The sequence below is a fragment of the Pseudomonas sp. RC10-4-2 genome (assembly GCF_050433085.1).
Classification (GTDB): Bacteria; Pseudomonadota; Gammaproteobacteria; order Pseudomonadales; family Pseudomonadaceae; genus Pseudomonas; species Pseudomonas aeruginosa.
In genome coordinates this window covers 1,171,298-1,285,014 of sequence record NZ_JBNPXX010000002.1, presented here as the reverse complement: position 1 = coordinate 1,285,014, position 113,717 = coordinate 1,171,298, and the positions used below count along the sequence as shown (strand labels likewise).

The following is a 113,717-nucleotide window of genomic DNA, read 5'->3' as shown; positions in this document are numbered from 1 at the left end:
CCCTGCCCTGGCCGCGGCATCCAGGTCGCGGGTATGCATGCGGATCGCCTCCACCCAGTCGCGGAAACGGTTCTTCACCCGCGTCACCGGCAGATCGTCCTGGTAGCAGCGCACGTCGCTGCAGACCACCGGGAAACCGCAGGCGCCGTATTCCAGCAGGCGCAGATTGCTCTTGCACTCGTTGAACAGGTTCTGCTCCACCGGCGCCAGCGCCAGGTCGAGATCGAGAGCCGCCAATGCCCGCGGATAGCGTTCGATAGGCACCCCCGCATGCACTTCCCTGACGAAGGGACGGATGGACGGCGGGCACATGCCGAAGAACACCCAGTCGACTTCGTCGGCCAGTTCCCGGACCACATCGGCGATCAGTTCCAGATCGCCGGTATGGCTCGAGCCGCCCGCCCAACCGACACGTGGCCGCTCGCCGCGCCGCCGCTGCGCCCGCAGCCCCTGCCACCACCCCACCGGCAGGCGGTTCTCGATCACCCGGATATCCGGGTGGAGACCGGCGAAGGCCTCTGCCAGGGCCGGCGTCGACACCACGAAGCGGTCGACGTAACCCAGCCCGCGACGCAGCGTGCGCAAAATGTCCTTCGGCAGGTGCTGGCGATGGGCGCTCTTGAGGGGCACGTTGGGCAGATAGTCGTCCAGCTCGTAGACCTTGAAGGCCCGCGAGAACGCCTGCATCCGCCGCATGGCCTCGAGACGCTCCTCGCCGACCTGGCGCTGCAGCACCAGTACGTCCGGGTCGTAGCGCTCCAGATCGGCCACGTGCATCAGGCCGATCGACAGCGCGCCATCGATGGATGCCGACTCGCGCAACGCGCTGAACGGCTGGATCACCCGGTAATGGCCGCAGCCGAACAGGTCGGCGGGGTGCGCCAGGACAGTGGGCAAGGGCCGCCACCCCTGCAACGGGCGCCAGGCCAGCTGCGGGTCGGCCAGCTTGAAACCGCCTTCGGCCTGCAACGAAAAGCCCGGGTTATAGGCGGGATCGCGTGCCAACAACGGTAGCCAGCGCGCGTACAGCGCATCTTCTTCCTCGACGCTCGCCGCCGTCGTGGCAGGCGCATCGAGCAACAGCCGCGCACGCGGCGTCCATACGTTCAGGTAGCCCGCCTGGACCGCCCGCAGGCAGATGTCGACATCGTCCCAGCGCGTCAGCGCCTCGTCGAAACCGCCCAATTCGAGAAACAACTCGCGGCGCATCAACAGGCATTCGCCAGCCACCGCCGAGTAGTTCTGGTCCACCTGCAGGCGCTGCAGGTAACCGGCGTCCTCGTGCGAACGCCCTTCGAAGGCCCGCCCGGCCGGTCCGCATAAGCCGAGCAGCCAGCCGGCGTGGCAGACCCGTCCGTCCGCCGCCAGGAGCTTGGCGCCTACCGCGCCGACTTCCGGACGCTGGCCATGGTTGAGCAACTGCTGCAGCCAGTCCTTGTCGAGGATGCCGCTGCCGGCATCGAGCCAGAGCAGGAATTCGCCACGCACCCGGGACGCCGCCAGGTTGCGCAGAGCCCCACGGGATAACTGCCCATCGCCTCGCAGCACCCGCACCTGCTCGACACCCATGCCTTCGACGGCGAGCAGCCATTCGCGAACGTCGGCCGCTTCGCCACCCTGTTCCAGCAGAAGGATCTCGTAGTTGGGATAGGCGGTATTCTCCAGCACGGTTTCTACGCAACGCTGGAGCTGCGCCAGGCGCTCCCCGGCCAGCACCAGGATGCTGACCGGCGGTTGCCCGGCGTGGCCGTAGTCCAGCTCGTAGCGCCCCGGCAGCCGGCTTCCGACTGTCGCCTGCGCGTAGCCACGGGCACGCAGGTGGCCTTCGATCGCCGCACGCTCGGCGGTGCTGTCCTGCAGGCGCAGCGCTGGGCCAGACAGCAGTGGCTCGCTGATGTGTCCGATACAGCCCAGGCCCCGCTGCTCGACGAGACGCAACTGGTAGGCCAGCTCGAAAGCCTCGCCGGCGGTCTCGTCGAATCCGCCCGTGGCAAGCAGCGGCTCGCGGCGGAACAACCAGTGCCGGGACAGGCCGGCGGGGAAACTGAGCAGAAGGTCGAGATTCAGGTCCGGGCGCAACGCCGCGCCCAGCTCGCCGTCATCCAGGCGCATGAGTTCGTCGGCGTACACCGCCTGGCAGCTCTCCGGTGCCGCCAGCAGGTCCAGCGCCGCCACCAGCAGGCCGCTGACAGTGAATTCGACGCCCGCTTCGACCAGGAGCAACCAGTCGGTATCAAGCCGGGCAAGCGCCTGGTTGATCGTCGGTATCGGCCCCGCGGCAGGATCGAAGAGCATCGCTCCGTTCCGCGGACTCGCGCCCAGCGGCGCGAACAGGTGGCTCTCGACATGTGGATACGAATTGACGTGCTCCAGGCTCTGCAGGGTGCGCTCCACGGCCTCGGTATCGCCGTGGGTGTCGAGCACCAGCACCGCGAAGCGCGGCCCACCGCCCTGCTCCTGCAGGAATCGATCGATCAGCGCCTTCTGCACCGCATCCGGCCGCCGCGCCTCCAGCCAGGTCGACAGCGTGACGCTACCGAAGCCCGCCGCCCGCCTCAGCGCGGCGAGCAGGTTGACCGGCTTGAAGACACGGGCGTCCAGGCGGGTGATCGGTGCCACCCGGACGAAACGGTTGTCGCCGGCCTGGCGATACCAACCCAGTTCGCGGATAGCCAGGCGGAAGTCGGCATGGCCCTGCTCGCCGATACCGGGCTGGTCGCGCCCGATCTGGCTGAACTGCTGGCGGGAGACGCGGAAACGGGTCAGCGGCCGCGACAGGAACGCCAGGTCGCCACGCTGTAGCAACTGCGCACACATGGCCAGGTCGCCGATCCAGTCGATGGCCCGGCCGTTGAGCATCATCAGGCGCTCGCAGATCTGCAGCAGCGCATCGCGCCGGGCCATCAGGCAACTGGGTTCGCCGATGAAGTTGATGGTGTGGTCGGCGAGGAACGAGACCAGCTCGCGACCGTCGATCAGGACGTCGCCGGCGAACGGGAAGCAGGTCGCCAGGATGTCCGGCAGCGGCTGCCCTTCCTCGTCGATACGCAACCGCCGCGACGAGGCCAGGACCACGTTCGGCTCGCGCTCCATCGCTCCCACCAACGCCTCGACGCATTCGGGAAGCAACACGTCGTCGTCGTGGAGAAACTTGACGTACTCGCCCTCCGCCAGACGGATGCCTTTCGCCGTGCTGCCCAGCTCGCCGAGGCGCGTCTCGTTACGGAAGTAGCGGATCGGGAACGCCGCGGAGGCGCGCTTCTGCTCGACCAGCGTGGCGACCCGCTCGTCGCTGCTGTCGTCGCAGATGATCAGCTCCAGGGCCGGATAGGTCTGCCCGAGCACGCTGTCGAGGGCGTCCTCGAAGTACTCCAGCTTGTAGGTCGGCATGACGATGCTGACGAGAGCCTGTTCACCCATATTCATTGACCGTTGTCGAAATTGAAGAGCATCGATTCGCCAGGCTAGTCTCTGACGGGCCTTGCCTTTGGGAATCATCCATAGCCGCGGGCTGCTGTCCGGGTGCGTGTGTCGCTACATGCCGTAAATACTCGTGCAAGGAATGTCATAAGCCGTCTCCGTGACGGAAACCATGCCGGGCACGCTTTGCCGCGCACAGAACAGATTGAACAGTTCCTGCATATCCTGGTTGCGCGAGTCTCCCGGCGGATAGCCATCGAAACCGGCCAGGAGAATTCGTCGCGCTCTGCCGCTGGCGGCCACCGCCAAGGCATAACCGATGACCAGTGAGTTCGGAGCGACGCAGCCCTGAGGGAACACTTCGAACCTGCCGGACCTCACTCCCAACCCGAAATCCAGAAGTTGCTTATCGTGCAACGACATCAGTAATTCGGTAGGCAGGCTCGAGACAGGGGTTATGAGAGGCTGCGGCAGGCGCGCATGGGTTTCGCAATCCGCAAGCAGGCGTACTGGATGGCAGGCTACGCGGAGATCAATCAGGCTGGCGTCGAGATCCGACTGGGTATTCAACGCGACTACCACTGGCCGGGTACGCCGGATATAGGACTCGAGGGCCTGGCGGTGCCTGACCACGCCTGTGCCAGCCCCCAGCAGCAATACTTCCCTGCCTTCCAGCCAGTCGCATGGGGACCAAATCCCTTTCGGCGTTTCATCATAGAGATGACGGGCACTGACGAGCATGTCGCGACGGAAGCTCTGTCCACCTTGCCGACGTAGATAGTCGATAGCGGCAAGCACGTCCTCTTCGCCATAGCGCGGGTCGCCCAGCATTTCCTGGACATAGGTCGGGTGGATGGCATGCTTCCCGGAAAGGTAGTAGAACGCGTTGGTCCCCCAGCCATGCCGCACCTTCAAAGGGGCGAAGTATTCTCCGATCAGGGCCAGCAAGGGGACCAGGTTGGCCCGCGGCTCGGCAAGCTCGATCAACAGTTCCTCGATGCGCACATTGCCGGGGCCGCGTCCCATTCCGGTGATGGTGGCATCCAACCATTCGACGCCCTCGGTCCGCGCGGTCAGGGTGTTCTGTAACGCCAGGCCCATGTTGTCGTGCGCATGAAAACCCAGCGCCCCCGACCAGCCTTCCCGCAGCCAGGCCACGGTCTCGCAGACATCCGCGGGCTTCATGCTGCCCGTGCTATCGGCGAAGTACAGCACGTCGACGGGCCAGTCACTGGCCGATGACGCAAGGCGACTCACCTCCTCACGGGTATGGCCGGCCATTTGCATCAGGTTGAAGCCAACGGCATAGCCTCGGCGCTTCAGCCAGTCGCACGCGGGCAATACACGCTCGAACTCGTGGAAGTGGCAGGCGATGCGCACCATCTTCAGCGCGCTGGTTTCCGCGCTCTCTGGAACCAGTTGTTGCAACGCTGCCTCCAGGCCCATCTCGCCCAAAAGGTCGGCGCCGTTGAGCATCACCGCCAGGGCCAACCCTTCGGGAATAGCAAGGCTGCGGATGAAGTGGTCGGTGGTGTAGGCACAGGCTCCCTTGAACCCTTCGTTGCGCAGAAACCGGAAACCCAGCTCCACGACGTCGACCCGCGCCGCACGCATTGCATCGAGATAACGCTCGATGATCGTGGTGGGGAAGTCCCAGGCGGTGTAGTAGCCACCATCACGGAGGGTACAGTCGAGCACCTTGCTGGTGATCGCCGACAATGGCTGGACCATCCATCAGCTCCTGAGCGTGCAACGCATGTGGCTGCTCGCACCTAGCACTTTCAGCCATTGTTGGAATATAGCCAGGTGCTCCCTGGGCAACTGGTGGATGTGTATAAAAGGAGAGTCCATGGCGTCCTTCGGCAACCAGTTGGCAACCATGTCGACATCGAAATTTCCAGGAGTGTCCATCTGAACGATGCTGTAGCCCGAACGCATGGCGAAATGCCCGATATTTTGCGGAGTGAAAGCCTGCAAATGCATCGGCGGAAAAATACCATGGGCCAGCGCACGAAAGCTGTTGTAACCCAGTGCCTGGTTGTCCATACCGAGCGCGTTAGGTGTATGGAAATGATGGAGCCCTCCATCGCTCATGAGCTTCTTCGTGGCGACCATAAAACCGTGAGGATCGAACAGATGCTCGATCAGCTCGAAATGGATGATCAGGTCGAAGACCCCGCCACTACCGGCAGCAAACTCCTCGGCACTGGCAGCATGGAGCGTGAGGTCGCGGTCTTCGTTCCTAGCGATGGCCGAAGCGTCGATATCAATGCCGGTCAATTCGCATCGGTGCAGGAGATCGCTGGCGTGAAGGGCAGCCTTCAACTCGGATAACAAGCCGCCCGAATTGCAGCCGACCTCAAGGATGCGTATCCGCGCCCGGCCCAGCAGATACTCATCGATCAGAGTGAGGAGAAAGCGCACCCGATCGGAAATTATCCGGTCGCCTGAGCGCTGACGCGCCTTCAACAGGTCGCCGAGCATGCCGTTGCAGCGGCACTGGCTGTAATAATGACCAAGTACCGCCGGCGGCGGGCAAGGCGTTACATACGCGGTGGTGCAGCGCATGCATTTGGCGACACGATAGATACCCTGGAAAGGTTCGAGGTCGGCGCGCTCCTGCGCTCCGCAACAAGGACAGCACCTTTCCACGAATGCATGAGAAAACTCCGTGTAAATCGCCAACGCATCGGCGATACGCTGCTCATAGATCGCCAACGCCTGTTCCCGGGTCCGGTTCTGCTGCAGGAAGCTGACATAGGCGGGCACGGAATAGAGCCCCATGCTGCTTTCAACTACCCCCTCTGCAGCCGAGTGGACGTAAGGAGATTCGCTCATGAGTCGCTCCGCCTATAGACCAACTCGTCCCAATCGGTAGGCAGCCTCTTGGGACTTTTCGATAGATTGGCGATATCCCACAACGCGAAGCCGATATCATCCATCTGCTGGAAGGCCTTCGCGGAGATATCACTCCTGCCGCAGAAACCGAAGAGAGACGCTTCGATGGCTATGTAATCGACTTGCCCAGGGGAGACAGCCTCCATCTCCTGGCACTCGTAGCCGTGCATGTCGATGTGGGCGTTACGCAGACACTCGCAATCCTCAACGCTATCGAGACCTGACTCGAGAGAATCCAGTCTGCACCCCAGGTCAACAAGCTTGGAAAACCACAACGACTCGCCAGGCTGTGCGTCGATGCCAAGTATGGTCGGAGCAATCGAGGACGCCAATTGCTCACAGAAGCGCCGAGGCAAATAGGACCGAGCATAGTCGGCATCGCACCACTCGAAAGTACCGCAGCGAGACGAGTAGGCCGCCGAGTCGTCACGGGGCATGCTGGTCACCTCCAACGCTAGCGGTTCGCGGCTTGCGCTGGAGGATTGCGTCCAACACCCGCTCCACATCCTCGAGGTTATCCACTGAGATGGACTGGTCGCTCATTTCGATCATCTTGACTTCCCAACCCAATTCGAGAAAGCGCAGAATCTCGATGTCCTCGACCTCCTCCAGTGAAGTTTTCGTCGGCCTGGCTGCGAACGCTCGCAGCGCCTCACGCGGAAAGGCGTAGGCACACACCTGACGCCAGGCCCGACTAAACTCGCCTTGTTTGGTCGTCGGAATGGCTGCCCGCGACATGTAGAGCAAGCGTCCATCCGGACGAAAGACCACCTTAGGGACCGATGGGTTGCGAAACGTCGTTTCGTCGGCGATGCCACAGTAGCCATTGATAATCGCTTCCGGGCTCGCCTGGGCTGCATCGATCAGCTTGCGCAGATCGTCAGGATTGAACAGCGGCTCATCGCCCTGGACATTGATGAAGATTTCCGCTGAGACCTGTCCGGCCACTTCGGCGACCCGGTCGGTTCCGGTCAGGCAACGGCTCGAGGTCATGAGCGTGCGAATCCCCTCGCCTTCGCAGACTGCGCGGATGCGTTCGTCGTCGGTGGCAACCAGCACATGCTCGGCGTCCACCGCCTGGATGCATTGCCTGTAGGTCCTGACGATCATCGGCACGCCGCATAAGTCGAGCAAGGGCTTGCCTGGCAAGCGTGTCGACGCATGGCGTGCGGGAATGACAACGGCGTACTTCATGGAGTCCCTCATCCGATGGGCGGAAACTGCGTTTTCCGCGACATTTAACCGACCCTACCCCGCCAGAAATCCCGCGAGTTCATGGCAAGTCGGCTGGCGGCCTCCGCCCGCAGCAGAGCTCCATCGCTATCGGAAAACAGGCGGTTCCAGCTTTCAGCGGAAAACGAATAGAACGTGTCACGCTCCAGGTTGAACAGCGCGGTGAACTTCAACGAGTACCAGCTCATATACGGCTCAAGGGCCAGGAGGCGCGCCTGTGCAAAACGGTAAGAGTCGGCCAGGGATTCCACAGGAAAGCCCAGACGCCGGGCATAATCTCGCCAGAGCGCAGATTCGAAGGTGTACTGAGACAGCTCCTGGTAATGCCGCTCCGGCGACAGTTCCAGCCGATCGGACAGCTCGTCGGCGGCCCAGTCTGCCGGACGCGGATCCTCGGGCAGGGACCAGAGCGCCAGCATATCCTCGGTTCTTGCAATCATCGCTTTCTCCGAGAAGTGGAACGGCATGTACTGCCAGGACGCACCCAGCGAAACCGCGATCTTCCCGGCATTGCGGCCATGCGAGAAGAGTCCGTTGAGCGCCTGGTGAAGCGAACCATGAAGAATGTTGTCGCTGCGGCAACGAACAGCGAACTCGATCCCCTTGTCCGCCAGGCGCTGTACACCCAAGCGTGCCGAACGCAGGATCACATTGCGGTTCATCAAGCCGAGATTCTCCGGCTGTGGAACCAATATCAACTCATCCAGCCAGGGGCGACAGTGCTCGAGCAATTCGCTGGACTGATGGTCCCAGGTCACCATGCACTGGTAGGCGGACGGGAAATGCGAGCGGTTCCAGGCCAGCACCAGCGGCGTGAAGTCGAACGCCAGGCCCTGGACGAAAATACCCATCCGACTGGAAGGCAGATCGCGCCTCATCGTCAGACTTGGGAGCAGCTCGGCGACGTCCTGCATTTCATCGAGCAGCGCCACGTTGCCCGGATCGAAATCGATAGCGCGTACCGTGCGGAACCTGCCATGAAACTGACTGATCTGGTTCATCACTTCGGGGAAGTGGTTGGCCATGACCACGATCAAGGTGTGCTCCAGCGATTCCTGTTCGAGTGCAGACGGCGCCCGAACTTCCACGCCGTGGATGCGCTTCCCCTGATTTTCGGGATAGGGACAAATAGTGTATTGCAGGTTCAGGTACTCGCTCACACACGGGTAGAAATCCTGGAAAAACTGCCCCGCCCCCCATCCGACTAGGCGAACCTTGGAGAGGTCCAGGTCAGGGTACTTGAGGCGTGCGCGCAGCAAGGTTCCGGTAACGATAGACATGTTCAAGACTCTTCAGATTACGAGACGAGCATTCGACGTCCACGACGACATTCATCCGCTGGAAGGTCATGTCTTACCCTCCGGGCCATGGAACGGAAGCCATAGGTGTCGATAGGGAGACGGCCTTTCATGCGGAATACTCCGGCCAGTCGACATACAGAATGGTGTCGTAGAAAAACATCGAATAGTGCCGTAGCCGCAACCGAGCCCCCGGGGCGATCTCATCGATCGCAGCGACAATCTCCAGCAGGTCCGCCACGTGGTGATAACAGGTAATGGCCATGCGCGGCCGGCATTCGCCGATCAGGCGCGCTGCGCCGCGGAGGACCCGCGCTTCGTGGCCCTCCACATCCATTTTGAGCAGGCTCATACGGTCCAGGACGTCGTCCAGGCGCACACAACGCACTTGAACCGCACCATCCGCCTGGACCCGACTGCCCATGGTGCCGTGCGCAGCGAACGCAAGATAGCCCTCATCGTCGGACACGGCCAGGTTGTGCAGCTTCAGCCTGGCATGTCCGTTTAGGGCCGCGTGCATGCGCTGGTAGTTCGCTGGGTCGGGCTCGAAGGCGTGGATCGAGGCGTATCGATGACGGGCTGCCAGCATGAATTTCTTCACCGTATCACCGTCGAAGGCGCCGATATCCACGTAGTGCTCGTCGGTTCGCAGGTCGATCGGATGTCCGGCGCCGCGGTATAGGGAAAAGTATTCCTGCTCTCCCGGACACACGACATCCAGCAGAGCGGAACGGTTTCCATCCAGGCGCAAGCGCATGATGGCATCCAGGGTCTTGCGGCTTGGCTCGTCGGCCAGACGCTCGCGCAGCGAGACGAACTCGGCATGATATTTCACGGCCAGTTCGCGAGTCAGCGCACCGGTCTGGTAGACCAGCGGAATATCCAGCAGATAGAGGAGTTCAGGTAAGTCGAGGGTGGCGCATTTCGCGGCGCTTGAGAGACGGTCCAGCGTCAGCCATGCAGACAGCGAATAGGCGCAGTTCACCGCCGGCCTCCCGGCATGACGGGGATCGCTCAGGTGAGCAGTGGGGATCACTTCGTCGAAGCCATCGACAGTAGTGCCTTCCCTGAAGAGCACATCATCGACGGCGACCAGGCGCACATCAGGCAGGCGCCTGGCCAGGCCGGACGCGATATGGGGTCGATAGATACGCCCGAGATAGGAGCTAGGCACCAGCAACATGAGATATCCACTCTGTTCGCAACGCGCTAGAAAATCCGCTTGTGCAATGCTGCCACCATCCACCATCGACCACCCCTCAATTGTTCAGGATGCGCGCCCCATCGGGCATGAGTTCATCGTAAAAGGAGTAATTGGGCAGCTCCCGGGGAATCCTGCCCGGCAACAACCATTCGCAGTGTCGCCCCACCCGGGTGTCGGCGAGCGCGACGCTGCCCGCACCCAGCGTGCTGCCCTGGCCGATCTCCACTCGCCGTCCCAACTGCACGCCAGCGAGCAGCGTGCTACAGGTTCCGACCCGGCAGTCCTCCTCCACCAGGACCTGCAGCTCCAGCCAACTGCCAGTGCCGATGCGGGCACGACCGGCGAGCACGCAACCGGCGCCGACGAACACGTTGCCCAGCAGTCGCACGCCTTCGCCGACGATGGCCTGAGGCGAGACGATATCGAATAGCCGGTAGCCCGCCAGGCGGATGTCCGCGATGAGCTTGTGGCGGGCGTAGTTCACCGCCCGCTCGTCCAGCGCCACGAATACTTCGCTTTCCGCAGCGGGGTAGCGTTCGAGCAGAGGCGCAATATCGAAGTTGTGTCGATCCGCAGCATTCAGCTCCAGGACCCGGTGTTCCAGTCCCCGTTCCCGCGCGGTACTGTCCGCCCGTTCGAGCGCGCGCCCTTCCCCGACGATGATCGTCTGCTTCATGCCCTCTCCCCCAGTACCTGCGCGCGATACCACAGGTGCTGGCGCACCAGCTGCACCTCGTAGTCGCCGTGCATGAACGGCGGCGAATGTGCGCCCAGCCCCTCCTGGAGGCGTTCCAGAACCAGGGTGTCCTCGCCGATCACGTTACGCTCGCCGCGAATCAGGGTGCTCAGCAAAGCGCTGAAATCGGTCTTCGGATCCTTGCGCCGGGCAGTCATCATCCACAGGTGGTAGTCGGTCTCGCCGGGTGCCACCGGATCGTACTGCTGGAGCAGGAAGTGCTCGCCACGGACGCTGCAGAAGTTCACGTTCGGGTAGATGAACCAGTTGTAGTAGGCGTGCTCGTCGCCGTAGCCCTCGCAGAGGTCGGAGAACCAGCTCTTGTAAGGCTGGATCGGCGCCTTGGTGGGGAAGCTCAGCGAACGCAGCTCCGGCGTTTCGCCTTCCTGCAGCAGGCGCAGCACCTCGGACGGCACCGCAGCCTCGCGTGCCAAACCGCGCACCGGAGCGGTCATCACCGGGAGGAAGGTCTTCGGATGGACGAAAGGAACGTGGTTGTAGTCTTTCACGTTCTCCATGTTCAGCTTCCAGTTGTAGCGCACCTTGTGGCAGCTGTAGATCAGCCGCGTATCCAGGTGCGAGGAGACCTCCCGCAAGGTTTCCAGGAATCCATCGTCGAACTGCTCGCGCAGCGGCAACGGGTCGTCCGCCAGGTTGACGAACAGCAGTTGCCCCACCTCTTCCAGGTGCAGCTTGCGCAAGCCGATCCGCGCCCGCTCCTCGGCGCTGAACTGGTACAGGCTGGAGTTCGGAATGCCCTGTAGCTGCCCCTCGGCACCGAACGACCAGGCATGGTACGGGCAGACCAGCGGTCGCTGGCCGGTGCATTCGGTCTGGATCGCCGACAGACGATGCGGACACTGGTTGAGAAAGGCCCGAATGCCGGACTCGGTACGCTGCACCACGACCGGCACGCCGGCGATCTTGCGGGTGAAGAACTGGTTGCGCTCGCGCACCATCGAACTGAAGCCGACGAAGATCCAGAGCCTGCCGAACAGCCTTTCGCGCTCCAGCGCGAGCGTCTGCGGCTCGGTGTAGTGCGCTGCGTCCAGCGCATGGCGAGTCATGTCCACATCCACAACCTTCACTTGCTGAAAATAACCCGGGCCGGATTGCCGACCACGGTCTGTCCGGCCGCCACGTCCTTGAACACCACCGCGCCCATGCCCACCACGGCGTCTTCGCCGATACTGACGTCGCGGGCGATCATCGCCCCGGAGTTGATCACCGCGCGATCGCCCACCTTCACGTAGCCAGCCAGCAGGCAGCGCGGGCCGATGTGTACATAGTCGCCGATGACCACGTCGTGGCCGAGCATGGTTTGCTGGTCGATGAAACCGTAGGCGCCGATACGGCAGTCCACGCCGCTGCTCACGTCGTAGCCGAAGAAGGTCGGGCCGTAGCTGGTCCGCACGCCAAGGGTGCAGCGGGTGCGAATAGCGACGAACTCGGCGCCCTTCGCCAGCAGGCATGCGACCTGCTTCTGGCGACTGAGCGGATCGCCGACCGCGGCGACGAACAGTTGGTCAGGCTCGGCGACGAAGCTCTCCGGATACCCGAGCCACGGATAGTAGAGCGACTCCGCGACCGCTTCGGGGCCGCGTTCGTCGAGAAACCCGCCGATCACCCAGTCGATGCCGTGACTGTAGTCGACCTGCAGCTGGGCCAACACCTGACGCCCCAACCCACCGGCGCCGAGGATGATGATCCTCTTCATTGCATCGTCCTCAACTGATGGTCAGGCCGCCGTCCATCACCAGGGTCGTGCCGGTCACCCAGCGGCTGGCATCGGAAAGCATGAAGATAGCGGCGTTGGCGATATCCTCGGGCTTGCCGAAGCCCAGCGGATAATTGTTGCGCTCGGTGTCCATGGAACCCACGACCTGGGCCGTAGCTTCCAGCAGCGGTGTTTCCACCAGCGCCGGCGACAGGCAATTGACCCGGATCCGCCGTTTCACCACTTCCATGGCCAGGCAGCGGGACATGGCGATCAGAGCGGCCTTGGTTCCCGAGTATGCGCCCACACCGGCAACCCCGATGTGGGCGGCGATGGAAGCGATGAACAGGATCGAGCCGCCGGCCGCGATCAGGTTGCGCTTCAGCAGCGCCTGGGTAAGCAGCATCGGCGAGTCGACATTGATCGACTGAACCTCGTGCAGGTGCGCTTCGCTCATCATACGGACCGGACATAGACGGGAGATCCCCGCGCTATGCACTACCCCATGGATTTCGCCATCGAGCGCCGCGACCAAGGCGGCACGCTGCTCGGCGACCGTGAGATCGACCTGGATCGCCTGGTGCGACAAATCGGAAATCGCCTGCAACGCTTCCAGGCTGGCGCCCAGGCGCTGTGGGTCGCGACCGCTGACGATCAATTCGGCGCCCATCCGCGCGCAGCTCTGCGCGATGGCCAGGCCCAGGCCGGAACTGGCGCCGGTGACCAGGATGCGCCTGCCCGACAGGCTGAAGGGATTGAAGGAAGTCTCGTCGTTCACTTGGCTGATTCCGCGTTCAAGGCACTCAGGATTCGATCAGATCGGGGAACTTCGCCCCTTCGATATCCACCAGGCAGGTACCCCAGGACAGGCCGATACCGAAGCCGCAGAGCAACACGCGATTGCGGCCGGCCTCGAGTTCCCGGTTGATCCGCGCGGTCATGGTCACCGGCAGCGAGGCGCCGCTGGTGTTGCCGAAGTCGCGCAGGGTCGAAGGCACCTTCTCTACCGGCAGGCCGAGCTTCTTGCGGATGGTCTCGTTGATCATCCGGTTGGCCTGGTGGAAAACGAAGTAGTCCACTTCGTCCTTGCTCGCACCGGCATAGTCGAGCAGCTTTTCCACCGCCGGCGGTACGCGCTGGGTGGAGAAGCTGAGTACGGCGGTGCCGTCGAGCTGCAGGTCGATGGCACGGTGCCAATGGTCGTTCTCGTCCTCGCGGAACGGCATCAGGTGCTGCACGCCGACCGGTTCGCGATGGCCGCCCACCGGCAGGATGATGGCCTTGTAGCCGCTGCCGTCGCTGTTCAGGTCGAAGTGCATCGGCGGCGCGCCTTCGCAGAACTCCAGCGCCGTCGCGGTGCCCGCGTCGGAGAAGATCGGATCGTTGACACTGGCGCCGCGGTCGCCGACCAGCACAAGGCCCTTCTTCACCCCGCCGGCGGCGATCAGCGAACCCAGCAGGTTGAGGGCGAACGGATAGGCCGAGCAACCCAGGTTGACGTCGAAGGCCACGGTGGAATGCGGCAGCCCCAGGCGGTCCTGGAGGATGATCGCGGTAGCCGGCGCCAGGTAGTCGGGAGACTGGGTCACGACGATCAGCGCATCGACCTCCTCGCGCTTCCACTCCAGGCTTTCCAGCAGGCGCTCGGCGGCGTCGAAGGCCAGGTCGGAGAAGCACTGCCACTCCTGCGCCATGCGCCGCGTCTCGATGCCGATGTTGCGCACCAGGCGTTCGCGCTCGGCGCGCAACTGCGGCTTGCAGTCGGTCAGGTTGGAGATAACGCGCTTGGGGACGCAGGTCGCCATCCCGGCGAAACGGACGTTCTTCAGCGTGGAGGTGGCCATGGTCAGAGTCCGAGCATCTGGTAGAGGTCGCCCACCGTGCGAGCCTTGATCAGGTCTTCACCGGTGATGGTCTTGCCGTATTCCATGTCGAACATGACGATGACCCCGAGCGCGGCCAGCGAGTCCCATTCCGGCAGGTCTTCGAGCTGGGTGTCCATGCTGACCTCGACGGGATTCTGGAAATCGGTGGCGGAAAGGAAGTCTTCGATGAATTTTGCTTGGCTCATTTCTTGTCTACCTGAGTGAGGCGGTTGTTCATTCTGTTATCGGTCGCGACGGGCTCAACTTGATGCTCGCCGCCGCGGCATGGCGGCGGAAGCGATCAGGCCGGCGACGAACTCGACGTCTGCGGCGGCCAGCCCGGGATAGATCGGCAGGCACAGCACCCGCGAGGAAATCGACCGCGCCACCGGAAGATTGGCGGGCGCCGCCGAGGGCAGCGAATGGTACATGGGGAAGTCGCTGATGAGTGGGTAGAAGTAGCGCCGCACCAGCACATCCCTGTCGCGCAGGCGCTGGTACAGCTCGTCGCGCGAAAGCGGAAAATCGTCTTCCACCAGGATCGGGAAATAGGCGTTGTTGGCGAAGGTCTGGGTACCAGGCCGGAGGCACTGGATGCCAGGGACGCCGGCCAGCAGGCGCCGATAGCGCTCGGCGATCTCCCTGCGCTGCTCCAGGGCCTGGTCGACGTGCTTGAGTTGCAGCAGCCCGAAGGCAGCGCCGACCTCGTTGAGCTTGCCGTTGATGCCGGGCATGACCACCGTGACCTCGTCGACGAAGCCGAAATTCTTAAGGTGGTTGAGGCGTTGCCGGGTGTTTTCGTCCGAGCAGATGATCGCACCGCCCTCGAAGGTGTTGAACACCTTGGTGGCATGGAAGCTGAGGATGCTCAGGTCGCCGTGGCGCAGCACGCTGCCGCCGGCGTCGCGCACGGCGAAGGCATGCGCGGCATCGTAGATGACCTTCAGGTGGTGGATATCGGCGATCCGCTGGATCGCCTCGACATCGCAGGGGTTGCCGTAGCAATGCACCGGCAGGATCGCGGTGGTCTGCGGGGTGATCGCCGCCTCGATCCGCGACGGGTCGAGATTCATGGAGTCCTGATCGATGTCCACGAAGATCGGCTTGAGCCCGTTCCACAGCAGCGCGTGGCTGGTGGCGACGAAGGAGTACGGCGTGGTGATCACCTCGCCGGTCACCCGCAATGCCTGCAGCGCGGTGATGAGCGCCAGGGTGGCGTTGGCGAAGAGCACGATGTGCTTCACCCCCAGGTATTCGCACAGGGCCTCTTCCAACGCATGGTGCATGTCGCCCCCGTTGGTCAGGAAGCGGCTCTCCCAGATCTTTTCCAGGTAGGGGATGAACTCTTCCAGGGGCGGCAGCAGCGGGCTGGTGACCGGGATCGTCTTGTTGTTCATGTAGGGCCCTGATGAATGGATACTCAGGCGAGTAAAGGGCGAAAAACCCGAGCACGCCACTCTATGCAAGGCCCGTACCCAAAGAGCCTGATGCAGGTCAAAGCCCCTGGTCGCGCGACCCCTGGCTGTTCCACAGGCGCTGCGGCGCGAATCGGCAGTCAAACTTCTGACAAATTCTCCCGTGTTTCCGTAGACCTTGCGGAACAGACCCTCCAGCGACACAGGTCCAGTCCCTGCGAACGAAAAGGCCCATGACGGAGTCATGGGCCCTGTTCCACAGAGGGACTGTCACTTCAGGTAGTTGAACAGGCTCAACCCCTGGATCTTCACGTAGCTCTGCTGCGCGGCATCCATGATGGTGGACTGCAACGACAGCCGCGACAACGCCTCGGCGTAGTCCAGGTCCTGGATCTGCGACATCACCGACGCATTCACCAGCTTCACATCGTCGATGAAGGTCTCGGTGCTTTCCACGGTATTCAGGCGCGCGCCGATCTTGCCCTGGCCGCCATCCACGGCGGCAGCCACGGCGGAGAGGTTGGTCAGGGCCACCGCCGTCGCATCGCGGATGGCGTCGTTGCCGGCCTGGTTGTCGGTGGAGCTTTCCAGGGCCTTGCGCAGGTCCGACACCACGTTCAGCAGGCTGCGCTTCTCGCTGCCCGGCTTGTAGTTGACGTTGAACTCGTCGCCCGCCTTCGGCGTGCCGTCGATCGTCACGCTGACGCCGGCGTAGAGCACCTTGTCGATTGTCTTCGGGTCGTCGTCGATGGCGCCCTTGGACAATTGCCAGGCCGGCGGCGAATTCGGATCGTAGGTGGTCCAGTCATAGCCCGGAGGCAGGCTCTTCGGATCGTAGACCACATACTCCTTGTCGCTGACGAAGTGGATGTTGAAGCCGTCGGTTGCCGCAGGCGGATTGCTCGCCGGGAACTGGCTGTCGAAGGCCAGCTCGTCCTCGACCAGACCGACCGAGATGCGACCGTCGCCGGTATTGCCAGCCGCCGCCTTGGTATCGAGACGAGCGGCATTGACGATGTCCTCGAACAGTACCTTGCCGCTGTCGCTGACCGGAATCCGCGTGCTGCTGGCGATCTGCACCTCGCGCTGGCTCTCGTCGCCCATGTAGCTGTAGGTGCCGTCCTCGTTGCGCACGAACGGCTGCACCGAGCCCTGGGACCCGGAAAACAGGTATTTGCCACTCGCGTCGCGGCTGTTGAGCAGGTTCAGCAACTCGTCCTCGCGCTGGCGCAACTCGCTGGCCAGCGACTTCTTGTCGTTGGAGTCCAGTGCGCCGTCGCCGGCCTGGCCGGCGATCTCACGGATGCGCTGGAGGACGTTGCCAACCGAACGGAGGATGGTTTCTTCCTGGCTCAGGCTGTTCTTCGCCTCGGTCATGCCGGTCTTGTACTGCTCGTTCAACCCCTGCTCCTGGTCCAGGCGCAACAGGCGTACCGAACCGACCGGGTCGTCCGCCGGTGTCAGGATGCGCTTGCCGGTGCTGATCTGCTCGAAGGTACGGTTCAGGTCCGCGTAGTTGCGGGAAATCCCGTTGACCGAGTTGTTGAAGGCCTGGATGGTGGAAATGCGCATGGTGGCGGTCTCGCTGGCTTAGGCCCCGTCGAGAGAACTCAACGGAACGCTCCAATCAGGGTATCGAACAGAGTGCGGGCAACTTGAATCACCTGGGCCGAGGCACCGTAGTACTGCTGGAACTGGATCAGGTTGGCCGCCTCTTCGTCGAGGCTCACCCCGGACAACGAATCGCGGCTGTCCTGGGCCTGCTTCAGCACCGTGGCGCTGGCCTCGCTGCTGGCACGCACCTGGGCGGTCAGGGTGCCGACCCGCTCGACCAGGCCACCATAGGCCTCGTTATAGGTGGAACCGGTGTTGTCGGTGCCGCCGACGGTCGGCTTGGTCTGCAGGGCCAGCAGGTTGAGAGCGTTGCGGTTGTCGGAAATACCCTTGTCGTTGAAGCCCAGCTTGAAGCTGTCGGAGTTCTGCGGTACGCCGCTGAGCTCGAATTCGTAGCTGTATTTCTGCCCGCTCGGGTCGGTGAACGCCATGCGCACGGTATTGGTATTGCCGCTGGTCAGCGTCGGGCTGCCGGTCAGGGCGTTACCGTCCTTGTCGACGTAGCTCCAGCCGGCCGGCAACGGCGAGGACAGGGTATAGGTCTTGCCGTCGGCGCTGAGCGTCGCGCCCAGGCTGATCCCGTTGGGCCCGAACGCGCCCTGTAGCACAGTCGGATCCACCGGCGACGGACCGCTGGTGAGGGTCGGCGCGCCGATCTTGCCGGTGCCGCGGTTTTCGGTGGTCGACTCGGTACGCGCGGTACCGGCGAACGCCAGTTGCGAGGCATTCTTCAGCGTCGCCTCGATATCCGCCGCGCCACGCCGGGTCGGCTGCAGGGTGAAGCGGTCGCCGGCAGCCGGGAGCTGGTCGAGGGTCAGGTTGAAGCCCTGGTCGACGCCGTTGGCATCCTTGAACGAGAGGGTGTAGGGACCGGTACCGCTGACCGTGACCTGCATGCTTGCGTCGTCGCCCAGGCGCCGCGCGGTGAAACTGGTGCCGTCGAAGTCCAGGCGGAAATCGCTGGAATTCAGCTTGCTGGTATCGGTGATGTTCAGGTTGGCGTGGACATTACCGGTGTTGCCATTCTTCGCCAGGACCCGCAGCGCGGTGATGTCCGGATCGTTGATGTCGCCGAACAGGTTGGCGCCGGCCTTGCCGGCCAGGTCGAGGCCCTGCCCCAGCTGCTTGTTGATGGTATCGGCGAGGGTGATCGCCAACTGCCCGAGCTTGTTGTAGCTGCTGTCCAGGGCGCTATTGCGGTAGGCCAGCAAGCCACCCATCTCGCCGCCGGACACCAGGCCGGTGACGTTCTGTATGGAGTTGCCGTTGCTCAGTTGCACCTGGTAGCGGGTCGGGTCATCCAGCCCGGGCACCACGCTCAGGGTCGACACGGTATTGCCCACCACCAGCGGCTGGCCGCTACCGATGAACAGGCTGACGCTGTTGTCGTCCTGGGTGACCGCGGTCACCCCGATCATCTCGGACAGCTTGCGCACGGCTTCGTCGCGCGCATCCATCAGGTCGTTGGGCACCGCGCCCGCCGACTTGGCCTTGGCGATGGCATCGTTGTAGCTGGCCACGCTCTGCGACAGATGGTTGACCTGCGAAGCCAGCGCGCCCAGTTGCTGGTTGATCAGGCTGTTCTGCTTGTCCAACTGGTCGTAGAGGGTATTGAAGGTCTTGCCCAGCCCCTCGGCCTGGGCAAGCACTGCCTCGCGCGCTTCGGTCGAGGAGGGATTGTTGGCGGCGGCCTGCAGTGCGGCGAAGAAGCGCTGCATGGCCGGGCTGACGCCGGTGGTGGTGTTGGACAACAGGCCGTCGAGCTGCTCGATCTGGCTACGGAATGCGCTCAACTCGCTGTTCTGGCTGGTGGCGTTGCGCAACTGGCCGGTGAGGAAGTCGCTGGCCAGGCGGCGCACGTCGACGATCTGGCTGCCCGAGCCCATGTAGCCGGCACCGCTGAACTGCGGGACCTGGGTCTGCTGGATGGCATCCTGGCGACTGTAGCCCGGCGTCTTGACGTTGGTGATGTTGTGCCCGGTGATGGTCAGCCAGGTCTGGCTGGTGCCGAGGCCGGACAGGCCTATCGAGAGTAGGTCGGACATGGGTCAGTTCCTCCTTGCTCAACCCAGAGGCGGCGTGCCGGCGGCGGCGACGGCCTGGTAGGTCTGCATCTGTCTGGCGATCTGCGCCACCTTGCGGGCGTACTGCGGATCGGTGGCGTAGCCGGCGCGCTGCAGTTCCTGCATGAAGCGCTCGGGGTTGGCGGCGCTGTCCAGGGCGTTCTGGTAGCGGTCGTTGCCCTGGAGGAAGCTGACGTAGTCGTGGAAGCTCTGCTCGAACGACGAGTAGGAGCGGAACGCCGCGACTTCCTTGACCGCCTTGCCGCCTTCGTATTCGGTGGTGAGAGCGCGCGCCGAGGCACCATCCCAGCGGCTGCCGGTCTTGATGCCGAACAGGTTGTGGCTGCTGCCGCCATCCTGCTGGCGGATGATCGATTTGCCCCAGCCGGTCTCCAGCGCGGCCTGGGCCACCAGGTAGCGGGCATCGACGCCGATCCGCTCGGCGGCCTTCTGGGCCATCGGCAGCATGGTGGCGATGAACTCGTCGGCCGAGGCGAACATCGACTTGCCCCTGGCCAGCGGCGGCTGGGCGATGCGCCGGCTGCCCTGGCTGTCGACGCCATCGGTGGAGAAACCGCGGCGGCTCGCCGCCGGGTAGCTCTGCGCCGGCAGGTAGCTGTCCTGGCCCAGGCTCTGCATCTGGCTGGCGGCCGGCGAGGCGGAGGGAACGATGCCGGCGAGCATGCGCTCGGTCAGCTTGCCCGGCAGCGCCAGGCGCCTCTGGTTGAGCAGCTTCGAGTCGTCGCGGCCGGCTTCCGGCATCGGCAGGGCCTTGCCGGCCTGCGCGCTGGGGTTGCTCGGCCAGCGACCGGCGCCGTTCTCGGCGACCCGGGCGAACGGGTTTTCGCCGTTGCCCCTGGAGCCTTGCTTCATCTTCGACAACTGGCGCACCAGCACGTCGGCCAGGCCGATGCCGCCGGCATTCTTCGACAGGCTCACCGACAGTTGCTGGTCGTACATGTCCTGGTACTGCTTGGTGGTCTGGCTGTTCATGAAATTGCCGTCGCCCAGCGCTTCGTTGGCCGAACGCATGGATTTGAGCATCTCGTTGAGGAACAGCGATTCGAATTCCTGGGCGACCTTGCGGATGTTCGCCTCGCCGTCGCGGTCCTTGCCGACCTTGAGCTGGTTGAGGCGGTTGAGATCGGTATAGGAGCCGCTGTCGGGGCCTGCGCCGATACCGCTGAGCAAACGGGAATCCATGGCGTCGTCCTCAGATCACGATCAAGTCGGCCTGCAACGCGCCGGCCTGCTTCAGGGCTTCGAGGATCGCCATCAGGTCGCTCGGCGCGGCGCCGACCTGGTTCACCGCGCGGACGATGTCGTCCAGGGTGGTGCCGGGACCGAACTTGAACATCGGCTTGGTCTCCTCCTCGGCGTTCACCCGCGAGCGTGGCACCACCGCGGTCTGGCCGTTGGAGAAGGCACCGGGCTGGCTGACGATCGGGTCCTCGGTGATGCTCACGGTCAGGCTGCCGTGGGTGACGGCGGCCGGCGATACCTTGACGTTCTGGCCGATGACGATGGTGCCGGTGCGCGAATTGATGATGACCTTGGCCACCGCCTCGCCCGGCTGCACGTCGAGGTTCTCCAGGATCGACAGGTAGTCGACCCGCTGGTTCGGGTCGAGCGGCGCGCTGACCCGCACCGAGCCGCCGTCCACCGCATGGGCGACGCCCGGACCGAGCAGTTCGTTGATGCGGTCGACGATGCGCTTGGCAGTGGTGAAGTCCGGGCGGTTGAGGTTCAGCGTCAGGCTGTTGCCCTGGTCGAAGCCGCTCGGCACCGCGCGTTCGACGGTGGCGCCGGCCGGGATACGTCCGGCGGACGGTACGTTGACGGTGATCTTCGAGCCGTCGCGGCCTTCGGCGTCGAAGCCGCCGACCACCAGGTTGCCCTGGGCGACCGCGTAGACCTGGCCGTCGATACCTTTCAGCGGAGTCATCAGCAAGCTGCCGCCGCGCAGGCTCTTGGCGTTGCCGATGGACGACACGGTGACGTCGATCGGCTGGCCCGGCTTGGCGAACGGCGGCAGGTCGGCATGCACCGATACCGCGGCGACGTTCTTCAACTGCACGTTGCCGACGTTGGCCGGCACCTTGATGCCGAACTGCGCCAGCATGTTGTTGAAGGTCTGCAGGGTGAACGGCGTCTGCGTGGTCTGGTCGCCGCTGCCGCTCAGGCCGACCACCAGGCCATAGCCGATCAACTGGTTGGTCCGCACGCCCTGGATGCTGGCGATATCCTTCAACCGCTCGGCCTGGGCCGCGCCGGCGGCCAGGAGCAGCGCGGCGAGGGCCAGCAGGTGCTTGAACTTGGTCATCGCGGGCGTCCTCAGAACGGCCACAGCGGGCTGAGGAAGAAGCGGTCCAGCCAGCCCGGCTGACTGGCATCGGCGAAGGCGCCGGTGCCGGAGTAGGTGATCCGGGCGTCGGCCACGCGGGTCGAGGACACGGTGTTGTCGGTGGCGATATCGTCGGCGCGGACCAGGCCGGCGATGCGCACCAGCTCGTTGCCGGTGTTCAGGGTCATCCACTTCTCGCCGCGCACGGAGAGGATGCCGTTGGGCAGCACCTCGGCCACGGTCACGGTGATCGAGCCGGTCAGGCTGTTGCTCTGCCCCGCCTGGCTATCGCCCTTGGCGTCGCGCGAGCCGCCGTATTCGGCGCTGAGGCTGAGGTCGCCGCCGCCGATCGGGTTGTTGGTGGTCATGCCGCTGCCGAACAGCGAGGTCAGCCCCATCTTGGTCTTGCTGTCCTTCTGGATATCGGAGTTGGCTTTCTTGCTCGCCTGGGTCTTCTCGTTGAGGGTGATGGTGATGATGTCGCCCACGCGGAAGGCCTTGCGGTCGTCGTAGAGGTTCTGCTCGAAGCCGGCCTGGTAGATCGCGCCGTTGTTCTGCGCGGCGGGCAGCGGGGTGCGCGGCAGCACCGGCGCGTAGTACGGATCGTTCGGCTTCGGCGGTGGATTGACGCAACCGCCCAGGGCGGTGGCGATGCCAAGCAGGGAGACGATCATCAGCCGGTTCATATCAAGCTACCTCGCGGCGTACAGCCAGGGCCCGGTCAGGGCCCGTCAAAGATTCTGGGTGACGAAGGACAACATCTGGTCGGCGGTGGAGATGACCTTGGAGTTCATCTCGTAGGCGCGCTGGGTGGTGATCATGTTCACCAGTTCCTCGACCACGTTGACGTTGGAGTTTTCCAGGGTGTTCTGGGCAACCGTGCCGAGGCCGTTGAGACCCGGCGTACCGACCTGGGGCGCGCCGCTGGAGCCGGTTTCCAGGAACAGGTTGTTGCCGATGGCCTGCAGGCCGGCCGGGTTGATGAAGTCGGCGGTCTGGATGTTGCCGATCACCTGCGGCTGGGCGTTGCCGGTGGTGGTCACCGAGACGGTGCCGTCCTGGCCGACGGTGAAGGTCTGGGTCTCGTTGGGCACCACGATCGCTGGCTCCAGGGCGAAGCCGTTGGAGGTGACGATCTGCCCGTCGGAGTTCAGGTGGAAGCTGCCGTCGCGGGTGTAGGACACGGTGCCGTCCGGCAGCAGGACCTGGAAGAAGCCGCGCCCGTTGACCGCCATGTCCAGCGGCTGCTCGGTGGTCTGCAGGCTGCCCGGGGTGAAGATCTTCTGGGTGCCGACGACGCGCACACCGGTACCCAGTTGCAGGCCCGAAGGCAGCTCGCTGTCCTGGGTCGACTGGCCGCCCGGCTGGCGCCGGATCTGGTACAGCAGGTCCTGGAACTCCGCGCGGTCGCGCTTGAAGCCGGTGGTGGATACGTTGGCCAGGTTGTTGGAAATGGTGGTCAGGTTCATGTCCTGGGCGGACAGACCGGTCTTGCTGACCCACAGTGCCGATAACATCGTCGTGCTCCTCGGGTGCCGGTTTTATGGCACCACGCTCAAGTGATTAGCTGATTTGCAAAACCCGCGCCATGGCCGCCGAATCGTCCTCGGCGGTGCGCATCATCTTCACGTGCAGCTCGAATTGACGGGACAGCGAGAGGATCGCGGTCATCTCTTCCACCGCGTTCACGTTGCTGCTTTCCAGGAAACCGGAGACCACCTTCACGTTGGCGTCGGCCAGCGGCGCCTGCTCGCCCGGCTGCGGCTTGTAGTGCAGCAGGCCGTCGGTACCCTTCTCCATCTGCTTCAGGTTCGGGTTGACCAGTTTGATCCGGTCCACCACGGCGACCACGTTGGGGTTCTCGCCAAGGGCGCGGATGCTGATGGTGCCGTCCTGGCCGATCTCCACCTTTTCCTCCGGCGGCACGGCGATCGGCCCACCGTTGCCGAGCACCGGCAAGCCGTCGCCGGTGCGCAGCATGCCGAGGGCGTCGATATGCATGCCGGCGGTACGCACGTAGGCCTCGCTGCCATCCGGCGCCTGGACCGCGACGAAGCCGTCGCCGTCGATGGCGATGTCCAGCTCGTTGCCGGTTTCCTGGAGGCTGCCATGGCTGAAATCGGTACCGGGCCGCTCGCTCATGGCGAATACCCGCGCCGGGAAGCTGTCGCCGAACACCTGCATCGAACGCGCCTGCTCGAAGTCGCGACGAAAGCCGCTGGTCGAGATGTTCGCCAGGTTGTTGGCATGAGCACGCATCGCCAGGGTGTTCTGGCTGGCCCCGCTCATGGAGACGTACAGCATCTTGTCCATCGAATCCTCCAGGCACCGGCACAATCCGCCGGGCTTTCTTGCAGGTTATCCAGCAAGCGCCGTGCCAGAATTCGAAAAAACAATTAATACATTGATTTAAAAGGATTTTATAAAACAGAAAGCCTCCTTTCGGAGGCTTCGGGGGCAACCCCTGGCCAGGGGTTGCCGCTGGCGGCAAGGGCCTTGCCGGTGCCCGGACGGCACCGGCACGCCGTCATCAGCGCAGGTTGATGATGGTCTGGGTCACCGCATCCTCGGTCTGGATGGTCTTGGCATTGGCCTGGTAGTTGCGCTGGTGGACGATGAGGTTCACCAGTTCGTTGGAGATGTCCACGTTGGACGCTTCCAGCGCGCCGGATTGCAACGCCCCCAGGGTGCCCGAGCGCGGCGCGCCGACCGCCGGCTCGCCGGACTCCGAGGACTGCACCCAGGAGGTCTTGCCGATCGGCGTCAGGCCCTGGATGTTGGCGAAGTTGGCCAGCACCACCTGGCCCTGCACCTTGGACTGGCCGTTGGTGTAGCGGGCGAAGATCACCCCGGTGTCGTCGATTTCCAGGCCTGCCAGCTGACCGGTGGTGTAGCCGTCCTGGATCGGGTTGCTCTGGGCGAACGCGGTGGAGTACTGGGTGGTCTTGCGCATGTCGAAGGAGATGCCGCTGGCGGCACCGGTCGCGCCGTTCCAGGCGTAGGTCGGCGGGGTCTTGCCGTCCGAGGCCGCCGGAATCCAGCCGGTGCCGGGAGTCGGCGGATTGCCGGTGGCCGGGCTGAACTGGATCACGTTGGTGGTCGCGTCGATGCTGAAGCCCGGCCCGCTGGTGCTGCCGTCCGGAGCCCGTACCGAGGTCATCTGGCCGCTGGCGTCGAAGGTGACGTTGAAGCTCATCGGCGTCTTGTTCGACGGGTCGAGCGGATTGACCCCGTCGATCAGCACTTTCATGGTCCAGCTGTTCTCCGGAATCGGCGGGGTCGCATTCGGATCCGGCTCGTTCTTGATGAAGAACTGGCTCATGGTGTGGGAGTTGCCCTGGCTGTCATAGATGCCCAGCGAAGAGGACGAGTTGTAGGTAGCGGCGTCGGACGGATCGAACGGCGTCACGGTCGGCGGCTTCAGCGTCGAGTTGAGGTTGTACGACTGCTGGATGCTCGAGGTGGCCTGCGGCGCCTGATTGGCGCGCTCGACCTTGAGGTCGGTGACCACGCCGTTCTGCAACTGGCCGTTCGGCCCGACGGCATAGCCCTGCAGGCGGTAGCCGTTGTTGTCGACGATGAAATCCTGCTTGTCGGTATTGAAGTAGCCGGCGCGGGTGTAGCTGATCGCCCCGTTGTTGCTGGTGACGAAGAAGCCGTTGCCGTTGATGGCCAGGTCCAGCACGCTGTTGGTCGAGTCGATGTTGCCCTGCTTGAACATCTGCGAGACGTCCGAGAGCAGCACGCCGCTGCCCTGCGGGTTGCTGCCCGAACCCAGCACCGAGGCGGCGTAGACGTCGGCGAACTCCGCGCGGGATTGCTTGAAGCCTACGGTGCCGGCGTTGGCGATGTTGTTGCCGGTGACGTTCAGGCCGCTGGAGGCCGCCTGGATGCCGCTCAGGCCGATGTTGAAACTCATGGATAGCTCCTTGCCGGAAACGCCGGCTTACTGGCCGATGATCTGTACTTTGGACAGCGCGATGCTGCCCAGGCCTGCGAGGTTGAGCATCAGCTCGCCGCCGTTCTGCCCCAGGGTGACGCTGTCGACGTTGGCCGGCAGGTAGGTCTGGAGCCCGTAGGTCTTGCCGTCGATCGAGGTCTGCGCCTCGAACTTGTAGGTGCCCGGCGGCATGATGTTGCCGCTGCTGTCCTTGCCGTCCCACATGAAGCTGACGCTGCCGGCAGCCTGCTGGCCGAGGTTGATGCGATTGACCACGGTGCCCTTGTCGTCGTAGACGTTGAGCCATACGTTGCTGCTGGAGACCGGCAGGTTGAGGGACGCCTTGAAGGTGTCCTTGGTGTCCACCACCGACTTGTCGGTCGCCACGATGACCTTGCGCCCCACCAGCGACGAGGCTTGCAGGGCCTGCGACGACTGGTAGTTGGAGAGAATGCTCTCCATGCTCTTGTTCAGCGACTGCACGCCTTCCACGGTGCTGAACTGGGCCAGTTGGGCGATGAACTCGCCGTTCTGCTGCGGCGACATCGGGTCCTGGTTCTTCAACTGGGCCACCAGCAGCTTGAGGAATTCGTCCTTGCCAAGGTTGCTGCTGCCCTTGACGCTCTGCCCGGTCTCGGTGGCGCCGCTGCCGGCGGCGCGCTTGCTGCCGTTGACGTTGCCGGTGTTGCTGCTGGTGCCGCTGACGTTATCGATGCTCATGCTCTACTCCGCTCACTGACCCAGGGTCAGGACCTTCTGCATCATCTGTTTGGCGGTATTCATCATTTCCGCGTTGGTCTGGAAGGCACGGCTGGCGGAAATCATGTCGGCCATTTCCTCGACCACGTTCACATTGGGGTAATACACGTAGCCGTTGGCATCCGCGGCCGGATGGTTCGGCTCGTAGCGCGGCATCAGCGAACTCTGGTCCTCGACGATGCCCAGCACCTGCACGCCGGCGCCGGAGCTGTCCTGGTCGGCGAACAGCGAGCCGCTGTCGCCCTGGGCCTGCTGGAACATGGTGGAGAACACCGGATGGCGGGCGCGGTAGGTCTTGTCGACGCTGGAGGAAACCGTCTCGGCGTTGGCGATGTTGCTGGCCACGGTGTTCAGGCGGGTGCTCTGGGCGCTCATGCCGCTACCGGCAATGTTGAAGACACTGGCGAGGGACATGGCGGTTACTCTCCACGCAGGGCGCTGACCAGCCCTTTGAATTTGCTGTTGAGGAAGGTGAAGGACGCCTGGAAGTGCATGGCGTTCTCGGCGTAGTTGGCCTGCTCGATCTGGGCGTCGACAGTGTTCTGGTCGATCGACGGCTGGACCGGGATGCGGTACTGCAGGCTGCCCTCGCCCATGCCGAAACCTTCGGCGGCGATATGCCGCTCGTTGGTGGTGCGGGTGGCGAAGGTACCCTTGGCGGCCTTGTCCTTCTGCTCGGCGAGAACCGCGGCGAAGTCCAGGTCGCGAGCCTTGTAGTTCGGGGTATCGGCGTTGGCCAGGTTGTTGGCCAGCACTTCGGCGCGCTGGGCGCGGAAGCTGAGGGCCTGCTGGTGGATACCGAGTGCTCTGTCGAAACTGATGCTCATGGCTGCGAACCTGTTTGCCGGTGTGGCTTTCGTCGCCAACACTTCAGCAAGGCCCGTGCCAAATTATTAAAAACCTTTATATTCAATAACTTGAGTTTATTTAAGGGTAACCCGGAAGCGGCAAGCGGCAAGCCGCTTCCGCTTGCCGGCAAGGGTGGCAAGCCCCTGGAACGGCTTCTCCGGCAAACGAAAAAAGGCCCGATATCGTCGATATCGGGCCTTTACCATGCTTCCGGCCGCCGGGGACACGGCTCACTCGTGGCGAATGATCCGCTCGAGATCCACCGGTTCGCCGGGATGGGCATGCAGCTTGGCGCGAATGTCCTCGAACATCGCATCGTATTCCTTGTGCACCCGGGTGATCGCGCCGAACTTCGGGTGCAGGCCGTGCTTCTGGGCGACCCGCGTGGCATCGCTGGCGAAGTTGAAGGCGGTATCGCGCGGCAGCTCGAAGGAGTCGCTGAACGGCTTGCCGTCGATCTCGCCGTCCATGTCGAAGTGCACATAGGCGCCGGATTCGGCGTTCTGCCGCACCTCGTAGCGGATATGGATATTGATGTCCTGCTGGTCGAGGCCGGGCAGGCTGACCAGATGGAGGTGGCCTGGTTCGAACATGACGAATCTCCTGGTGGGAATCGGAATCAGTCTAGCCAGGGTCGAGCGAAAGAAAACCGCCCTGGATCAGTGCAACGTCGCTTTTTCCGCGCGTTCCTGAATGACCACCCAGGGCGCCACCACCACCGCCCAGAGGGTCGGGTCGCGTTCGAGGAAGTCCTTGGCCGCATCCTCCCCGACCTTGCTCAGGCCGCCGCCGGAAAGCCAGGCGGCGACCTTCTCGCGGTCGTCCCCGGCCAGGGCCTCGGCGACTTCCACCAGGTCCAGCGCGGCATCGACCTGGAGCAAGGCGCCACGGGCGAAGAACGGTTGCAGCTCGGCCCAGGAAATGACCGCGGTCTCGCCGAGCAGCTTGGCATAGAGGGTGCTAGTTTGTTCTGTCATGGGATCTACCTGGATTGCATGGGCGCCATGATAACGCCCGCCGGTAGCCCACGACAGCCGAAGGGAAACCGGGCCCAGGGAGGTGAGGCAGGTCCGCGCCGTTTTTCTATACGTTTATGTCAACCAGGCGACACGACTCACGGGAGCTCGCCGTGCCGTGCTTTTCAAGCGACGAAGCGCCGCTCTACACTGTACCGGTACAGTTCCCGGGGTCCGTCCATGACGATCACCCGGTCTCCTCCGGCCCCCGCGGCCGCGAGACTACAACAATGACAACACACAAGAAGAGTGGAGCACTATGAAGAAGGGTACTCAGCGTCTATCCCGCCTGTTCGCCGCGATGGCCATTGCCGGGTTCGCCAGCTACTCCATGGCCGCCGACACCATCAAGATCGCCCTGGCTGGCCCGGTCACCGGTCCGGTAGCCCAGTACGGCGACATGCAGCGCGCCGGTGCGCTGATGGCAATCGAACAGATCAACAAGGCAGGCGGCGTGAACGGCGCGCAACTCGAAGGCGTGATCTACGACGACGCCTGCGATCCCAAGCAGGCCGTGGCGGTCGCCAACAAGGTGGTCAACGACGGCGTCAAGTTCGTGGTCGGCCATGTCTGCTCCAGCTCCACCCAACCCGCCACCGACATCTACGAAGACGAAGGCGTGCTGATGATCACCCCGTCGGCCACCGCCCCGGAAATCACCTCGCGCGGCTACAAGCTGATCTTCCGCACGATCGGCCTGGACAACATGCAGGGCCCGGTGGCCGGCAAGTTCATCGCCGAACGCTACAAGGACAAGACCATCGCGGTACTGCACGACAAGCAGCAGTACGGCGAAGGCATCGCCACCGAGGTGAAGAAGACCGTGGAAGACGCCGGCATCAAGGTTGCCGTCTTCGAAGGCCTGAACGCCGGCGACAAGGACTTCAACGCGCTGATCAGCAAGCTGAAGAAAGCCGGCGTGCAGTTCGTCTACTTCGGCGGCTACCACCCAGAAATGGGCCTGCTGCTGCGCCAGGCCAAGCAGGCCGGGCTGGACGCGCGCTTCATGGGCCCGGAAGGGGTCGGCAACAGCGAAATCACCGCGATCGCCGGCGACGCTTCGGAAGGCATGCTGGCGACCCTGCCGCGCGCCTTCGAGCAGGATCCGAAGAACAAGGCCCTGATCGACGCCTTCAAGGCGAAGAACCAGGATCCGAGCGGCATCTTCGTCCTGCCCGCCTACTCCGCGGTCACAGTGATCGCCAAGGGCATCGAGAAAGCCGGCGAGGCCGATCCGGAGAAGGTCGCCGAGGCCCTGCGCGCCAACACCTTCGAGACTCCCACCGGGAACCTCGGGTTCGACGAGAAGGGCGACCTGAAGAACTTCGACTTCACCGTCTACGAGTGGCACAAGGACGCCACCCGGACCGAGGTCAAGTAAGCATCGTTGCAGTACGGAGCCCACGTCACCCACCGTGGGCTTTGTTTTAGTACCCGCATGATTCCGCGAGCGGCGGCCCGGCAAGGGCAGGCGAAGACCGGCAGCGTTCACTCCTGGTGGACGGGAGCGCGGCTTTCCCCTGCCTCCCGCCGGCCCGCCGCGCGCCGGATCGTGACGGGTCTCAGCAGCGTTCCGGCCCCACACCCGCGAGCCGAACGTCTACCTGCCGTACAACGGCGGGCGTTTAGCGAGAGAGTCCCATGCCCGAGATTTATCATTACCTACAACAATTGGTTAACGGCCTGACCGTCGGCAGCACCTATGCGCTGATCGCGATCGGCTACACCATGGTCTACGGCATCATCGGCATGATCAACTTCGCCCACGGCGAGGTGTACATGATCGGCTCGTACATCGCCTTCATCGCCATCACCCTGCTGGCGATGATGGGGCTGGACAGCGTTCCGCTGATGATGCTCGCCGCATTCGCCGCCAGCATCATCGTCACCAGTGCTTTCGGCTACAGCATCGAGCGGGTCGCCTACCGCCCGTTGCGCGGCGGCAACCGCCTGATCCCGCTGATCTCCGCGATCGGCATGTCGATCTTCCTGCAGAACGCCGTGATGCTCTCGCAGGACTCCAAGGAAAAGGCCATCCCGACCCTGCTGCCCGGCAACTTCGTGTTCGGCGAAAGCAGCATGAACGGCGTGGTGATCTCCTATATGCAGATCCTGATCTTCGTCGTCACCTTCCTGGTGATGTTCGGCCTCACCCTGTTCATCTCCCGCTCCCGCCTGGGCCGCGCCTGCCGCGCCTGCGCCGAGGACCTGAAGATGACCAACCTGCTGGGTATCAACAGCAACAACATCATCGCCCTCACCTTCGTCATCGGCGCCGCCCTGGCCGCCGTCGCCGCGGTGCTGCTGGGCATGCAGTACGGCGTGATCAACCCCGGGATCGGCTTCCTCGCCGGGATCAAGGCGTTCACCGCCGCGGTGCTCGGCGGCATCGGCAGCATCCCCGGCGCCATGCTCGGCGGCCTGCTGCTGGGCGTCGCCGAAGCCTTCGGCGCCGACGTGTTCGGCGACCAGTACAAGGACGTGGTGGCCTTCGGCCTGCTGATCCTGGTGCTGCTGTTCCGACCTACCGGCATCCTCGGTCGTCCGGAGGTGGAAAAAGTATGAGCCAGTCCCTCAAGCGCGCGCTGTTCAGCGCCCTCCTCGTGATCCTGGTGTCCTATCCGATCCTAGGCCTGAAGCTGCGCACCGTCGGCATCAAGCTCGAGGTCCTCGGCGCCGATGCGCAGACCCTCTGGACCATCGCCGCGGCCGCCCTGGCCATGTTCGTCTGGCAGCTGTTCCGCGACCGCATCCCGCTCAAGCTGGGTCGCGGCGTCGGCTACAAGGTCAACGGCAGCGGCCTGAAGAACTTCCTCAGCCTGCCATCGACCCAGCGCTGGGCGGTCCTCGCCCTGGTCGTGGTGGCTTTCGTCTGGCCGTTCTTCGCCTCGCGCGGGGCGGTGGACATCGCCACCCTGATCCTGATCTACGTGATGCTCGGCATCGGCCTGAACATCGTGGTCGGCCTGGCCGGCCTGCTCGATCTCGGCTACGTCGGCTTCTACGCGGTAGGTGCCTACACCTACGCGCTGCTCGCCGAGTACGCCGGGTTCGGCTTCTGGACCGCCCTGCCGATCGCCGGGATGATGGCCGCGCTGTTCGGCTTCCTCCTCGGCTTCCCGGTGCTGCGCCTGCGCGGCGACTACCTGGCGATCGTGACCCTCGGCTTCGGCGAGATCATCCGCATCCTGCTGCGCAACATGACCGAGATCACCGGCGGTCCCAACGGCATCGGCTCGATCCCCAAGCCGACCCTGTTCGGCCTGACCTTCGAACGCCGCGCGCCGGAAGGCATGCAGACCTTCCACGAGTTCTTCGGCATCGCCTACAACACCAACTACAAGGTCATCCTGCTCTACGTGGTGGCCCTGCTGCTGGTGCTGCTGGCCCTGTTCGTGATCAACCGGCTGATGCGCATGCCGATCGGTCGCGCCTGGGAAGCGCTGCGCGAGGACGAAGTGGCCTGCCGCGCTCTCGGTCTCAACCCGACCATCGTCAAGCTCTCCGCCTTCACCATCGGCGCCAGCTTCGCCGGTTTCGCCGGCAGCTTCTTCGCCGCCCGCCAGGGCCTGGTGACGCCTGAGTCCTTCACCTTCATCGAGTCGGCGATGATCCTTGCGATCGTCGTGCTCGGCGGCATGGGTTCGCAGCTCGGCGTGATCCTCGCCGCGGTGGTGATGGTGCTGCTCCAGGAAATGCGCGGGTTCAACGAATACCGCATGCTGATCTTCGGCCTGACCATGATCGTGATGATGATCTGGCGTCCCCAGGGACTGCTGCCGATGCAACGCCCGCACCTGGAGCTGAAGCCATGAGCCGACCGATTCTCGAAGTGAGCGGCCTGACCATGCGCTTCGGCGGCCTGCTGGCCGTCAACGGCGTCAACCTGAAGGTCGAGGAAAAGCAGGTGGTCTCGATGATCGGCCCGAACGGCGCCGGCAAGACCACCGTGTTCAACTGCCTGACCGGCTTCTACCAGCCCACCGGCGGCCTGATCCGCCTCGACGGCGAGGAGATCCAGGGCCTGCCCGGCCACAAGATCGCTCGCAAGGGCGTGGTGCGGACCTTCCAGAACGTCCGCCTGTTCAAGGAAATGACCGCGGTGGAGAACCTGCTGGTCGCCCAGCACCGCCACCTCAACACCAACTTCCTCGCCGGCCTGTTCAAGACCCCGGCATTCCGCCGCAGCGAGCGCGAGGCCATGGAGTACGCCGCGCACTGGCTGGAGGAAGTCAACCTTACCGAGTTCGCCAACCGCAGCGCCGGCACCCTCGCCTACGGCCAGCAGCGACGCCTGGAGATCGCCCGCTGCATGATGACCCGCCCGCGGATCCTCATGCTCGACGAGCCGGCCGCCGGCCTCAACCCGAAGGAGACCGACGACCTCAAGGCGCTGATCGCCAAGCTGCGCAGCGAGCACAACGTGACGGTATTGCTGATCGAGCACGACATGAAGCTGGTGATGAGCATTTCCGACCATATCGTGGTGATCAACCAGGGCGCCCCCCTGGCCGACGGGACGCCGGAGCAGATCCGCGACAACCCGGACGTGATCAAGGCTTATCTGGGGGAAGCGTGAGCATGCTGAGTTTCGACAAGGTTTCCACCTACTACGGCAAGATCCAGGCGCTGCACGACGTCAGCGTGGAAGTGAAGAAGGGCGAGATCGTCACCCTGATCGGCGCCAACGGCGCCGGCAAGTCGACCCTGCTGATGACGCTCTGCGGCTCGCCGCAGGCGGCCAGCGGCAGCATCCGCTACGAAGGCGAGGAACTGGTCGGCCTGCCCTCCTCCACCATCATGCGCAAGAGCATCGCGGTGGTCCCGGAAGGCCGCCGGGTCTTCTCCCGCCTGACGGTGGAAGAAAACCTGGCGATGGGCGGCTTCTTCACCGACAAGGACGACTACCAGGTGCAGATGGACAAGGTGCTGGAACTCTTCCCGCGCCTGAAGGAACGCTACGAACAGCGCGCCGGGACCATGTCCGGCGGCGAACAGCAGATGCTCGCCATCGGCCGCGCGCTGATGAGCAAGCCAAAGCTGTTGCTGTTGGACGAACCTTCGCTCGGCCTGGCGCCGATCATCATCCAGCAGATCTTCGAGATCATCGAGCAGCTGCGTCGCGAAGGCGTCACCGTGTTCCTCGTCGAGCAGAACGCCAACCAGGCGTTGAAGCTCGCCGATCGCGCCTACGTGCTGGAGAACGGCCGGATCGTCATGCACGACACCGGCGCCGCCCTGCTGACCAACCCGAAGGTGCGCGACGCCTACCTCGGCGGCTGAGTACCGGCTACAGGCCGTAGCGCTCGATAGCGTCCAGGTGCGGCTGGGTGTCGACCTCCGCCGCTTCCGCCAGGCGCAGCCAGCACATGCGGTGCGGCCATTGCCCGGTGGCCTCCTGCAACGCCTGGTGCAGGTCGCGCGGCGCCTGCTGCGCGGGTGTCGCGACGGTGAAGTAGATCGCCCGCAGTTCCTCGCCGCTGCTGGCATCGGTGACCTGGTAGTCGCGGTTGCTGTGCACCCAGACCTTCCAGCCGCGCGCGTCGAGCGTTTCGCGGAAGGCGTCGAAGGCCTCGTCGCCCGGATAGACGCCGTCCACCAGCCAGCTCGGCGAGTAACCACCGCTCTCGAGGACGTGCACCACCGCATAGGTGGGAACGAAACGCTTGCGCTCCTCCTCGTCTTCCGGAGCCGGATAGATCAGGCCGGCGTCGAACACCACCCAGTCACCGACCCGCTGGCTGCGATTGCCCGGCGCGTTCTCGAGGACCCGCGCGGTCACCGGGCCGGTGCGCCGGGCGTAGTAGTCGAGCGCTTCGCCATCCTCGATGTAGCGGACGATCACCCAGCCCCAGTCTTCCTCGATCGGTCCGTCGCCGGCGGCGAACTCCATGCCCATGCCGGCAGCGACCTCGCGCAGCATCGTCCAGTCGCGCGCGGCGCTGGCGGCGGTCATCTGGTCCCACTGCACCGACTGCGGCTCCTCCAGCTTGCCGGCCAGACGCTGGTAGGCCAGCGCCGCCTCGGCGAAGCGATCCTGCTCCATCAGCGCCTTACCCAGCAGGCTGTGGGCTCCCAGCGAGCCGGGAGAAATTTCCAGCACCGATTGGCAGGCGCGCTCCAGCTCCGGCCAGTCGTTGAGTTTCTCGGCCAGCTTGACTTCGCTCCACAGCGCGATCAGCGGCACGCTGTCGGCGTAGAGCCGGCCGAGGCGCTTGACCTGGTCGTACTCGCCGCGGGCCAGCAAGGCATTGAGCAGGTAGTAGGCCAGTTGCTGCTCCTCGTCGGTGTGGCGCTCGACGTACTCCCAGAGCAGGTCGATGGCCTCGTCGTCGGCGGAGCAGGCCTGTAGCGCCGAGGCGGCCACTTCGCGCAAGGCGGTGTCGTCGGGCCGCTCGGCCAGCGCCTGGAGCAGCCACTGCACTTCTTTCTCCGGGTTGCGCGGCGCGTCTTCGCTGCCCTGAGCAGCCAGCCAGTCGAGCAACTCCGCAGCCGGCACCGGCAGCTCCTGCTGCTGCGGCGCGGCATCGATCTCCTCCCTCAACCCGGCGAGCAACTGGCTGGCGCCCCGATCGCGCTGCAACTGTTGAGCATGCTGTTCGGCCAGCGCCAGGTGGCGCCTGGCGCTCCATACCGAACCGCGTTGCAACGCGAGGCGGATGGCCTGGCTGGCAACATCGATGACCACCCGGTGCGCGCCCTTCTGCGAGTAGTGTTCGAGCATCTGCTGCAGGCGCCCGCCGAAGTCCCAGGTGTTGCGCTCAGGGGTCCGTTGCAGCAGCAGGTAGACGGCGCGCAGCCAGATCGTACGGTAGCGCGGGGCAATCTCGGAGAACGGCAGCAGCGCCTCCAGGGCCTCCTCGTCGCGCCCCAGCAACGCCAGGCCGTGGGCCTTGTACAGACGCCGCGGCTGGCTGATGTTGTTCCACTCCGCGCCCTCGACCTTCTCCTCCATCTCGCCGATCAGGGCCAGCGCCTGTTCCGCGCGCCCCAGGTTCAGCAGGATCGCCACGCGCATCTCCAGGAGGCTGTCGAATACCTCCTCGCCGGCGGCGAGGATCTTCTTCTCCTGTTCGGCCAGGAAGGCCAGGGCATCTTCGCCGCGCCCGTCGTCGAGCAGCGCCTCGGCCTTCTCGTTGCTCAGACAGTGGAAGCAGGCCCAGGTCGGGTCGATCCGCGCCAGGGTCTCGTCGCACACCTCGATGCGTTCCTCCACCCAGCCCGGGCCGTCGACGTTGGCGTAGCACGACGCCAGGTCCTGGGTCACGCAGACCGACTGCGGGCAGGCCTGGGTGTCGTCGCGGTTGGCCAGTTCGAACAGGGAAACGGCGTCGGCCAGGGCGGTCTCACCCTCCAGTTGGTTGCCGACCCGGTTACGCATTTCCCAGTGGCGGACGAAGATTTCCAGCCACGGGTTGTTCAACGTCCGGCTCAGCGCCTTGACCTCCGGCAACAGCGCCTCGGCGCGCTCCACCTCGAGGTCGCAGACGTACGCGGTGAGTTCGTCGATCAGCCGCGCACTCTGCTCCTGGCCGGCCTCACGCAGGTCGGCGCGGAGCTTCTCCACCCAGTTCCAGATATCCATATGCTTCAGTCTCCATCAGGCGTGTTGCGAATTTTCTTATTGCCCCAGCAGGCGCTTCACCGAATCGGCGAGTCCGGCCAGGGCCTGGTTCAGCGAGGTCGCGGGCTGGCCGCGTCCCTGTCCGGCGATGATCACTTTGAACGAGCGCAGCAGCAACGCCGCATGGGCCGCTTCGTCGCGTTCCTCGCCGACGGCCGCGAGCAGCGCCTGCACCGCCGGATTGTCGAGGTTGACGTAGAGCCGGCTCGGCTGGCGATTGTCGAGCTTGCGGGTGAACTGCCGAGCCAGGCGCAACGCCGCGGTGGAAATACGCTTGTCGGCCTCGTCGTCCTCCAGTCGCCGCTTGAGTTCGGCGTCGCGGTCGGGCACCACCACAAGCGGCAATTCCTCGGGGCTGAAGCGGGCGATCACCAGTTGCTCCTCGGCGCCGCCCAGGTGTTCGGCCAGCCAGCCGGTCTCGCGCTCGGGCAGTCGGTCGAGGCGGAACAACTGGCGGTTGCCCTGCTCGGTGCCCAGCTCCACCAGGCGCATCCCCTTGGCCTGCGCCCAGCGACGGAGGAAGGGTACCACCGCATAGCGATTGCCATGGGCCACCGGTACGCCCATGGCACGGAACAGCATTTCCTCGAAGCCGCTGTCGTTGTCCAGCAGCACATGCACCGCTCCGCGCGAAAGGAGTTCGGAAGCCGGGAGGTCGCCCTGGGAGGTGGGTACGCGCAGACTGTCCATCATCAGCGCGAACAGACGCTCGTCGCACAACGCCGCTCCCAGCAGGGCCTCGTTGTGCCGCAGCAGGACCCGCCGCCAGGCCTCCGGCTGCTGCCGCGCCACCTCGCCGAGCCCGGCGATCAGCGCCTCGGCCAGCGCATGCTGGATCGCCGCGTAATGGTCGTCACGCTGCAGGTCCTCGCGGCTGGCGGTGGGCGTCAGGCGGTTCGACTCGATCACCCCGCCGACGAACCCGGCCCAGGACGGCAGCAGGTCGCGGGCGTCATCGTCGAGCAGCATGCCGCGAAGGAATACCGAGAGATTGCGGTTGTCGCTGGTGCCATAGGTGCCGCCGTCCTGGATCCACAGCAGGCCCTGCACGTCGACCCGCTCGTCCGGGCGCACCGGCAGGCAGCAGATCGGTTCGAAGTCATGTTCGAAACGCGCGGCGAACTCCAGGTCGCGGCGCTGCCGTTGCAGCGGGTGCAGCGCGGCGTCGGCGGCCAGCCGCCACGGCGGCGGCTCCGGGTTGATCGACTGGGCGTCGCCGCCGACGTGGATCGGCTCGCGCAGCAGCACGCAGTAGCGTTCGAGGATCTCGCGCAGGCGCGCGGCCTGGGTCAGCGCACTGTATTCGTCCTGCAGTTCGAGGGTGATCTCGGTACCCACCGGGCGCGCCGGCATCGGCGTCACGCTGTATTGCTCGGCGTTGCTGGAGACGTAGCAGAAGCCCAGTTCCGGCTGCTGGTAGGACGTGGTCCGCACGCTGACCCGGCGGGCCAGGACGAAAGCGGAGAGGAAGCCCAGGCCGAACATGCCGATCAGCCCGCTGTCCTCGTGGCCGGACTGGCGCAGTCCACGGGTGTAGCCGACGCCGACGGTGGCCAGGTAGGCGTGGATTTCGTGCTCGGTGAGCCCGGCGCCGGTGTCGACGATGCGCACGGTGTTGCTGGCACTGTCGCCGATCACCTCGATTCGCGACGGCCCTTGCCAGTCGGGCTGCTCCAGGCGGCGACGGAGGATCGAGTCGTGGGCGTTCTGCACCAGCTCGCGCAACGCCACGGTGGGCGTGGAATAGAGGTGCTTGCTGAGCACCGACATCACGCCGTTGAGGTCGACTCCGGCGCGACGGATCTGGGGAGTGTTCGATTGCGGAAAGCTGCTTTGCATGTCCCTATCCAAGCGTTCGATGAATGGCGTCCGCTCGCACGCGAGCGGTCCGGTGCGGGATTCTGCCACGTTCCGTCACGTTCCTTGTGCAACGGCGTGCCCGCGATGAACTTCAGGCCGCATGGAAGCTGCCCGGAGTGCAATAGAGCCGCGTCGCGGCGAAATGTTCAACCCTCCAGGCCGATCAATTGTCGCCGGCTGCGCTCGAACCAGTCGAGCAGGTAATCGGCGAGTACCTGGGTGCGCCGCGGCAGGCCGCCCTGGAACGGATGGACGAGGAACATCGGCGTGCTGCGCGTCTGGTAGTCGCGCAGCAACCAGGCCAGGCGGCCGTCGCCCAGTTCGTCGTGGACCATGTATGACGGCAGCCGGGCGATGCCGGTGCCGGCCAGCGCGGCCTTCTTCAACAGGCTGTAGTGGTTGCTGGCGAGAAAGCCGGCAACCCGTACCCGCTCCAGCCGATGGTGGCGGTGATAGAGCCACTCCTCGTGGCCGCTGTAGTGCGAGTTCAGCAGGCACTCGCGCTCGGCCAGCTCGGCCGGGCGTTGCGGCTCGCCGTGTCGCGCCAGGTAGGCGGGACTGGCGCAGGTGATTTCCTGCAGGACGAACAGCGGCCGCGCCACCAGCCGGGCGTCCTGCTCGACCCCAGAGCGGATCGCCAGGTCGAAGCCCTCGCCAACCAGGTCGCGCAGGCCGTTGTACAGGTCCAGCTCGACACGCAGCAGCGGATGGCGTTCCTGGAAGTCCTCCAGCAGCGCGTCGAACAGGGTCTCGCCCAGCGAGACCGGGAGGGTCACCCGCACCCGTCCTTCCGCTCGCTCCTGCAAGCGCGCCACCGCCTGCCGCGCGCGCTCGGCCTGCACCAGCAAGGCCTGCGCCTCGGGCAGCAGCGCGGCGCCGGCGGCGGTCAGCGAAAGACGGCGGGTGGTGCGGTGCAAGAGGGTCACGCCGAGCTTCTGCTCGAGGACGCCAATGCGCTTCGACAGTTGGCCCTTGCTGCAACCGAGGCGCTCGGCGGCGCGGGTGAAACTGCCCAGGTCGTGGAGTACGGCGAAGGCGGCGAGATCGTCCAGGTCCTTCACGATTGTTTCCCTATGAAAACGGCAGGTTGTCGATTGACAGGATTATCCACAGCAAAGGCGACTCTACACTGGAAACCACTCACCTTCACGCAACGAGAGGCCTGTATGAAAATCATCCTGATCGGCGCCAGCGGCACCCTTGGCAAGGGCATCGACAAAGAACTCGGCGAGCGCCACGAGATCGTCCGGGTAGGCCACAGCAGCGGCGATTTCCAGGTCGACATCAGCGACGCGGACTCCATTCGCGCCCTGTTCGAGAAGACCGGTCGCTTCGACGCGCTGGTCGCCGCGGTCGGCAAGGTGCACTTCGGCGCCCTGGAGGAAATGGGCGAGGCGCAATACCAGCTCGGCCTGCGCGACAAGCTGATGGGCCAGGTCAACCTGGTACTGCTCGGCCGCGAGTACGCCAACGACGGGGGCTCCTTCACCCTCACCAGCGGCGTGCTCGCCGAGCAGCCGATCCGCTTCGGCAGTTCGGCGAGCATGGTCAACTGCGCCGTCGAGGGCTTCGTCCGCGGCGCAGCCCTGGAGTTGCCGCGCGGCCTGCGCATCAACGCCGTCAGCCCGACCGTGGTCAGCGAGGCGCTGCCCGGCTACGCGCCCTACTTCCGTGGCTTCAAGCCGGTTCCGGCGGCGGACGCCGCGCTGGGCTACGCACGCAGCGTGGAAGGCGCGCAGACCGGCCAGGTGTACCGCATCTGGTAAGCGATATTTCTCAGGAGAGGCGGTCGGCGTAGCAGGTCGGCGAACTGCCCGGCTGCTGGCGGTCCAGCTCTTCCTCGAGGAACTCGGCCAGCACCACGGCATTGTTGTGCTGCTGGTCGTGGGCGCCGTAGAGCAGCGTCAGGGTACCCTCGCGAGCGCAGTCGAGCAGGCCCCACCAATGTTCCGGGTGCGCCTGCAACTCGGCGCGGTAGTGTTCGCGGAAGCTGTCGAAGAGTGCCGGATCGTGGCAGAACTGCTTGCGCACCTCGTTGGAGGGCGCCACGTCCTTCAGCCAGTCGTCCATGGCCAGGGCCTCCTTGCGGATGCCGCGCGGCCACAGCCGGTCCACCAGTACGCGCCGGCCATCGGCGGGCGACGCCGGTTCGTATACACGCTTGCATTGGATCATCGATCGACTCCCTGGTTGCGATGAAGTCCGATCCGGACTTGAGCTAGGCCCGGACGCTCGGTAACGTGGGCGCATTTTCGATGGAGTCTTCCCTATGCGCCCTGCCCGTCTGCTGGTCTACAGCCTGCTCCCCTTGTTCGCCGCCTGCCAGGTGTGGAAGCCCGAATCGCCGAGCACCAGTGTAGACACCCGCTTCCAGGGCGAACTGGTGAAGATCAACGGCGCGCTGCAATTCCGCCCCTGTACCGAGAAGCGCCTGTTCAGCATCGAGGACGTGGCCAATACCGGCCTGCGCCGCGAAGCCGACAGCCTGTTCGACGACGGCGCCCAGGGCCTGTTCGTCGACCTGCGCGGCACCATGGGACCGGCCAAGGTCCGCGGTACCGACGGCAAGCTGGAGGTCAGCCGACTGTACCGCGTGCAGAACGAGGGCCCCGGCTGCGACGACCCGAACTTCAAGCTGCTGACCTTCGCCGCCAACGGCAACGAACCCTTCTGGAGCGCCAGGGTGAACAACCAGGGCCTGCGCCTGGACCGCCCGGAACACGAGACCCTGGCCTTGCCTTACGTCGCCGAGGAACTGCCGAACGGCAGCACCAGCTATTCCAGCGAGGCGAACGGCAAGAAGGTCGAATTGTGGATCGCCCCGTCGTCCTGCACCGACAGCATGAGCGGCGCCTTCAGCAGCTACTCCGCCGAACTGCGCATCGATGGCGAGACGCTGCGCGGCTGCGCCTATCCGGGCGCACTGGGCAAGTGAAGCGAGGGGCCGCGCAGCGGCGGCCCTTCCCTACAAGAGCAGTCCGGCCTGCTCCAGGCGCCGCCGCAGCGCCGTCAGGCCGCCCTCGTACTCCCAGTAGGCGACGCGCCCGTGGGAGGCGCTGACCAGCAGGTATTTCTCGCTGATCGACTGGATCCGTTCGATGCGCAGCAGTTTCTCGACGAAGCGTTCCTCGCCGATCTGCTCGACGATTTCCCGGTTGTCCGCGTCGTAGCCGTGGACCATGAAGGCGGCGCGCACCTTGAGGCGGATGAAACTCATCGCACGGCTCTGCGCTGGAGGGAAAGATTGCGATGGCACACTGTCGAGCGCCCCGAGCCGTTCGGTCGCCGCGCCGGATCGGCGTAGGTTTCCAGCTCGACGAAGCCGGCCTTGCGCATCATTCCCGCCGACGCCAGGTTCTCTTCGTGACGATCGATATAGACGTCCTCGATGCCTTCGTCGGCCAGTTGGGCCAGCACCGCCTCCAGCAACGCGCTGCCGAGCCCCTGGCCGGCCGCCGCCGGATGCACTACCGCCTCGCAGATGTAGGCCCGCGGCGCATCGGCACGCTGCGGCTGGTAATGGGCGAAATCCTCGGTGCGACGGAAGCTGGCGAACCCCAGCAGCCGATCGTCGCGCTCGGCCAGGACGGCACGTACCTCGCCGTCGGCGATGGCTCGCAGATGCGCACGCACCCCCTCCTCCGGCAAATGGTTCCAGGGATTCGGCCCGTGGCGCAGCAACAGGTCGGTCATGGCCTCGATATCGCCGGTTTCGGCAGCTCGCAAACGGTGCATATCCACTCCTTCAAAGTCCAGCCACCAGCAGCCCGTCGGGCAACGCCACGCCCCGCTCGATGCAGGCAGCCAGCGCCTCGACCAGGGGTTCCAGCGCATAGCCCTGCCTGGCCAGCCAGACCGGATCGTAATAGGTGGTCGCATAGCGTTCGCCGCCGTCGCAGAGAATCGCCACCAGCGAACCCTTCTCGCCGGCCGCGACCATTTGCCGTGCGGCCACCAGGGCGCCGATCAGGTTGGTTCCGCTGGAGCCGCCGACCCGCCGCCCCAGGCGTCGGGCCAGGTAATGCATGGCCGCCAGCGACCAGGCGTCCGGCACCTTGACCATCGCGTCGATCACTTCCGGCAGGAAGGACGCCTCGACCCGCGGCCGGCCGATGCCCTCGATCCGCGAACCGCAATCCAGGGTTAGGCCACGGTCGCCGCTGACATAGGCGTCGAAGAACACCGAACGCTCGGCGTCGGCGCAGAGTACCCGGGTGCAGTGCTGGCGATAGCGCACGTAGCGGCCGAGGGTCGCCAGGGTGCCGCCGGTACCGGGGCTGGAGATCAGCCAGGTCGGGGTCGGGTACGGCTCGTGGCGCATCTGCTGGAAGATCGATTCGGCGATGTTGTTGTTCGCCCGCCAGTCGGTGGCGCGCTCGGCATAGGTGAACTGGTCCATGAAATGGCCACCGCTCTCCCGCGCCAGGCGTTCGGACTCGGCGTAGATCTGGGTGGGGTCCTCCACCAGGTGGCTCTGGCCGCCGTAGAAGGCGATCTGGGCGATCTTTTCCTTCGAGGTGCTGGCCGGCATCACGGCGATGAAGGGCAGGCCCAGCAGGCGTGCGAAATAGGCTTCGGAAATCGCCGTGGAACCGCTCGATGCCTCGATCACCGGCGCGGCCGGCCTGAGCCAGCCGTTGCACAGCGCATAGAGGAACAGCGAGCGCGCCAGGCGATGCTTGAGGCTGCCGGTGGGGTGGCTGGACTCGTCCTTGAAGTACAGTTCGACGCCAGGCAGGCCGGGAGTCTCCAGGGGGATCAAATGGGTATCGGCGCTGCGCTGGAAATCCGCTTCGATGATGCGGATCGCCTCGCGGGCCCATTGGCGGTGGTCGACGGTCATGGAAACTCCTTCAGTTCAGGACGCCGGCCGGAGGCGGCGGCGGAGCGCTGCGCCACTGGCTGATGGCGACGCCGATGAAGACCAGGCCGGCAGCGAGCATCTGCGGGCCGTTGAGGGTTTCGCCGAGGAACAGCGCGGCGAATACCAGGGTGAAGACCGGGATCAGGTTGATGAAGCCCGATGCCTGGCTGGCCGGCAGTCGACCGACGCCGAAGTTGTACAGGCCGTAGGCGCCCACCGTGACCACCACGCCGAGATACACCACCGCCTGGATCCCCAGCGCGCTGGGCTGGCTCGGCAGGTCGGCGCTGGCCAGCGCCAGCGGCAGGAAGAACAGCGTGCCGACGAAGGCCTGCATGGCGGTCAGGGCGAATGCCGAGTAGCGCGCCGAAAGGTGCTTCAGCAACAGGGTATAGCCGGTGGCGCAGAGCATCGCGAGAAGTTCGAAGAAGTTGCCCAGCAGCGGCTGCGGCGCGTGCAGGTCGGGCTCGCCGGCGAGGCTCAGCCAGATCGAACCGAGCACCGCCAGGCCAAAGCCGATCCAGGTCATCCGGCCGATCCGTTCGTGCAGCAGCAACCAGGCCCCCACCGCCACCAGCAACGGCAGCAGCGCGGTGATCATCCCGGCCTGGGCCGCGCTGGTGTATTGCAGGGCGAAGGATTCGCAGAGGAAGTACAGGCAGGGTTCGCAGACGGCCAGGCCGAGCAGGTACTTCCAGTCGCCCGGGCGGTAGTCGATGCGTCCGCGCCAGCGCCAGGCAACGAGGAACACCAGGCTGCCGAGGGCCATGCGACCGAAGATCACCCAGAGCGGCGGCAGTTCGCGGAAAGCGACCTTCAGCACCACGTACGAACTGCCCCACAGCGCCATCGCCAGGATCAGGCAGGCCAGGGCGAACCAGCGCGTCCGAGTCAAGGGAATCTCCACCACGGGCGCCGCCGCGGCGCCGGAAAAAGGACTCCCAGTATAGGCAGCCGGCTAGCTGCGCCGACAGGCACAGAAAGCGGGCAAAACTGTTGCGCCGGGCCTCACTGCTCCCAGGGCTTGCCGCGAGTCTTCTTCTCCAGCGGCAACTGCTGCAGCACCGCGGCCTTGGCCAGCATGTAGGCGCTGACCGGGGCGCTGATGAAGAGGAACAGGCTGATCAGCAATTCGTGCAGGCTGATGCCCGCCTGGCGGTTGGAGAAATAGATCAGCGAGGCGACGATCACCCCGCCGACCCCGAGGGTGGTGGCCTTGGTCGGCCCGTGCAGGCGCATGAAGAAGTCCGGCAGGCGGTACAGGCCGATCGCGCCGATCAGGACGAAGGCGCTGCCCAGCAGGAGGAACGCCGAGACGATGATTTCCAGCCACAGGCTCAGGGGTTCGCCAGTCATTCGATGATGTCTCCGCGCAGCATGTATTTGGCCACCGCCACCGTACCGACGAAGCCGAGCACCGCGATCAGCAGCGCCGCCTCGAAGAACAGGTCGCTGTCGCGCCAGATGCCGTACAGCACCAGCAGGGCGATGGCGTTCACGTAGAGGGTGTCCAGCGCCAGCGCCCGGTCCGGCAGGCACGGCCCCTTGACCAGGCGCGCCAGGGTCAGCAACAGGGCCAGGCCGAGCAGCGCCAGGCACAGCGGGATCACGTAAGCGAGCATGGGAAGATCTCCTTCAGCGGCGCTTCGTAGCGTTGCTTGATCTCGGCGATCAGCGCCGCCTTGTCCGGCACGTCGAGGCCGTGCACCAGCAAGGTCTTGCGGTCGTCGCTGAGGTCCGACGACACCGACCCCGGGGTCAGCGAGACGATGCTCACCAGCACGCTGATGGCGAGGTCGTTCTCCAGCTCGATCGGCACCTCGACGAAGGCCGGACGCAAGCGCTCGATCGGTCCGAGGGTCAGGCGGGCAACCTGGATGTTGGCGACGAGGATGTCCCACATCACCAGCGCCAGCAGCTTCAGCAGCAGCAACGGATGCCACTCCTGGCTGCGCCCGACCAGCAGGCGGTTGGTCAGCAGCGGAATGCACACGCCGAGGAAGGCGCCGAGCAGCCAGTGGCCAATGGCGAAGGAATCCACCAGCAGCAACCAGACCAGCAACAGCAGGACACTAAGCACGGGATGAGGCAGTACGCGAAGAAGCGGACGCGGCAACGAGCGGCTGATCATGCGGCACCTCCGCGGGTGATGATCTGGCGATACAGGTCGAGGTCGTGCAACTGCGCCGCGGTGGCCTGGACGTAGGCCAGCAGCGGCTTCGCGGCGAACACCAGCAACGGGCCGGCGGAGAGCAACAGGATGCAGGCGAACAAGCGGCCGTGGTCCAGTTCGGCGCTACCGAGCACGGTATGCCCGGTGCGCCAGAACAGCGTGCTGCCGGCCCGGCTCAACGCCACCAGCGCCACCAGGCCGCTGCCCAGTACCACGCTCCATAGGGCCAGCGCCTGGCTGCCGGGAGCGACCGACTGCAAAAGCATGACCTTGCCGAAGAACCCCGACAATGGCGGCAGACCGGCAACGGCGATGGCGCCGATGAAGAAAGCCCCGCCGAGCAACCGAGGATTCTGCAACGCCGGGCCCTGGACCAGGTCGCCGGCCTTGTCGCCGCGCTGGCGGGCGACCAGGTCGGCGAGCAGGAACAGGCCACCGGCGATCCAGGTACTGTGCAGCAGGTAGTACAGCGACGCCGCCAGCGCCCGCTCGCTGCCCAACGCCACGCCAGCCAGGAGGGTTCCGGCGGAGACCACCACCAGGTAGGCCAGCAGGCTTTGCAGGGTCCGCGCCGCCAAGGCACCGATCGCGCCCAGGCCGAGGGTCGCCAGGGCCAGCGGCCAGAGCCAGGCCTGCGCCAGGTTGGCCAGCTCGCCGGCGGCATCGCCGAAGACCAGCGTGTAGACCCGCAGGATCGAGTAGATGCCGACCTTGGTCATGATCGCGAACAGCGCCGCCACCGGCGCGCTGGCCGCGGCATAGGCGCGCGGCAGCCAGAAGTACAGCGGCAACAGCGCCGCCTTCAGGGCGAACACCACCAGCAGCAGGAGCCCGGCTGCCGCCAGCAGCGGCGCGCGCTCGGCATCTGCCATGGCGATCTTCTGCGCCATGTCGGCCATGTTCAGGGTGCCGGTGAGGCCATACAGGGTACCCACGGCGATCAGGAAGAACGCCGAGCCGACCAGGTTTAGGATCACGTAGTGCAAGCCCGAGCGCACCCGCTCCGCGCCGCCGCCATGCAGGAGCAACGCGTAGGAGGCGATCAGGAGTATCTCGAAGAACACGAACAGGTTGAACAGGTCGCCGGTCAGGAAGGCGCCGTTGATACCGAGCAGCTGGAACTGGAACAACGCGTGGAAATGCTTGCCCAGGCGGTCGTCGCCACGCAGCGCGTAGATCAGCGCGGCGCTGCCGAGCACCGCGGTGGCCAGCAGCATCAGGGCGGCGAGACGATCGAGCATGAGCACGATGCCGAACGGCGCGGCCCAGTTGCCCAGGGCATAGACGCTCAGGTCGCCGCTGGCGGCCGTACGTATCAGCAGCAGGCTCAGGGGGATCAGTGCCAGCGCCGCGAGCAACGACAGGCCGCGCTGCCAGCGCTCGGCCAGCGGCAACAGCAGCAGGCTGCCGGCAAACAGGGGGAGCAGGATCGGCAGGATCAGCCAATGGCTCATGGGCGCGGCTCCTCCTCGTCCGGGCGTCCATCTACGTGGTCGCTGCCGAGGTCACCGAGGCCACGCAGGGCCAGGACCACGACAAAGGCGGTCATGGCGAAGCCGATGACGATGGCGGTCAGCACCAGCGCCTGGGGCAACGGATCACCATACTCCCCGGGAGTGCCGATCACCGCGACGCTGCCGCCGAGCCGGCCCATGGCGAACAGGAACAGGTTGACCGCGTAGGAGATCAGCGTGAGACCGAGCACCACCGGGAAAGTCCTCGCCCGCAGCAGCAGGTAGACGCCGCTGGCGGTGAGCAGGCCGAGGGTGATGGCGAACAGGGCTTCCATCAGAGCGCCTCCTCTTGTGCGACGGGTTCAGGCATCAGGCTGAGCTTGCCGAGGTAGGACAGGATCAGCAGCGCGGCACCGACCACGGTGAGGTACACGCCGAGGTCGAACAGCATCGCCGTGGCCAGCTCGATCTCGCCGATCAGCGGCAACTCGAAGTGGCCGAACGCGGAAGTCAGGAACGGATAGCCGAACAGCCAGCTGCCGAGCCCGGTGAGCCCGGCGATCAGCACTCCGGCGCCAGCCATGGCCGCATAGTTCAGCGGCAGGCGCTGCTCGACCCACTGCGAGCCGCTGGCGATGTATTGCAGCACCAGGGCGATGGCAGTCACCAGGCCGGCGATGAAACCTCCGCCCGGCAGGTTGTGGCCGCGCAGGAAGATGAACACCGAGATCAGCAACGCCAGCGGCAGCAGCACCCGCGACAGGGTTTCCAGGATCAGCGGGTGCTTGGCGTGGGCCCAGTTACGACCCTGCGGGTCGCAGGTCGGCTTGTGCAGGGCGAAACCGGCGAGCATCGCGTAGATGCCGACGCCGGCGATCGCCAGCACGCTGATCTCGCCGAGGGTATCGAAACCACGGAAGTCCACCAGGATGACGTTGACCACGTTGTAGCCGCCGCCCCCGGAGACGCTGTTCTCGACGAAGAATCCGGCGATGCTCTCGTAGGGCCGGGTCAGCACCGCGTAGGCCAGCAGCGCCACCAGCATGCCGACCCCGCCGGCCAGCGCCACGTCGCGCAAGCCGCGCAGGCTGGAGGACTCCGCCGGAGTGCGCGAGGGCAGGAAATACAGCGCCAGCATCAGCAGGACCATGGTCACCACTTCCACCGACAACTGGGTCAGCGCCAGGTCCGGGGCCGAGAAGCGAGCGAAGGCCAGGGCCACCAGCAGGCCGGCGACGCTGAGGATCAATAGCGCGACCAGGCGCATACGATGGAACAGCGCCGTGGCCAGGCCGCTGAAGGCCAGCACCAGCATGCCCAGGGCGGTGATACCGTCCAGCGGGGTCAGGCCGCGCGAGCCGGTCAGCCTCGCCAGCGGTGCCAGCTCGACCGCCACCACGACCAGCGCCGCGCCCAGCAGCCAGGCCAGGTAGCGCTGCAGTGACCCGTTCTCCAGCCAGGCGGTCAGGCGCGCGGCCAGGGCCACCACACGTTGCACCTGCTGCTCGAAGACCAGCTTGGCGTCCACCTCCGGTAACCCGGCGTACCAGTTGAACAGCGGCTTGCGCAGGACATAGACCAGCACACCGCCAACCAGCGCCACCACGCTCATCAGCAATGGCAGGTTGAAACCGTGCCAGATCGCCAGGCTGTATTCCGGCAGTTGCCCGCCAAGGCTGGCACTGGCGGCGGCGGCCAGCAGCGGCGCCACGGTGTAGGCCGGCAGCATGCCGACCAACAGGCAGAGGAACACCAGGATCTCCACCGGTACCTTCATGTAGCGCGGCGGCTCGTGGGGCGGGAACTTCGGCAACCGGGCCGGCTCGCCGTTGAAGAACACGTCGTGGATGAAACGCAGCGAATAGGCCACCGAGAACACGCCGGCCAGGGTCGCCACCGCCGGCACCAGCCAGTTGAAGCTGCCCAGCAGGTTCTGGCTGAGGGTTTCGCCGAAGAACATCTCCTTGCTGAGGAAGCCGTTCAGCAGCGGCACCCCGGCCATCGCCAGGGAGGCGACGATGGCCAGCACCGCGGTATGCGGCAGGTACTTCCACATCCCGTTGATCAGGCGCATGTCGCGGCTGCCGGTCTCGTGGTCGATGATCCCGGCGGCCATGAACAGCGAGGCCTTGAAGGTCGCGTGGTTGATGATGTGGAACACCGCGGCGACGTTCGACAGCGGGGAGTCGAGGCCGAACAGCAGGGTGATCAGGCCCAGGTGGCTGATCGTCGAGTAGGCCAGCAGCCCCTTCAGGTCATGCTGGAACAGTGCCATGCCGGCCCCCAGCAACAGCGTCACCAGGCCGCTCAGGCTGACCAGGTAGAAGAACCACTCGGTGCCGGCCAGCGCCGGATACAGCCGGGCCAGCAGGAATACGCCGGCCTTGACCATGGTCGCCGAGTGCAGGTACGCGGAAACCGGGGTCGGCGCCGCCATCGCGTGGGGCAGCCAGAAATGGAAGGGAAACTGCGCCGACTTGGTGAACACGCCGAGCAGGATCAGTATCAGCACCAGCGGATACAGGGCGTGGGCGCGGATCAGCTCGCCAGCCGCGAGGACCTCGGTGAGTTCGAAGCTGCCGGCGATGTGGCCGAGCAGCAGCACCCCGGCCAGCAGCGCCAGGCCGCCCCCTCCGGTAACGGTCAGGGCCATCCTCGCACCCTTGCGGGCGTCGGAACGGCTGCCCCAGAAGCCGATGAGCAGGAACGAGGACAGGCTGGTCAGCTCCCAGAAGAGCATCATCAGCAAGAGATTTTCCGCGAGCACCACGCCGAGCATGGAGCCCATGAACAGCAGCAGGAAAGCGAAGAAACGCCCCATCGGCTCCTGTTCGGAGAGGTAGTAGCGGGCGTAGAGGATCACCAGCAGGCCGATGCCGAGGATCAGCAGGGCGAAGAGGAAACCGAGGCCGTCCAGGCGCAGGCTGAGGTTGATGCCGATTTCCGGCAGCCAGGAATAGCTGGCGGTCAGGGTCTGCCCGGCGAACACCGTGCCGCGCTGCCCGAGCAACAGGATCAGGCCGATCAGCGGCGCCACGCCGGCGGACGCCGCGCACAAGGTGCGGCCGCCACGCTCGGCAAGCAGGGGCAAAAACGCCCCCATGAACGGCAGCGCGATGATCAGCGCCAGAATCATGGGCTACTCCTCTTCGATGGCGGAGCCCCCGGCATGCCTGGCCGGCGGTGCTTCCCCGCGGTTGTCGGTGCGCGGCCGGATCGCCAGCAGCTCGAAGCCCCATCGGCCACCGGCAGGCGCGGCGCGACGGAACTACGATTATCGCAATCTATCGAACGAACGTCATGGATTGAATTATTACAAAATTCAGGCGTTCCGACTGCCGGAAAGCCGAAAAAAACTCTGCAACGGCAACGACTTGAAGCTTAGCAAGACAACGCCGGCAGTGGTTCGGCGCTACAACGAAAACGGCCGGCGAAATGCCGGCCGCGGGATAACGTGGGAAGAATCAGTGGGCGACGCGGCTGGTGCCGTTGACGGTCAGGATGCGCACGCGCTCGCCGACGCGGAAGATCTGGCCCTGGTCGACCTGCTGGACATAGGCGCGGGTGCTGCCGTCGTCTTCGCGCACGGTGATCTCGACGCCCTGGGTGCGCGTCAGGCCTTCTTCGGTAGCCGCGCCCAGCAGGCCGCCAGCGACCGCGCCGATGATGGCCGCGACGTAGCTGCCCTTGCCGCCGCCCACCGCGCTGCCGGCGACACCGCCGACGCCGGCACCGGCGATGGAACCGATCGGGGTCTTGGTGCCTTCGATCTTGACCGGGCGCAAGGCCTGGATGGTGCCCATGCGTACAGTCTGCACGGTACGGGCTTCCTCACGGCTGTAGGTATCGCCGGTGAGGCTGGATTGGCAGCCGCCAAGAGCCAGGGCCATGGCGGTGAAGGAAGCAACGATCAAGGCAGACTTGCGCATAACGGCATCTCCGAAAGGGATAACTGACGAATATTAGACTCTCCCGCAGCCGCTCCTGTCACCTGGCCGGCGCGAGATAATCGAATCGATTCAGCAATGGTACAGGTTCGTTCAGTTTCGACCGAACCCTCCCGCTTTCATCGGCGGGACCGATCGGCTAGGGTGAGCGCCCGCAGAAGGAACAGCCATGGACTATTTCATCATCGTCGTCACCACCGCCGCCGGCCTGTATTTCCACTGGTGGATCTACTGGCGCATCCGCCGCTGGATGGACCGCGACCTGGCGCTGTCATTCGCCGGCGACGACCCGCAAAAGCGTGACTATCTGTTACAGCGACTGGCCGAGGCCAAGGCCAGCAAGGTGAAGCGGCGCGACCTGCCGGCCTGGCTGGAGCGCGCCGCCGCCGACTACCCTTCCCGCGAAGCCTGAGCCAGGCGCCAGAGCCGGGCGATCTGCTCGGCGCGCGCCTCCAGTTCCGCCGCCGCTCCGGCACAGGCCTGCTCCAGGCTGATCGGTCCCGGCGCCAGGCTGAACGCCGCATCGATGCCGGCGTCGTGCAGGCGCTGGTAGCCGTCGCCCAGGCTGCCGGCCAGGGCTACCACGGGAACGCCGGCCTGGCGCGCGATCCGCGCCACGCCCACCGGGGTCTTGCCGTGCAGGCTCTGCGCATCCAGACGGCCCTCGCCGGTCAGCACCAGGTCGGCACCGACCAGCGCATCGGCCAGCCCGGCCAGCTCCGCCACCAGTTCGATGCCTGGGCGGAAACGCGCGCGGAGGAATGCCCTCGCGGCGAAACCCAGGCCGCCGGCGGCGCCGACGCCCGGCACCCGGCTGAAGTCCTCGCCAAGGGTCGCCGCGACCACCTTGGCGAAGTGCGCCAGGGCGGCATCCAGTTGCGCCACCTGTTCGGCGCTGGCGCCCTTCTGCGGACCGAACACCGCCGACGCGCCGCGCGGCCCGCATAGCGGGTTGTCGACGTCTGCGGCGACTTCCACCGCGACATCCACCAGGCGCGGATCCAGCCCGCCCAGGTCGAGACTGTGCAGGCCAGCCAGCGCGGCGCCGCCGGGCGCCAGTTCCTCGCCGTCGGCAGCCAGGAAACGCACGCCGAGCGCGCCCAGCAGGCCGGCGCCGGCATCATTGGTAGCGCTGCCGCCGAGGCCGAGGATAATCTTCCGCGCCCCGGCGTCCAGCGCCGCACGGATCAGCTCGCCAGTGCCACGGCTGCTGCTGCGCGTGGCGTCGCGGCGGTCGCGCGGGACCAGGTGCAAGCCGCTGGCGGAAGCCATTTCGATCACTGCGGTGGCGTCGTCCAGCCAGCCCCAGTGCGCCAGGGTCGGCTCACCGAGCGGGCCTTCGACACGGCATTCGCGACGTTCGCCGGCGGTGGCGGCGAGTACCGCATCGACCGTGCCTTCGCCGCCGTCCGCCAGTGGCCGCAGCAACACCTCGGCCTGCGGGAAGACTCGCCGCCAGCCGCGGGCGATAGCCTCGGCGACGTCGGGCGCGGACAGGCTTTCCTTGAACGAATCAGGAGCAATCACGATTTTCATCAGTCACCTCGCAGGGCCGGGAGTCCCCGGCCCCGCTTCAATCAGAGCAGCACAAGGCTGAGCAGCCATACCGCGAGCATACCGGCGATACCCTGGACCAGGGTCGCCAGGGTCTGGGCGCGATAGGCAGTGGATACGGTCATGCGGCTGAACTGTGTGACCACCCAGAAGAAGCTGTCATTGGCGTGGGACACCGTCATCGCTCCGGCACCGATCGCCATGACCGTCAGCACCCGGCCCATCTCGCTGTCCAGGCCGAGCTGCGGCAGCAGCGGAGCGACCAGCGCCGAGGTGGTGACCAGCGCCACGGTGGTCGAGCCCTGTGCGGTCTTCAGCGCGGCCGCCACCACGAACGGCATGAACAGGCCGATGCCCAACGCTGACAGGGTGCTGCCCAGGTAGTCGCCGAGCGGAGTGATCTTCAGCATCGCACCGAAGGCGCCGCCGGCGCCGGTGATCAGCAGGATCGGCGCGGCCGACTGGATGCCTTCCACCACGCGCTCATGGAATTCCTCGCGCTTGCTCTGGCCCTTGAGCAGGGTGCAGGCCAGCGCCAGGCCGACCAGCAGGGCGATCACCGGTTGACCGAGGAAGTTCAGGCAGGCGAACAGTACGCCCTCGCCCAGCGGCTTGCTCGGGAATACCGCGACCGAGCCAAGGCAGATCAACAGGATCGGTACGAAGATCGGCGCGAACGCCTGGGTGGCGCTGGGCAGCTTGCCGTAGCGGGCACGCAGCTCGCTGAAGTCCTCTTCGGTCTGGACGACCTGGCCGTCGTCGACCAGGGGAATGTCCTTGCCGACGAAGCGATTGGCCCACCACATGCCGGCCATCGCGGTGACGAAGGCGACCACCAGGCCGACCACGATCACCAGGCCAAGGCTGGCGTCCAGGCCGAGGTTGCCGGCCGCGGCGATCGGTCCCGGGGTCGGCGGCACGAAGGTGTGGGTGGCGTAGAGACCGGTGGCCAGGGCCACGCTCATGGCGATGGTGGATATCTTCATCCGCGCCGCCAGGGCGTTCTTCAGCGAGTTGAGGATGACGAAGCCGGAATCGCAGAACACCGGGATCGACACCAGGTAGCCGATGATCGACATGGTCAGGGTCGGGAAGCGTTCGCCGAGCAGGCGGATCACGCTTTCCGCCATGGTGATCGCCGCACCGCTGCGCTCGAGGATCACCCCGATGATGGTGCCGAGCACGATGACGATGCCGATGTAGCCGAGGATGCTGCCGAAGCCGCCGGTAACGGTCTTGACGATTTCCGCCGTGGGTACCTGGTAGGCGAAGCCGGCGATCAGCGCGGCCGCCAGCAGGGCGAGGAACGGGTGCAGCTTGAGTCGCGTGGTGGACAGGACGATAAAGGCGATCAACGCCAGCAGGATCAGGACCAGGGTCATGAGCCGCCTCCTTGTTGTTATGGGTGTGGGATGGGCGCCCAGGGGCGGGTCATTTTCGCTCCGTCGGGACCGGACACGCCTTGTGCAACGGCCAGAGGAAGACGGCGCTGGAAGGGGAACATTTTGTGCGACTGCACAGTGAATCGATTGATCGCCCGTTACCCGCGGCGCGGAACGAGCAATTGCAGCCCCAGCAACAATTGCTGGCGGTGCTCCAGGCGAGCGAGATCGAGCCCGCTGATCGAAGCGATGCGCTCCAGTCGGTAGCGCAGGCTGTTGCGATGGATTCCCAGCGCCTGGGCACAGGCCTGGGCGTGCCCGTCATGGGCGCACCAGGACTCCAGGGTAGCGGCCAGCGAACCTTGCGGATCGTGGTCGAGCAACCGCTGCAAGGGCGCCAGCAGCTGCCGCACCTGCCAACTGTCGCGCTGGCTGAACAGCAGGCTGGCGAGGCGGTGTCCGTCCAGGATCACGACCCGCCGACCGGGCAACCGGCTGCGCGCATAGTCCAGCAGGTCGCGCGCGGCGCAGGCCGAGGCGCGCAGCTCGGCCAGGTCATGCGCCGGGTCGCCGGCACACAGGCGCGCCACGCCCCAGCCGCGCGCGTCGGCGCGCTCCAGCCAGTGCTCGAGCGTATCTGCGTGGGCTACCGGCCGGCACCAGAACACCAGGCGCTCGCCCAGCGCCGCGCTCCAGTGCTCCGCCCGGCCGCCGAGTGCCGCCAGCAGGCGAGCCTGGCAAGGCAGCGGATCGGCATGCTCGGGCAACTCCAGGAAGACCGCCTGGCGCGGCCAGTGCATGGCCAGCCCCAGGTGTTCGGCATCGGCCGCCAGCGCCCCGAGGCCGTGGCCGGGATCGAGCAACTGGCGCAGCCAGGCTTCGTGACGCTGGCGTTGCCAGTGTCGCTCGTCCTGCATCTGGCGCTGTTCCATGAGCATTTCCGCTGCCATCCGCACCAGCTCGGCATAGGGCCGGACCACCTCCGGCGCGCCGGTGATGCCGAGCACGCCGACCAGCCGCTCGGCGTGCAGCAACGGCAGGTTCACCCCTGGCCGCACCCCGCGCAGGCAGGCGGCGGCCTGCTCGTCGATTTCCACCACCCGCCGGTTGGCCAGCACCAGTTGCGCCCCTTCGTGGCGGGTATGCAGGCGCGATGGATCGCCGCTGCCGATGATCATGCCCTGGGCATCCATCACATTGATGTTGTGCGGCAGGATCGCCATCGCCCGATCGACGATGTGCTGCGCCAGCGTCGAATCCAGTTCGAACATGGAGGATTCAGGGCGCCAGGCGTTCGCGCCGCCAGCCGCCGTCCTGGCGTCGATAGTCGAGACGGTCGTGCAGGCGGCTCGGCCGCCCCTGCCAGAACTCGATGCGCTGCGGCAGGAGACGGTAGCCGCCCCAGTGCTCGGGACAGCTCGGCGGCTGGTCGGCGAAACGCCGCTCGGTGTCCGCGAGCAGCCGTTCCAGCTCGGCGCGATCGGCGATGACCCGGCTCTGCGGCGAGGCCCAGGCGCCCAGGCGACTGCCCAGCGGACGCACCTGGTAGTAGGCGTCGGATTCCTCGGGAGTGACCTTCTCGACGCTGCCTTCGATGCGCACCTGGCGCTCCAACGCCGGCCAGAAGAAGGTCATGGCCGCCCGCGGATTGGCCGCCAGTTGCCGGCCCTTGGCGCTTTCGTAGTTGGTGAAGAAGGTGAAGCCGCGCTCGTCGAGGCCCTTGAGCAGGAGGATACGGCAATGCGGATAGCCGTCGGCGTCGACGGTGGCCAGGGTCATGGCGTTGGGTTCGACCGGCAGGCGCTCGGTCTTCACCGCGTCGTCGAACCACTGGCGGAACAGGCTGAAGGGATCGCTAGGGGCGTTGGCCTCGCTGAGGCCATCGCGGGTGTACTCGCGGCGCATATCGGCCAGGGACTGGGTCATGGCGCATCTCCAGGGGGAAATGCGCCATAGCTTAACCGCAGACTCCGCCTCGCGCTTGATCCGGGACAATGGCGCCAAGCGCCCTGCCCCGGTTCGGCTCAGTTGCCCTGGGCCAGGGACAGCAGGCTGGCGCGCTGGGTATAGAGCACTTCGACGCGACGGTTCTGGGCGCGGCCGGCGGCGCTGGCGTTGTCCGCGCGCGGCATGTCGGAACCGACCCCCTTCAGGCGCAATTGGTCGCCTTTCAGGCCGCTGAGGCGGAAGATCGCCGCCACCGACTGGGCACGCTCGAAGCTCAGCTTGTCGTTGACCGCCTTGCTGCCGGTGCTGTCGGTATGGCCGAGTACCAGGATACCGCTCTGCGGATCGGCCTGGGCCATCTTGGCGACCTTGCCCAGCGGGTTGAGGGTGATCGGCATCAGCATGGTGTGGCGCTTGGGATTGAACGAGTAGTCGGCGGGGGCGATGACGATCAATGCGTTGTCGCGGCGTTCGAGGGTGAACTCGCTACCGGCGATCGCTTCGCGCAGGGCTTTCTCATGGGCATCCAGCCACTCCTTGGTGACCTTCTGCTGGACCAGTGCCGGCTTGCCCGACGCCTTGCTCGCCGAGCTGGCGCCGAACGGCCACCACCAGGGGTTGGCGGCCTTCGGCTCGGCTGCGGCGGCGACTTCTTTCTTCGCCGCGGCGATCTCGGCCTTCTGCTCCGCTGCCTTGGCGGCTACGTCCCGACCGCCTTCGTCCTTGCCGAACGGCCACCACCAGTGGCTGGAGCCGACATGCTCGGCTTCGGCCTTCTGTTCCGTGGCCTGCTTGGCGACGGTCTGTCCGTCGTCCTTGCCGAACGGCCACCATGAATGGCTGGAAGCCTGCTCGGCCGGAGCCTTGGCTGGCTGCGAGGAAGCGTCCTGGGTCTGGAAATAGCTGCAGCCGGAGGCGGTCATGCAGAGAAGAAGCGTCGAGGTCTTAAGCAGTTTCATACGTCGGGGTCCGTTGGAAGTGAAAGAAGGCGAGCCCGATGGAACATTCGGCTCAACCGCCGGTCACATCGCAGCGATGCCGGAGTCGATCCACTGCCCCGGCAACGCCCTATCTCATACGACGCTTTAGATTGTGTCGCTAAGCCATTATTTGGCAATGAAATTTAGCGTCGAGCCGACAAGCGGTTAAAAGTTAACCAACGGATTACAGACACTCCCCCGCGACACGCGCCAGCTGCTGCGCCCGCGGATCCATCAGCACATACGGCCCCAAGGCGTTGCTGACAAAGGAAAAAGCCAGGTCGCGCTCGGGATCGGCGAAGCCGATCGAGCCACCCGCCCCAGGGTGGCCGAAGGCCTTGGGGCCGAGTCCGTAGGTCGCATTGGCCACGCCCGGTTGGTCGAGCATGGTGCCGAGGCCAAAGCGGGTCCGGGTCAGCAAGGTCCGATCCTCGCCTACCGCGTGTTCGTGGGCCAACTGGCCCAGCAGTTCATCTTCCAGCAAACGTCCCTGCAACAGGCCGCTATAGAAGCCGGCGAGCGCGCGCGCGTTGCCATGGCCATTGGCGGCCGGCTGCTGCATGCGTCGCCATTCCGGCTTGTTGGTGCTGGTGAGGATCGACGGCGGATTGGTGAAGGCACGGGTGGTCAGCGCCAATGGCTCGCTCATCATGGTCTTCAGCATACGCTGGGCGGCAGCGTCGCCGAGGCTGCCCTTGCTCCGTGCCATGTGGGCGACGCGGCCGAACTGGCTGTCGTCCAGGCCGACATGGAAATCCAGGCCCAGCGGTGCCGCGGTGCGCGCCACGATGGCCTCGCCCGGCTCGCGGCCGTCGACCCGGCGGATCACCTCGCCGAGCAGCCAGCCATAGGTAATCGGTGCATAGCCGTGCGCTTCGCCAGGCGTCCACCAGGGCTCCTCGGCGGCCAGTGCCGTGGTCATCGCCTGCCAGTCGTAGAGTGCCTCGGGCGGCATCTGCTCGCGCAGCGCCGGCAGGCCGGCGCGATGGCAGAGCAACTGGCGCACGCTGATCGCTGCCTTGCCGGCCGCGGCGAACTCGGGCCAGTAGTGTGCCACCGGCGCGTCCAGTTCGAGCTTGCCCTCGGCCACCAGTTGCAGCACGGCAACGGCGGTGAAGGTCTTGGTGCAGGAGAACAGATTGAGGATGGTGTCGCGCTGCCAGGGCTGCTCGCCGTCCTTGTCCGCGACGCCGCCCCAGAGGTCGACCACCGTCTCGCCACCGACCTCCAGGCACAACGCCGCGCCGCGCTCCTGCGGATTGTCGAAAAGCCGGGCGAAGGCCTCGGCAAGCGGGGCGAAACGGCTGTCACAGTGGCCTTGGGGCGTCATGGGCAAGTTCCGGTGGGAAAGTGGTCGGGGCATTCTTCCAGCCCTCGGCGGCCTTGTGAACCCTGACATAAGAGGGGTTCGCCGCAAGCGGGCGGCGGTGAATGCGCGCTCATGAACCGGCTGAATCCTCGCGCGGCGGCAGAGGCTCGACGGCAGGCATGGACCTGGCCATCGCCGACAGTCGCGACAGGGCGGCAAGGTTGCTTCGGCGCACCGTGTCGACGAAGCCGGCGAACGGCAAGCCCGTGATCCCGACCAGGCCTATATGGCCGTTCTCGCCGTCCAGCAGACGCCCGCTGGCCGGTTGGTCGAGGTACTGGAACCAGTGGGCGCCGACGATATACGGACTCTTCAGCGCCGCCTCCAGGAACGTTCGGTAGGAGTCGCCGCGCGCCCGCTCATTGGCCGCCTCGCTGACACCACCCCAGAACGGACCGCGATCCCGCGAGCCGAAGTGGAACTCGCTGATCAGCACCGGCTTGTCCAGCCGCGCCAGCAGGGAGTCGTCCAGGCCCTGCCCGGGCAACGGCGTATAGAGGTTGAAACTGAGGAGGTCGCAATACCGGGCGCAGGAGGTGATCGCCTCGGGAGTGCTGACGGCGAAGCGGCCGCCGAGCAGGAGGTGGTTCGGTGCGTGCCATTGCAGGGCGTCGCGCAGGGTCTTGAAGTAAGCGTCGGCATACAGCCGGAGGAAGGCGCTGTAGTCCTCGGCGATGGCCGGATGCCCCTCGCCCGGCAGCGGAGCCGCGTAGCCCGGCGCCTCCAGGGCCTCCCAGGCGGCCAGCTCGATGCCCCAGGCCTCGGCCAATGCCTCATGGCCCAGGTACTTGGCTTTCAATTGCTTGACGAAGGCGCGCTTCGCCGGACTGTCCATGGACAGCGTCAAGGCTCCGAAAGCGAGGCCGTAGCGCGCCTGGGCCGAGCCGTCGCGCCCGGCCCAGGCCAGTTCGTTGTCGGCGTAGTAGCCGAGCAGCCAGGGATCGTCGCGGTGGTCGCGAGCAGCGATGGCGATGACGCGCTCGGCGGCCATGGCGAAGCGCGGGTCGAAGGGATCGGGCATGGCTCCCCACCAGTCGAAACCGCTGCTGACCGTGGCGTAGTCGCCGGCGATCGACAGCGGCAGGCTGTAGGGCATCCGCGTCTGTGCGGCGAGCGCCGGATCGCTCCAGTTGCCGAGGCTGTTGAAACCCCATGCCGAGAGGCGCTCCAGGGTGCGCTGGCGCCATTCGCCGGCGAGCTGGTCGGCACTCGCCTGGGGAGCGATGCGCTGGCGATTGGCACCGAGGAAATCGAACCAGCGACCATGCCCGAAGCGCCGCCCGGCCTGCGCGGCGACGCCGCGGCGGTCGTCGCCCTCACCGAAGAATGCGGCCAGCGGCTCACCCTCCGCCGGCAGTTCGGCGAACATCGGCTCGCGTCCTTCGACGTAGGTCCGGCTGCCGTCGGCGGTCACCGCATTAACGCCCAGCGACCAGAACGGATGTCCTTCCGGAGTAACCAGCCACCAGCGCCCGCCACGTTTTTCCGTGCGGAAGAAACCGCTGGCTTCGAACACCGGCCCACCCAGCAGGCCGCCGAAACGGTCGCGCGCCGGTGTCTGCCGCTCCCAGTCGCGGAGCTGTGCGGCCTCGGCCGCATAGGCGCTGCGCAACTGCTCGTCGGAACGAATCTTTTCCGGCCAGTCGGCGCGGCTGTACTGGCCATAGCGATCGATCAGGCCGGTCAGGATGCTCCGCTCCACCGCCCTCCCTGCGCGTATGCCGAAACGTCCGAGCAGGATGCTCTGGGGAGCTTGCGGCGAGCGCAGGGACAGGCTCAGCGCCCCGACCCTGGCGCGGTCCAGCGAGCCCTCCACGCGTGGCGCCAGCAGCATCCGCTGGCCTTCGACCATCTGCGGCATCGGCGGCCCCGCACGCATGCCCAGAGCCTCTGGCGAAACCGCCCGCAACGGCACCAGCAGGGTCTGCGGCGGGCCTGCCGGAAGCTCTATGGATGCCTGCAACCCCGGCGCGCCCTGCTCGCCCTCGATCGCGACCTCCAGGGTCATGTCCCAGCTCATGGCGTTCTGGATGCGCAGGCTCACGTAGTCCGCTGCGGACCAGTCCCAACGGCCCTGCGCCGGACTCATGCGCAAGGTGGGCCGTTGCGCCGGGCTGAAGGTGACGCGACGGAGAATGTCGCCCTCCGGGGTGGCCTCCGCCGTCGCGCTGGGCAGGTCGGCATCCTCAAGGGTGATGCCGACCACGGCCATTGGCTTGACGAAGTTGAACAGCACCTGCTGGGTGTCGCTCGCCGCCAGCGGCGTGGCCACCGCGAGCAGGCCGAGAAGCAGGGGAAGATGCCAACGCGAACGGATCATGAAGCCTGTTTTCCTTAACTCCATCCCGGCCTGGGCAAATGCCGGGAATTCCTGATGCGGCTCGGACGTGAAGGCTGGCGCCCTCCCGCGCAGGCCAGCGCGTCAGGCGATTTCCCGGCGGAACGGCGGCAATGCATTGAGGATAGCCTTGCCGTAGCGCTGGGTGACCACGCGGCGGTCCAGCAGGGTGATGGTGCCGCGGTCCTGCTCGGTGCGCAGCAGCCGCCCGCAGGCCTGGACCAACCGCAGCGAGGCGTCTGGCACGGCGATCTCCATGAACGGATTGCCGCCGCGCGCCTCGATCCACTCGGCCAGCGCCGCCTCCACCGGGTCGTCGGGTACCGCGAAGGGAATCTTGGCGATCACCACGTGTTCGCAATAGGCCCCCGGCAGGTCCACGCCTTCGGCGAAACTGGCGAGGCCGAAGAGCACGCTGTCCTCGCCGTCGTCGACTCGCGACTTGTGCTTGTTCAGGGTTTCCTGCTTGGACAGGTTGCCCTGGATGAACACCCGCTTGCGCCAGTCGCGGTCGAGACCGTCGAAGACTTCCTGCATCTGCTTGCGCGAGGAGAACAGCACCAGGCTGCCGCGCGCGCCCTTCACCAGTTCCGGCAGCTCGCGAATGATCGCCGCGGTGTGCTCGGCGGCGTTGCGCGGATCCGCCTTGAGGTCGGGGACCCGCAATACCCCGGCCTCGGCATGGTGGAAGGGGCTCGGCACCACCGCGGTGACCGCGTTGCGCGGCAGGCCCGCGCGCATGCGGTAGCGGTCGAAGGTGCCCAACGCGGTCAGGGTCGCCGAGGTCACCAGCACGCCATAGGCGACGTTCCACAGGTTGCGGCGCAGGGTCTCGGCGGCGAGGATCGGGCTGGCGTTGGCTTCGATGTCGTAGAAGCTGCCGCTCTCGGCGAGGGTCAGCCAGCGCGCCATCGGCGGGCTGTCCTGCGGGTCCTCGCAGGTGAAGGCGGTCCACAGTTCCCAGTTGCCCTGGGCGCGCGCCAAAAGACTACCGAACAGCGGGTACCACTCCTCCGCCTGGTGGCTGGCGATGCCGCCGGCGCCTTCGCCGTCCATCGCCTCCTTGAGGATATCGGTGAGGCGGGTGAACAGGTCGGTCAGCTTGGAGAAGCCTTTCTTCAGCTCGATGCCCATCTCGCGGATATGCTCGGGGACCACCCCGCCGACGAAACGGTGACGCGGCCGCTCGCGACCTTCCATGTCCTCGCCGGCGCGGAAATCGCCGATCTCTTCGCAGGCGGTGAACATGAACTGCTGCTGGGTCTTGATCTCCCGGGCCAGCTCCGGCACCTGTTCGATCAGGCGGCCGAGGTCGCCCGGCAGCGGGTGCTGGGCGAGCAGCTTGGTGAGGTTCTTGGCGATCTGCTCCAGCCAGTCGGCGGTAGCGCGCAGGCGGGTGAAATGGGCGAAATGGCCAATCGCCTTGTCCGGCAGGTGATGGCCCTCGTCGAACACGTAGAGGGTCTCGCGCGGATCGGGCAGGATGGCGCCGCCGCCCAGGGCCAGGTCAGCCAGGACCAGGTCGTGGTTGGTGACGATCACGTCGACCTTGGTCATCCCTTCGCGCGCCTTGTAGAAGGCGCACTGCTGGAAGTTCGGGCAATGTCGGTTGGTGCACTGGCTGTGATCGGTGGTGAGCTGCGCCCAATGCGCGTCGTCGATCGCCTCCGGCCAGCTGTCGCGGTCGCCGTCCCAGCGGTTGCCGGCCAGGCGTTCGATCATCTGGTTGAACAGCTTGCTGCTGGTCTCGTCGACATCGATGTTGAAACCGTCGTCGGCGAACAGTTGCGCCGTCGCGCTCTGCGCCTGGCCTTCCTGCAGCAGCACGTCGAGCTTGGACAGGCACAGGTAGCGCCCGCGGCCCTTGGCCAGGGCGAAGCTGAAGGCCAGCCCGCTGTTGCGCAGCAGGTCGGGAAGATCCTTGTGGACGATCTGCTCCTGCAGGGCGACGGTCGCGGTGGCTATCACCAGGCGCTTGCCACTGGCCTTGGCGCAGGCGATCGCCGCCAGGCTGTAGGCCACGGTCTTGCCGGTACCGGTTCCGGCCTCCACCGCGACCACCGCCGGCTCGCCCTCGCGGTGCCCCTCCTCGTCCTCCTTGATCGCGCCGAGGGCCTTGGCCACTTCGGCGATCATCAGGCGCTGGCCATAGCGAGGCTTCAGCTCCTTGGCTTCGAGAAAGCGGGTGTAGGCACCCTGGATCTGGGACTTGAGTTCGGCGCTGAGCATGGAATTCCTGGGCCCGGCGCGCAGCGGAAGACGAATCCGCCGGCGCGCCATAGCTGGATAAATTTTCAGTGGTTCGACAGGGCGGCTATGATAACGCGCTTCGTCACAACCGCCAGCGGAGATCGCCGAATGACCCCCTACGCCCTCGTCTACGCCCTGCATGTCCTGGCCGCCCTGGTCTGGGTCGGAGGCATGTTCTTCGCCTGGACGATTCTTCGTCCGGCGGCCGTCGCCGCGCTGGAGGCCCCAGCCCGCCTGGGCCTGTGGCTGGAGGTGTTCCGCCGTTTCTTCCATTGGGTCTGGGCTGCGGTGATCCTGCTGCCGATCAGCGGCGTCGGCATGCTGCACCTGAGCTTCAACGGTTTCGCCGGCGCGCCGCGCTACGTACAGGTAATGATGGGGCTCTACGTCGCCATGCTGGCACTGTTCCTGCGGGTGCAGGCGCTGCAAGTGCCGGAACTGCGCCGCGCGGTGCAGGCCCAGGACTGGCCGGCAGGCGGGCAGGCGCTGGGGAAGATCCGCCGCACCGTCGGCTTCAACCTGCTCCTCGGCCTGTTGCTGATAGCCCTGGTAGCGGCACGCCCGAGCCTCTGAACCGGCGAGGCGCCGGAAGCCGTGCTGCCGGCCTCTCCTCAGAAGCGCACGACGTCCAGGCTGCCGTCGCTGCCGTTGGTGCCGTTCGCGCCGTCCTCTCCGCTGCGCCCCGCACGACCGGCATCCACCGAGTAGATCCAGCAACCGGTGGCGTTATCCGCCGCACCCGGTTTGCCGGCCTTGCCTCCAGCGCCGCCGACGCCGCCTTGCAGACGGGTTTGCAAGCGCTCCAGAGGAAAATCGCCCGGCACTTCCAGACGAATCCGACCGCCCGCCCCGCCCGGACCGCCGTCGCTTCCGGATTGGCCGTCGCCACCTTTCAGCGCGCTGCCCCAGAGGCAGCCGGAGGCCTTGCCGGAAGCCCCGTCCAGGCCATCGTAGCCTGGAGCGCCGACGCCACCGCGGGCGTCCAGCAGCAGGCTTTCCACCTCCACCGCCTGCAGGCGCAAGGTCAGGTCGCGGCCGTTACCGGCGCTTTGCCGGAAGGTGCCGGTCGCGCCGGGCGCGGAAATGATGCTGCCATCGGCCAGGCGGCCGCTGACGACTTCGATGCTGATTCGCTCCTCGCCTGGCGCCACGCCGATCCGGGCGTTCTTCGCCATGTGCAGTTCCTCGATGCGCAGGACGCTGACCTCCAGCGGAATCAGCAGGGCGGCATCCTCGCCGATCTCCACTCTGCGCAGGCGCAGCTCCTGGGCCCGCTTGGGCAGGCGCATCACCGAGTTCGCCTGCACCTTCACGGTTCCGCCGATACCCTGCTGGCGTGCCGGCGGCGCCTCGGCCGAAAACACGGCGCCAGCCCAGGCCAGGGGAACGACCAGGAACAATCCGAGCATGGCCTTACGCATGATCGTCCTCCTTGTCCTGCGGTAACTCGCTGGCCGGGCTCAACGCCGGCAACGCAAGCATGTGGAAGACCCCGAACAGCAAGACCTGGAGACGATCCAGCCAGGGATGCGCGCGCGCTTTCAGGCGTCCTCCGAGGACGAGAATCTCGATCAGGTGGATCAACAGGATCAGGCCGCCGGCTATCGACAACAGCCAGTTCAGCGGATAGGCGAACGGATGCAGCAGATTGACCAGCACCGCGCCCCAGAACACCAGGGTCACGAGCTTGCCCAGCCCGAGAAACGCTTTCATGGAACTCCCCCCAAGACATCGTGTGCGGGGGAACATACTCGCCAGCCCGCCGCGGCGCCAGCCATGAACGAAAACGGGGGCTTCGACGCCCCCGTTCTGCTCCGCGCCGCCTGCGTCATTCGCGCTTGATGAGGATTTCCACCCGGCGATTCTCGGCCCGCCCTTCGCGAGTCTTGTTGTCGGCGACCGGCTGGCTTTCGCCCAATCCCTGCACGCCGACGATGATGCTCGAAGGCACCCCGGCATCAATCAGATAGTTCGCAACGGCATTCGCGCGCCGTTCCGACAGCTTCTGGTTGTAGGCATCGGAACCGACGCTGTCGGTATGCCCGGTGATACTCAGGCGCGTACTGGCCGCCTCGCCTTTCAGGCGTTCGGCGATGCCGTTGAGCTTCTCGCTGTCGGCGGCGTCCACCTTCGACGAATCGAAGGCGAAGTGCAGGTCGCGCACGACAATGGTTTCTTCCTTGACGACGGGAGGCGGCGGCGCGACTTCCTCGACCGGCTGCGGAGGCGGCGGCGCGACCTGTTCGCCGGCACCGTGCACCCAGCAATAGGCGGCACCGACGCCACCGCCGATCAGGGCGCCCCAGCCGGCCCAGCTGCTGCTTTCGATCGCGCCCAGGCCGGCGCCGGTAACACCACCGACCGCCGCACAGGTCGGCCAGTCGCTTTTCTGCAACCCTGCGCAACCGGTCAGCAAGCCGCTGACCAGAATCAGGGGTAAAGCGGTCCTCGTGATGCTCATTGGAACTCTCCTCGTGGATCGGTTGTAACCGACAAATAGGGAGTAAAGACCCCAGCCGAAAAAAGCGCCAGCACTAGGCCATGCAGGCGCTTCAGGCTAGTCTTGGCGAATCCCAGGAGAGTGTTTTCCCATGAGCGAACCGATTTCTCCCCGCACCCCGCAGCAGGCCCTGGCCGCGTTGCTCGCCCGCTACGCGCCGAAGCGCTTGCTGCTGGTCGGCGCCAGCCGGCTGCCGGCGGTGGAGGCCTTCATCCACAACCATCCCCAGTGCCAACTGGCGCACAGCCCGGCGGCGGCATTGCCCGCCGAACTGGCCGGCCAGCGCTTCGACCTGGCGCTGTTCGTCGATTGCCTGGAACACCTGCCGCAGCGCACCGGTCTGCAGTTGCTCGCGGGCGTGCGCAACCTGAACGCCAGCCGGGTCGCCGTACTGGTCGACCTCGAGGCCAGCGACTGGCAGGAAACCGACTTCTTCGCCCTCGCCATGCAGAACAGCGAACGCTTCCAGCGCGAAGGCCAGACGCTGACCCTGTACACCTACGACCTGTACGAATACAAGCAGGTCCCCGATTGGCTGAACGCCAAGTTCTGGGCCAACCCGGAAAACTTCGGCAAGTACTGGTGGTAACCATGACCCAACCCTCTTGCCCCTGCGGCAGCGGCGACCCGCTCGACGATTGCTGCGGCCGCTATCACCAGGGACATCCCGCGCCTACCGCGGAAGCCCTGATGCGCTCGCGCTACAGCGCCTACGCCCTCGGACTGGTGGACTACCTGCGCGACACCACGCTGCCGGCGCAACAGGCCGGCCTCGATCTCGACGGCATCCGCGCCTGGAGCCACGGCAGCACCTGGCTCGGTCTGGAGGTGGAAAACCACGAGGTGCTCGGCGGCCAGCCGGAGCATGCGCGAGTCACCTTCGTCGCGCGCTGGCACGACGCCGACGGGGAACATGCCCATCGCGAATGTTCCGGCTTCGTCCAGCGCAACGGTCGCTGGTACTTCCTCGATCCGACCGTGGCCCTGAAACTCGGCCGCAACGATCCCTGCCCCTGCGGCGCCGGCGGCAAGCTGAAGAAATGCTGCGGTCCGTGGATCACCTGATGCATTCGCTCGCCAGCTATATCCGCGCCATCCATGCCCTGCCCTCGCCGGTCTCGATAAGCGATGCGCAGGTCGAAGAGCAACAGCGCTGCGAGGACGGCGTCGAGATCCACAGCTGCGAAGCGCTCTACCGTTTCGACAACGGCGTGCGCCTGCGCCAGCACTGCGAGCGCGACCTCCTGCCGAGCAGCGGGGCCTGCGAGGAATGCTGGATCGGCTACGAAGTGCTGGATTCCGCCGGGCAGGAAATCAGCCCACGCTACAAGCACTTCGTCAACGCCTGCCAGGAACGCTTCTGGTTGCGCATGCACGCCTGAGATGCTGCGCCAGGCTGCGCGGTTTGGGCGTTGACGAGCGCTCGGGTAGAATGCGCAGCCTTTTCATCCGGGCCCCATCCCCATGCTGCTGACCGTGCTCTACATCATCGCCATCACCGCCGAAGCCATGACCGGTGCGCTGTCGGCCGGCCGGCGCAGCATGGACCTGTTCGGCGTGGTGCTGATCGCCTGCGTCACCGCCCTGGGCGGCGGCTCGGTACGCGACATGCTGCTGGGCCATTACCCGCTGACCTGGGTCCGTCACCCGGAATACCTGGCGCTGACCGCAGTCGCCGCGCTGGTGACAGTGTTCATCGCGCCGCTGATGCGCCACCTGCGCTCGCTGTTCCTGGTACTCGACGCGGTTGGCCTGGTGGCCTTCACCCTGATCGGCTGCCAGGTCAGCCTGGAAATGGGCCACAGCCTGCTGATCGCGGCGATCAGCGGGGTGATCACCGGGGTGTTCGGCGGCATTCTCCGCGACATCCTGTGCAACGACGTACCCTTGATATTCCGCCGCGAACTCTATGCCAGCGTGTCCTTCGCCAGCGCCTGGTGCTACCTGATCTGCGTGGAGCTGGAACTGCCTTCCGAGCAGGCGATGCTGATCACCCTGTTCAGCGGCTTCCTGTTCCGCCTGCTGGCCATCCGCTTCCACTGGGAAATGCCCAAGTTCGTCTACCAGGACGATTTCGACCACTGAAGCAAGCGCCTGCCCCCTGGCCGACGCGTTCCTCCAACCCCTCGCCTGTCCCCGATGCCACGGCCTCGCGACGCGGTTATCCGCCCCACGCCCTGGCTTGTCGCAGGCCGCTGCCCGCCTCAGTCCTGCAGGCGCAGGTGGCTGGTGTCCGGAGCCGGAGCCGCTGGCTCGGAGCGTGCCTGGCCCATGTCGCTACCGACCGGGGCGACGCTGAAGCGGCTCAGGTCGAGTTTCGGCGCCTCGGCTTCGGCCTTGGCGTCCTGTAGGTCGGCGCCTACCGGAGCCAGGCCGAAATCCGGCGCATCGACCTCGGCGAACGCCGCCATGTAGCCGTCCCGCGGCGCTACCTGCAAGCGTCCGGCGGGCGCGCTGGTACCAGTAGCGGCGCGGGTCTGCGGGGCCTCCACGGGAGTCGTCTGCGCAGGCGGCGGCGCCATGACCACCTCCTCGACCTCCATCTCGGCGACCACGGCGATCGCTCCCGCTCGCTCCAGCACGCTGCGGTATTTTTCCGCGGAGGCGGCATCGAGGTTGTTCTTGATCACCACCCGGCGGCCGGAGAACAGCAGTTCGATACGCTGCGCGTCGGCCTGGAACAGCTTGGCCAGGTTGGCCTTGACCACCTCGGGACGGGCGCCGGCGACCAACTGGCCGGAAAAGGCGATTTCAAAGCGGCTCATTGGCATCTCTCCGAGTGAAGGGCCGCTCGGCATGGCGGCCCTGGCGTTTCGTCGAGCGATTGTACCCATCGACAGCCACGCGTGGAGTGACTGGGTCCGGCAAATCGGCCGGCGGGTCCGTTCAGGTTAGCCGAGCCGGTCACGCCAGCCGACGGGAAGACTTGCACGGGCGTACGCGCTTCTCCATGCTCCCCCGACTGCGCTATGGGAAACATATGGACACAGGCCTGTACCTGAAACATCTTTCCTCTATACAACAATAAGTTGCAGCACAATCACTGCTTGTTAAACTGGGGCGTCTCGGGGGGAATAGCATGAATTACCAGGCGCAAATGATAAGAATTATCAGCCTAATAATGGCGTGGGGAGTTCTCTCCCATCTCTCGGGCTGCAGCTGGATGACCGGCAGCTTCGAAGACCCCGACGTCAAGCTGCTGAAGGTGGAAGTGGTCAAGGCACGCTTGCTGGAACAGGAGTTCGTGATGCGCTTCCGCATCGACAACCCCAACGATTTCAGCCTGCCGGTACGCGGCCTGCAGTACGCCGTGCAACTGAACGACATCCAGCTCGCAGAAGGCGAGTCCGGCCAGTGGTTCACGGTTCCCGCCCACGGCCACGAGGTATTCGACGTACCGGTGCGAACCAATCTCTGGCGCCACATGAAATACATCGTCAAGCTCCTCGAGCGTCCCGAGGAGCCGATCCGCTACCGCCTGCAGGGCGAAGTGAAGACCGGACTGATGTTCGGCCGCAGCGTGCACCTGAGACGAAATGGCGAGATAATTCCCGGCGATTTCATCCCAGAATAGGTCCACCATGAGTCAGGAACCCCACGTACACGGCCCGAACTGCAACCACGACCACGATCATCATCACGATCATGGCCATGGTCATGTCCATGGTCCGCACTGCAACCACAGCCACGAGCCGGTGCGCAATCCGCTCAAGGCCGTAGGCCGCAACGATCCCTGCCCCTGCGGCAGCGAGAAGAAATTCAAGAAGTGCCACGGCGCCTGACCCTTCGCACGCGCCGGCATCCGAAGGCCCGCTGAGCAGCGGGCCTTTTCGTTGGCGCGCCACCAGCCCCGCCGGGGCGTCATGCGCGACAGCGGTTTGCATCGAACCTAGGTTCCTGGCGTAGAGTCTTCCGTTCGTAGCCCATCGACGAGCCGGAGACGCACCGATGATCGACCTGTACTACTGGACCACCCCGAACGGCCACAAGATTACTCTTTTCCTGGAAGAAACCGGCCTGCCCTACGCCATCCATCCGATCAACATCAGCCAGGGCGACCAGTTCCAGGCGGATTTCCTGAAGGTGTCGCCGAACAACAAGATTCCCGCCATCGTCGATCGCCAACCGGCCGACGGCGGCGCTCCCCTGTCGCTGTTCGAGTCCGGCGCCATCCTGCTCTATCTCGCGGAAAAGACCGGACGCTTCCTCGCCAAGGACCTGCGCGCGCGCCAGGAAACCCTGCAGTGGCTGTTCTGGCAGATGGGCGGGCTGGGGCCGATGGCAGGGCAGAACCACCATTTCAACCGCTTCGCCCCGGAGAAGATTCCCTACGCCATCGACCGGTACGTCAAGGAAACCGCGCGCCTGTACGGCGTTCTCGACCAGCGCCTGGCGGACCGCGCCTTCGTCGCCGGCGACGACTACAGCATCGCCGACATGGCCATCTATCCGTGGATCGTCCCGCACCAGTGGCAGGAGCAGGATCTCGCCGACTTCCCACACCTGCAGCGCTGGTTCGAGAGCATTCGCCAGCGTCCGGCGACGCAACGCGCCTATGCTTTGGTGGAGCGCATCAATCCGCCGCAGTAGCGGGTCCCGAGCCGGCCTGCGGACGTCCTCGCGGACGATCGCAGGCGGAGCTTGCGCAGCCCTGCGCTCCTCACTAACGTAGCGCCTCTCGACGCGACCACTCCCGCAGGAGCCCCCACCCCATGGCCTCGCCAGCCTTCATGCGTTTTCTTCCCCGTTGCGGCGCCGCCGCGGCCTTCGGCACCCTCCTGGGCCTGGCCGGTTGCCAGTCCTGGCTCGACGATCGCTACGCCGACAGCCTGCCGCCGACCTCCGGCGTGCAACCGATCAAGGGCCTGGCGCAAAACGTATCGATCCGGCGCAACGCGCTGGGCATGCCACTGATCGAAACCGGCACCTTCCATGACGCGTTGTTCGCCCTGGGCTACGTACACGCCTCCGACCGCCTGAGCCAGATGGTCAGCCTGCGCCTGCTGGCCCAGGGACGGCTGGCCGAGATGGTCGGCCCCGGCGCGCTGGAGATCGACCGTTTCATGCGTACCGTGAACCTGCGCCAGGCCGCGGAGATCCAGTACAGGAACGCCTCGCCGCGCCTGCAACGCTTCTTCGAGGTCTACGCGCGCGGGGTCAACGCCTACCTGTATCGCTATCGCGACAAGCTGCCGATGGACCTGGCCCAGTCCGGCTACCGTCCGGAATACTGGAAGCCCGAGGACTCGGCCCTGGTCTTCGCCCTGCTCAACTTCGGCCTGGCGGTGAACCTGCAGGAAGAAATCGCCTCGCTGACGCTCGCGCAGAAGGTCGGCAGCGACAAGCTGGCCTGGCTGACGCCGACCTACCCCGACGAAAACCTGCCGTTCGACGAGGCGGAAAAGCTCAAGGGCCTGCGCCTGGACGGGCAGGTTCCCGGCCTCGCGGGCGTCGAGGGCGCGGCGCGGCAGGTCGCAGCGCTGAGCATGCTCGGGGTCGCCGCCTCGAACAACTGGGCTATCGCGCCGCAACGCAGCCGCAGCGGCAAGAGCCTGATGGCCAACGACACCCACCTGCCGCTGAGCATGCCGTCGGTGTGGAACTACGTGCAGATCCGCTCGCCCAAGTACCAGGCCGCGGGCGTTTCCATCGCCGGTCTGCCGGGCGTGGTGGCGGGCTTCAACGGCAAGCTGGCCTGGGGCATGACCATGGTCCTGGGCGACAACCAGGATCTCTACCTGGAACAGTTGCGACGCCAGGGCAACCGGCTCTATTACCTGGCCGACGGCAAGTGGCAGCCAACCCGCGAACGCCAGGAAACCTTCTTCATCAAGGGCCAGCGGCCGATCCGCGAGGTCATCCACGAAACCCGCCATGGCCCGCTGCTCAACAGCGCCCTGGGCGAGCGCAAGAACATCCTCCAGCCGCTGCCGCTGAAGAGCGGCTACGGACTGGCCTACCGGAGCATCCAGCAGGAAGCCGACAAGACCCTGGACGGCTTCTTCGACCTGTCGCGGGCCAAGACCATCGAGCAGGCCTTCGACGCCACCCGCGAGATTCGCGCGATGCCGCTGAACATCGTGTTCGCCGACGAAAAGCACATCGGCTGGCAGGTCACCGGACGCTATCCGAACCGCAAGGAGGGTCGCGGCCTGCTGCCCTCCCCTGGCTGGGACGGCCGCTACGACTGGGATGGCTATGCCGACCCGATCCTCCACCCCTCCGACCAGGACCCGCAGCAGGGCTGGCTGGGTACCGCCAACCACCGCACCGTGCAGCCCGGCTACGGCGCCCAGTTGTCCAATTCCTGGTACTACCCGGAGCGCGCCGAGCGCATCGCCCAGCTCGCCGGTGCCAGCAAGAGCCACGACACCCAGAGCATGATCCGCATGCAGTACGACCAGACCTCGCTGTTCGTCGCCAAGCTGCAAGCCATGTTCGACAATCCCGGCATGGCGGCGCCGCTGCGCCAGGCCATCGACGCCTTGCCGGAGGCGCAACGCAGCCGGGCGCGGGAGGCCTACGACCGGCTGATGGCGTTCGACGGCAAGCTGACAGCCAGCTCCAGCGACGCCGCGCTGTACGGCGCCTTCCTCCACGAGAGCGCCAGGCAGATATTCCTCGACGAGCTAGGACCGGAGGACGGCCCTGCCTGGAAAGCCTTCGTCGAGACCGCCAACCTCTCCTACTCGGCGCAAGCCGACCACCTGCTCGGGCGCGACGACAGTCCGTTCTGGGACGATACCCGCACTCCGCAGAAGGAGGACAAGCCGGCAATCCTCGCGCGCAGCCTCGCCGCCGCCGTGGAGTTCTGCGAACAGCGACTGGGGAGCGAGCGCAAGGCCTGGCAATGGGGCAAGCTGCACACCTACGAATGGCGGAGCGACAGCTCGAAAATGGCCCCCTACCTGGGCGCCGGCGAGCGCGCCGGACTCGGCGCGATCAAGGGCTATCTCGATCGCGGGCCCTATCCGGCCGGCGGCGACCACACCACGCTGGACGTATCGGCCTACGGCTGGGGCCAGGACTTCGACACTTGGCTGATCCCGGCGATGCGGCTGATCGTCGACTTCGGCCAGAGCGAACCGATGATCGGCGTGAACAGCAGCGGCCAATCCGGCAATCCGGCCAGCCCGCACTACGCCGACGGTATCGACGCCTGGCTCAAGGGGCGCTACGTCAGCTTCCCGTTCCAGCCACAGAACCTCGATCGCGTTTACGGCAACAAGCGGCTGACGCTCACTCCCGCTCGCTGAACGGACGGCGCGGAACTTTCCTCCGCGCCGTGGCTCTGAACAGCCGACTTACTCCATGATCATCTTCAGGGCGTCCTTCCGGACGCCCTTCTTTTATCCCCCTCCCGGAAAGCCTCCGTTTTCTCGAAAGCCCGGGCACGGGATCGAACCGATCTCACTCCTCTCCGGCCTCTTCCACGGGCGCCACCAGCGCCCGGTCCAGCCAGTCCGTCGGCAGGCTCTTGCTGGCGCGGGCACCGAGCAGCTTGAGTTGCTCGCTGCGACTGATCAGGTTGCCACGTCCCTCGGTGAGCTTGTTGCGCGCCGCGGCATAGGCCTTGTCCAGTTGCTGCAGGCGCGAACCGACCTCATCGAGGTCCTGGACGAAGAGCACGAACTTGTCATACAGCGAACCGGCACGTTCGGCGATTTCCCGCGCATTCTGGTTCTGCCGCTCCTGGCGCCAGAGGCTGTCGATTACCCGCAGGGTGGCCAGCAGGGTGGTCGGGCTGACGATCACGATATTCTGCGCGAAGGCGTCCTGGAACAGGTTCGGCTCGGCCTGCAGGGCCGTCGAAAAAGCCGCCTCGATCGGCATGAACAGCAGGACGAAGTCGAGGCTGTGCAACCCTTCCAGGCGTCGATAGTCCTTGCCGGAGAGGCCTTTCACATGGTTGCGCAACGACGTTACGTGCTGCTTCAGCGCCTGCTGGCGCAGCAGATCGTCGTCAGCGGCGATGTACTGCTGGTAGGCCGTGAGACTGACCTTGGCATCCACCACCACCTGCTTGTCGCCGGGCAGGCGGATCAGCACGTCCGGCTGGAAGCGTTCGCCCTCGGCGCCCTTCAGGCTGACCTGGGTCTCGTATTCCCGGCCTTTTTCCAGGCCCGCATGCTCGAGCACCCGCTCCAGCACCAGTTCGCCCCAGTTGCCCTGGGTCTTCTGGCCCTTGAGCGCGCGGGTCAGGTTGGTCGCTTCCTCGCCCAGGCGCAGGTTGAGCTGCTGCAGACGCTCCAGTTCCTTGCTCAGGGAGAAACGCTCGCGCGCTTCCTGCTGGTAGCTTTCCTCCACCCGCTTCTCGAACGCCTGGATGCGCTCCTTCAGTGGATCGAGCATCTGCCCCAGGCGCTGCTGGCTGGTCTCGGCGAAACGCTGTTCGCGCTCGTCGAAGATCTTTCCCGCCAGTTCGGCGAACTGTGCCCGCAACTCGTCGCGGGCCGACTGCAGGTCGGTCAGGCGCTGCTGGTGGCTTTCCTGCTGCTCGCGAAGTTCCGCAGCCAGCGCAGCCCGTTCGGAAGCCAGGCGACGCACTTCCTCTTCCCGGCCCTGGCGCTCGCTGGCCCAACGTGCCTCCGCCTGGGACGCCCGTTGCCGCTCCTCCCCCATCAACTCGGCTTCCCGACGCAGCGCGGCGACCTCGCCGGAGAGCCTGGCATGGCGCTCGCCGAGTTGCTGGTAAGCCTCCCTACTGGTCTCCAACTGCGCATTCAGCCCGTCCTGGGCCAGTTGCGCGGTCGCCAGTCGCTCGCCGAGCAAGGCTATCTCGCGCTCCGCCAGGCTGGCCCTTCTCTGTAGCTGCCATGCCAGGCCGGCCAGGGGAATCGCGGCAGCCAGCAGGCCAAGCAACAGGTTCGGTAGATCGACGGGCATGGGGCACTCCAGCGGAAAACGACGCAACACCCGCCTGGCAGGCGCGCGTGCAGCGGATTCTAGGTTCTTGGGAAAAGACCGTCGAGCGAATAGCGCCGCGCCGAACGAGCACTCCGCTTCCGAGCTGTGCGTACCCCATGCGCAGGACATTTCAGATACTTCCATAACGGAAACCATCGCCCTGCGCCCTTCGCCGCCGGGACATTTCTGCTTCCACGGCATTTTTGTCGCGGCTACAGGGCTTGCCTTGGAGCGTGCGATGTGCTGTCGAGCAAGCGCTTGGGAAATCCACAGATCCTGTGGATAACCCAGTGGAAAAGCCCCTAAAAAACTGCCGAACCCCCGATGGAGTGGGGCTATGGGACAGATTGACGATTTTTTCACCAACTATTTTTATCGTTATTTTTCAATAAGTTACGTTTCAAACATGAAAAATCAAGCGTTTAGAGCCTAACGCTCTCAACCCTTGACAAGCTGCTTTCCATTTGTGCACAAATTTTCGCCGAAGCCTCTTGCCGCCCCATTGCAGGGCAATGCCGTTCGAAATCCTCAGCCACTCTTTCCCTCGGGGCATGCAGGCCAGCCCTGCCCAACCGGCAGGTGGCGGCCTTCAGACGGCGCCCCCGGATCGCTGGCAACCGTGCCCCCTCCACTCACGCCGGATGCGGCAACTTTCCGTCCACCAGGAACAGCTCCCAGGAGAAGATTTTCGGCGACCCCGGCACATGCGCCGGCTTGAAGGCCACGTAACCGGCCGTGGTTTCGCACAGCCAGGGCGTCAGGTTGCGAGGACGCTTTTCGGTGAAGGCCGCGGGCGTGAACAGGGCGACATTGCAGCCGCGCTCCGGGCAACGCGCCGAACGGTATTCGAATGCCTGCACCCCGGCGCTGCGCATGGCACTTCCCAGTTCCTGGGGAGCGCGGTAGTCGGCGATGTCGGTCAGCGCAGCCTCGTGATCGGAGAAAGGCGGCGCCTGCAGACGGATTCCCCGCTCCACCTTCCAGCCCGCCTCGAACGAAGCGTGCTCGGACAGAATCCTCCCGCTCGGTGGCGGCACCACCATGCCACTCCACAGGACGCAACGGTAATACGCGCTTTCGGCCATGGCCGTTTCCAGCTTCAACGCGGCGTAGAACAGGCTTGGCTCGTGGCGACGGCCAAACCGCGACCCCCAGCGCAAGGGCGGATAACGGAACGGGGTCTTCAACAGGTAATGCAATGGCTCGGCATCCGCCGGCACCGGCGGCTTGCTCGACTCGAGCAGTTCCTCGAGCAACGCCTGTTCTTCCAGGGTGTCGACCAATTGCAGGGTCGCCACCTGCTCCTGGCTCTCCACCAACCGCACCAGGCGCCCCTGGAGCGGTCGGATATGCCGCTCACCCTTGCACTGTCGCCAGATCTCGCTCACCTTCCGCCCCTCGCTTCCTGTGGTGTCGGATGCCAGCGTAGCGGCACCGCAGTCTCCATTCAGCCAGGCGTGTCGCCTCTGGCTGCCAGCCTTTTCCGTGACAGGCGTAGGCCCCGTACAGGCGCGCCGGGTATCAGACCTTGCCGCGGATCGCATCGAGGTATTCCAGCACATGAACCAGGCCCTGCACCTGTCCCATCAGTGCCAGCGGCTCGCCCGCCAGGTGATGGTTGGGAGTGCGCAGGAAGTGGCGCATGTCCTCCTGCTGCCCGCCGAACAGGGCATACAGTGCGCGATAGACTCGCACCAGCAGCAGAGCCAGCTCGCCGGTCTTGCTGTCCACCCGCAGGCCCTGGGTCTTCCAGCGGCTGATGGCGCTGCGATCGACGCCGACGATGCCGGCCAGTTCGAGCTGCGTCAGCCCCAATTGCTCGCGCGCGGCCAGGACGGCCTTGGCCAGGACGGCATCGGCGCTGGGACGTTCCTTGATGAGAGCGCTCATGACGACCTCCTCATGTGTGTTTACAACAAACTATCATTATTTTGCTGAAAACACACCTTGATTCGGTCGAGCCTAGAGAACCACGCGCAAGCATTGACCGGCGTGATAGAGAGAAAAACCCATCTCGTAGGCGCAACTGCGCAGCCTGGCCGCGGGGACGGGCTTCATGTCACTGAACGGCAACGGCAATGTCGCTCGCTCGCCGCTCAGCAAGTAGTCGGCGAACGCCTTGCCCACTACCGTACCGGTGGTCACGCCGCGTCCGTTGTAGCCGGTCACCGCCAGCAAGCCTTCCGCAGGCTCGAACAGGCGCATCAGATGATCGGGGGTGAAGGCGATGCAACCCGTCCAGCTGTACTCCCAGTTGACCTGGCCCAGGTCGGGAAAGTAATGGCTCTGGATTCGATCGGCCCATTGCCGCAGGAACCAGGCGGGCTTGTTCGCGCCATTGCCGAGGCTTCCCAGCAACAGGCGACCCTGGGCATCGCGACGAATGCTGCTGAGCACCGTCCTGGTGTCCCAGGAACCCTGGCCGTGAGGCAGGATGCGCTCGGCCGCGGCGCCGTGCAGCGGCGCCGAAGCCACCTGGTAGTAGTAGCCGGGAAAGAAGTGCCGCCTCAGGTTGGTCCACTCGCCCTCGGTATAGGCGTTGGAGGCGATCACCACCTGTTCCGCCAGTACCGCCCCCGCGCTACTGCGCACCGCCCACAGCGCGCCCTGCCGCTCCAGGGCGAGCACCGGCGAGCGCTGGTACAGTTGCCCACCCCGCTGTACGACGGCGGTGGCCAGTCCGCGCGAATAGGCCATGGGATTGAGAGTGCCGGCGCGTCGGTCGAGCAACGCCGCGCTGATTCGCCGGGTGCCGCAGGCCTCGTGGCAAGCCGCGCCGGTCAGCAACTCCAGCGGAGCGCCGCGGCGCGTCCACTGCGCGTGACGGCGTTGCAGATCGGCCACGCCGCTGGCGTTGTGCGACATGTGCAGGGTGCCCTCGCGGCGCAACTGGCAATCGATGCCGAGGCGTTCGATGGTCTCCATCACCAGCGCCGGCGCCCGCCCCAGCACGGCGTTGAGCTTTTCTCCCTGCTCGGCGCCGAGGGTGGCGACCACCTCGTCCGGGGGAATCCAGGTGCCGGCGTTGATCAATCCGACATTACGTCCCGACCCGCCGTGGCCGACCTCGTACGCTTCCAGCACGCACACCGAACGGCCGGCCTCCAGCAGGTGGAGCGCCGCCGAAAGCCCGGTGAAACCGGCGCCGATCACACATACGTCGGCGCGCTGCTCGCCGTTCAGGCTCGCCGCTCCGGACAGGCGAGGCGTAACCACTTCCCACAGACACCGTTGCTGCAAACCGCCCATGCGCGACTCCGCTGCCAGCCTCATTGCCATGCGGCGGGAGCCCGCCGCGCCCCGTTCAATCGAAGGTGATGCCCTGTGCCAGCGGCAGCTCGCGGGAATAGTTGACGGTGTTGGTCTGCCGTCGCATGTAGGCCTTCCAGGCGTCCGAGCCGGACTCGCGGCCGCCGCCGGTCTCTTTCTCGCCGCCGAACGCCCCGCCGATTTCCGCCCCGCTGGTGCCGATGTTGACGTTGGCGATCCCGCAGTCACTGCCCGCCGCGCCCTGGAACAGTTCCGCCTCGCGCAGGTCGGTGGTGAAGATGCACGACGACAGTCCCTGGGGAACCTCGTTGTTCAGGCGCAGGGCCTCGTCGAAATCGCGGTAGCCGACCACGTACAGGATCGGTGCGAAGGTCTCCGTGCGCACCACTTCGGTCTGTCCCGGCATCTCGACGATGGCCGGCGACACGTAGTAGGCATCCGGATAGCGCTCCTGCAATTGCCGCTCGCCGCCGAACACCCGCCCCCCCTGCTCGCGGGCTCGCGCCAGGGCGTCCTGCATGGCCAGGTAGCTGCGTTCGTCGATCAGCGGCCCGACCAGGTTGCCCTCCAGCGGATGACCGATACGGACCCTGGAATAGGCTGCCTTGAGGCGCTCGACTATCTCGTCCTTCACCGACTCATGGGCAATCAACCGGCGCAAGGTGGTGCAGCGCTGCCCGGCGGTGCCCACCGCGCCGAACAGGATGCCGCGCACCGCCAGGTCGAGGTCGGCGCTTGGCGCCAGGATCATCGCGTTGTTGCCGCCCAGTTCGAGGATGCAGCGAGCGAAACGCGCCGCCACCCGCGGCGCCACTTCGCGCCCCATGCGAGTGCTGCCGGTGGCGCTGACCAGGGCGACGCGACGGTCGTCCACCAGCGCTTCGCCGGCCTCGCGGTCGCCGATCAGCAATTGGCTCAGGTGCGCCGGCGCATCGCCGCCGAAGGCCCGCGCGGCACGCTCGAACAGTGCCTGGCAGGCCAGTGCGGTGAGGGGGGTCTTCTCCGAAGGCTTCCAGACCACGGAATTACCGCAGACCAGCGCCAGCGCGGTATTCCACGACCACACCGCGACTGGGAAGTTGAACGCGCTGATCACGCCTACCACGCCCAGCGGGTGCCAGGTCTCGCGCATGTGGTGGCCGGGACGCTCGGATGCGATGGTAAGACCGTACAACTGGCGCGAGAGGCCCACCGCGAAGTCGCAGATATCGATCATTTCCTGGACTTCGCCGAGGCCTTCCTGGGTGATCTTGCCCGCCTCCCAGGACACCAGTTCGCCGAGTTCGGCCTTGTGCCGACGCAATTCCTCGCCGAACAGCCGCACCAGTTCACCACGGCGCGGCGCCGGCACCTGGCGCCAGGCGCGGAACGCCTGTTCGGCGCGCTCGACCTTGGCGGCAACGGCGGCGCGCCCCTCCAGTCGCACCGCAGCCAGGCGACTGCCGTCGATGGGGGTATGCACGGCAAGCTCGCCATCGCGAAAGGCATTGGGGTCGAGGCCGAGACTGCGCAGCAATCCGTCGATCATGTGAGGTTCTCCTGGCTGTTCGTTTCCGCTCGTTTTAGTCGGTTTGCCCGGTAGCGACAAACGACCTTTATTCGCCACGTCATTCCGAGTTTTCATACTGGCTCCGAGCTGTCGCGATCCGCCGTGTTTCCCGTACCATGCACGCCTTCGCCGGCCAGCCCCCGCCTACCCGACATGGACAAGAAAAAGCTGTTGCGCCTGATCACGGAAAAGCTCGCCGCGGACCTGGAAGTCGCCGTCCGCGCCGCGCAGACCGCCCATGAGACGGCAACCCACGAAGAGAACGTCGCCGAGAACAAGTACGACACCCTCGGCCTGGAAGCGGCCTACCTGGCCGCCGGGCAGTCGCGCCGGGTCGAGGAGATCCGCCAGGCGCTGGGCCTGTACCGCAACCTGGTGCTGCGCGATTTCGACGAGGAACAGGGCATCCAGCTCACCGCGCTGGTCACCCTGCTGAACGCCGACGGCAGCCGGCGAACAGTGTTCCTCGGCCCCGAGGCGGCCGGGCTGAAGATCGATTGCGAAGGTCGCGAGGTGTTGGTCATCACGCCTCGCTCGCCACTGGGCCAGAGCCTGATCGGCAGGCACCCGGGCGACGAGACCGGGGCGAAGGACTCCCCCCTTGCGGTGGAAATCCTCGCCGTCGACTGAGGCTACTGCTGCGGCGCACCGCAGGCGCCGCAGAACTTCGCGCCCGCCGCGAGATCGGCGCTGCAGGCGATACAGCGCAGCGGCGCCAGGGCGCCGCCGCAGCCCTGGCAGAATCGTGCCGTCGCCGCATTCGCGGTGCGGCAGGCGCGACAGGCCATTCCCGCCGCGACTGGCGCCGGCGGATAGCCGCCCTGACCGCGGTGATGACCGCCGCCGTGATGACCACCGCCCTGTCCATGATGACGCCCACCCATCAACAACCGTTCGAAGAACCCCATGGCACAACCCTCTCGTCTGGATCTGACGGCTTCCAGTGAAAAGGCTGTAGCCACTACAGGGTCAATGGCGCGGAAACATCGGGAAACTCAAGTCCGCTTCACCACAGCGGCAACGCGTAGCTGACGATCAGCCGGGTCTCGTCGATGTCGTTGCCGAAATCGCTGCGGAAGGTGCCGTTGCGCAACTTGATCCCCAGGTTCTTCAGCGGCCCCGATTGCACCAGGTAGGCGATATCGGTGTCCCGCTCCCATTCCTTGCCGCGCCCACCGCCGTCCAGAAGGTCGATGTGTTCGCCACGCAGGTAGCGGCTCATGAATGTCAGGCCGGGCAGGCCGATGGCGGCGAAGTCGTAGTCGTAGCGCAACTGCCAGGAGCGCTCGTCCTTGTTGGCGAAATCGCCGATCTGCACGAAGTTGACCAGATACGGATCGGTCCCGGCCAGGTAGGCGAAGCCGCTGTCGCCGGACATGCGCTGGTAGCCGAGGCCGAAGGCGTGGCCACCCAGGCGATAGGTGAACAGCGCATTCAGCGCGCGATTGTCGACGCGGCTGCCGCCCTCGTCGGTGGAACGCGCCCAGCGGATGTCGGACTTCAGCGACTGGTCATCGGTGAGCGGCAAGAGGTGCTGCACGCCGAGATAATGCTGGCGGTAGAAATCCTCCAGGTTGGCGTAGTGGTAGCTGCTGCTCAGGCGCTCGCTCCAGCGGTAGGTACCGCCGGCGAAGTCGAAGCGGTCGCTGCCGGGGTGCCGGCCCGCCAGTACGTTGCGCTTGTTGCCGCGGGTGATGCCGAGGTCTTCGGCGTTGGTCGAGTCGCGCTGCTTGACCTGGCGCAACTGGCCAAACTGCAGCGCCAGCCCGTCGATCTCGTTCACTTCCAGCAGTCCACCCTGGAAGGTTTGCGGGTGCAGGCGCGTGTCGTTGAACTGCACCACCGGCAGCCTGGGCATCAGGCTGCCGATCTTCAGCGTACTGTGCGAGACCCGTAGCTTGGCGGTCAGGCCCAGGCTGGAATAGTCGTGGGCGGCGCGCCGGTCGCTCGTCGAATACGGCAACAGACCACTACCGGATCGCTCTGGCGAGGAGTCCAGCCTGACGCCCAGCAGGCCCAGCGCATCGATGCCCAGGCCGAAGAGCCCCTCGGTGTAGCCGGACTCGTAGCGCAACAGGAAACCCTGCGCCCACTCCTCCGAATAGGACTGGCTGGCGCCGGGCTGGCGATAGTCGCGATTGAAATAGAAATTGCGCAGTTCGAGGCCGGCCTTGCCGTCGGCGAAAAACTCCGCCTGGGCGAACGACGGCAGCAACGCCAGCCCCGCGGCCAGCATCGGAACGGGAAGAATTTTCATTGTTGTTGTCTCTTCGTCGTCAGTGGATAGACACGGCGCCGCGGCCACTCCCTGCCGCGACCGCCGTGGCGGAGCGGATCAGACCCCGGCGAGCATGCCCTCCAGGCGTTGACGCACCAGTTGGCGCGCCTGCTCGACGATGTCCCTGAGCAACTCGGCGCAGGCCGGTTCGTCGTCGATCAGGCCCTGGACCATGCCGGCCGACCAGATCCCCAGGTCGGTATCGCCCTGCTGGTACACCTGGCGACCGCGCTGGCCGCTGACCAGCGCGGCGATATCGGCGTAGCCGGCGCCGCCGCGTGCCTCGATCGCCAGTACTTCCTGGCTGATCGCGTTGCGCGCCACCCGCGCGGTATTGCGCAGGGAACGCATGATCAGGTCGGTGGAACGCTCGTCGGCCGCACGGATCGCCGCCTTCACCGCAGGGTGTATCGGACATTCGCGAGTGGCCAGGAAGCGCGTGCCCATGTTGATCGCGTCGGCGCCCAGCGCCAGCGCCGCGACCAGGCCACGTCCATCGGCGAAACCGCCGGAGGCGATGATCGGCACGCGTAGCCGGTTGGCCGCGGCCGGCAGCAACACCAGGCCGGGGATGTCGTCCTCGCCCGGGTGGCCGGCACACTCGAAGCCGTCGATGGAGACGGCGTCCACGCCCAGTCGCTCGGCCTTGAGCGCATGGCGCACGGCGGTGCACTTGTGGATCACCTTGACGCCGTGTCGACGGAATTCGGCGATGTGCTCGCCGGGGTCGTTGCCGGCGGTTTCGACGACGCGGATTCCCGTCTCGATGATGGCTGCGCGATATTCGGCATAGGGCACCGGCTTCTGCGTCGGCAGCAAGGTCAGGTTGACCCCGAACGGCCGATCGGTCAGCTCGCGGCAGCGGGCAATCTCCGCAGCCAGTGCCTCCGGGCTCGGCTGGGTCAACGCCGACAGCGTCGCCAGGCCACCGGCGTTGGCCACCGCCGCAGCCATCTCGGCACGGCCGACCCACTGCATGCCGCCCTGCATGATCGGGTGTTCGACGCCGAAGGTCTCGGTGAAACGGGTCCTGAACACGCCCATGGATTGCCTCCTCGGTCAGATCGGGTCCCAGGAGAACACGTCCGGGCTGCGCGCCAGGTCCATGAAGCTGCCGCGCAACGCCGGCATGCCGTGCTCGGCGATGCTCTGCGGGGTCCAGCCGTGCTCGCTATGCACACTGCGCAGCGGCCGGCTCTGGCTCATCAGGAAGAGTTCGTGGTGACGCGCGGCGAACACCTGGCCGGTGACCTCGCGGGCGGCGTCGGACGCCAGGTAGACGGCCAGCGGCGCGTTCTTCTCGGGGGTCATGCGCTGCAGCTTGTCGACGCGGGCCTTCTGCTCCGGGGTTGCGGCCGGGATCGAGTCGGTCATCCGGCTCCAGGCGAACGGCGCGATGCAATTCGAACGCACGTTGTAGCGCTGCATGTCGAGGGCGATGGATTTGCTCAAGGCGACGATGCCCAGCTTGGCCGCGGAATAATTGGCCTGGCCGAAGTTGCCGATCAGCCCGGAAGTGCTGGTCATGTGTACGAAGGCGCCGGCCTGCTGGGTACGGAAGCGTTCGGCGGCGGCCCGGCTGACGAAGAAGCTGCCGTTGAGATGGACATTGATCACCGACAGCCAGTCGTCGGCGCTCATCTTGTGGAAGATCGCATCGCGCAGGATGCCAGCGTTGTTCACCACGATATCCAGACGCCCGAAACCGTCCATGGCGCATTCGACGATACGCCGCGCGCTGTCCCAGTCGGCGACGCTGTCGGTGTTGATCAGACCTTCGCCGCCTCGCTGGCGGATCAGGCCAAGGGTCTCTTCGGCCGGCGAGGCCGACCCGCCCTCGCCCTGTAGCGATACGCCGATATCGTTGATCACCACCCGTGCCCCGGAATCGGCCAGGGCCAGGGCGATCTCGCGGCCGATGCCGCCGCCCGCGCCGGTAACGATCGCGACCTTGCCTTCATTGAGTCTGCTGCTCATGGGTAATCCTCTTCGTCCCGTGGATGTCGTTCGGTTGCGCTCAGCCCGGCAGGCCGAGGACGCTCTTGGCCAGGATGTTGCGCTGGATTTCGTTGCTGCCGCCGTAGATGGTGGTCGGCCGCGACTGGATGAAGATCCCCGCCGGATGCAACTCGGGGTCTTCGGCGAAGGGCTGCAGCAGGGCCGAATCCTCCCCGGCGACCTCCAGGCCCAGCTCGCTGATGCGCTGGAACAGTTCGGACTGGAAGATCTTCAGCATGGATACCTCCGGGCCGAGGCTCTCCCCACGCCGCAGGCGTTCGGCGAAACGCTCGTAGAGCGCCTTGTGGCTGTCCAGGTCCATGCTCAGCGCGGCGAAGCGGCGCACGAACAGAGGGTCGTGCCACAGTCCCAGGTGCCGGGCCAGGCGCTCCAGGCGCTGGAGAGCGAAGGTGGACTGCTTGGGCGAACCGAGGAAGATCCGCTCGAAACCGAGCAGCGCCTTGGCCATGCTCCAACCCTGGTTGATTCCGCCGACCAGGCTGTCGTAGGGCACCCGCACGTCGTTGAAAAACACTTCGCAGAACTCGCCGTGCAGCTCCAGGTTGAGGATCGGCCGCACCTCGATGCCCGGGCTGTCCATCGGCACCAGCAGGAAGCTGATGCCGTGCTGCGCCTTGGCGCTGCGCTCGGTGCGGACCAGCAGGAAGATCCAGTTGGCCTCCGAGCCCATGGTGGTCCAGGTCTTCTGTCCGTTGATCACCCACTCGCCGTTTTCCAGGCGCGCCTCGGTGCGCAGGCTGGCCAGGTCGGAGCCGGCGTTAGGCTCGCTGTAGCCCTGGCACCAGATGTCTTCGCCGCTGAGAATGCGCGGCAGGAAGCGCGCCCGTTGCGCCTCGTCGCCATAGCGGATCAACAATGGGCCGAGCATGGTCACGCCGCTGTCGGGCAGGCGCGCGCAGCCGTACTCCTCCATTTCCTCCATCATGATCAGTTGCTTGCCGGCGCTCAGCCCCATGCCGCCGTACTCCCTGGGCCAGCCGGGACACAGCCAGCCCTGGCGCGACAACAGCAGGTACCACTCGCGGGTTTCCTCGCGCCCCAGGCGACGGGGCGGATTGCGGATGCGCTGCGGATAGTTGGCGGCGATCCACTCACGGACCATCAGGCGAAAGGCGTTGTCATCGAGACTGTCGTAGTCGCTCATCTCAGTTTCCTCTGAATACGGGGGGACGCTTGGCGAGAAAGGCCGCCTTGCCCTCGGCGTGGTCGGCGCTGAGAAACAACTGGCTCTGCAACTCGCCCTCCCGCTCCAGCAATAGGTCAAGGCCCTCGGCGAGCAACGCCTTGGTCATCGCCAGGGGCAACGGCGCCTGCTGCTCCACCCGCCCGGCCAGCTCCAGCGCCATCGCCAAGGCGCCGCCAGCGGCGCAGAGGCGGTCGGCCAGGCCGATGCGCAGTGCCTCCTCGGCCTCTACCACCTGGCCGAACATCAGGATCTGCCGTGCCCGCCCCCAACCGATGCGCGCCGGCAAGGTATGCAACTGGCCGAGGTCGGCGAGCAGCCCGACCTTGCCGAAGCCGGCGGCGAAGCGGGCGCCGGCGCCGCAAACGATGCTGTCGCAGGCCAGCGCCACGGACAGCCCGGCCCCCACCGCCCAGCCCTCGACCGCGGCGATCAGCGGCTTGCCCATGCGCACCATCTGCCGCACCAGCCGCGCGTTGTCCTGCATTCGCGCCCTGCCGGCGGCCAACTCGGTCACCCGCATGTCGCCCAGGTCGCCGCCGGCGCAGAACACCTCTTCGCCACCGGTCAGCAGCACGCTGCGGATCGATGGGTCGCATTCGGCCGCCTCCAGGGCCCGCAGCAATTCCATGCGCAGCGCCGGCGACAGTGCGTTGCGCCGGGCCGGGTTGTCGAAGCGCAACAGGCGCACCGTGCCGCGCGTTTCCTGCAACAAACCGCTCATCAGGCCACCTCCCGCTGTAGCAGCGCGGCGTAGCGCGCCTTGTGGAACGCCAGCGAGCCGTGGGCATTGAGCAGTACCATGGCGCGGCGCAGGAACAGGCCGATGTCCGCCTCGTCGGTGTAGCCGATGCCGCCGTGCAACTGGATGGCCTGGCGGGTCACCAGCAGAGCCGCTTCCGAGGCCCGTGCCCGTGCGCTGGAAACCTGCCGCTGGCGCTCGCTTTCCGACGCCCCGGCATCGATCGCGGCGGCGGCCTGCTCGACCATGGCGCGCGACAGTTCGATCTGGATCCTCAGGTCGACCATGCGGTGCTGCAGCGCCTGGAAACTACCGATCTCGCGGCCGAACTGGCGACGTACCTTGAGGTACTCCAGGGTTCGCTCGAAGGCGCCATCCATCAGTCCGACCAGATAGGCCGCGCAGGCCAGCGCTGCCTCGTCCAGAACCTGTTCCGTTACCTCGCCGGACAACCACCGTGCCGGCGCATCGCGGAAACGCAGGCGCGCCAGGTGAGCGCCATCCTGGGTCGCCTCGCAGAGCAGTTCCACGCCATCGGCATCGCGCTCGACCAGCGCCAGGCCCTGCTCGCAGGCCACCAGCCAGGCATCGGCGGCACCAGCCAGATGTACGTGAGCGACTTCGCCGTGCAACCGCCCTTGCTGCATACGAGGGCGTCGCCGCCCATCGCGGTAGGCGATGCCCGCCGGCAGGACCAGCCGCTCAGCGGCCAGCAACGCAACGCGCTCGTCTTCCGGCAGCAGCGGCGCCACCAGCCCGGCCTCGATCAGCGGCTCGGGCAGCAGGCCGCGCCCCAGCGCCTCCAGCAACGCCGCGTATTCGCTCATGCCCAGGCCGCTGCCGCCCAACGCTTCATCCAGGCGCAGCGCCGGCCAGCCCATGGCGCAGACCTCGCGCCAGGCCTGGCGGTCCACCCCGCTACCGGTGAAACGACCGCGGCGCACGCGGGTCAGGTCGCCGTCGCGCGGCACCAGCGAAGCCGCGCTGTCGCGGATCATCCGCAGACGCTGCTCGCGCTCGCCGGCCCACTCGTCTTGCTCACTCATCTGTTCGCCCTCCTGTCGATACGCCGACCGCCCGTTCGTCATCTGCACGGGCGGCGCCGGCTTGTCCGCGCGGAGCGACCGCGCAGGCCGTGGTCCGGACGCGCGACGGATGGCTCCGCTGCCGCGCCGCCGGAACTCCGCTACGGCTTAGCCGCGCGGTACCTGAAGCTGCCCGAGGCCATGGCGATGACCTCGCCGTCCTCGTTGCAGATTTCCGCCGTGCAGAAGCAGATCGTGCGGGTCCGTCGCACCACCCTGCCAACCGCACGAAGCTCGCCGCGGGCGCTCCCCATGAAGTGGGTAGCCATGTCGATGGTCACCATCGAGCAGTCCGGCAGGCAGGCACGGATCGCCTGGGCCATGGCGGCGTCCAGCACCGACATCAACACCCCGCCATGGAACTGTTGCAGGTAGTTCATCAGTTCCGGGCGATGCCCCAGGCGCACCCGCGCCACCCCGCCGGCATCGGTCCAGCGCTCGAGGCCGATGAACTCCTGGAAGCTGGCGGGCCGTTGCTCCGCCGCTGGCTGTCGTGGAAAAGAACTCATGGATGTGCACTCCTTCCGCAGGATCAGGCCTTGGCCGCGCGCCGCTCGGCGGTATCCCCGGCACTGCCCGGCGCTTGCCGTCGGGAAGCGCTCTCGGCATCGCGGGACTCGAGGTTCGGGTCGTAGAGCCGGTCCGCAATGAACAGCGCCGGGATCAGTCCGGTGAGCACGTAGGTGATGCCCATCACCAGGAAACCCGCGCCGATCGACACGTGGGTGGCCAGCAGGCCGATGCCGGCGGGCGCCACCGCCGCGCCGATACGCCCCAGGTTGTAGGCGGTGCCCACCGCCGAGCCGCGGACGCGGGTGGAGAAGCTCTCGGTCATGTAGGTGGCCAGCACCCCAACCGGAACGCCGTAGATGAAGCCGAAGGTGATGAGGATCCAGAGGATGTTGGAGGGCGAGTGGTAGAACACGATCAACGGCATGAAGGCGGCGCTGCCGATGGCCCCGGCGGCGAAGGTCAGGCGCCGGCCGAAGAGATCGGCGCAGACGCCGGCGGCGACCTTGCCGAGGATCATCGCACTGTAGGTGCCGACCATGTAGCCGGTCATCGACTTGAAGTTCATCCCCAACTCGCTCTCCAGGTAGGACGGCATCCAGTTGTTGGTGCCGTAGTAGCCGAACAGCAGGAAGCAGGAGGTGAGGCTCCAGAGCAGGAACATGCCGCGCGTTTCCGGATCGCCCAGCATCCGTCCCAGCGGGCCGGCGCCGCCAGCCTCGGCGTGGCTCTGCGGAGCCGCGCCGGGACGCTGGCGCCCGGCCTGGGCCGCGAGCCAGGACGGCGACTCCGGCACCCAGGGCCGCAGGGCCAGGCAGACCAGCGCCGGCGCCACGGCGGTGAAGAACAAGACGCGCCAGCCGAACTCGGGGATGATCTGCCCCGCCAGCAGGGTCGCCACCAGGTAGCCCACGGTCCAGCCGGCCTGCATGGCGGCGAGGATGGTGGTGCGGTACCTGGTTCCGACGCACTCGGACATCAGGATGTTGCAGGCGACGAACAGCGAGCCGAGGCCGAGCGAGGCGACGAAGCGGATCAGCGCGAACTGCCAGTAGTTCTGGGTCAGCCCCAGCAACGCGGTACCGATGGAGAACAGCACGATGGTCCAGGTCACCACTCGCACCCGGCCGAAGCGGTCGCAGCACCAGCCGCCATAGATGCCGCCGACGGCCATGCCGGCGAGAGTCAGGCTGCCGAGGGAGCCGGCTTCGAAGTTGCTCAGGCCGAATTCGGCCTTCAGGCTGTTGAGGCTGTAGGCCAGGAACATCAGGTCGACGCCGTCGGCGAGCAGGCCGAGGAAGCAGAAGACGAAGGCGATCAGCATGGTGCGCCGGGAAATGGCCGGCGCCGGGTTCGGGGAAAGCGCGGTTGCATTCATTATTCTTGTTCTCGCAAGCAGGATTTCGGTTGATCTTCACGGCAGCCCGACGGTCGTTCCCTCGCGCCGCCGCCCTTCGCTTCAGTCCGGCCGCTCTGGCGGCGGACCTACCCGGCCGTTGTCCAGCACCACCACATCGCGCTCGACGACGCGAGTGCGGAACGAGCCGTCGCTCCACATCTCGGTACGCAAGGTCTCGCCGGGAAACACCGGAGCCGAGAAACGCACCTGCAGATGTCCCAGTTGCCCCGCGCGGTAGTCGGCGAGCCCGCGCAACACCGCGTGGAATGCCACGCCGAGGGTGCACAGGCCATGCAGGATCGGCCGCGGGAAGCCGGCCCGCAGCGCTGCCGCGGGCTCCGCGTGGAGCGGGTTGTCGTCGCCGTTGAGGCGGTAGTACAGGGCCTGCTCCGGACGGGTCGGCAGGTCGAGTCGCAGGTCGGGTGTCCGTTCAGGCAAGCGATGCGGCGTTTCCGGCACCTGCCGGGAACCACCGAAGCCGCCGTCGCCGCGAAGGAAGGTGGTGCTGCGGGCGACAGCCAGCACCTCGCCGCTGAGCGCGTCGCTGAGCACCTTCTCGCTGTAGAGCAGCGCGCCCTTGTCGGCGCCCTTGTCTACCAGACCGGTGACCCGGGTCCGGCCGATCACCTCGCCTTCCGCCGGCAACGGCCGCCGCCACTCCAGGCGCTGCTCGCCGTGAACCAGGCGCAGCGCGTCCACGCCAGTCGCCGGATTGCCCAGCCAGAAGCCCGGATGACCGAGCACCAGGGCCATGCACGGCAATGCCTGGAGATCGCGGCACGGATCGACGTAGGCCAGTTGGCGCTCGTCCAGCGGGTCGCCGCCCAGACCGAGGCTCAATGCGTAGAAGGCGCTGTCGCGCCGGCTGTAGCGCTGGCGTACTTCGGGGATCGGGTAGTTCAGGAGCACCTCAGGATCGAGCGCCATCGGCCACCTCCTCGACCTCCAACACCGCATCCACCGCCCAGGCGCCCTGGCCCTCCGGCAAGGCGATGACCGGGTTGAGGTCCACCGAGCGCAAGCGCTCTCCCGCCTCCCAGGCGAACCGCGAGAGATTCGACAGCAGCCGTGCCAGCGCCGCGACGTCGGCCCGCGGCCGGCCACGCGCGCCGAACAGGAGCGGCGCGCCTCTGATGCTACGGATCATCGCCTCGGCTTCGTCGACCTCGAACGGGCAGCGGCGGAACACCACGTCCTGCAGCACTTCGACGAAGATCCCGCCCAGGCCGAACAACGCCACCGGGCCGAACAGCGGATCGCGCTGGATCCCCATGAAGCACTCCACCCCGCCCTGCAGTTGGCGCGCCACCAGGACGCCATCGAGACGCGCCTGCGGCGCCTTCTCGGCGGCCCGGCGCAGGAGCAGTTGGAAACCGGCGCGTACCGCGTCCGCATCGCTTACGCCAAGCAGCACGCCGCCGATTTCCGACTTGTGCTGGATGTCCGCCGAGGCGAGCTTCAGCACCACCGGGTATCCGATGCCCTCGGCGAAGGCAACCGCCTCTTCGGCACTGCCCAGCACCGCCTCGGCGGCGGACTCGATACCGGCGCGCGCCAGCAGGCGCTTGGCCTCGGCTTCGCCGGGCGTGGAGGCGGGCAACTGTAGCCCGCCGGCAGGCCGGCGCAGGCGCAACGGCCGGGCGAAGGCTTCGCCGAGCCGCCCCATGGCCTGGATCGCCACTACCGCCCGGGTGGGGTCTTCGAACAGTGCGAAGCGGGCCTCCTCGTAGGGTGCCAGCTCCTCCCCCTCGCCCATCACCGAGACCACGAACAGACGCTCGGGATGAGCCTCCTTGATCCGCCGGAACTGCTCGGCCAGACGCGCGCCGATGGAGGCGGCGGTGCCGGCCTGGGTGAAGAAGGCGAGCAGCGAACGGTAGCCACCGTCGACCACCATCGACTCGGTAAAGTCGCGCACCAGCGTCAGGTCGTTCAGGGCCTGCGCGGTGCAGTCCACCGGGTTGATCGGCGAAGCGAAGGACAGCCGTGCCTTCAGCCGCTCCTGGGCCATGTCCGGCATCGGCGGCATCGGCAGGCCGACTTCCTCGGCGACATCGCTGACGATGATCCCGGCGCCGCCGCTGACGGTGATCATGCCGAGGCTGTTGCCCACCGGATAGATACGCCGGGTGGCGAGGTAGGCGATGTCCATCAGTTCCTCGGTGGTCCTGGCGCGGATCACCGCATAGTCGCCCAGCACGGCGTCCAGCACCTTGTCGTCGCCGGCCAGCGAAGCGGTGTGGGACAGCGCCGCGCGGCTACCCAGGGCGCTGCGCCCGACCTTGTGCAGGATCACCGGCTTGCCGGCGCGATGCGCGGCCTCCAGGGCGGCGAGGAAGCTGTCGACGTTGCGGATGGATTCGGCGTAGGCCATCACCACGTCGATCTCCGGCGACTCCACCAGCCAGCCGATGCTGTCGCCCAGGGTGACGTCGGCCTCGTTACCGGTGGCCACGCAGATAGGGGTTCCCAGGCGGCGCTGGCGCGCCATGCCGAGCAGGTGCGCGCCGTAGGCGCCGGACTGGGTGGCGATGCCTACCCGGCCGGGCAGCGGTACGCCACGTTCCAGGCTGGTGGAGAAGAACGCGTAGTAACCGAGGTTACTGTTGAACGCGCCCAGCGCATTCGGACCGAGCAGACGCATACCGTACTCGCGGGCAGCGGCTACCACCGCATCCTGCATCGCCGCGCCGGCCTCGCCGACCTCGCTGAATCCGGAAGAGAACACGATGGCACTGCGCGCCCCCTGGCGGCCCAGTGCCCGGACGGTCTCCAGCACCTGAGGCGCAGGCACCGCGACAATGGCCGCGTCCGGTGCCTGCGGCAGCTCCGCGACGCTGGCGAAGGCCGGTAGCCCCTGGATTTCAGCACGGTTCGGATTGACCGGGAGGATTTGCCCGGCATAGCCATGGCGCAGCATGTAGGCGATGGGTCGGCCACCGATGCGGGTCGGGTCGCTGGAAGCGCCGATCACCGCGACCGAGCGTGGTTCGATCAATGGAGTAAGACTGGCGAAACGGGGAGCGTCGATGAGCTGTTGCGAGTGGTTCGCTGACATGGGTTCACCTGATCCGTTTGTCTGTGGCCGGCACGACAACCTTCTCGCGGGCGAGCGCGCCCGCGGGACGCCGCCACGGCAGCGCCCGGAAGGCCTGTCGGCCAGGGGTCTAGAGCGTGTCGCCGGTACCGAGCAACGCGGTTACCTGGCTGGACAGCGTGCCGCCGTTGCCGTGCAGCAACGCCACGTCGGCCTTGGCCAACTGCCGCTCGCCGGCCTGGCGGCGGAGCTGGGTCACCGCCTCGATGATCAGGAACATCCCGTACATCCCCGGATGCACGCAGGACAGCCCGCCACCGTTGGTGTTCACCGCCAACTCGCCGCCGGGCGCGATGCGTCCGCCCTGGACGAATGGGCCGCCCTCGCCCTTGGCGCAGAATCCCAGGTCCTCGAGGAACAGCAGGGTGTTGATGGTAAAGGCGTCGTAGAGCATCACCAGGTCGATGTCGCCGTGCCGCACACCGGCCATCTGCATGGCTCGCGGAGCGCTTTCCGAGGCCGCCGTCACGGTGAGGTCGGGCATCGACACGATCGAGCGATGCCACTGCGCTCCGGCCGCGCCAAGGAAGTACACCGGCGCATTGGGCAAGTCGCGGGCGCGCTCGGCGCGCACTACCACGCAGGCGCCGCCGCCGTCGGTGACCAGGCAGCAGTCGGCGGCGCTCAGCGGGTCGCTGACCATCCACGCGGCAAGGACGTCATCGACGCTCAACGGTCCGCGGGCGAACGCCTCGGGATTCAGGTTGGCCCATTGCCGGGCAGAGACCGCCACCTCGGCGAGCTGCTCGCGTGTGGTGCCGTACTGGTGCATGTGCCGGCTGGCCGCCAGGGCATAGGCGGTGATCGGGTGGCGCGGCTTGTAGGGCGTCTCGTGCCATTGTGGCTCGCTCATCGATACCAGGCGGCCGCCGGCGGTTCGCTGGTTGGAGCCGTAGCAGATCAGCGCAGCGTCGCAGAGACCGGCCTCCAGTGCCAAAGTGGCCTGCAGCAGGTGCAGCTCGAAACTGGAGCCGCCAATATTGGTGCCATCCACGAATTTCGGGCGGATGCCGAGGTATTCGGCGACCGACAAGGTGGGAAAGGCATGGGAGCTGGTGGCTGCGAAGATCGCGTCGATGTCGGAAAGCTTCAGGCCGGCATCGGCAATGGCCCTGAGCGACGCCTGGCCGAGCAGTTCGATGGCGCTGTAGCCCGGCGCCTCGCCGACGCCGGCGCTACCGATGCCGACGATGGCGGTCTTGCCACGGATGGCTGCGCTCATGGTCGTCCCTCCTGGTGGGGAACGAACACCACGACATTGGCACCATCCTGCTCGACGATGCGCGCCTGCACACGGGTGCCGATCGGCAGGCTCTGGTGCCCGTCGATCCGCGACATCATGCGCACGCCCTCGTCCAGGTCGACCAGCGCGACATTGTGATTGCCGCCGCGGGAGCGATTGACAGTGATCGCGTAGAGCGTACCCAGGCCGCTGGCGGGAACCCACTCGAGATCAGTCTCGCCGCTACCCGGCACCAACTGGCGCGGGTAGAACACATGGCGACCGCTGGAACGGCTGCGCTGCAACATGAAACGGCCCTGGGCGAGAAACGCAAGGTACTGCGCCTCAGGTCCCGGAGTACTGCCATCGGGAAGATCTGCCACGAGGTTTCTCCTTTGTTCTTGTCGACCTTTGCTGCAAAGTGCATCGCGCTGGACGCCGAACCGGATACTGCTTCCGCCCCCGGTTGTACGTTCCGGAAGGCCAGAATATATTCACTATCGTGAATGTCAATCACAATACTGAATGAAAAGAGGAAAAATGACCAAGGACGCCACAACCAAAGGCACCAGCAGCAAAGATGTCGGCGCGGTAGTGAACGCCATTCAGATACTTCGCCACCTGGCCCACGCCGACGGACCGCAAGGCGTGGCCGCCATCGCTCGCGCCACCGGTATCAGCCCGAGCAGCGCCTTCAATATCCTGCGCACCCTGAGCAACGAACGACTGACCTCCTTCGACGATGCGGGCAAGACCTACCAACTGGGCCTTGGCCTGTCGGAACTGGCCGTAGGATTCGTCGGACGCAGCTATGCCGACCTGATCCAGCCAGAGCTGGAGCGACTAAGCCTTGCCCACCACATCCTCATCGCCCTGTGGCAAGTCACCGACGATGCGCACATCCGCGTCATCGCCCTTGCCGCGCCGCCCGTCGCCCACGTCAACGTCGCCGTCGGCACGCGCCTGCCGGAACTGGTCGGCGCCGCCGGGCGTTGCATTGCCGGCCTGCGCGAACTGCCGGAGGACGAACTGCGCCGCCGACTGACCCGCGTGCGCTGGGAAAATCCGCCGAGCTTCGAGCGCTACCAGGCCGAAGCGACCGAGGCCGTCGAGCGCGGCTGGGCTATCGACCAGGAACACCTTTACCGCGGCGTGAGCATGGTCGCCAGCGCCATCACCGACCGCGACGGACAACCGCGCTTCGCCATCTCCGCGATCGGCATCAGCGCCCAGCACCAGCCCGACGACCTGGAACGGATCGGCACCAGCCTGCGGGATACCGCGCGCTTCGTGAGCCGCGCGCTATTTCCCCAGGGCGAGGCACTGAAGGGGAAATCCTGAAATGACATTCAACCCACTGAACGATTAGCCGGCCCGCCGTTATCGACCCGCGACGTCGGTACCACCTTTCAACCCGAGGACCGGCAGATAACGGAGGAAGCGCCAGAATCGCTTCAGCGTCACCCGGTCCCACGCCCGCAGCGGCACCGAGCGGAACAGCTGCCAGGCATATCGCCCATCCTGGACAACAGCCTTCTTCAGCGCCTTGTTCAGGATCAGTTGCCGGGCCCGGCGATAATTCGGGTGAGCCCGATAAGGCTCGATGGCTTGCATATCCGCCTCGTAATTGAGCTTGTACCTGCCGGACAGACCGCTTCCATGCCGACGATAACGCCCCATGTAGGCCGGTAGTCGATGAATTTCATAGCCCTGCGCCGCGATCCTGAGGGTGATCTGGAAATCCTGCACGCGAATCGACGGGTCGAAGAAATCCGCCCGCTTCATCGCGTCCATGCGGTAGAGCGCCGTAAGCGGCATGACCACCAGGGTCTCGGCCAATGCTGCATCGAACCCCCAACGCTCCACACAACCCTCGCTGAAACCGTCTCGCGCCACTTCGTTACCGGCACTGTCGATACAGATATTGAAACCGCCCACGCACCCGACCTCGGGGTGCGCAAGCAAGTAGTCGACGCGCGTGTCGAGCACTCCAGGCAGGACAATGTCGTCGAGGTCGGGAGTCATCACGAACTCCCCCCGCGCATGACGCAAACCGTGATTGAGCGCATCGCTCACCCCTCGGTTAGCCTGGCGGTAGAGCTGGAAACCGTGACGCTCGCGGAGCATGGCGAGACGCTCATAGGTGTCGTCCGTGGATCCGTCATCCACCACGATCAACTCGAGATTGGGATAGCCCTGCGCGTAGATGCTGGCAATCGCCTCGTCCAGATACTTCGAGATATTGAAACAGGCGCAAACGACGGAAACGAGCGGTCGCATTTCTTCCTCCCCAGCCCCGGCTCCGGGACTCGGCACAAACCGATAACCTGGCTGTCCGCTGGAAGGAAACCGTGCCATGCAGCTCGGCCACACATCCGCGGCGCCTTCAAGCGCCGGGATACTAAGAAGAACCGCCCCGACCATCGAAACCGGCAGGTCGCCCGACCCGGCGCTCGAAGGACAGAAAATCGGAAGCAATGGAGAAATGCGCGCTCAGCGCACCCACGAAACCCAGACAGAGCGGGACGACCACCCAGAGGAGAAGGAAGGACAGAACGAAGGAAGGGCCCGCAGCATTCCTAGGAGAACTGCACGACCTGGCCAATACCCGAAACCATGGCACGGCTTTCTCGCCCGCCCCGCAGAGGGGACGCCCGAACGCTCGCCAGAAAAGACAAAGCCCCTGGAACGCCAGGCATTCCAGGGGCTTTGCTCATATGTAATGGCGGAGAGATAGGGATTTGAACCCTAGGAGCCATTGCTGACTCAACGGATTTCGAATCCGTTTTCAGCCACAGCCTTGCTAGGCCTCTATCTACAGATCCCAGGGCCCACGCACCATCCACGCATTACGCTTCATTCCCATGAATGGTCGTTTGGGGGATTCATTCCCCCAGATTTCCCCCACCTCTCATGACCCTCAGTATTTCATCTCTCTCATGCGAGATCATGAACTCAGATCCAGCCTTTGAAAGATGATTACTGTCGCTGTACAAGATCGAATCGTGCGCAATAGATTTGCAGAAGCCATCATGACAGAAAACATCATGCGGATTTATGAAGAGCACGCCAGGTATTTTTGAGACGTCGGCAAGAGCCTTGTTAATCGCTACAGACCTAACATCCGAATAGGGAATGCCAATTTTCGAAAGACAGTAGCCTCTCGCAAAGCTCGGTCGGTTGTAGCACCCGGCAATATCCGGAGAGCCAGCACCAGGCACATTTCCGATCACGATCATTTTTCGCGATCCGATCCGGCTCTTGAGTTCACGTATCTTCTCGATAAGCAGGCTGTATCCACCAGAACCTTTACTATCTGGAACAGGTACGCGACCGGGGTTTGTCGCAGCTATCGTTAGCTGGTCAACCCATAGCTGTGCTATCACGAGAACTGCCTTCGGGTTTTTATCGAGAACTGCAAGCGCCTCATTAAGTGCAGACGAGCAAAGAGAATCCCAATCGGTTCCGGGCGTCAACCTAGTCATACCGGGAAGCAGAATGCAGCTAACAGAGCTAAGGTAAATATTAAGTTTTTCTGGCTTGCCAATAACTCGGTCCAGCCCATAAGCATACTGTCGTGCATGGCTATCACCGATGACAACCACATCCGCAATACCTCCCCCGCTAATCCATCCCCTCTCCTGATATCCGTTTCCTCCATACTGGTCTATGTGGAATTTCTTAGAATCAGCCAGTTGAGCAGCAATCCCTTTTGGCGGTTCGGATACTCGCCACGTCCAGCCTGAATTCCCCCATGCGGTTGCAGATGGAACCACAAGAAGACAAGAAAGCATCAAGCAGGACAAATTGAAACCGTTACTAGATATAGTCTTGCCACTCTGGCTGCGAAATGGAGTTTCAACGAACCTGAACAGGAGATATCCGAGCGCAATAGACAAAAGGACAATCGCCACCTTAGCAGATAGTGATACATCTCCTGAGTAATAGTACTTATAGAATACAATAATCGGCCAATGGACCAGATATATTGAATAACTAATCCTCCCGAGGAACACAAATGGCGCCGTAGATATTGTCAACCTAGAAAAATAAGAACCGGAAGAATATATTACAAGAGCAGACCCAGCGCATGGAATCAAGGCGTTATATGTTGGGAATGGAGTTAGCGCATTGAACTCAAAAACAGAATATCCAATCAGCGCAACGCCTGATGCGAACAGAAAGTTATGAACAGAAGAAGAGTTAACTTTTGGAATAAATACAATGATAGCACCCAGACAAAACTCGAAAACGCGAAATGGCGTTAGATAAAATATTGTCGATGCGCCATCAGAGAACCACCCAGATACAACCTTTCCAGCCCATGAAACAAGGACGCTAGAGCCATCAATAAAGGAAACGTTTCCTAGAAGGCTAGCAATACCGGAAATCAAGAGGAACGAAACCACTCCCTTGGAACCAAATTTCTTTCCAAAGAAAACGACAAGGATTGGCCAGAATATATAAAACTGCTCCTCTACAGATAGAGACCATGTATGCAGAAGAGGCTTGAAATCAGACGCGGTGTTAAAATAACCGCTCTCACTCCAAAAGTAAAAATTAGACAACGAGAATAGAGAGTAAATAACCTCTCCGGAAAATCTACTTAAATGCTCTGGACTGAAAAAAAGGTTGGCACAAATAAAGCTAACTAAAACTGTTACGAATAAAGCAGGGAAAAGGCGTCTCACGCGCCTCGAATAGAACCTGTGGTAGTCAAAGGCTCCAGTGGTCGATATCTCCTTGTAAATCAACTGAGTGATCAAGAACCCGCTGATCACAAAGAAGACATCAACGCCAACGAATCCGCCGGCTAGAGAGCTAAACCCTGCGTGGAACAGGAGGACGCTCATTACAGCAATCGAACGTAATCCGTCAACCCCTGGAATGTATTTCATTGATGACACCGCGAGTTCTCCATGATCGCCGCCGTGAGGACCGGCGATCATGGCACAACGGCGCTAGCGTGTCATATAGGAGAACGAACACTGTAAGGTGTCGCCGTTCGCCCACGTCATGGGCGACGTGGCGCGGACCTGCTGCGCTCCCACGGAGATAGTAATGTAGTCCTGACCCGCACCAATGGATGCCCACCCAGTGAAATCAGTCCCCGCGCTCGTATCGAAGATACGAACAGGGAAGCCGCGCTGGTTGAAAGACAGGTGCCCAGGGAAGGGGAGTGAGAACCTATAAGCTGTCGTTCCATCTCCGAAAGTCGTAGTAGATCCAGCGATAAGTTCGATCTCAACCATGCATTGGTATCCGTGCCGGATGTAGTTCCCGGTAAGCGTTCCGTTTCCTACAGATGGTGTGGCAGATGTCTGCGTCCATGTGGGGGTATACGTCCTGCGCTGGACATACACAGAGTTGTATTGGCAGTTTGAAGGGTTTTCCGTAAACGTCGGGACAGAACACGAAGGACCGATGTTGATGCCCTGGGCGGAATCCAGCGCAACAGGACCTGCGAAGGCAACTCCATCAATTGAGTGGTCAAAGCCCTTAAGGGTCGTCGTAGCTCCAAGAGTCGCGCAGCGACCATTAGAAATATGGAAGAGTGTGGAGGTGGCATCATATCTCAAGTCACGAATATAGAACTCGCTCATCGAGCCGCCGTTACCAGCCCCTGGCCCAAGCGCAAAATTCGCACCACTGAGCCACATACCGCGGAAAAATCGAGGATGAGGAGCAGTATCTCCTGCTATGGCGCAGCCAGCATAAGCATCCGTGTCGACAGGGTACCCTTCGAATACTGTTACGTTAGCCCCTCCGCCCGCGTTACTGTCGAAGTAAAGAGGCTCACCACCCATGTTTACCGCACGACACCGGGTGATCGTTTGGCTAAATCCAGAGACGATACGGAACCCCTTACCTGTATAGGTAGCACCAACGCCTTCCAGGTTGATATCAAGAATGGTGGAAAGCGTACCTACTACCACCATGTCGATGTTGGCGCCCTTCTTGAGGGTAGTCCCTCGTTGACCACCCCTGCCAAGCCAGCGCTGTCCAGTCAGGGAGGTGAGCGTAGAGGTGATCAGGTAGGTTCCAGACGGGAATACAACATCTGAATACGGCCCTGCTGCTGCAATGGCAGCCTGAATCGCTGCCGTGTCATCAGTCGTTCCGTTGCCAGTGGCGCCGTAATCCGTGACAACAACAACCTTGAGAGACTTTAGGGACTTAAGTTCAGACCCTACAGTGCCATTGAAATAGCTAACTGACGGATCGTAACCCATCATTCCGGCGCCAGATGATCCGGACATATCCTGAACTGTTTTAAGAGTTCCTGCCGGATCAGTATATAGAACATTGGACGCCAAGTTTACAGGGCCTGTACCCGTGTTAATAACGGAAGCGACGTATTGCTCTGTCCATAGTTTGTTTGCTGCATCGTTGTTTTCCGAAGGGCTTTCTACGTTAGCAATCCTTCGGTTTTCTGCGTCAAAATATTCCTTTCCAATCGGACGCCTTAAGGCTCTAGAAATCCAAGAGAACGACTGCTGAATCAGCATGGTCAGGTAGTCAAAGACGTTCTCATGTGTCTCTGCGAAATATCTACCTTGGTTCCTAAGGTCAGTTTCCTGCACAGGTTCAAGCTGTCGCTCAATACTGAGCTTCGAGCCAACAGATGGAGCAACAGATGTAATTACTGCACCGCCTGCTGATGCGCCCGCACCAACCACTGAATAGTCGGTACCAAGGACAAGGACCGTAGAAACGTCGTTGTAAACCCTGGTGACGACTAGATCGTCATTAGATGGAAACTTGAACGGAACAGGGAAAGCCGTAGTAACCCCGTTGCCTTCGTACTCGATAACACTATCGGTAGTAGAGACGGTCAATTTTCTATGCTCCAGAAATGCGAAAACCCCGCACTAGGCGGGGTTCTCTGGGGGGTGTATTGGTAGTAATTAGTTTAGTATGGCGCCGGCTGTATCGATGTAGCTTTGGGATGGTCGAATCAGGAATTGCTGGTCGTTTTCTTTCTGGATGCGCTGCTCTGTCCTACGCAACGACCCGGGGTTGAGGGCCTCCTGGATTGAGTAGAACAGCAGATGGTCTAGAACAATACGGCTGTAGAACAGGTTCAGGAAAGGAGTGTTGTTCTGGGCGATACGGAGAAGAGATGCGGCGGTGTCCTCTCCTTCTTTCGCTCTGGCCCACAGGTTCATCAGATCAGCAGTAGTGCTAAGCGTTGGCCCGGCTGCGCTTTCCAAGGCAGAGTTTCCGAAGCGGTTAGCCTCGCCAAACAAGTAGTCACCGAAGATCCCTAGCCCTCCCCCTTGGGCCATAGCGGCAACCCAGGTCTTGTAGTCATCAGGATTTCTAGGCTCACGACCTTTCGCAACATCCTTGGAGGCCATGGACAGATAGCCGAATGCGGTCGTCCAGAGCACCAATTGCGCAAGTGCCAGACGTTCACCATTGCCATTGCGCAGAGCCCTGATCAGGTCTCGTCCACCACGGAAATTCTCACCCAGCCCAGCAGGCGTATAGCCACGGCCGTACAGTTCACGACCCAAGGTCTTTTGCATGTACGCGGCAGGGAAACTCTTGAACTGAGTGACGAACCGCAGGAGATCACCTGGAACGGTACCTGGTTGAGTACCTTGGTTCATGATCGAGCGAGTACGCGCATCTGGCTCGAGCACGGCATAGGTCACTCGATCATTGATGTATGCGCGCAGGCTTCGCTCTAGATCCTGCCGTGTCTCACGGATAGCCCCAGGCGATACGGGACGATCTTGATCTCCGAGATACTGCGCAATGCGTTCGTCAGTGATATCCGCAACACCATCGGGGGTCATGTAGTCACGACCGTCAGCCATTCGAGTGTCCATCTCGCGGAGCAAATCCCACTTACCGGCATCAAGGTCGTACAGGCTCAGTGCGCGCCGAAGATCAGGGTTCAGCGATCCCCAGGCTTGGCGGCGACTTTGCGCCAGGTTGTGAGACATCATCAGTCCAGCACTGGCCTTGTTCGCATCCGTCCACCACGACAGGCCGTTTAGCCGGAAGAAGTGGCTCATGCCTCGGGACATGCGCCCACCCATTGAGTCGTCAGCGGAGAACCGGCGCATGATCTCGCCGCGCATGGAGTCCGCGTAGACGCCGAAGCTTGAGAGGATTTCCCGTTGCTCACGACTACCGCGCCCCTTCAGCAGACCGGTTGCCATCTCCGAAAGACTGCCCAGGAACGATCGGCCCTGGTACTTCATCTCGCTTGCTGCGACCGGAAGGTCGGTGAACGATGAAAGCAGGGCGCCACCGAGCTTGGAGATCGACTGCCAGGCACGTACGTTTGCAGCGATACGCGCAGCAGCAGCGTTACCAGGGATTCGAGTCTGCCCACTCACCTCGCGGAATCGATTGCGGATCATCCCTTCGCGAGCCGTGTTGAAATTCGCCAGGGCCTGTGGATCACCGCCACTGCGCACGTCTTCCTTGATCGCATCCAGGGCCATGTTTAGGTTGGCTTCCGGATTTGTGCCAAGCCGGCGCATAAGGGCCGTGTTCTGGCCTGACAGGTCAAGGCCGCGCAATACCGCCTCGCGCAGGTTGCCGGTCCCATAGAGCCGGTTGTATTCGTGCCAGCCGATACCATCGCGGAAGTGCAGAACGCGCTCCTGGCTCATCTTGCGCGCAAGGTTTGCTGGGCCGCGGAATCCATTCGGCCGAGCATCGCCTTGAGCGCGCAGATGGTCGCCAGACACGAGACCATCGTAAATCCCGCGCATGTACCCATTCACATCCGACACTCCGTCGAAGGTGTGAGGATCCAGCCGCGGGAGAATATCGGAAAGCCATTGATCGAAGCCGGCTGCGCCGATCTTCTCGCTATCATGGCTCTGCCGGGCGATGTAGCCGGGGATACGTCCAATACTGGCACCGGCACGGTTGGCATCGAGACGGGCCGCTTCTTGGTATCGCTGGATGATCTGTGCGATTTCGACAACCTGAGGATTCAGGTCAGACACATCCTGATCGTTGCCAATGCGCCACAAAGCGTCAGCGATGTCTTGGTCGGAGTCCCCCCGAGCAAGGACGCCAACCAAATCGCCTCGCTCCAGGTCATTCAGCATCCCGCCAATGTATGCATCGCCGAGCGCCTTCTGTTCTGCCGCAACAGAGAGGCGAGCCCCCTTTCGTGCAACGTTTGTCCCCACCAAGAAAGACTCAACGCCAAGGTCGGGACGATCGGCAAAGGTGTTGCGCACAAAGCTGACTAGCTGCGCTCGAGCGCGCACATTCAGCAGCGCGTTACGACGTTCGATGATGGCAGCATGCTCAGCCTGGCGAGCTAGTTCATCGGCTGCTCGCATTGCCGCCTGCTCGGTACTATATGCCCCTTCCCTCGCGAGAATCTCCTGGGTGCGTCCACGCAGCAACTGGAAGATCTCTTGAATCTCCGTCGCCTCCATATCCCCCGCGGCTGCTCTTACTGCATCAGCGCAAGGACTGATTCCTGCCGGTAGCGTAGTCGCCATCAACCTCTCCCAATCTCACAAAGTGCAGCAGCCCGATAGGCCTTGGAATATTTCTCAGCCTTCGCGGCCTCGGCATCAGCCAGGGCGAATTCTTCTCTCCCCATCGCCTCTACCATGGCCCGCTGATCCTCTGGCAACTGATCAAGGATCTCGCGGGACAGTGCCTCGTCATCTGCCAAGGCTTGGCGAGCATCCTCAAGATCATCTGTCGACTTCATCTCATCGATACGACGGCTTTCGGCAGCGCCTTCAGGATCAACCCTGCGCTCTTGCGGGCGGCGTAGGTTGTCCATCGCCTGCGCTGCTTTGGCAGGATTCTGCAAGTCAAACAAATCAGCTACGGCAATGTCGCGGCCAGTCATTGCCTGGCTAACCGCAGTCCGCAACGCGGCATCGCGAATAGTCCAGTCGGACTCCTCAGCAACCTGACGGGCAGTTTTTACCGCTGCCCCAAGCGGCCTCTGGCGGTAACCTTCCATGATCTGCGCAGCCCGTGCTTCTACACGACCCGAAAGGCGTTCCGGCACTTCGCCACGACTGAGCGCCGCAATATCCTGACGCGCCATCTCGCCAGAACGGTTGCGCTCTATCTCTGCATTGATCTGCTCACGTCGAACCGATATCTGTTCGCTCTCGGTTGCGATGGCGTCTCGCGCCATACGTTCCGCCTGCTTGCGGCTTACCCTCGGTCCCTGGAATTCCTTCGCCCTAGTCTTGAATGTGTCGGGAAGTGCCTGCGCTCTGGCTTCAAGGCGGGTCAACTCCGCCCGAAGGTCTGCAACGTTGCCCACCCGCTCGGACACAAGGGATGGCCGAATCTCTTCGATGGCCTGGCTGCGTGCTGCCTGGTAAAGGTTTGCCTGATCGGCCTCAAGGCCGCGCGCAAGGGACTGCCTAAGCGCAACATCCGGGTCGTCATCAAAGAGGCGCCCATAGTCGACCTGGCGACGCGTCGTAGGCTCGGGACGGATGGCAGCGGCTACAGATGGCTGTGCGTCTAGTTCACCAACTACGCGACGCTTCAGCGCGTCAGATATGGCGCCTCCCACGGTATGCAAGCCGCCGCCAAGCAGCCCACCAAGCGCGATGTTGGCTAGTGAGTCAGAAAGCCCATAGTCCGTTTGATCCTGAGCCGCCGCAAGCAGAGGTAAAGGCTCAATGATTGCCGCGCCGACTGCACCCTCCAATGCACCTACGCCAGCCCGAACGCCGGCCCGACCGAGCGGAGAAGCTGCCCTAGCCAGTAGGTTGGCATAGCGTGCTTCACCAACCACAGGCACGAATGCCGAGGCGATGTTCAGCGGGTCCAGCAGAGAGGCGCCCAGCGATGCGGCGATCTGTGCCGGCATAGTCCCGGAGCCTGCGCGAGCCATGATCTGCTGGCGTGCCGCCTGGGCACGGTGCCTTTCAATCAGAATGTCGAGCGCCCCTTGCCTGATCCCTTGATCGGGAACCTTGATATCCAGACCAGACTCGGCAACGCGGGCTCTTGCATCCTCAGCGCTTAGGAGGGGGGTGTCAGGTTCCAGGCGAGGCTGAACTACGATTGAGTCACTGTCGTTAGTGAACCCTCGGCCCTCCTCTGCCTGCCTCAACTCCTCCATACGGATGATGGAGGATGAGGGGTTGGTCGAGAATGCGGATTCAAACGCAGCCCCAAACACATCACCAGTATCTGCCGGAATGTCTAGCAGCGTGCGCCGGTCAAGCGCAGGAGCATCCTGTGTGTAGATCGTCATGGAACGATTCCAAGAGGTGCAACGCGATATTGGGCGGGGGCCTTGGTGCCTTGCTCTTGCAGTTCGCTCCAGGTCCGGGTGATCGGCTTGCCATCCTTACCAAGGACTCGGTAGCCGTTGAGCGTGAGGCTCAGACCTGTCTCGTCACCGTTCGTAACCCACTGGCCGTTGTCGATAACCGCCGAGTGCAGTTGCCGGATGTTCTCGGACTCTTCAACGCCTGGGATGCCAGGAAGCGGCATGAGATCATCAGGCTTCAGGTTCTCCAGAGCCACATCGGCACCACGGCTCACCGCGCTGGTGTCCAGATCCTTAGGCACTCGGTAGGTGCCGAACAGGTCATACTTGTCACCAGCCATCCCAGCGACAACGCGCTGTGCCGCCTTGGCAGGTTTCTCGCCTTGCAGAACGTATGCTGATGCAGTCTTAACCGCGGCCTGGTACATGGTGTTAAAGGTGTTGAGGCCTCCAGACTGTCCCATAAGGGTTGCGGCGAAATCGGACATCTCCGATTGCACAGCCTGCTGGATCTCCTTCAACTGCCCGTCTTCCATGGCCTTTTTAAGGTCGCCTTCCTTCAGCGGAGCAACGCTTGCCATGCGCTCGGCCACATCCTTCGGCAGACCGGTTGCGATAACCTGGGCTTCAGCAGGCAGCTTCGAGCCAAGCTGGCGGATCACAGACCCGAAGTTCTTGCCCCATTGCGCCTGGTACTGCTCGATAAGTTGAGCAGCGGTATCGCCCTGCCCTGATGCGACACGACTGTTGAAGTCCGCAGCGAACTGGTTTGCCAGAGCATCAGGGAGAATCTTGATGTTCTGGACGCCCAGGCGTTGCTGCTCAGCAATCGCGGCGTTCGCGTAGGCCTCGTAGGCCTCCGGCGTGTTTTGCTCCTGGGCGTTGACCAGGGCCTGGCGCACAGCAGGACTGTACTGAGCCACGTAGGCGGCAGGGTCCTGCTGCTGTTTCTTCATCAGAGCAGTGCCTACAGTCAAAAGGCGCTGGTAGAGCTGGTTATCCTCGCGGAATCCTCTACCAGCAGTAGGAATACCGTCCGCATATTGTCTAGCTTGGTCTTCATGCAAGCTCTGAGCGTATGCATTCGCGTCCTCTGGGTTGTCAAATTTGCCCAGGTTTCGTCCAGTCTTTAGGTATGTATCTATAGCCTCCTGGTCTGACATGATTCTGCCATCATCACTTACGGTAGGAATAAGAACTTCCTGACCATCGAAATTCGCAGAAATAGATCGAACTGTACTTATTGACCCATCCTTGTTCTTGACTATGGGCCTGCTGTTTAAGTCAATGTTTCCGAGTTCTAACATACCTTTCGATTGTCGCCCATAGAAGGGAGATCCACCGCCGGAAACTGGATTAAACTTAGCAAGTATTTTAGCCCTCTCAGCGGGATCAGCAGTAGCAAACTCCCGAATAGCCGGGGCGACTTCCTGCACCTTGCGGAACGAGTCCCACTGCTCCTGCGCGCGATCACCATAGGCATTCTTGAAATCTGCCAGAGATGGAGGATCGGCATAGTCAAAGCCTTGTAGGTATGCGGCCTGGGCATCCTGTACACGGCTACTGAGTTCAGACCTGGCAATTGCCTGAAGCTGACGCTGCTCAACCATCCGTTGACGCGCCTCCGCCTCCTGCCGACGAAACGCTTGGTCAATGCCATTGCTGGCACGGATCTGGTCCTCAGCAGACATGCCAGTCTTGAACTGGTCGTAGTAGGCTCGAGCCTTCTGCGGCGAGTCGATCAGCATGCGCTGGATGACAGCCTGCGACAGCGAACTGTTAGCCTGGCGCCGCTGGTTCTCCATCTCTTCAGGCGACCAGCCCATGCGGGCGCCACGCATCTGGATCACAGCATCCATCTTGGCGCGGTTTTGCTCGATAGACTGCGGATCGTTGTAGTTCAGCGCAGCAGTGTCCATCGCCAATTGGATGGAAGACTTATCGACCTCATCCTTGTAGACCTGTTGCTCGCGGAACTCGTACTGCCCGAGCTTGGCCTGAAGTCCTTCACGGCGACGCAATGCCGCCTGATTGAACATCTCACGCTGGCTCTCGTTGGCGAGGTTTGCGGAGATCTGTTCACGCTGCTTGTCGAACGACTCGAGAGTCGACTGCGTGATGTTCAGAGCGCCTCGTCCTTTCTTTGTGAAGGCACCGGACTCCGGGTTAAAGAGCGTGTCGTTTTCCCACGCGCCCAGCCCATTGTCAGCCTCAAGAACAGCGGTACGGTTCGCGTCCTCAATCTCCTGCCGCTGGACCTGGACAAAGGCGTTTACCGCAGAGTTGATTCCTTGGGCGAGGCCTGATGCATCAACGCTCTGGCCAAGCGCGCGAGGCGCCTGCGGTACGTCAGGACCTACCCTGCGTCGATATTGCGGGATCTGTGCTGCCATCAGGAAAGCGCCTTGTAGTTGCCGTAGGCTTGCGAGCCGCCAGTGAGAAGAGAACTGAAGGCATTCAGGCGACGAGTGCGATAGTCGGCGCGTGCCTGACGGACTCCTTCGTTACCCTGCGTGACTATGCCAAACGCTTGGTTGAATGCGTTACGCCTGACCTGCTCCGCATCCATGGCGACCTGGTTCATCGTCGACTCTTGGACACGGGACGCGCTTCCGCTGTTTACGTCTACGCCGTTAGCCGCGAATCCGGCTCGTTGGGCGCCCACGATTTGCCGCCCCTGTTCGTACAACTGAGCGTCTTCGAATTCGCCCTGGTCCAGCACCTGACGTGCCTGGCGATTTAGATAGGCCTGCTGTCGGTTCGCGGTGCGTACGGCATCCTTGCCCTGCTGAATCTGCGAATAGGCATTCAGCAGCCCGCCAGCTCCGGCAGCGCCTGCCGCTAATGCTGCGCCCATAGTTCGCCTCGCATAGTGAATGGGTGGAAAAGTTCACCGTTTACGCCGTACTCAACGGCATCAAGCATGTCGAAGCCCAGCCACTGCATCCAGCGCAGGGCCTGCTCATATCGTGCGTCGGTGTAGTTGATGAGTGCCGCGTAGCGTTTACGCATACGCTCAATCTGATCTCTGCACTCCTGGAGGAAAGCTGCGCGATGCCTGGTAACGGCATGCGTGCTGATCATCCAAGGGACGCCTATTCGGTCGTCGTACCGAATGCATCCGAAGATCACGACAGGTTCTCCGCGGCTAACCAGAACAAATGCCTCTTCGCTCTGTTCCAGGGCGTAGCGCAATTCCTGCTCTACATCGGCGCCACGAATAGCCTCGAATTCAAGTCGATCCGCCTCGCGGACATTGGCAACAACGTGAGCAATAATCTGCTCGTCGACAGCCCTAAGCTCAGCCCCCGGCCTGGACATTCGGAAGAACTCCCAAGATCGTAATGGGCAGCGGGTCGCTTTGGCGGATGAAGATGCGGCCATCGTCCGTCCAGTCTGTGCTGATACTGATCTCCGCCTTGCCTGTCTTCAGTTCGATAGGCTCGCCGTAGTTCTCTGTCGCACGCTGCTTGTATTCCCAGCCGGATGCAGCCCTCAAACGATCACTCCGAGCGCCTGCCCAAAAGCCGCGACTTTGCTCGAGCAGCACGACAAGCTGGTTGATGCGCTTCTTGTTGCCGAGAAACGCCTGCTGGTTCTGCATGGTGATATCTAGCGTCTCTATCTCCGCAGTGATCGGGAGGCCGACATGCACAACAAGTGAAGGACCATCCAGCGTGATTGAACCCCCAGAGACAACCGCCTGAGGCGCGACGTTTCCGTCTGCGAGAATCGAAACCGTCTTGCCCTCAAGATGGCCAAGCCCACTGATGGTGGTTGCGGCGAAGCCCCAGCGCGTTGCCGATATCCCGCGCAATGACTCAGGGACGATAGTCTGAGGTTCCACGGAAACGACGCCAGGGGAGTCATAGGAGAGAATCTTGACGGTCAGCACATCGCCGATATTGTCCTCGTCTCCACCGCCATAAAGAATCAGATAGCGCCCGACATGCCCGGGGTTGAACGGCGCCGACAGCGCCTCAAGAGTCAGAGGGTTCGGGTATTTCCAGTCAGTCCCGCCAGTTAACGTAGCGCTCATGGTTCCGCGCCCGTCGTAGGTCAGGCCGCAGTCGACGAAGAACGAGCGGTCATAGACGTAATCGCCGCTTTCGAACTTGTTCAACTGGCGTGACTGCATGCGCTCGATGTAACGCTTGGTAGACCCGTTGATCGTGCGCTTGACGATCATGTAGAGGATATCTTCGTCGCCCTCTGGAACAGTCGCTACGGATTCGACCTCGCCATCGGTGTCGTGACGATGCCAGGCGAAAACCTGCTGCTCCGGCATGAACGTGAATCCGAGCAACACACCATCGTTACGGACCATCCACAGAACGCCATTGGGCGTCAGCGTGAATGCTTGGTCCTCGATGGTGTACCCGCGCAGTAGGTGCGACGAAAGAACGCTCACGTCGCTAGGCCTGAAGCCGGCATCAATATCGTTATAGGCGAGCGTCGACAGCTTGCCGCCCCTGGCCTGGATGTACAGCGCAGTATTGGCGTAAACGGCTGGAATCACGCCACTAGACCCAAAGTAGCTTTGCGCGCTGACAGAGATCGACTCAGGGGTGATACCGGTTTCTTTCGAGGAACTAACCGACCACTCTGCGCCAGAGGTCAGCACCAGAAGATCACGCAGCGATACGAGGTGACGAATCTGGTTTACCTCACGACTGGCAATCGTGAACTCGATGCCATCATCGTCCTTGTATGGATCTGAATAGCCGAAGTTGTGGAAGTCCCCAACCCTGCTCATCCAGATGGTTTGAGGCTGGTCCTTGCTGGCAGCGAAGACTAGCCGCTGCTGGAAGTAGCCTACGACCGATGGGTTGTTGCCACCAGCGAACGGGTTGTATCCAATCGGCACAGTCTTGTCGTTGTCAGGAGCGATGTTGATGTCGCTGAACGACGTGGTGTCAGACTGCCCGATGTAGCCGAAAACGCCAGAGGACTTGTCCTTGTAGACGTTGTAGTGGTCAGCACCTGCTACGGCTGTCCAGGACAGGGTGGCACCAGGCTTATCGTCAAAGCTGGCCACAGTAACGGTATTGCTCGCCCAGGACTCGATAGAACCGGTGTCCTTCGAACTGACTGCCGTAACCCGATACCTATAGTTCGTTGTGTCTCCAGAACCACCAGTCCGCGGAGAGCCAGAAAGACCAGTTGGCGCAGCTATGCCAGGCTGGAACGCGATAGTTGTCAGAGTCCAGTTGGTCGGCGCAAGACGCTTTAGTTCACGGGGGGCATAGTTCGGGTGAACGATGGTCAAGACGTCGGCAGACTGAGTGAACTTCAGATCGCGCAGATCGGCAGTCGTGTACGGGCTTGCGATTTCATACGGGACCGAACCACTGACAACCTGTCCGCCATTGCTCACGAAGCGGATATACAGGTTGCCGAATTCCAGGATATAGGTCTGCTCGGTCGAGTACTGGAAGGGGATCAGCCGAGTGAAGTTCGCGCTGGCCTTTACCTCGGCGATGAACTTCGTACCAGACCGGTTCTGGACTCCCCCCTCGGGAAGAACCTGGAAATTTCGACAGGTGCGCAGACCGGTGTAGTAGCGCGCCAGGTCAACACGGCCATAGGTTGCAGGCGCCATCTCGCCCGCGCTGAAAGACGGCTGAACGAGCAGGGTCATGAGCGCACCGAGATGAAGGAAGATTCAAGCTGCGGGCCACGCTGAGCTTCGTTGAAGCTGGCCGCCCCAGCATTTCGGATTTCGTACTGATATTGCTGCTCGCAGGTCTGCGCGATGTTCGCGTCACGACTGAGCGCAGGTGCGATCTTTGCCGCCAGCTTCCAAGACAGAGCAGACACGAAGATCGGATCGAAGATTTCAGGCGTAGAGAGCTTGGTGGTGTACTCAAGCTTCGCGGGGGAGACAGTTGTCGAGATCAGCCTACCGCTAGATCCATTGATCACGCGGAACTGAATCGGCGGGATCTGAGGCAACTGGTAGTCGCAGGGGAACGGGTAGTAGCCAACAGGCCATACCGAATTGACGATGCGGCGAGCCAACAAGCAGTCGACAGGCATCGCATAGCAGTAGGGATACTCCGGGTCAGGGTTGATTGCCACTTCCGCCAGATCAACGAACGCCGTCGCGAAACCCCAGGGAATGGCACGCAACACCTCATCAACGCAAGGCTCGAAGAACAGGCTGCATTGCTCGGCCTGCGCACTCGCCTCATCCAGAGCGTTGATACGCTCGCTGTTACCGATGTGCGAAAGCGCCATGTTGGCGATGTCTACTATCGAACTCATGGCGTCCCTCGGAAATAGAAAAGGGCCCCGAAGGGCCCTAAGGTGTTACTTGGCTTCGTCTTCTTTGATCTCTCGAAGATTCGGCCCGATTACGCCATCCTCGCCCGGGTCATAAAGAACCTTTTCACCGGGCTGGCAGATGCGATCAGCGATGTAGCTCACCTCGAGCACTTCACACCACTTAGCGGTACCGCTCTTGGCTTCTTCTTTCTTAGCCATCAGTCAGTCCTCAGAAGTTGTAGCCTTTGACGTAGGCGCGGAACGCCTGGATGTCTTTGGCCAGGAACGCAGAGAACGCACCGGCAGTCAGAGGGCCGGTTGCGACGGTGTAGCGCACACCAACGTACCGGTTGTACTGGCCAGCCGGCAGCTTGATTGCGAGCAGAGTGGTGCCCCCAACAAGGTTGGCAAGAGCCAGGGTTGCCGATACGAAGTGCACGGTCGGAGTGGTTGCCAGGTCTGCGGTCGAGGACGATTCCAGGCTGACAGTCACAGTTGCGGCGCCGGCTGCGGTTGCAGTGGTGTCGCACTGGACGACCAGGTAGACGTCCTCGCCCACACCGATGTCGCGAGTGACGTTGGTGTTGACCGCATTACCACGCGGGTACAGGTCGTAGACGTTGGTGGAGATGGCGGTAGCCGTTACCGCCTGGCTGTCCGAGAATTCGGCTTGCTTATCGACGTACATGATCGTCTCCTTAAACCACGCGGGCTTCGGTGTTGAGGATGGCGTCGACGCGGCGAACCGGGACTTCGCCGAACATGAGCGCAGGCTTGCCGGCCACGTTCTCGTAGGTCAGGGTGCTTGCAGCAACCTTGTTGACGGTCTGGCGACGCAGGAAGGAACGGATGCGCCGGGACACGTAGAACACAGGAGTAACGCCGGTCAGCCCTTGGATGAGTTCCAGTGCCTGGGTCATCAGGTCGATGATGTCAGCGCCGGAGGCGGCGTTCTTGGTCAGGGTGGTGACATCGATGTTCGCGATGCGAACGATGTAACGCCAATCCTTGACCGCAATACCGGCCTTCCACTGGTATTGGTCCATCAGGGCGCGGAAGCGGTTACCGCTGGCATCGAAAGCGTCGCCTTCACCAAGATCCTTGTGGACCAGGCCGGCTTGCGAACCCTTCGGATAGATGCCGTGGACGGTGTTCTCGCCCCAGCCAATCAGCCAGATCGAGGTGTTGGTAGAGCCGGTGCCGCCGGCGTCGATGACGTTTGCAGCGGTTGCGGCAGTTGCGGTGCTGACGGTGTTGAAGCGCGGCGCGATACCAGTGAACGACTCGGGGGTGACGTCGGTGTTGCCGTACATCACGCCACGCTGCATGGCCTGGTTCATTGCCTCCATGAATGCGCGCGACTCAGACAGGCGGAAACCTGCGGTATTGCCATTCAGCATCGCCAGGTCCACGTCAACCTGGCCGCGAGCTTCGAGGATGCCGCATGCCTCATCCACTTGCGCGGTGGTCGATTTGCTCGGCGGAACACCGCTGTTCAGCTTGCGGTAGATCACATCCGGCAGGCCGGTGCGGGTGGTGATGCGCGAGCCGGTGGGCAGGTTGCCCTCGTACCAGGGCATGTCCAGCAGCATCTCGTTTTCTTGGGACAGCAGCTCAGCAATCGGCATGATGCCGCCGCCATCCGGGTTCAGTCGTTTTGCTACGTCAAGCAGCGTCGGGACGGTATTGCCAATAGTCGCCATGATGGGGACTCCTTAAGCGGGATAGTTGGGATACATCCGCTCGGCAAGCGAGCGTTCGGTTGGGACTTCGGTGGTGGTGCGATGCAACTTGCCCTCGGCCAATTGCTGGCCGACTCGGTGGAAGAAGCGGACGACTTCCGGGTGAGATCCCAGCCCGGACTCCTTCAGCATCGCGGTAAGCTCAGGGGTGCCGTAATCGGCCAGGGCTTTCTGTGCGATGCCAACGTTGGCCTCGAAATTGGCACCTCCGAATGCCGCGTCTTGCTTCAGTTCGGACTCCCACTTGGAGACCTGCTGGTTGCGGTACTCGATTGCGGCCTGCTCAGATGCCTGAGCACCCGATGCCTGCCGCTTGGCGTCCATCTCGACCAGCTTGCTGGCCTGTTCCTGGGTCAGACCCAGTTCCTTGAACACGCCGGACCATTCGGCCTGGGCCTCGGCGCTGAAGTCGTAGCCCTCCGGGAGGGACTCGAACTTGTACGCGTCGGGTACTGCTGGCTTCTGTTCCTGCTGTTGCGCTTGGGCTTGCTGCTGTTGGCCCTGCTCGACAGCTTGTTGCTGGCTAGCCTGGGCCTCTGACGTCGCACTCTCGGTCCCGCTTACGGTAGTGGTGGCGGTATCGACTGCTTCGGTCATTGGGTAACCTCGTCGGGTTGTTTGCTGTTCTCCCTGACCATGAGCAGGTACTGCTCAGGACAGAGGGTTCGGATTTCTTCGGAAAGTTTTCGGCCTACCTCATAGGCGCCGAGCAGATAGCTCTGCCGTCCGCCGTGGGTATCGAAGAGGGTTGAGCGGCCTTCGTACCGCGTGTAGCCCAGAAGATCCCAAACAAAACGGCGACCGCTTAAGGTCGCCATCTGAGACTTCACGTCGTCTGCACGCTGCCTTTGCCTCAGGCGCGAGGCTTCCTCACGCTGCTGCGTGATCTCGTCGTCTTCGAACATTTATGCTCCGAGTAGCTGGCCTAACGCGTTGTCTGGCGTGACCTGGGTTTCGGATAGAAGCTTGGCGCCTTCGATGCCGCTTGCGAGCGCCTGCTGTGCTTCTGCCGCCTGCTGCTGACGGGCGCGCTGTTCGCGGATTGCGGCAACCTCTTCGTCGCCGCGGATGACAGTCGGAACAACACCAGCCGCTTCTGCGTACTCGTCGACCCACTGGTCCGCATCGAACTTGTCGCGCACTTCGGGGAACGCGCCGGACAGATTGCCGATGGTGGCAGCGATACGCTCCAGGCCATTGACCGCGCCGGCCTTCTGAGCCTGTGCCAGGATAGAGATGTAGTCGGCCTCGACCACGTTCTGGCCCAACTCTTCCGGCGGCTCAGGAAGTAATGGTTCGCCATCGATGATGCCCGCCCAAATCGGCATGGACTGGCGCAGCATGATGCCGAACACGCGCTCGATGATCGGGTCAAGGCCTTCATAGTCGACACGCTCAACAACAGGTCCGAGCATCGCCATCTTCTCTTCGCGGCGTGCGTTGATCTCAGTAGCCGTGCGCACGTCGTCCATCTCACTGATCATCAGGAACAGATCGGTGTAGAACGAGCGACGGATACGAGCCTCGTGACGAGCAATCTTGCCTTCGATCACCGCGAGCCACTGGGGGCTGGGCTCGTAGATCGGCATGATCGAGTTCTGCGCGCCAACCTGGTCGACGTATGTGATGCTCCCCGGGTTGGTTGAACTCGGTTTGCCTTGCAGCGACATCGGCGCTTGGACGGCAGGATTGGAGCCGGTTTCGGCCATCCGTGCAGAACTGCGCTCATAGAGCTGGAGTGCCTTGATATCGCCCAGGCAGCGACGGCCCGGGCCAGTGCCATAGCAGTCGCCCGGCAGAGTGTCCCAGCGCACTACGGCTACCGGGAATTCGTGGAAGCCGCGATGCTCGAGAACCTTGTCAGGCGTGGCGCTCTTCTCCCACACCAGCGAGACATACGGCAGAAGACGGCTTACCTTTGCGCCTGGCAGATAGTCGGCATTTGGCTCAACCATCTGCACGCAGTCGAACCACTGATCTTGGCGCGCCTCTTTGAGCGCGTTCTGCGCCTGGGGGCTGAGGTTCTCTTTGCCGAACCGCTCGGCCATCTGCGCCGCGGTTAGCTTGAACTCGCGATAGAACGCGTTGCACCTACCGTCTGCGCCGTTGGCCACGTAGTACTCACCAGCGGTGAACACCTCGCAACGAATGCCGTTCTTCGGGTCTTCGTCGATCCAGATCGCGCCAATGCCGAACACGCCCATCTCCAGGTAGGACACGTGTTGGCAGTTGTAGAAGTTCGAGCGCAACAGCACATCACGAACCCGCTCGGTCGCCTCAAAGAGCCACGACTTGACCGGGCCGAACTCCATTGCCTCCTTTGACTGGACGACAAGGTTGAACCACGGCCTGGACCGCGAAGTAAGACCGCTCATCATGCCCGCAGCAAGCGCGCCGGCATCCTCGGTGGCCTCGTTGTTGATGATCTTGTTATTGCGCCTGTCGCCCTTGTTTACCTGCTGATCGCACAGCAGGCGGGACCGCATGGGCTGGATGAAGTCAGAAAGCTCGCGCCAGTTCTGCTCCCATGACGTCCGCTCGTTCTTGAGCATCGCCAGGCGCTTTTCCGCGTTTCGGCGCAGAGCTTCAGAC

General features: G+C 64.4%; 107 protein-coding genes (2 of these 107 running past the window's edge). 20 read left to right on the top strand and 87 right to left on the bottom strand.

Features of this window, described 5'->3' with window-relative positions:
* The 27 genes from FHW81_RS14065 to FHW81_RS13935 form a co-directional block, all read right to left on the bottom strand.
* Nucleotides 1-3,420: the 5' portion of a glycosyltransferase gene (locus FHW81_RS14065; RefSeq protein ID WP_031771997.1), read on the bottom strand. 87 nt of this gene lie to the left of the window's left edge; the window shows 3,420 of its 3,507 coding nt (coding positions 1-3,420); it begins with the start codon at nt 3,418-3,420; the stop codon falls past the left edge of the window.
* Between the two features lie 114 nt (nt 3,421-3,534).
* On the bottom strand, nt 3,535-5,151 hold the full coding sequence (locus FHW81_RS14060; RefSeq protein ID WP_003120602.1) for an aldolase catalytic domain-containing protein: 1,617 nt from the start codon (nt 5,149-5,151) through the stop codon (nt 3,535-3,537).
* Between the two features lie 3 nt (nt 5,152-5,154).
* A complete protein-coding gene (locus tag FHW81_RS14055) occupies nt 5,155-6,258 on the bottom strand; it encodes a class I SAM-dependent methyltransferase (protein WP_004348584.1) in 1,104 nt (367 codons plus the stop codon).
* Nucleotides 6,255-6,755: a hypothetical protein gene (locus FHW81_RS14050; RefSeq protein ID WP_004348583.1), complete on the bottom strand. Its 501-nt coding sequence runs from the start codon at nt 6,753-6,755 to the stop codon at nt 6,255-6,257. Before FHW81_RS14050 ends, FHW81_RS14055 begins: the two co-directional genes overlap by 4 nt.
* Nucleotides 6,745-7,512 carry a 3-deoxy-manno-octulosonate cytidylyltransferase gene (locus FHW81_RS14045; RefSeq protein ID WP_003120604.1) on the bottom strand — a complete coding sequence of 256 codons (768 nt, stop codon included), beginning with the start codon at nt 7,510-7,512 and terminating at the stop codon, nt 6,745-6,747. Before FHW81_RS14045 ends, FHW81_RS14050 begins: the two co-directional genes overlap by 11 nt.
* Nucleotides 7,513-7,556: 44 nt before the next feature.
* Nucleotides 7,557-8,831, bottom strand: coding sequence for a hypothetical protein (locus FHW81_RS14040; protein WP_171893896.1), 1,275 nt, complete (start codon nt 8,829-8,831; stop codon nt 7,557-7,559).
* A 127-nt stretch (nt 8,832-8,958) separates the two neighbouring features.
* The gene (locus FHW81_RS14035) at nt 8,959-10,032 is read right to left on the bottom strand and encodes an FkbM family methyltransferase (protein ID WP_014603180.1); all 1,074 of its coding nucleotides are present in this window, start codon (nt 10,030-10,032) and stop codon (nt 8,959-8,961) included.
* A gap of 76 nt (nt 10,033-10,108) precedes the next feature.
* Nucleotides 10,109-10,729, bottom strand: a complete 621-nt coding sequence (locus tag FHW81_RS14030; RefSeq protein WP_003125042.1) for an acetyltransferase — start codon at nt 10,727-10,729, stop codon at nt 10,109-10,111.
* Nucleotides 10,726-11,856 (bottom strand): aromatic ring-hydroxylating oxygenase subunit alpha, encoded by a 1,131-nt coding sequence (locus FHW81_RS14025; protein WP_003158206.1) that lies wholly within the window; start codon nt 11,854-11,856, stop codon nt 10,726-10,728. The genes FHW81_RS14030 and FHW81_RS14025 overlap by 4 nt, the downstream gene beginning before the upstream one ends.
* Nucleotides 11,857-11,873: 17 nt before the next feature.
* Complete coding sequence (locus FHW81_RS14020; protein WP_003120609.1) at nt 11,874-12,506, bottom strand: acetyltransferase; 633 nt, start codon at nt 12,504-12,506, stop codon at nt 11,874-11,876.
* Between the two features lie 10 nt (nt 12,507-12,516).
* On the bottom strand, nt 12,517-13,284 hold the full coding sequence (locus tag FHW81_RS14015; protein ID WP_021205055.1) for an SDR family NAD(P)-dependent oxidoreductase: 768 nt from the start codon (nt 13,282-13,284) through the stop codon (nt 12,517-12,519).
* Nucleotides 13,285-13,309: 25 nt separating this feature from the next.
* Nucleotides 13,310-14,350, bottom strand: a complete 1,041-nt coding sequence (locus FHW81_RS14010) for a ketoacyl-ACP synthase III (RefSeq protein ID WP_003086420.1) — start codon at nt 14,348-14,350, stop codon at nt 13,310-13,312.
* Between the two features lie 2 nt (nt 14,351-14,352).
* A complete protein-coding gene (locus tag FHW81_RS14005) occupies nt 14,353-14,577 on the bottom strand; it encodes an acyl carrier protein (RefSeq protein ID WP_003086419.1) in 225 nt (74 codons plus the stop codon).
* Between the two features lie 54 nt (nt 14,578-14,631).
* Entirely contained in the window at nt 14,632-15,768 is a 1,137-nt protein-coding gene (locus tag FHW81_RS14000; protein WP_003086416.1) for a DegT/DnrJ/EryC1/StrS family aminotransferase, read from the bottom strand.
* Nucleotides 15,769-16,056: 288 nt separating this feature from the next.
* Nucleotides 16,057-17,358 (bottom strand): flagellar hook-associated protein FlgL, encoded by a 1,302-nt coding sequence (gene flgL, locus FHW81_RS13995; protein WP_003086414.1) that lies wholly within the window; start codon nt 17,356-17,358, stop codon nt 16,057-16,059.
* 38 nt (nt 17,359-17,396) lie between these two features.
* A complete protein-coding gene (gene flgK, locus FHW81_RS13990; RefSeq protein WP_003158204.1) occupies nt 17,397-19,445 on the bottom strand; it encodes a flagellar hook-associated protein FlgK in 2,049 nt (682 codons plus the stop codon).
* 18 nt (nt 19,446-19,463) lie between these two features.
* A complete protein-coding gene (flgJ, locus tag FHW81_RS13985) occupies nt 19,464-20,666 on the bottom strand; it encodes a flagellar assembly peptidoglycan hydrolase FlgJ (protein ID WP_003082172.1) in 1,203 nt (400 codons plus the stop codon).
* A 10-nt stretch (nt 20,667-20,676) separates the two neighbouring features.
* Complete coding sequence (locus tag FHW81_RS13980) at nt 20,677-21,786, bottom strand: flagellar basal body P-ring protein FlgI (RefSeq protein WP_003082169.1); 1,110 nt, start codon at nt 21,784-21,786, stop codon at nt 20,677-20,679.
* Between the two features lie 11 nt (nt 21,787-21,797).
* On the bottom strand, nt 21,798-22,493 hold the full coding sequence (gene flgH, locus FHW81_RS13975) for a flagellar basal body L-ring protein FlgH (RefSeq protein WP_003082166.1): 696 nt from the start codon (nt 22,491-22,493) through the stop codon (nt 21,798-21,800).
* Nucleotides 22,494-22,538: 45 nt separating this feature from the next.
* A complete protein-coding gene (gene flgG, locus FHW81_RS13970) occupies nt 22,539-23,324 on the bottom strand; it encodes a flagellar basal-body rod protein FlgG (RefSeq protein ID WP_003082164.1) in 786 nt (261 codons plus the stop codon).
* 46 nt (nt 23,325-23,370) lie between these two features.
* Nucleotides 23,371-24,120, bottom strand: coding sequence for a flagellar basal-body rod protein FlgF (flgF, locus tag FHW81_RS13965; protein WP_003082159.1), 750 nt, complete (start codon nt 24,118-24,120; stop codon nt 23,371-23,373).
* Between the two features lie 217 nt (nt 24,121-24,337).
* Nucleotides 24,338-25,726 (bottom strand): flagellar hook protein FlgE, encoded by a 1,389-nt coding sequence (flgE, locus tag FHW81_RS13960; protein ID WP_003082154.1) that lies wholly within the window; start codon nt 25,724-25,726, stop codon nt 24,338-24,340.
* A 27-nt stretch (nt 25,727-25,753) separates the two neighbouring features.
* Nucleotides 25,754-26,467, bottom strand: coding sequence for a flagellar hook assembly protein FlgD (flgD, locus tag FHW81_RS13955; protein WP_106120577.1), 714 nt, complete (start codon nt 26,465-26,467; stop codon nt 25,754-25,756).
* Nucleotides 26,468-26,479: 12 nt separating this feature from the next.
* Nucleotides 26,480-26,920 carry a flagellar basal body rod protein FlgC gene (gene flgC, locus FHW81_RS13950; protein WP_003082150.1) on the bottom strand — a complete coding sequence of 147 codons (441 nt, stop codon included), beginning with the start codon at nt 26,918-26,920 and terminating at the stop codon, nt 26,480-26,482.
* 5 nt (nt 26,921-26,925) lie between these two features.
* Complete coding sequence (gene flgB, locus FHW81_RS13945) at nt 26,926-27,333, bottom strand: flagellar basal body rod protein FlgB (RefSeq protein WP_003082144.1); 408 nt, start codon at nt 27,331-27,333, stop codon at nt 26,926-26,928.
* 252 nt (nt 27,334-27,585) lie between these two features.
* A complete protein-coding gene (locus FHW81_RS13940) occupies nt 27,586-27,948 on the bottom strand; it encodes a DUF5064 family protein (RefSeq protein WP_003082140.1) in 363 nt (120 codons plus the stop codon).
* 66 nt (nt 27,949-28,014) lie between these two features.
* Nucleotides 28,015-28,332: a DUF2288 domain-containing protein gene (locus tag FHW81_RS13935; RefSeq protein WP_003086400.1), complete on the bottom strand. Its 318-nt coding sequence runs from the start codon at nt 28,330-28,332 to the stop codon at nt 28,015-28,017.
* Nucleotides 28,333-28,630: 298 nt separating this feature from the next.
* Between FHW81_RS13935 and FHW81_RS13930 the strand changes: the two genes are divergently transcribed.
* From FHW81_RS13930 to FHW81_RS13910, 5 genes are all read left to right on the top strand, one after another.
* Nucleotides 28,631-29,752, top strand: coding sequence for a branched-chain amino acid ABC transporter substrate-binding protein (locus FHW81_RS13930; RefSeq protein ID WP_003082136.1), 1,122 nt, complete (start codon nt 28,631-28,633; stop codon nt 29,750-29,752).
* A gap of 260 nt (nt 29,753-30,012) precedes the next feature.
* Nucleotides 30,013-30,936, top strand: a complete 924-nt coding sequence (gene livH, locus FHW81_RS13925) for a high-affinity branched-chain amino acid ABC transporter permease LivH (RefSeq protein ID WP_003086391.1) — start codon at nt 30,013-30,015, stop codon at nt 30,934-30,936.
* Nucleotides 30,933-32,186, top strand: a complete 1,254-nt coding sequence (locus FHW81_RS13920) for a high-affinity branched-chain amino acid ABC transporter permease LivM (RefSeq protein ID WP_003082131.1) — start codon at nt 30,933-30,935, stop codon at nt 32,184-32,186. The genes livH and FHW81_RS13920 overlap by 4 nt, the downstream gene beginning before the upstream one ends.
* Complete coding sequence (gene livG, locus FHW81_RS13915; RefSeq protein ID WP_003082125.1) at nt 32,183-32,950, top strand: high-affinity branched-chain amino acid ABC transporter ATP-binding protein LivG; 768 nt, start codon at nt 32,183-32,185, stop codon at nt 32,948-32,950. The genes FHW81_RS13920 and livG overlap by 4 nt, the downstream gene beginning before the upstream one ends.
* A 2-nt stretch (nt 32,951-32,952) precedes the next feature.
* Nucleotides 32,953-33,654 carry an ABC transporter ATP-binding protein gene (locus tag FHW81_RS13910; RefSeq protein ID WP_003086389.1) on the top strand — a complete coding sequence of 234 codons (702 nt, stop codon included), beginning with the start codon at nt 32,953-32,955 and terminating at the stop codon, nt 33,652-33,654.
* 7 nt (nt 33,655-33,661) lie between these two features.
* Here FHW81_RS13910 and FHW81_RS13905 read toward each other — a convergent pair whose 3' ends face one another.
* The 3 genes from FHW81_RS13905 to FHW81_RS13895 all read right to left on the bottom strand — a co-directional run bounded on the left by FHW81_RS13905 (nt 33,662) and on the right by FHW81_RS13895 (nt 38,916).
* Entirely contained in the window at nt 33,662-35,956 is a 2,295-nt protein-coding gene (locus FHW81_RS13905) for a hypothetical protein (RefSeq protein ID WP_003082116.1), read from the bottom strand.
* Nucleotides 35,957-35,992: 36 nt separating this feature from the next.
* Entirely contained in the window at nt 35,993-37,903 is a 1,911-nt protein-coding gene (locus tag FHW81_RS13900) for an ATP-binding protein (protein WP_003082113.1), read from the bottom strand.
* Nucleotides 37,904-38,001: 98 nt separating this feature from the next.
* Nucleotides 38,002-38,916, bottom strand: a complete 915-nt coding sequence (locus FHW81_RS13895; protein WP_003082110.1) for a LysR family transcriptional regulator — start codon at nt 38,914-38,916, stop codon at nt 38,002-38,004.
* A 105-nt stretch (nt 38,917-39,021) separates the two neighbouring features.
* Between FHW81_RS13895 and FHW81_RS13890 the strand changes: the two genes are divergently transcribed.
* On the top strand, nt 39,022-39,621 hold the full coding sequence (locus tag FHW81_RS13890) for a short chain dehydrogenase (protein ID WP_003108693.1): 600 nt from the start codon (nt 39,022-39,024) through the stop codon (nt 39,619-39,621).
* Nucleotides 39,622-39,631: 10 nt separating this feature from the next.
* Here FHW81_RS13890 and FHW81_RS13885 read toward each other — a convergent pair whose 3' ends face one another.
* A complete protein-coding gene (locus FHW81_RS13885) occupies nt 39,632-40,030 on the bottom strand; it encodes a DUF488 domain-containing protein (protein WP_023090750.1) in 399 nt (132 codons plus the stop codon).
* 94 nt (nt 40,031-40,124) lie between these two features.
* On the opposite strand from FHW81_RS13885, the gene FHW81_RS13880 reads away from it, so the two are divergent.
* Nucleotides 40,125-40,790, top strand: a complete 666-nt coding sequence (locus FHW81_RS13880) for a COG3650 family protein (protein WP_003082099.1) — start codon at nt 40,125-40,127, stop codon at nt 40,788-40,790.
* Between the two features lie 30 nt (nt 40,791-40,820).
* On the opposite strand, the gene FHW81_RS13875 is transcribed toward FHW81_RS13880, so the two are convergent.
* From FHW81_RS13875 to FHW81_RS13825, 11 genes are all read right to left on the bottom strand, one after another.
* A complete protein-coding gene (locus FHW81_RS13875; RefSeq protein WP_003082096.1) occupies nt 40,821-41,072 on the bottom strand; it encodes a hypothetical protein in 252 nt (83 codons plus the stop codon).
* A complete protein-coding gene (locus tag FHW81_RS13870) occupies nt 41,069-41,590 on the bottom strand; it encodes a GNAT family N-acetyltransferase (RefSeq protein WP_003082093.1) in 522 nt (173 codons plus the stop codon). Before FHW81_RS13870 ends, FHW81_RS13875 begins: the two co-directional genes overlap by 4 nt.
* A gap of 10 nt (nt 41,591-41,600) precedes the next feature.
* Nucleotides 41,601-42,698, bottom strand: a complete 1,098-nt coding sequence (locus FHW81_RS13865; RefSeq protein ID WP_003112514.1) for a PLP-dependent cysteine synthase family protein — start codon at nt 42,696-42,698, stop codon at nt 41,601-41,603.
* A 10-nt stretch (nt 42,699-42,708) separates the two neighbouring features.
* Nucleotides 42,709-43,614 (bottom strand): DMT family transporter, encoded by a 906-nt coding sequence (locus tag FHW81_RS13860; protein ID WP_003082086.1) that lies wholly within the window; start codon nt 43,612-43,614, stop codon nt 42,709-42,711.
* 113 nt (nt 43,615-43,727) lie between these two features.
* The gene (locus FHW81_RS13855; RefSeq protein WP_003082083.1) at nt 43,728-44,075 is read right to left on the bottom strand and encodes a Na+/H+ antiporter subunit G; all 348 of its coding nucleotides are present in this window, start codon (nt 44,073-44,075) and stop codon (nt 43,728-43,730) included.
* Nucleotides 44,072-44,341, bottom strand: a complete 270-nt coding sequence (locus tag FHW81_RS13850; protein ID WP_003082079.1) for a K+/H+ antiporter subunit F — start codon at nt 44,339-44,341, stop codon at nt 44,072-44,074. Before FHW81_RS13850 ends, FHW81_RS13855 begins: the two co-directional genes overlap by 4 nt.
* Nucleotides 44,326-44,850, bottom strand: coding sequence for a Na+/H+ antiporter subunit E (locus FHW81_RS13845; protein WP_003082074.1), 525 nt, complete (start codon nt 44,848-44,850; stop codon nt 44,326-44,328). Before FHW81_RS13845 ends, FHW81_RS13850 begins: the two co-directional genes overlap by 16 nt.
* Nucleotides 44,847-46,346, bottom strand: coding sequence for a monovalent cation/H+ antiporter subunit D (locus FHW81_RS13840; RefSeq protein ID WP_003123177.1), 1,500 nt, complete (start codon nt 46,344-46,346; stop codon nt 44,847-44,849). Before FHW81_RS13840 ends, FHW81_RS13845 begins: the two co-directional genes overlap by 4 nt.
* Complete coding sequence (locus FHW81_RS13835) at nt 46,343-46,681, bottom strand: Na+/H+ antiporter subunit C (RefSeq protein ID WP_003082068.1); 339 nt, start codon at nt 46,679-46,681, stop codon at nt 46,343-46,345. The genes FHW81_RS13840 and FHW81_RS13835 overlap by 4 nt, the downstream gene beginning before the upstream one ends.
* Nucleotides 46,681-49,482: a monovalent cation/H+ antiporter subunit A gene (locus FHW81_RS13830; protein WP_171893897.1), complete on the bottom strand. Its 2,802-nt coding sequence runs from the start codon at nt 49,480-49,482 to the stop codon at nt 46,681-46,683. The genes FHW81_RS13835 and FHW81_RS13830 overlap by 1 nt, the downstream gene beginning before the upstream one ends.
* Nucleotides 49,483-49,810: 328 nt before the next feature.
* Nucleotides 49,811-50,275, bottom strand: coding sequence for a glycine zipper 2TM domain-containing protein (locus tag FHW81_RS13825; RefSeq protein WP_003082056.1), 465 nt, complete (start codon nt 50,273-50,275; stop codon nt 49,811-49,813).
* A gap of 187 nt (nt 50,276-50,462) precedes the next feature.
* Here FHW81_RS13825 and FHW81_RS13820 point away from each other — a divergent pair, with 187 nt between their 5' ends.
* Nucleotides 50,463-50,705: a hypothetical protein gene (locus FHW81_RS13820; RefSeq protein ID WP_003082053.1), complete on the top strand. Its 243-nt coding sequence runs from the start codon at nt 50,463-50,465 to the stop codon at nt 50,703-50,705.
* On the opposite strand, the gene FHW81_RS13815 is transcribed toward FHW81_RS13820, so the two are convergent.
* The 8 genes from FHW81_RS13815 to dinG form a co-directional block, all read right to left on the bottom strand.
* On the bottom strand, nt 50,684-51,829 hold the full coding sequence (locus FHW81_RS13815) for a glycerate kinase (RefSeq protein ID WP_003082051.1): 1,146 nt from the start codon (nt 51,827-51,829) through the stop codon (nt 50,684-50,686). The two genes, FHW81_RS13820 and FHW81_RS13815, sit on opposite strands and share 22 nt — an antisense overlap.
* Nucleotides 51,830-51,870: 41 nt before the next feature.
* Nucleotides 51,871-53,229: a GntP family permease gene (locus FHW81_RS13810; RefSeq protein ID WP_003086363.1), complete on the bottom strand. Its 1,359-nt coding sequence runs from the start codon at nt 53,227-53,229 to the stop codon at nt 51,871-51,873.
* Between the two features lie 158 nt (nt 53,230-53,387).
* A complete protein-coding gene (locus FHW81_RS13805; RefSeq protein ID WP_014603183.1) occupies nt 53,388-54,500 on the bottom strand; it encodes a CdaR family transcriptional regulator in 1,113 nt (370 codons plus the stop codon).
* 7 nt (nt 54,501-54,507) lie between these two features.
* A complete protein-coding gene (gene pdxH / locus FHW81_RS13800) occupies nt 54,508-55,155 on the bottom strand; it encodes a pyridoxamine 5'-phosphate oxidase (RefSeq protein ID WP_003158199.1) in 648 nt (215 codons plus the stop codon).
* 98 nt (nt 55,156-55,253) lie between these two features.
* A complete protein-coding gene (locus tag FHW81_RS13795; RefSeq protein WP_003082037.1) occupies nt 55,254-56,135 on the bottom strand; it encodes an OmpA family protein in 882 nt (293 codons plus the stop codon).
* A gap of 205 nt (nt 56,136-56,340) precedes the next feature.
* Nucleotides 56,341-57,486, bottom strand: coding sequence for an EstA family serine hydrolase (locus FHW81_RS13790; RefSeq protein WP_003112520.1), 1,146 nt, complete (start codon nt 57,484-57,486; stop codon nt 56,341-56,343).
* A 109-nt stretch (nt 57,487-57,595) separates the two neighbouring features.
* Nucleotides 57,596-59,869 carry a beta-agarase gene (locus FHW81_RS13785; protein ID WP_073670246.1) on the bottom strand — a complete coding sequence of 758 codons (2,274 nt, stop codon included), beginning with the start codon at nt 59,867-59,869 and terminating at the stop codon, nt 57,596-57,598.
* Between the two features lie 78 nt (nt 59,870-59,947).
* On the bottom strand, nt 59,948-62,092 hold the full coding sequence (dinG, locus tag FHW81_RS13780; RefSeq protein ID WP_003086351.1) for an ATP-dependent DNA helicase DinG: 2,145 nt from the start codon (nt 62,090-62,092) through the stop codon (nt 59,948-59,950).
* Nucleotides 62,093-62,221: 129 nt separating this feature from the next.
* Between dinG and FHW81_RS13775 the strand changes: the two genes are divergently transcribed.
* Nucleotides 62,222-62,686, top strand: coding sequence for a CopD family protein (locus FHW81_RS13775; RefSeq protein WP_003082024.1), 465 nt, complete (start codon nt 62,222-62,224; stop codon nt 62,684-62,686).
* A 38-nt stretch (nt 62,687-62,724) separates the two neighbouring features.
* On the opposite strand, the gene FHW81_RS13770 is transcribed toward FHW81_RS13775, so the two are convergent.
* The 3 genes from FHW81_RS13770 to FHW81_RS13760 all read right to left on the bottom strand — a co-directional run bounded on the left by FHW81_RS13770 (nt 62,725) and on the right by FHW81_RS13760 (nt 64,574).
* Nucleotides 62,725-63,534 carry a hypothetical protein gene (locus tag FHW81_RS13770; RefSeq protein WP_003112523.1) on the bottom strand — a complete coding sequence of 270 codons (810 nt, stop codon included), beginning with the start codon at nt 63,532-63,534 and terminating at the stop codon, nt 62,725-62,727.
* Nucleotides 63,527-63,826, bottom strand: coding sequence for a DUF1145 domain-containing protein (locus FHW81_RS13765; RefSeq protein ID WP_003082018.1), 300 nt, complete (start codon nt 63,824-63,826; stop codon nt 63,527-63,529). The genes FHW81_RS13770 and FHW81_RS13765 overlap by 8 nt, the downstream gene beginning before the upstream one ends.
* 115 nt (nt 63,827-63,941) lie before the next feature.
* The gene (locus tag FHW81_RS13760) at nt 63,942-64,574 is read right to left on the bottom strand and encodes an OmpA family protein (protein ID WP_003082015.1); all 633 of its coding nucleotides are present in this window, start codon (nt 64,572-64,574) and stop codon (nt 63,942-63,944) included.
* A gap of 130 nt (nt 64,575-64,704) precedes the next feature.
* Here FHW81_RS13760 and FHW81_RS13755 point away from each other — a divergent pair, with 130 nt between their 5' ends.
* The 4 genes from FHW81_RS13755 (at nt 64,705) to FHW81_RS13740 (ending at nt 66,698) form a co-directional block, all read left to right on the top strand.
* Nucleotides 64,705-65,202: a DUF6231 family protein gene (locus FHW81_RS13755; protein WP_003086343.1), complete on the top strand. Its 498-nt coding sequence runs from the start codon at nt 64,705-64,707 to the stop codon at nt 65,200-65,202.
* A gap of 2 nt (nt 65,203-65,204) precedes the next feature.
* The gene (locus FHW81_RS13750; RefSeq protein WP_003082003.1) at nt 65,205-65,678 is read left to right on the top strand and encodes a YchJ family protein; all 474 of its coding nucleotides are present in this window, start codon (nt 65,205-65,207) and stop codon (nt 65,676-65,678) included.
* A complete protein-coding gene (locus FHW81_RS13745) occupies nt 65,678-65,995 on the top strand; it encodes a hypothetical protein (protein WP_003082000.1) in 318 nt (105 codons plus the stop codon). The genes FHW81_RS13750 and FHW81_RS13745 overlap by 1 nt, the downstream gene beginning before the upstream one ends.
* A gap of 82 nt (nt 65,996-66,077) precedes the next feature.
* Entirely contained in the window at nt 66,078-66,698 is a 621-nt protein-coding gene (locus FHW81_RS13740) for a trimeric intracellular cation channel family protein (protein ID WP_003081997.1), read from the top strand.
* 119 nt (nt 66,699-66,817) lie between these two features.
* Here FHW81_RS13740 and FHW81_RS13735 read toward each other — a convergent pair whose 3' ends face one another.
* Nucleotides 66,818-67,378 carry a hypothetical protein gene (locus tag FHW81_RS13735; protein ID WP_003081987.1) on the bottom strand — a complete coding sequence of 187 codons (561 nt, stop codon included), beginning with the start codon at nt 67,376-67,378 and terminating at the stop codon, nt 66,818-66,820.
* Nucleotides 67,379-67,692: 314 nt separating this feature from the next.
* Here FHW81_RS13735 and FHW81_RS13730 point away from each other — a divergent pair, with 314 nt between their 5' ends.
* From FHW81_RS13730 to quiP, 4 genes are all read left to right on the top strand, one after another.
* Nucleotides 67,693-68,187: an LEA type 2 family protein gene (locus FHW81_RS13730; RefSeq protein WP_003081986.1), complete on the top strand. Its 495-nt coding sequence runs from the start codon at nt 67,693-67,695 to the stop codon at nt 68,185-68,187.
* A gap of 7 nt (nt 68,188-68,194) precedes the next feature.
* Nucleotides 68,195-68,395 (top strand): SEC-C metal-binding domain-containing protein, encoded by a 201-nt coding sequence (locus tag FHW81_RS13725; RefSeq protein WP_003081984.1) that lies wholly within the window; start codon nt 68,195-68,197, stop codon nt 68,393-68,395.
* 166 nt (nt 68,396-68,561) lie between these two features.
* Nucleotides 68,562-69,203 carry a glutathione binding-like protein gene (locus FHW81_RS13720; protein ID WP_003081964.1) on the top strand — a complete coding sequence of 214 codons (642 nt, stop codon included), beginning with the start codon at nt 68,562-68,564 and terminating at the stop codon, nt 69,201-69,203.
* Between the two features lie 122 nt (nt 69,204-69,325).
* The gene (gene quiP / locus FHW81_RS13715) at nt 69,326-71,869 is read left to right on the top strand and encodes an acyl-homoserine-lactone acylase QuiP (RefSeq protein ID WP_003140632.1); all 2,544 of its coding nucleotides are present in this window, start codon (nt 69,326-69,328) and stop codon (nt 71,867-71,869) included.
* 154 nt (nt 71,870-72,023) lie between these two features.
* Here the strand turns inward: quiP and rmuC are convergent, their stop codons facing one another.
* The 5 genes from rmuC to amaB all read right to left on the bottom strand — a co-directional run bounded on the left by rmuC (nt 72,024) and on the right by amaB (nt 78,318).
* Nucleotides 72,024-73,385, bottom strand: a complete 1,362-nt coding sequence (gene rmuC / locus FHW81_RS13710; RefSeq protein ID WP_003081943.1) for a DNA recombination protein RmuC — start codon at nt 73,383-73,385, stop codon at nt 72,024-72,026.
* Between the two features lie 767 nt (nt 73,386-74,152).
* Nucleotides 74,153-74,908: an RES family NAD+ phosphorylase gene (locus tag FHW81_RS13705; protein WP_003112528.1), complete on the bottom strand. Its 756-nt coding sequence runs from the start codon at nt 74,906-74,908 to the stop codon at nt 74,153-74,155.
* 133 nt (nt 74,909-75,041) lie between these two features.
* Entirely contained in the window at nt 75,042-75,410 is a 369-nt protein-coding gene (locus tag FHW81_RS13700; RefSeq protein WP_003086329.1) for an antitoxin Xre/MbcA/ParS toxin-binding domain-containing protein, read from the bottom strand.
* A 72-nt stretch (nt 75,411-75,482) separates the two neighbouring features.
* On the bottom strand, nt 75,483-76,769 hold the full coding sequence (gene amaA / locus FHW81_RS13695; protein WP_003112529.1) for an L-pipecolate oxidase: 1,287 nt from the start codon (nt 76,767-76,769) through the stop codon (nt 75,483-75,485).
* A 55-nt stretch (nt 76,770-76,824) separates the two neighbouring features.
* A complete protein-coding gene (gene amaB, locus FHW81_RS13690) occupies nt 76,825-78,318 on the bottom strand; it encodes an L-piperidine-6-carboxylate dehydrogenase (RefSeq protein WP_003086325.1) in 1,494 nt (497 codons plus the stop codon).
* A 174-nt stretch (nt 78,319-78,492) separates the two neighbouring features.
* Between amaB and FHW81_RS13685 the strand changes: the two genes are divergently transcribed.
* On the top strand, nt 78,493-78,969 hold the full coding sequence (locus tag FHW81_RS13685) for a GreA/GreB family elongation factor (protein WP_003112531.1): 477 nt from the start codon (nt 78,493-78,495) through the stop codon (nt 78,967-78,969).
* A 2-nt stretch (nt 78,970-78,971) separates the two neighbouring features.
* Here FHW81_RS13685 and FHW81_RS13680 read toward each other — a convergent pair whose 3' ends face one another.
* The 13 genes from FHW81_RS13680 to FHW81_RS13620 all read right to left on the bottom strand — a co-directional run bounded on the left by FHW81_RS13680 (nt 78,972) and on the right by FHW81_RS13620 (nt 92,257).
* The gene (locus tag FHW81_RS13680) at nt 78,972-79,247 is read right to left on the bottom strand and encodes a zinc ribbon domain-containing protein (protein WP_010792073.1); all 276 of its coding nucleotides are present in this window, start codon (nt 79,245-79,247) and stop codon (nt 78,972-78,974) included.
* Nucleotides 79,248-79,345: 98 nt separating this feature from the next.
* Entirely contained in the window at nt 79,346-80,596 is a 1,251-nt protein-coding gene (locus FHW81_RS13675; protein ID WP_003123192.1) for an OprD family porin, read from the bottom strand.
* Between the two features lie 78 nt (nt 80,597-80,674).
* Nucleotides 80,675-81,661, bottom strand: coding sequence for an NADH:ubiquinone reductase (locus FHW81_RS13670; protein ID WP_004353331.1), 987 nt, complete (start codon nt 81,659-81,661; stop codon nt 80,675-80,677).
* A 15-nt stretch (nt 81,662-81,676) separates the two neighbouring features.
* On the bottom strand, nt 81,677-82,594 hold the full coding sequence (locus FHW81_RS13665; protein ID WP_003123194.1) for an SDR family NAD(P)-dependent oxidoreductase: 918 nt from the start codon (nt 82,592-82,594) through the stop codon (nt 81,677-81,679).
* Nucleotides 82,595-82,634: 40 nt separating this feature from the next.
* On the bottom strand, nt 82,635-83,780 hold the full coding sequence (locus tag FHW81_RS13660) for an acyl-CoA dehydrogenase family protein (RefSeq protein WP_003123195.1): 1,146 nt from the start codon (nt 83,778-83,780) through the stop codon (nt 82,635-82,637).
* A gap of 1 nt (nt 83,781) precedes the next feature.
* Nucleotides 83,782-84,543, bottom strand: coding sequence for an enoyl-CoA hydratase/isomerase family protein (locus tag FHW81_RS13655; protein ID WP_003086299.1), 762 nt, complete (start codon nt 84,541-84,543; stop codon nt 83,782-83,784).
* The gene (locus FHW81_RS13650; RefSeq protein ID WP_023090754.1) at nt 84,543-85,607 is read right to left on the bottom strand and encodes an acyl-CoA dehydrogenase family protein; all 1,065 of its coding nucleotides are present in this window, start codon (nt 85,605-85,607) and stop codon (nt 84,543-84,545) included. Before FHW81_RS13650 ends, FHW81_RS13655 begins: the two co-directional genes overlap by 1 nt.
* Before the next feature lie 140 nt (nt 85,608-85,747).
* Entirely contained in the window at nt 85,748-86,155 is a 408-nt protein-coding gene (locus FHW81_RS13645; protein WP_019725930.1) for a PaaI family thioesterase, read from the bottom strand.
* Between the two features lie 23 nt (nt 86,156-86,178).
* Nucleotides 86,179-87,534, bottom strand: coding sequence for an MFS transporter (locus tag FHW81_RS13640; RefSeq protein WP_023090755.1), 1,356 nt, complete (start codon nt 87,532-87,534; stop codon nt 86,179-86,181).
* An 81-nt stretch (nt 87,535-87,615) separates the two neighbouring features.
* Nucleotides 87,616-88,482, bottom strand: a complete 867-nt coding sequence (locus tag FHW81_RS13635) for a MaoC/PaaZ C-terminal domain-containing protein (protein ID WP_003112540.1) — start codon at nt 88,480-88,482, stop codon at nt 87,616-87,618.
* A complete protein-coding gene (locus FHW81_RS13630) occupies nt 88,466-90,613 on the bottom strand; it encodes an acetate--CoA ligase family protein (RefSeq protein ID WP_034054621.1) in 2,148 nt (715 codons plus the stop codon). Before FHW81_RS13630 ends, FHW81_RS13635 begins: the two co-directional genes overlap by 17 nt.
* Nucleotides 90,614-90,722: 109 nt before the next feature.
* A complete protein-coding gene (locus tag FHW81_RS13625; RefSeq protein ID WP_034054619.1) occupies nt 90,723-91,874 on the bottom strand; it encodes a thiolase in 1,152 nt (383 codons plus the stop codon).
* Complete coding sequence (locus tag FHW81_RS13620) at nt 91,871-92,257, bottom strand: Zn-ribbon domain-containing OB-fold protein (protein ID WP_003086280.1); 387 nt, start codon at nt 92,255-92,257, stop codon at nt 91,871-91,873. Before FHW81_RS13620 ends, FHW81_RS13625 begins: the two co-directional genes overlap by 4 nt.
* A 157-nt stretch (nt 92,258-92,414) precedes the next feature.
* Between FHW81_RS13620 and FHW81_RS13615 the strand changes: the two genes are divergently transcribed.
* Nucleotides 92,415-93,215 carry an IclR family transcriptional regulator gene (locus FHW81_RS13615; protein WP_003120643.1) on the top strand — a complete coding sequence of 267 codons (801 nt, stop codon included), beginning with the start codon at nt 92,415-92,417 and terminating at the stop codon, nt 93,213-93,215.
* A gap of 39 nt (nt 93,216-93,254) precedes the next feature.
* Here the strand turns inward: FHW81_RS13615 and wapB are convergent, their stop codons facing one another.
* The 7 genes from wapB to FHW81_RS13580 form a co-directional block, all read right to left on the bottom strand.
* On the bottom strand, nt 93,255-94,247 hold the full coding sequence (gene wapB / locus FHW81_RS13610) for a 1,2-glucosyltransferase WapB (RefSeq protein WP_073647917.1): 993 nt from the start codon (nt 94,245-94,247) through the stop codon (nt 93,255-93,257).
* Nucleotides 94,248-94,759: 512 nt separating this feature from the next.
* A complete protein-coding gene (locus tag FHW81_RS13605) occupies nt 94,760-96,772 on the bottom strand; it encodes an acyltransferase family protein (RefSeq protein ID WP_429479062.1) in 2,013 nt (670 codons plus the stop codon).
* 63 nt (nt 96,773-96,835) lie between these two features.
* Nucleotides 96,836-98,713, bottom strand: a complete 1,878-nt coding sequence (locus FHW81_RS13600; protein ID WP_429479060.1) for a glycosyl hydrolase family 28-related protein — start codon at nt 98,711-98,713, stop codon at nt 96,836-96,838.
* Between the two features lie 69 nt (nt 98,714-98,782).
* Nucleotides 98,783-101,359: a hypothetical protein gene (locus FHW81_RS13595; protein ID WP_429479058.1), complete on the bottom strand. Its 2,577-nt coding sequence runs from the start codon at nt 101,357-101,359 to the stop codon at nt 98,783-98,785.
* Entirely contained in the window at nt 101,359-103,098 is a 1,740-nt protein-coding gene (locus FHW81_RS13590; RefSeq protein WP_429479056.1) for a hypothetical protein, read from the bottom strand. The genes FHW81_RS13595 and FHW81_RS13590 overlap by 1 nt, the downstream gene beginning before the upstream one ends.
* Nucleotides 103,095-105,509, bottom strand: coding sequence for a hypothetical protein (locus FHW81_RS13585; protein WP_429479054.1), 2,415 nt, complete (start codon nt 105,507-105,509; stop codon nt 103,095-103,097). The genes FHW81_RS13590 and FHW81_RS13585 overlap by 4 nt, the downstream gene beginning before the upstream one ends.
* Nucleotides 105,509-105,973, bottom strand: a complete 465-nt coding sequence (locus FHW81_RS13580) for a virion core protein, T7 gp14 family (protein WP_023085186.1) — start codon at nt 105,971-105,973, stop codon at nt 105,509-105,511. The genes FHW81_RS13585 and FHW81_RS13580 overlap by 1 nt, the downstream gene beginning before the upstream one ends.
* A gap of 23 nt (nt 105,974-105,996) precedes the next feature.
* Here FHW81_RS13580 and FHW81_RS13575 point away from each other — a divergent pair, with 23 nt between their 5' ends.
* On the top strand, nt 105,997-106,461 hold the full coding sequence (locus tag FHW81_RS13575) for a hypothetical protein (RefSeq protein WP_429479052.1): 465 nt from the start codon (nt 105,997-105,999) through the stop codon (nt 106,459-106,461).
* Here FHW81_RS13575 and FHW81_RS13570 read toward each other — a convergent pair.
* The 8 genes in view from FHW81_RS13570 to FHW81_RS13535 are tightly spaced (at most 45 nt apart) and all read right to left on the bottom strand, a layout consistent with a single transcriptional unit that may run on beyond the window.
* Nucleotides 106,418-108,757, bottom strand: coding sequence for a hypothetical protein (locus FHW81_RS13570; protein ID WP_429479050.1), 2,340 nt, complete (start codon nt 108,755-108,757; stop codon nt 106,418-106,420). The genes FHW81_RS13575 and FHW81_RS13570 overlap by 44 nt on opposite strands.
* A complete protein-coding gene (locus FHW81_RS13565; protein ID WP_429479048.1) occupies nt 108,754-109,383 on the bottom strand; it encodes a hypothetical protein in 630 nt (209 codons plus the stop codon). The genes FHW81_RS13570 and FHW81_RS13565 overlap by 4 nt, the downstream gene beginning before the upstream one ends.
* A gap of 45 nt (nt 109,384-109,428) precedes the next feature.
* A complete protein-coding gene (locus tag FHW81_RS13560) occupies nt 109,429-109,602 on the bottom strand; it encodes a hypothetical protein (RefSeq protein WP_017001679.1) in 174 nt (57 codons plus the stop codon).
* A gap of 10 nt (nt 109,603-109,612) precedes the next feature.
* Nucleotides 109,613-110,071, bottom strand: coding sequence for a Bbp16 family capsid cement protein (locus FHW81_RS13555; protein ID WP_033991529.1), 459 nt, complete (start codon nt 110,069-110,071; stop codon nt 109,613-109,615).
* 10 nt (nt 110,072-110,081) lie between these two features.
* Nucleotides 110,082-111,086, bottom strand: a complete 1,005-nt coding sequence (locus FHW81_RS13550) for a major capsid protein (RefSeq protein WP_023093563.1) — start codon at nt 111,084-111,086, stop codon at nt 110,082-110,084.
* Between the two features lie 12 nt (nt 111,087-111,098).
* Entirely contained in the window at nt 111,099-111,722 is a 624-nt protein-coding gene (locus tag FHW81_RS13545) for a hypothetical protein (protein WP_023465467.1), read from the bottom strand.
* Nucleotides 111,719-112,030, bottom strand: coding sequence for a hypothetical protein (locus FHW81_RS13540; protein ID WP_096306294.1), 312 nt, complete (start codon nt 112,028-112,030; stop codon nt 111,719-111,721). The genes FHW81_RS13545 and FHW81_RS13540 overlap by 4 nt, the downstream gene beginning before the upstream one ends.
* Nucleotides 112,031-113,717, bottom strand: the 3' portion of a protein-coding gene (locus tag FHW81_RS13535) for a portal protein (protein ID WP_429479044.1). 2 nt of this gene lie beyond the right edge of the window; 1,687 of the gene's 1,689 nt are visible here — the last part of the coding sequence; its start codon straddles the right edge of the window (only 1 of its three bases is visible, at nt 113,717); its stop codon occupies nt 112,031-112,033.

Coding starts and splice junctions, on each gene's coding strand:
- FHW81_RS14060 (WP_003120602.1), bottom strand. CDS start 5,151: ATGGTCCAGCCATTGTCGGCGATCACCAGCAAGGTGCTCGACTGTACC.
- FHW81_RS14055 (WP_004348584.1), bottom strand. CDS start 6,258: ATGAGCGAATCTCCTTACGTCCACTCGGCTGCAGAGGGGGTAGTTGAA.
- FHW81_RS14050 (WP_004348583.1), bottom strand. CDS start 6,755: ATGCCCCGTGACGACTCGGCGGCCTACTCGTCTCGCTGCGGTACTTTC.
- FHW81_RS14045 (WP_003120604.1), bottom strand. CDS start 7,512: ATGAAGTACGCCGTTGTCATTCCCGCACGCCATGCGTCGACACGCTTG.
- FHW81_RS14040 (WP_171893896.1), bottom strand. CDS start 8,831: ATGTCTATCGTTACCGGAACCTTGCTGCGCGCACGCCTCAAGTACCCT.
- FHW81_RS14035 (WP_014603180.1), bottom strand. CDS start 10,032: ATGTTGCTGGTGCCTAGCTCCTATCTCGGGCGTATCTATCGACCCCAT.
- FHW81_RS14030 (WP_003125042.1), bottom strand. CDS start 10,729: ATGAAGCAGACGATCATCGTCGGGGAAGGGCGCGCGCTCGAACGGGCG.
- FHW81_RS14025 (WP_003158206.1), bottom strand. CDS start 11,856: ATGACTCGCCATGCGCTGGACGCAGCGCACTACACCGAGCCGCAGACG.
- FHW81_RS14020 (WP_003120609.1), bottom strand. CDS start 12,506: ATGAAGAGGATCATCATCCTCGGCGCCGGTGGGTTGGGGCGTCAGGTG.
- FHW81_RS14010 (WP_003086420.1), bottom strand. CDS start 14,350: ATGGCCACCTCCACGCTGAAGAACGTCCGTTTCGCCGGGATGGCGACC.
- FHW81_RS14005 (WP_003086419.1), bottom strand. CDS start 14,577: ATGAGCCAAGCAAAATTCATCGAAGACTTCCTTTCCGCCACCGATTTC.
- FHW81_RS14000 (WP_003086416.1), bottom strand. CDS start 15,768: ATGAACAACAAGACGATCCCGGTCACCAGCCCGCTGCTGCCGCCCCTG.
- flgL (WP_003086414.1), bottom strand. CDS start 17,358: ATGCGCATTTCCACCATCCAGGCCTTCAACAACTCGGTCAACGGGATT.
- flgK (WP_003158204.1), bottom strand. CDS start 19,445: ATGTCCGACCTACTCTCGATAGGCCTGTCCGGCCTCGGCACCAGCCAG.
- flgJ (WP_003082172.1), bottom strand. CDS start 20,666: ATGGATTCCCGTTTGCTCAGCGGTATCGGCGCAGGCCCCGACAGCGGC.
- FHW81_RS13980 (WP_003082169.1), bottom strand. CDS start 21,786: ATGACCAAGTTCAAGCACCTGCTGGCCCTCGCCGCGCTGCTCCTGGCC.
- flgH (WP_003082166.1), bottom strand. CDS start 22,493: ATGAACCGGCTGATGATCGTCTCCCTGCTTGGCATCGCCACCGCCCTG.
- flgG (WP_003082164.1), bottom strand. CDS start 23,324: ATGTTATCGGCACTGTGGGTCAGCAAGACCGGTCTGTCCGCCCAGGAC.
- flgF (WP_003082159.1), bottom strand. CDS start 24,120: ATGGACAAGATGCTGTACGTCTCCATGAGCGGGGCCAGCCAGAACACC.
- flgE (WP_003082154.1), bottom strand. CDS start 25,726: ATGAGTTTCAACATCGGCCTGAGCGGCATCCAGGCGGCCTCCAGCGGC.
- flgD (WP_106120577.1), bottom strand. CDS start 26,467: ATGAGCATCGATAACGTCAGCGGCACCAGCAGCAACACCGGCAACGTC.
- flgC (WP_003082150.1), bottom strand. CDS start 26,920: ATGTCCCTCGCCAGTGTCTTCAACATTGCCGGTAGCGGCATGAGCGCC.
- flgB (WP_003082144.1), bottom strand. CDS start 27,333: ATGAGCATCAGTTTCGACAGAGCACTCGGTATCCACCAGCAGGCCCTC.
- FHW81_RS13940 (WP_003082140.1), bottom strand. CDS start 27,948: ATGTTCGAACCAGGCCACCTCCATCTGGTCAGCCTGCCCGGCCTCGAC.
- FHW81_RS13935 (WP_003086400.1), bottom strand. CDS start 28,332: ATGACAGAACAAACTAGCACCCTCTATGCCAAGCTGCTCGGCGAGACC.
- FHW81_RS13930 (WP_003082136.1), top strand. CDS start 28,631: ATGAAGAAGGGTACTCAGCGTCTATCCCGCCTGTTCGCCGCGATGGCC.
- livH (WP_003086391.1), top strand. CDS start 30,013: ATGCCCGAGATTTATCATTACCTACAACAATTGGTTAACGGCCTGACC.
- FHW81_RS13920 (WP_003082131.1), top strand. CDS start 30,933: ATGAGCCAGTCCCTCAAGCGCGCGCTGTTCAGCGCCCTCCTCGTGATC.
- livG (WP_003082125.1), top strand. CDS start 32,183: ATGAGCCGACCGATTCTCGAAGTGAGCGGCCTGACCATGCGCTTCGGC.
- FHW81_RS13910 (WP_003086389.1), top strand. CDS start 32,953: ATGCTGAGTTTCGACAAGGTTTCCACCTACTACGGCAAGATCCAGGCG.
- FHW81_RS13905 (WP_003082116.1), bottom strand. CDS start 35,956: ATGGATATCTGGAACTGGGTGGAGAAGCTCCGCGCCGACCTGCGTGAG.
- FHW81_RS13890 (WP_003108693.1), top strand. CDS start 39,022: ATGAAAATCATCCTGATCGGCGCCAGCGGCACCCTTGGCAAGGGCATC.
- FHW81_RS13885 (WP_023090750.1), bottom strand. CDS start 40,030: ATGATCCAATGCAAGCGTGTATACGAACCGGCGTCGCCCGCCGATGGC.
- FHW81_RS13880 (WP_003082099.1), top strand. CDS start 40,125: ATGCGCCCTGCCCGTCTGCTGGTCTACAGCCTGCTCCCCTTGTTCGCC.
- FHW81_RS13875 (WP_003082096.1), bottom strand. CDS start 41,072: ATGAGTTTCATCCGCCTCAAGGTGCGCGCCGCCTTCATGGTCCACGGC.
- FHW81_RS13870 (WP_003082093.1), bottom strand. CDS start 41,590: ATGCACCGTTTGCGAGCTGCCGAAACCGGCGATATCGAGGCCATGACC.
- FHW81_RS13865 (WP_003112514.1), bottom strand. CDS start 42,698: ATGACCGTCGACCACCGCCAATGGGCCCGCGAGGCGATCCGCATCATC.
- FHW81_RS13855 (WP_003082083.1), bottom strand. CDS start 44,075: ATGACTGGCGAACCCCTGAGCCTGTGGCTGGAAATCATCGTCTCGGCG.
- FHW81_RS13850 (WP_003082079.1), bottom strand. CDS start 44,341: ATGCTCGCTTACGTGATCCCGCTGTGCCTGGCGCTGCTCGGCCTGGCC.
- FHW81_RS13845 (WP_003082074.1), bottom strand. CDS start 44,850: ATGATCAGCCGCTCGTTGCCGCGTCCGCTTCTTCGCGTACTGCCTCAT.
- FHW81_RS13840 (WP_003123177.1), bottom strand. CDS start 46,346: ATGAGCCATTGGCTGATCCTGCCGATCCTGCTCCCCCTGTTTGCCGGC.
- FHW81_RS13835 (WP_003082068.1), bottom strand. CDS start 46,681: ATGGAAGCCCTGTTCGCCATCACCCTCGGCCTGCTCACCGCCAGCGGC.
- FHW81_RS13830 (WP_171893897.1), bottom strand. CDS start 49,482: ATGATTCTGGCGCTGATCATCGCGCTGCCGTTCATGGGGGCGTTTTTG.
- FHW81_RS13825 (WP_003082056.1), bottom strand. CDS start 50,275: ATGCGCAAGTCTGCCTTGATCGTTGCTTCCTTCACCGCCATGGCCCTG.
- FHW81_RS13820 (WP_003082053.1), top strand. CDS start 50,463: ATGGACTATTTCATCATCGTCGTCACCACCGCCGCCGGCCTGTATTTC.
- FHW81_RS13815 (WP_003082051.1), bottom strand. CDS start 51,829: ATGAAAATCGTGATTGCTCCTGATTCGTTCAAGGAAAGCCTGTCCGCG.
- FHW81_RS13810 (WP_003086363.1), bottom strand. CDS start 53,229: ATGACCCTGGTCCTGATCCTGCTGGCGTTGATCGCCTTTATCGTCCTG.
- FHW81_RS13805 (WP_014603183.1), bottom strand. CDS start 54,500: ATGTTCGAACTGGATTCGACGCTGGCGCAGCACATCGTCGATCGGGCG.
- pdxH (WP_003158199.1), bottom strand. CDS start 55,155: ATGACCCAGTCCCTGGCCGATATGCGCCGCGAGTACACCCGCGATGGC.
- FHW81_RS13795 (WP_003082037.1), bottom strand. CDS start 56,135: ATGAAACTGCTTAAGACCTCGACGCTTCTTCTCTGCATGACCGCCTCC.
- FHW81_RS13790 (WP_003112520.1), bottom strand. CDS start 57,486: ATGACGCCCCAAGGCCACTGTGACAGCCGTTTCGCCCCGCTTGCCGAG.
- FHW81_RS13785 (WP_073670246.1), bottom strand. CDS start 59,869: ATGGAGTTAAGGAAAACAGGCTTCATGATCCGTTCGCGTTGGCATCTT.
- dinG (WP_003086351.1), bottom strand. CDS start 62,092: ATGCTCAGCGCCGAACTCAAGTCCCAGATCCAGGGTGCCTACACCCGC.
- FHW81_RS13775 (WP_003082024.1), top strand. CDS start 62,222: ATGACCCCCTACGCCCTCGTCTACGCCCTGCATGTCCTGGCCGCCCTG.
- FHW81_RS13770 (WP_003112523.1), bottom strand. CDS start 63,534: ATGCGTAAGGCCATGCTCGGATTGTTCCTGGTCGTTCCCCTGGCCTGG.
- FHW81_RS13765 (WP_003082018.1), bottom strand. CDS start 63,826: ATGAAAGCGTTTCTCGGGCTGGGCAAGCTCGTGACCCTGGTGTTCTGG.
- FHW81_RS13760 (WP_003082015.1), bottom strand. CDS start 64,574: ATGAGCATCACGAGGACCGCTTTACCCCTGATTCTGGTCAGCGGCTTG.
- FHW81_RS13755 (WP_003086343.1), top strand. CDS start 64,705: ATGAGCGAACCGATTTCTCCCCGCACCCCGCAGCAGGCCCTGGCCGCG.
- FHW81_RS13750 (WP_003082003.1), top strand. CDS start 65,205: ATGACCCAACCCTCTTGCCCCTGCGGCAGCGGCGACCCGCTCGACGAT.
- FHW81_RS13745 (WP_003082000.1), top strand. CDS start 65,678: ATGCATTCGCTCGCCAGCTATATCCGCGCCATCCATGCCCTGCCCTCG.
- FHW81_RS13740 (WP_003081997.1), top strand. CDS start 66,078: ATGCTGCTGACCGTGCTCTACATCATCGCCATCACCGCCGAAGCCATG.
- FHW81_RS13735 (WP_003081987.1), bottom strand. CDS start 67,378: ATGAGCCGCTTTGAAATCGCCTTTTCCGGCCAGTTGGTCGCCGGCGCC.
- FHW81_RS13730 (WP_003081986.1), top strand. CDS start 67,693: ATGAATTACCAGGCGCAAATGATAAGAATTATCAGCCTAATAATGGCG.
- FHW81_RS13725 (WP_003081984.1), top strand. CDS start 68,195: ATGAGTCAGGAACCCCACGTACACGGCCCGAACTGCAACCACGACCAC.
- FHW81_RS13720 (WP_003081964.1), top strand. CDS start 68,562: ATGATCGACCTGTACTACTGGACCACCCCGAACGGCCACAAGATTACT.
- quiP (WP_003140632.1), top strand. CDS start 69,326: ATGGCCTCGCCAGCCTTCATGCGTTTTCTTCCCCGTTGCGGCGCCGCC.
- FHW81_RS13700 (WP_003086329.1), bottom strand. CDS start 75,410: ATGAGCGCTCTCATCAAGGAACGTCCCAGCGCCGATGCCGTCCTGGCC.
- amaA (WP_003112529.1), bottom strand. CDS start 76,769: ATGGGCGGTTTGCAGCAACGGTGTCTGTGGGAAGTGGTTACGCCTCGC.
- amaB (WP_003086325.1), bottom strand. CDS start 78,318: ATGATCGACGGATTGCTGCGCAGTCTCGGCCTCGACCCCAATGCCTTT.
- FHW81_RS13685 (WP_003112531.1), top strand. CDS start 78,493: ATGGACAAGAAAAAGCTGTTGCGCCTGATCACGGAAAAGCTCGCCGCG.
- FHW81_RS13680 (WP_010792073.1), bottom strand. CDS start 79,247: ATGGGGTTCTTCGAACGGTTGTTGATGGGTGGGCGTCATCATGGACAG.
- FHW81_RS13675 (WP_003123192.1), bottom strand. CDS start 80,596: ATGAAAATTCTTCCCGTTCCGATGCTGGCCGCGGGGCTGGCGTTGCTG.
- FHW81_RS13670 (WP_004353331.1), bottom strand. CDS start 81,661: ATGGGCGTGTTCAGGACCCGTTTCACCGAGACCTTCGGCGTCGAACAC.
- FHW81_RS13665 (WP_003123194.1), bottom strand. CDS start 82,594: ATGAGCAGCAGACTCAATGAAGGCAAGGTCGCGATCGTTACCGGCGCG.
- FHW81_RS13660 (WP_003123195.1), bottom strand. CDS start 83,780: ATGAGCGACTACGACAGTCTCGATGACAACGCCTTTCGCCTGATGGTC.
- FHW81_RS13655 (WP_003086299.1), bottom strand. CDS start 84,543: ATGAGCGGTTTGTTGCAGGAAACGCGCGGCACGGTGCGCCTGTTGCGC.
- FHW81_RS13650 (WP_023090754.1), bottom strand. CDS start 85,607: ATGAGTGAGCAAGACGAGTGGGCCGGCGAGCGCGAGCAGCGTCTGCGG.
- FHW81_RS13645 (WP_019725930.1), bottom strand. CDS start 86,155: ATGAGTTCTTTTCCACGACAGCCAGCGGCGGAGCAACGGCCCGCCAGC.
- FHW81_RS13640 (WP_023090755.1), bottom strand. CDS start 87,534: ATGAATGCAACCGCGCTTTCCCCGAACCCGGCGCCGGCCATTTCCCGG.
- FHW81_RS13635 (WP_003112540.1), bottom strand. CDS start 88,482: ATGGCGCTCGATCCTGAGGTGCTCCTGAACTACCCGATCCCCGAAGTA.
- FHW81_RS13630 (WP_034054621.1), bottom strand. CDS start 90,613: ATGTCAGCGAACCACTCGCAACAGCTCATCGACGCTCCCCGTTTCGCC.
- FHW81_RS13625 (WP_034054619.1), bottom strand. CDS start 91,874: ATGAGCGCAGCCATCCGTGGCAAGACCGCCATCGTCGGCATCGGTAGC.
- FHW81_RS13615 (WP_003120643.1), top strand. CDS start 92,415: ATGACCAAGGACGCCACAACCAAAGGCACCAGCAGCAAAGATGTCGGC.
- FHW81_RS13605 (WP_429479062.1), bottom strand. CDS start 96,772: ATGAAATACATTCCAGGGGTTGACGGATTACGTTCGATTGCTGTAATG.
- FHW81_RS13595 (WP_429479058.1), bottom strand. CDS start 101,359: ATGGCGACTACGCTACCGGCAGGAATCAGTCCTTGCGCTGATGCAGTA.
- FHW81_RS13590 (WP_429479056.1), bottom strand. CDS start 103,098: ATGACGATCTACACACAGGATGCTCCTGCGCTTGACCGGCGCACGCTG.
- FHW81_RS13585 (WP_429479054.1), bottom strand. CDS start 105,509: ATGGCAGCACAGATCCCGCAATATCGACGCAGGGTAGGTCCTGACGTA.
- FHW81_RS13580 (WP_023085186.1), bottom strand. CDS start 105,973: ATGGGCGCAGCATTAGCGGCAGGCGCTGCCGGAGCTGGCGGGCTGCTG.
- FHW81_RS13570 (WP_429479050.1), bottom strand. CDS start 108,757: ATGACCCTGCTCGTTCAGCCGTCTTTCAGCGCGGGCGAGATGGCGCCT.
- FHW81_RS13565 (WP_429479048.1), bottom strand. CDS start 109,383: ATGAGTTCGATAGTAGACATCGCCAACATGGCGCTTTCGCACATCGGT.
- FHW81_RS13560 (WP_017001679.1), bottom strand. CDS start 109,602: ATGGCTAAGAAAGAAGAAGCCAAGAGCGGTACCGCTAAGTGGTGTGAA.
- FHW81_RS13555 (WP_033991529.1), bottom strand. CDS start 110,071: ATGTACGTCGATAAGCAAGCCGAATTCTCGGACAGCCAGGCGGTAACG.
- FHW81_RS13550 (WP_023093563.1), bottom strand. CDS start 111,086: ATGGCGACTATTGGCAATACCGTCCCGACGCTGCTTGACGTAGCAAAA.
- FHW81_RS13545 (WP_023465467.1), bottom strand. CDS start 111,722: ATGACCGAAGCAGTCGATACCGCCACCACTACCGTAAGCGGGACCGAG.
- FHW81_RS13540 (WP_096306294.1), bottom strand. CDS start 112,030: ATGTTCGAAGACGACGAGATCACGCAGCAGCGTGAGGAAGCCTCGCGC.